Origin of the sequence: Oceanobacillus rekensis (assembly GCF_002153375.1) — a bacterium.
GTDB lineage: Bacteria > Bacillota > Bacilli > Bacillales > Amphibacillaceae > Oceanobacillus > Oceanobacillus rekensis.
The window spans coordinates 1-115,343 of sequence record NZ_MTBQ01000004.1 but is presented as its reverse complement, the minus strand read 5'-3'; the positions used below and the strand labels follow the sequence as shown (position 1 = coordinate 115,343).

The following is a 115,343-nucleotide window of genomic DNA, read 5'->3' as shown; positions in this document are numbered from 1 at the left end:
ATCACGCGCCGAAATCGCGGAATCACGCAACTAAAAGGGGAAAGGAGCACCAACCATGCATGAGATCGTTGAACGGATGAAGCAAACGGATGTACGCGCTCTGGCAAGGGCAATTACGATGGTGGAGAATGACCATCCAGAGAAGCTCGCACTGTTGAGTGATGTGTTTTCCATGAAGAAACAGGCCATTTATGTGGGGCTAACAGGATCACCTGGTGCGGGGAAAAGTTCCCTCGTCAATCGACTTCTTACACATATCCGCGCCGAGGGTAAAACCGTTGCTGTCCTTGCCGTAGATCCTACCAGTCCATTCAGTGGTGGTGCATTGCTTGGTGATCGTGTTCGGATGAATCAGCATTTCACAGATGACGGTGTCTATATTCGAAGCATGGCAACCCGCGGAAGTCTTGGTGGTCTTTCACGAGCGACAAAGGATTCGATACGCATATGTGATGCATATGGATTTGATGTTGTAATTGTTGAAACGGTTGGTGTCGGCCAATCCGAACTTGATATTATGAAGGTCGTTGATACAACTGCTGTTGTTCTCACGCCAAATAGTGGCGATGTTCTGCAAATTTTCAAGGCAGGAATCATGGAAATTGCCGACCTTTTTGTCATCAATAAGGCAGATTTGCATGGTGTGGGAAAACTAAGAGCACTTTTACGTGAACTTGTTATGATGTCTGCAACCGAGGAACATATTATACCGATTGTTAAAACGATAACAACTGAAAATAAAGGAATCGATGAGCTCTGGGAGAAAATTAACGAGCATCATGACTATTTGTATTCCACCAACATTGGGAAAAAACAACGCGAACAGCAGTTGGAACTTGAAGTATATGAACTGATTCGTGAAGAGATTTGGCGGGATATAAGAGTTTTTATGGAGAAAGGGGCGGACCTTCCTGCAATAGAAGCGGATACAGATCCATATAAGCTTGCAAGTGACTTGTTTGCAAAGTGGAAAAAGGAAGGTGGGATGGCAACGTGAACGAGGAGAAAATCCTTTCATCTGTTAAAGACCAGGAATTAGTAAAGAAGCGGAGAAACCAAATCATTAAAGGTGCAATTAAACTTTTTAAGGAGAAAGGATTCCATCGAACGACAACAAGGGAAATCGCAAAGGAGTCCGGGTTCAGCATTGGGACGCTTTATGAATATATCCGGACAAAGGAAGATGTTTTATTCCTAGTCTGTGATTCCATCTATGAACAAGTGCAGGAGCGAATTGCTTTGGCTGTTGACCTGGAGTATCCATCCATTCCCAATATGCAAAAAGGCATTCGTTCTTTTTATTATTTAATGGATGATATGCAGGATGAAATCGTTATTCTGTATCAGGAAGTTAAATCACTGAAAAAGGAAACACGGAATTATGTCATGCAAAAGGAACGTGAAATGGTCAAACTTATCGAGAAAGTTATTCATGCATGTACGGAAGGTAAACTCTCCAAACAGGAAGTAATACTGCTTGCAAATAACATTGTTGTCGAGGGGCATATGTGGGGCTTCCGTAGATGGATTTTGCAAAAACAATTTTCACTGGATGAATATGTCGACATGCAAATGAAGCTGATTGATTACGCAATCCAAAAATGAAACCGCTTTATTTTATGGAAGGAGGATGAATAATGGAACAAGTTGACGTTTATTCACCAAAAAATCCTATTCGATTTGTGACTGCTTCAAGTCTATTTGATGGGCATGATGCATCCATCAATATTATGAGGAGAATTCTGCAGGCGAGTGGGGCAGAGGTCATTCATTTAGGTCATAACAGATCGGTGGAGGAAGTCGTACATGCTGCCATACAGGAGGATGTTCAAGGCATTGCCATGTCATCGTATCAAGGGGGACATGTCGAATATTTTAAATACATGGTGGACCTGCTGAAGGATCTGGATGCTGAGCATATTAAAGTTTTTGGCGGTGGCGGCGGGACGATTATTCCACGCGAAATTAAAGAGCTCCATGATTATGGTGTCGATTGGATTTTTTCACCAGAAGATGGTCGTAAATACGGATTGCAGGGCATGATTAACCGCATCTTAGAACAGTCTGATTTTATCCCGCCAATCAATCTGGAACAGGATTTGGAAAAACTTTTGCAAGGTGATCGGAATGCAATTGCAAAGTTTATTACGTACGTGGAAAGTGATCAAACAAATCCGGATGAATTGCAGCAGGTCTTAGCATCTCTTAAAGAAGTAGGGAATAAAGATATTCCCGTTCTTGGTATAACCGGAACAGGTGGTGCAGGGAAAAGTTCATTGACAGACGAATTGATCCGGCGGTTTATGAATGAGGTGGCAGATAAGAAAGTAGCAATTATTTCCATTGATCCAACAAAGCGAAAAACAGGTGGTGCATTGCTTGGAGACCGAATCCGCATGAATGCTATTTTCACGGACCGTGTTTATATGCGATCACTCGCAACAAGGGACTCTAGGTCAGAATTGTCCAAAGCAATTCAGGATGTTATTGATGTCGTAAGAGCTTCGGGATATGACTTCATTATTGTGGAAACGAGTGGAATCGGTCAGGGAGATGCGGCAATTACAGATATTACCGATCTTTCCATGTACGTCATGACTGCGGAATTCGGGGCGCCGACACAGTTGGAAAAAATAGACATGATCGATTATGCAGATTTTATTGTGATTAATAAGTTTGAACAAAAGGGATCCGTGGATGCCCTAAATCAGGTCCGCAAACAATATGAACGAAGCCATATGCTTTTCCATCAGGATAAAAATAAGTTTCCAGTGTTTGGTACCATCGCAAGTCAGTTCAATGATGCTGGCACAAATGCATTATTTGCGTCACTGATTGATACATTAAATGAAAAATATAGTTGGGATGAAAAGGTGGATTTTGACAGAACGATCATTTCAGAAAAGCAAAACAGTATTATTAACAATGATCGCAGACATTACTTGCGAGAAATTGCTGCACATATCCGTAACTATCACGAGCGTGCTGAGAAGCAAAGCAAAATCGCAAGACAACTTTATCAGCTGGAGGGAACAAGGGGAGTTTTGGAAGATCCAGCTGTACTGGAAGTTATTGATCAAACAATTGAAGTGTACCGTGACCAACTGGATTCTGAATCGAAAAAATTGCTTAACACCTGGGATACACTAAAAGAAAGCTATCGTGGGGATACGATGACTTTTTCCGTCAGAGATAAAGAAATTGAAATGGATATTACGACCGAATCATTGTCAGGGATTAAAATTCCAAAAGTGGCCTTCCCAAGATTCCAGGATTGGGGCGAACGTCTGACGTGGTTGCTGAAAGAAAATGTGCCGGGATTCTTCCCGTTTACCGCAGGCGTTTTTCCATTTAAACGAAAGGGTGAGGACCCAACACGGCAGTTTGCTGGGGAAGGGACACCAGAACGAACCAACCGCCGCTTCCACTATCTTTCTAAAAATGATGAGGCAAAAAGATTATCGACTGCATTTGACTCGGTTACATTGTATGGCGAGGACCCAGCTGAACGACCGGATATATACGGAAAGGTTGGAGAAAGCGGGGTTAACATCTGTACGCTGGATGATATGAAAAAGCTGTATGATGGTTTTGACTTAACGAATCCACTTACATCTGTTTCCATGACGATTAATGGACCGGCACCAATTATATTGGCCATGTACTTTAATACAGCGATTGATCAGCAAGTAGATAAATTCAAAGCAGATAACGACCGTGAACCAAGCGAAGAAGAATATATTGAATTAAAGGATCAAACGATTTCTGTCATCCGTGGCACGGTACAGGCAGATATTTTAAAAGAGGATCAAGGACAGAATACATGTATTTTCTCAACCGAATTTGCATTACGAATGATGGGAGACATTCAGGAATATTTTATTGAAAAAAATGTCCGCAATTATTATTCTGTTTCCATTTCTGGTTATCATATTGCGGAAGCTGGTGCAAACCCGATTACACAGCTTGCCTTCACGTTGGCAAATGGTTTTACGTATGTGGAATATTATTTAAGCAGAGGGATGGATGTTAATAAATTTGCGCAAAATCTATCATTCTTCTTTTCCAATGGACTGGACCCGGAATATACGGTAATCGGTCGTGTTGCACGCAGGATTTGGGCAATTACGATGCGCGATAAATATGGTGCCAATGAGCGCAGTCAAAAGTTGAAATACCATGTTCAAACATCCGGCCGCTCCTTGCATGCACAGGAAATTGATTTCAATGATATTCGGACAACATTACAAGCACTGCTCGCGATTCAGGATAATACGAATTCATTGCACACAAATGCATATGATGAAGCCATTACAACACCGACAGAGGAATCAGTAAGACGCGCCATGGCGATTCAAATGATTATTAACAAGGAATTGGGACTCGCAAAGAACGAAAACTCTCTCCAAGGATCATTTATTGTCGATGAGCTAACAGACCTGGTAGAGGAAGCGGTATTACAGGAATTTGAGAATATGAATGACCGTGGTGGCGTACTCGGAGCAATGGAAAGACAATACCAACGCGGCAAAATCCAGGAAGAATCTTTGTATTATGAAGGAAAAAAACATTCCGGAGAACTTCCGATTATCGGTGTTAACACGTATTTAAACCCGAACCCACCATCCGACGAAAAAATAGATTCCATGGAACTAGCACGTGCTTCCAAAGAAGAAAAAGAACATCAAATCACCGAACTGCGCAAATTCCAAGCAACCCACCAAGACAAAGTTGAAGAAGCACTGAACAACCTAAAACAAGTAGCAGCATCCGGCGAAAACATATTCCAAGAACTCCTAGAAACCGTCAAAACAGCCAGCCTAGGCCAAATCACCACCGCCCTCTATGAAGTAGGAGGACAGTATAGAAGGAATATGTAAAAACGAAATGCGGAAACGACTGCCCAGAAACGCAGGCATAAGCAAAACGCCGAAAAGCGCACGGTTTTGGCGCTCGGAGTGTCCATTGCCCATGCCCCGTAGTCGCTAGCCCCTGCGAAACTAGACAGGGGAGAAATGCGGAGGCGACTGCCCAGCAAAAGCAAAAAGCATGGAAAAACGAGGGAAACTAGCCCTCAGGGCATTCCATGCTTTTTTTCTGGCTTCTTGCATATATAATTGGTTATAATGTAAGATATGTTTATTCTAAATGAAAAATGGTATAGTAGAGAGTATTCAAGTACGTCTTATTCATAATTATAAAATGGGCGTAAAAGCCATCAATATAACAGTAAAGGGAGTGCATGGCCGTGAGTTTGAAAAACTTTAGCCGCGAAGAATTAAAAGATTTGTCAATGATCGAAATGGCCAGTAAAATCTTGTTGGAAGAGAAGAAAGCAATTAATTACAAAGAAATATTCGAGAAAATTGCCGAACTCAAAGGTTTTACAGCAAAACAAAAGAAAGAAGAAATTTCTCATTTTTATACAGATATGAATGTTGATGGTAGATTTCTTACGCTTGGTTCTGGTATGTGGGGACTTAAACGCTGGTATCCAGTAGAGCAGGCGGAGGAAGAATTAACGGAAGAACCGAAAAAGAAGAAGAAAAAGGCGACGAAAAAGAAGAAAAAAGCTGAAGTTGAAGAAACCGAAGAGCTTGATATCGTCGATGACGAAATTGCAGAAGTTGTTGCTGATGACTTTGACGACGTGCTTGATGACGATGATTTCGATGAAGAATTTGACGACGATGATGAGGAATTGGAAGAAGAAGTTGACGAAGAAATCGATGAAGATAAGAAATAAAGGGCTGCTTGACAATTTGAAGAAGTAAAAGTACAATCTTTATTGGGCTCTTTGAATTCGAAAACCAAAGCGTTTCCCCATGTTGTATGGGGAAACGCTTTTCTTATTGCATAGGAGATTATAAATAAAATTGGTAGGTTATGGATAACTTATAAATAGATACCACGTCTAACTCCATACCTGTTGGACTTCCTTCATTTCCATAATCTAAATCAACGTCAGTTCGGTAACCTAGCTTTAAGTTTTTGATTTTTATTTTCACATTGTTAAGGCATTAATAAATCATATACTAAGAACAAGGATAGAAAGAAGGATGAATCGTGACTAAATATATTTTTGTAACTGGTGGAGTTGTTTCTTCATTGGGTAAAGGAATTACCGCTGCATCACTTGGGCGCTTATTGAAAAACCGTGGTTTAAAGGTGACAATCCAGAAATTTGACCCATACATTAATGTGGACCCGGGAACAATGAGTCCATATCAGCATGGTGAAGTATTTGTAACGACTGATGGCGCAGAAACGGACTTGGATCTGGGGCATTATGAGCGTTTTATTGATATTGATTTAACTAAATACAGTAATATTACAACAGGAAAAGTATATTCCAGTGTCATTCGAAAAGAACGTCGTGGTGACTATCTTGGAGGAACTGTACAAGTAATTCCCCATATCACAAATGAGATAAAAGAACAGGTTTACCGTGCAGGCGAAGCAACAGGTGCAGATGTTGTCATTACGGAAATCGGTGGTACGGTTGGTGATATCGAATCCTTGCCATTCCTTGAAGCCATCCGCCAAATCAAGAGTGATGTAGGTCGAGATAGTGTCATGTACTTGCATTGTACACTTGTGCCATATATTAAAGTTGCTGGTGAAATGAAAACAAAACCAACCCAGCACAGCGTGAAAGAATTACGGTCATTGGGCATTCAGCCGGACGTTATCGTTTTACGTACCGAGTTCCCCATTAGCAAAGAAGCTAAAGAGAAAATCGCATTATTCTGTGATATCAATGAAAAAGCGGTTATTGAAATGCTTGACGCCGATACATTGTACCAGGTTCCAATCGCACTCCAGGAACAAAATCTCGATCAATTGACATGTGATCACTTTGGTTTGGACTGTGGTGAAGCAGATATGGATGAATGGAAAAAACTCGTATCCAAAGTTAGGAATTTAAGCAAAAAAGTCGACATCGGCCTTGTAGGAAAATATGTTGAGCTTCCAGACGCTTATTTATCTGTAGTGGAGTCATTGAAGCATGCAGGGTATGATTTCGATGCGGACATTAATGTTCACTGGATTAACTCAGAGCAATTGGATAAAGCAGCAATTGAGACAGAGCTTTCACATGTGGACGGGATTATCGTTCCAGGTGGATTTGGTGATCGTGGAATTGATGGTAAAATTGAAGCGATTCGCTATGCCCGCGAAAATAATATTCCATTTTTCGGAATCTGCCTAGGAATGCAACTTGCATCCGTTGAATTTGCCCGTAATGTCGTAGGACTTGAAGGTGCACATTCAGCTGAAATTGACCCTAACACACCATATCCAATTATTGACTTATTGCCTGAACAGAAAGATATTTCTGATATGGGTGGTACATTAAGACTTGGAGCATATCCATGTAAACTGCAAGAAGGTACGAAAACAAAAGAAGCATATAACGGGGCTGATACGATTGAAGAACGTCATCGTCACCGTTATGAATTCAATAATGATTATCGTGAACAAATGACTGAGAAAGGCTTTATCTTTTCTGGTACAAGCCCTGATGGCAGATTGGTGGAAACAATCGAACTAAAAGACCACCCATGGTTTATTGCATGCCAATTCCATCCTGAGTTTACATCCCGTCCTACAAGAGCGCAAAGCTTATTCAAAGGCTTTATCGGTGCCTCTGTAGAACAAAACAGCAAAACGAACTAAATAAATGATTGACCACTCGAATGGATAAATATCTTTGAGTGGTCTTTTTTAGGTTGATTTCTAAATTATCCACAATGCAGTTCCACCAAAAGAGATAGGACCCCGCATTGCTTGTCCCAATAAAAAGATTTGTTGTTTTTAATATAAAATCTATAAATTGCGACGTAACTGCTGGTTTTCTAACAGTATGCAGAAACTTCGGCGACCGTCTGGGAAATACACTGCGCACATCCGCCCAGAGCGAACCCGGACGAAAGCATAGCACTCGTCTTGGATATCAGGCAGAAGTAACGTCGTAGTTTATTTTAACTGCGAAGGTAAAAAAGCAACAAATATTAACGAAAGAATCTTTTGTATATTCGACACAATTCGGGGGGATGGCAGCCGATTTCACCAAATTTCGAAGTTAGGCAGGATTTTTGTAGAGTTTTATAGAAGTAATAGTTAAGGGGATATATTAAAGCAGGGGGCAATAATGTGGAGGAAGAAAAGGGGAAAGAGATTTTAATTGTTGATGATCAGCGAGGGATTCGTTTGCTTATAACTGACATTTTAACGGGAGAAGGCTATCAGGTATCACAAGCGAGTACCGGTAAAGAAGCAGTGGAGCAAGTTAATAACAAGTCTTTTGATTTAATGGTTCTGGATTATAAATTACCGATTATTGATGGGAAAAAGGTTTTGGAAATATTGGAGAAAGATGGAAGGGAAATTCCTGTTATAGTGATGAGCGGTATGGCTGAAAATATTAGTGCAGAAATCGAAAAAATTAAAATGGTCAAGAAAATTATCGCAAAACCTTTTAATATAAAGGATTTCTGCATGCAAGTAGAAGAAGTTTTATTGTAAGAATGTTCTTTTGCATTTCTTAGTTGTTGCGCCAATGAGTTGAAATTGGTATTCTTACAATGTAACTAAGTTTATTTCAGACAAAATTCTTGTATAAGAATAATAGCTCTAAGGAGGATTTTCAATGCCATTAGTATCTATGAAAGAAATGCTTGAAAAAGGAAAAAAGAATGGTTATGCAGTAGGACAATTTAATATTAATAACTTGGAATACATCCAAGCTATACTGCAGGCTGCAGAAGAAGAAAAGTCACCAGTAATTCTTGGCGTTTCTGAAGGTGCAGGCAAATATATGGGCGGCTTTAACGTTGTCGTTGCTATGGTTAAATCTCTTATGGAATCATATGGTACTACAGTGCCAGTTGCAATCCATTTAGATCACGGTTCAAGCTTTGAAAAATGTGCACAAGCTATTCATGCAGGATTTACTTCTGTAATGATTGATGCTTCACATTCTCCAATAGAAGAAAATGTAGCTTTAACTCAAAAGGTTGTAGAATTAGCTCATATTCATGGCGTATCTGTTGAAGCCGAAGTTGGTACAGTAGGTGGAGAAGAAGATGGCGTTATCGGTGGTGTTATGTACGCTGATAAGGATGAATGTAAACAGCTTGTTACTGAAGCTGGAATTGACTGTCTTGCTCCAGCATTAGGCTCCGTGCATGGTGAATATGATGGAGAACCAAACCTAGGATTTGCAGAAATGGAAGAAATCCTAAATCTTGTACAAGTACCATTAGTACTTCATGGCGGTACAGGAATTCCAACGAAAGACATTCAAAAAGCTATTTCTCTTGGAACAGCTAAAATTAATGTAAATACAGAAAATCAACTTGCACAAGCTAAAGCGGTTCGTGAAACACTAAATGCGAAACCAAAACTTTATGATCCACGTAAGTATCTTGGACCGGGATCAGAAGCAATCAAAGAAACTGTAAAAGGTAAAATGCGCGAATTCGGCTCAGCACAACAAGCATAACAAAAGCGGAGGTCTCAGGAAGCCTAATAGTCCCTAGCCCCCGCACAGCTAGCCGATTTTCACAGTAAAATAATATACAAGGCTTAAAAGCTGTTCCACTCTGGTTCAGCTTTTAAACCCATATAATAATAAAAAGAATGGAGAAGTGACATAGATGAAATTTTTTATTGATACAGCAAACATAGAGGAAATCCGTCAGGCAAATGAACTTGGCGTATTAGCAGGTGTAACGACAAACCCAAGCCTTGTTGCAAAGGAAGGAGTTTCCTTTCATGATCGTTTACGTGAAATAACTTCAGAAGTAAAAGTTGGATCTGTAAGTGCAGAAGTTATAGCTGAAGACGCACCGGGCATGATTGAGGAAGGTAAAGAATTGGCTGCAATCGCACCAAATATTACGGTGAAAGTTCCGATGACATTGGAAGGCTTAAAAGCAGTGAAAGCGTTTAGTGATCTGAACATTAAAACGAATGTTACGTTAATTTTCAATGCGAATCAGGCGCTACTTGCAGCACGTGCTGGAGCAACTTATGTTTCACCATTCCTTGGACGCTTAGATGATATTGGCCAAGATGGCATGACATTAGTGGCAACAATTGCAGAAATTTTTGACCGTCATGATATTAGCACAGAAATTATTGCTGCATCCATTCGTCACCCATTACATGTAACAGATGCTGCAGTAAATGGTGCACATATCGCGACAATTCCTTATAACGTTTTGTCTTCACTTGTGAAACATCCGTTAACAGATCAAGGAATTGAAAAGTTCCTTGCTGATTGGAATAAATAAAAATAAATGCATGAAATTGGAAAAAATGTAAAAGATAAGACAAGGTAAGAAGTTAGTACTAGTATTTGGCTATAAAATATGGTTCTCGATTACTTCGGGAACCCCTACTACATGAAATGACGTGTGTTCAAATATTTTTTGGACAACCTCTCGAAGGAACGAGGTATTCAAATGCAGAAATTGTTAATTGAAGGTGGCCATGAATTAAATGGCGAAGTTCGTATCAGCGGGGCAAAGAACAGTGCAGTAGCATTACTACCGGCATCCATTTTAGCAGATTCAGCTGTAACCATTGAAGGACTACCCGAAATTTCCGATGTCAGTACACTAGGGAGTCTACTAGAGGAAATTGGTGGAACGGTATCCTTGAATGGACAGGATATTACCATTCAACCTGAAAAAATGGTTGCAATGCCATTGCCAAATGGAAAGGTGAAAAAGCTGCGCGCCTCCTATTATTTTATGGGAGCTATGCTGGGTAAGTTCAACAAGGCTGTTATTGGACTCCCGGGGGGCTGCTATCTTGGTCCACGCCCTATCGATCAGCATATTAAAGGCTTTGAAGCACTCGGAGCCGAAGTCACGAATGAACAAGGCGCTATCTATTTGCGAGCAAAAGAGTTGAGAGGTGCCAGAATTTATTTGGATGTGGTCAGTGTAGGAGCAACAATTAATATTATGCTTGCTGCTGTTAAGGCAAAAGGTAAAACGGTAATCGAAAACGCAGCGAAAGAACCAGAGATTATTGATGTTGCAACACTGCTCACCAATATGGGAGCGAAAATTAAAGGTGTTGGTACAGATGTTATCCGGATTGAGGGCGTCTCCACGCTCCACGGATGCAAACACACCATTATACCGGACCGTATCGAAGCAGGAACATATGCAATAGCAGCTGCTGCACAAGGAAAAGAAGTTGTCATTGATAACGTCATTTCACAACATATGGAATCACTTATCGCGAAGTTGCGTGAAATGAATGTAACTGTTGAGGAAAGTGATGAACAGCTTTACATCGCCAGGAGAAGTCCGTTAAAAAGTGTAGATATAAAAACACTCGTGTATCCTGGATTTCCAACAGATCTTCAACAGCCATTTACAACTCTTTTAACGCAATCAACTGGTACAGGTGTTGTGACGGATACAATCTATTCTGCAAGATTGAAGCATATCGATGAATTAAGACGGATGAATGCGACAATTAAGGTGGAAGGCGGATCTGTTATTGTATCTGGACCTGTACAATTGGAAGGTGCAAGAGTAAAAGCAACCGACCTCCGCGCTGGCGCTGCATTAGTGATTGCCGGACTAATGTCCAATGGAATCACTGAAGTTACCGGAGTGGAGCATATTGACCGAGGTTATCAAAAAATAACAGAGAAACTAACCAACCTCGGAGCCAATATCTGGCGCGAAGAAATGACCGAAAAAGAAATAATTCAATTTCAAAATTCATAAAAACAAAAGCGTAGGCGACTGTTCAGAAACGCAGGCATAAGTAAGACGCCGAAAAGCGCCGGGGTTTGGCGCTTGTAGTGCGGATTGCTTATGACCGGAGTTTCTAGGAGCCGAAGCTAGCCGCACAAAAGCGTAGCGGGCTTGCCCAGGGACGGAGGGCATAGATAAGGGACCGACGAGGAAGTGCTATTCTTCCTCAGAGAGTCCATTGCATTTGCCGACAGCTGCTAGCAGGCCTAGCCAAAAAGCGGTGCCGGTCGATTTGTTATCGAAAAGCACAGTCTATCTAAGAAACGAATCTTTGTTATAAAGTCTTAATTTTCTAAAATGAATAAAGGAAGCCAATTGTATGTTGGCTTCCTTTTCTAACATTATAGTATACTATGAATTGCCAATTGAATAAGCAGATATGTTATATTTATAAAAATGATATTGAATAATTCCTTCTAAAAGAGTAATATAATATATGTTTAATACAGGCATATCTTGGCTAATCTGTATGTACACGAAAAACGTGCCCATTATTAGCGAATAAGAATTTTGAGACTTCTATTATAGCTTCTGTTAAACCCTGCATTTCTTCAAGGACATCCTTCCATAAGAAGTGGATCTATCAAAAAAGCAATTATTTTTTTCAGATAGGAGAAATTATAAAAATTTTCTATCTTTATAAATGCAACTAAGGTATTCGCTTAAAGTCTTGCGAACCTTTAGTTTTCTAATTTAAAAATATGATTGGACGTTGGACATGCGGCAATAAGTTTTTAAGAGCAATATTTCCCGCAAAAAAAATCCTTCCTAACAAAAGATCAAACGGAATAGGCGTGGTGATTGAGTGGATACATTAACAATCTCTAATTTAGAGACAATGACATTAAAAGAAATCTATACATTGGCGAAGGAATATAAAGTTTCATATTATTCTAAGTTGAGCAAAAAAGAACTAATCTTTGCAATTCTAAAAGCACAAGCAGAAAAGGATGGTTTTCTGTTTATGAATGGCGTACTGGAAATTATCCCTTCAGAAGGATTCGGTTTCCTGCGACCAATTAATTATTCGCCAAGCGCTGAAGATATTTATATTTCCGCATCCCAAATTCGCCGTTTCGACTTAAGAAATGGGGATAAGGTATCTGGAAAAGTACGTCCGCCAAAGGAAAATGAACGCTACTATGGTTTATTACATGTAGACGCAGTAAACGATGAAGACCCGGATTCCTCGAAGGAACGCATTCATTTCCCTGGCTTGACAGCACTATATCCAGATCGCGCGTTTAAGCTTGAGACAGAACAACATAAACTGTCAACAAGAATCATGGACTTAATGACCCCGGTTGGTTTTGGACAGCGTGGCCTAATTGTTGCGCCACCTAAAGCTGGTAAAACAATGCTAATTAAAGAGATTGCAAACAGCATTTCCAAAAATCACCCAGAGGCAAAGCTAATTATCCTTTTAGTTGATGAACGACCGGAAGAAGTAACAGATATAGAACGATCTGTTGCACCAGACGTGGATGTTGTCAGCTCGACGTTTGATGAAGTGCCGGAAAGTCATATTAAAGTATCGGAGCTTGTGTTGGAACGGGCAATGCGCCTTGTGGAACATAAGCGTGATGTTATCGTGCTTATGGATAGTATTACACGTCTGGCGCGAGCTTATAACCTGGTTATCCCACCAAGTGGTCGTACACTTTCCGGTGGTATTGATCCGGCTGCATTCCATCGTCCCAAACGATTCTTCGGTGCTGCAAGAAATATCGAAGAAGGCGGAAGTTTTACGATTTTAGCTACAGCACTTGTTGAAACAGGATCCCGAATGGATGATGTTATTTATGAGGAATTTAAGGGTACAGGTAATATGGAACTGCATCTCGCGCGCAGCTTGGCAGAACGAAGAATCTTCCCAGCCATCGACGTCCTGCGTTCCGGTACTCGTAAGGAAGAATTGCTCGTTGATAAGAGTCACCTGGACAAAATGTGGACAATCCGTAAAACAATGCAGGACTCACATGATTTCCTCGAACGCTTCTTAAAACGTTTAAAAGCAACAAAAAGCAATGAAGATTTTTTACAGGCCATGGAAAATGAAATGAAGCGTAAAGGCATGACAAAGTAGGAAAAGAGTCGTATCTACCCGTAGACTTCAGGGAGAGAAAAATAAGTTAAGCCCCCTTGCAATCATAACATCAGACTGGTATAATCTTTCTATGTGAGTGAGTTTTGATAAGGTGAATATCACCTATGACGGCTCTTACAATAACTCTGTTTCCACAGGACTCAGGGCAAAAAGGAGTGTAAGAACATGAAAAAGGATATCCATCCAGAGTACAGAAAAGTTGTTTTTCTTGATACTAGTTCAGAATACAAATTCTTGAGCGGATCAACAAGAGGATCTAACGAAACAATTGAATGGGAAGACGGCAACACATACCCATTAATCAAAGTTGAGATCAGCTCTGATTCACACCCATTCTACACAGGTAAACAAAAAGCAGACAAAGTCGGCGGCCGTGTAGACCGATTCAAGAAAAAATATAATATGTAATAAGAAGGCTGAGACGACTGTTCAGAAGTGAAGTCAACTTCGCTTTCTTGATCAAAAATTTGATCAACTATATTAAAGACAGGCAAAATGTCTACATTTTGCCTGTTTTTACTTTTATTAATGCATATAATACTAAAAAGCATATTAGTTATGTCGAAATTAGTGGGTAAACTAATCACAGTACATAAATATAATTGTAATTTACCGTGATGAGAGGGGTTCACAACATGTATGAAATGAAACAAAGCGGCTGGGTGGAAGTAATCTGTGGCAGCATGTTTTCAGGGAAATCTGAAGAATTGATTCGCCGTGTGCGCAGAGCAACCTACGCAAATTTATCGGTGCGCGTTTTCAAACCGGCCATCGATGACCGCTATGATGATACAGCTGTCGTCTCTCACAACGGCACATCCACCATCGCACGTCCAATCCAAAAGTCAATAGAAATACTTGACCATATTGATAACAATGTCGACATTGTTGGAATAGACGAGGTGCAATTTTTCGATGAGAACGTCGTTGAAATTGCAGAAGAGCTCGCCAACAGAGGTATCCGAGTAATAATTGCAGGTCTGGACACCGATTTTCGCGGTGAACCATTTGGACCGGTACCAAAGCTGATGGCACTCAGTGAATCTGTAACGAAACTAAATGCGATCTGCCCGATATGTGGTTCCCCAGCAAGTCGTACACAACGCCTGATCAACGGTAAACCAGCATCCTACGATGATCCAATTATCCTTGTCGGTGCATCCGAATCATATGAACCAAGATGCCGCCATCATCATGACGTACCAAACAAACCAACCAGCAATCTGGTTCACAAACAGATAAAAGCTGTTAAATAAAGTGAAAAGGCATCCTTGATGGGTGCTTTTTTAATAGGTGAAATAAAATGTTAACTCAAGGTTTTTTAAAAAAGAGGGAAATAGACATCCGGTATAGAAGTAATCACTATGAAGAAGGAGTGTTTGTATAAGATGATCATGAAGCAATACGATAAATTTATTGAAGTTAAAATTCTAGAGGCATTAGAAAGGAGAATACGGAATTATCACCCAAAAAAAGAAATCATCATACGTGATTTGAAAAAGAAAAAATCAGAAGTGGCCGGTGAAAAAGAAATAGAATATCCACTTGGCTTTCTTAATCCCGATAAGTTTCTCATTCTCCATAATCTCAGACTACAGGACGAAAACGGTAATTTTCAAATCGATACCTTGATACTCACGGAGAGATATTATATCATACTCGAAGTGAAAAACTGGCAGGGCACAGTTCTTTTTGACGAAAATGGCCAGGTTATCCGTAAACGCAGTATAGAGGAAGAAGAAGGCTTCCCCAACCCCATTTCACAAGTTAAAACCCAAACATTTCGCCTCCAAAAATGGCTAAGAATGCATAACTTCCCCGAGTTGAAGATAGAATCCTTTGTCGTCATCAGCTTTCCAAGCACAATCATCAAACCAGTACAACCAACAATTCAGATTCCGGAACAAGTAATCCATAACAATCAGCTTTACTTTAAAATAATGGAACTGGAGAAAAACAAATATCCTCATCAAACAACCATGAATATGCTAATGGATATCTCACAACAATTAATCGAACTCCACACACCACCAATAATTAATCTCTTTCACAAATACAAACTCAACCGATCGGACTTGAATTTTGGAGTACGTTGCCCAGAATGTCGCTCTTTACCGATGATCAGGTTGAAGCAAAAGTGGCATTGCACACCATGCGGAATATTCTCCCGGTCCGCACACCGTTCCGCGCTGGAAGATTATCGATTATTAATTGGAAATACGATTACGAATAAGCAAGCACGGGAATTTTTGTTAGTGGAATCGCCTGATGTTATACGAAGAATATTATTAAAGGAGAAATTAATACAGAGAGGTAATACAAAGAGTTCTATTTATATGTGGGAAAGTTAGGATTCGCGGATTAAAAGTTATATTCGCGGAATTAAATTTAAATTCGCGGAAATATAAAATAATCCGCGGAATAATAAGTAAAAGCGCGGAATTCTGCACTTAATTCGCGGAATCGAAACTTTGCGGCAGCAGAGCGGCCAGCTTCACCGCGCACCCAGCCCAAGCGCCGCGCACCCAGCTCAAGCACCGCGCGCCCAGCCCGCGCCACCATCACTCCAGCCACTAATTGACCACTACACCCTGCTTATACTATAATTAGACTGTTAATCAGAAAGAGGTGACCGTGATGTTAGATCGTTTACAAACATTGGAAGACCGTTATAATAAATTGAATGAGATGTTGAGTGACCCGGAGATTGTTAGTGATGTGACGAAGCTTCGTGAATATTCGAAGGAACAATCAGGTTTGGCGGATGTTGTTCAGGCATATCGTGAATATAAAGATGTAAACAGTCAATTAAATGATGCGAAGGAAATGCTGGAAGATAAATTGGATGCTGAAATGCAAGAGATGGTTAAGCTTGAGATTGATGAGCTTGCTGAATCAAAGGAAGAATTGGAAGGGAAAATGAAAATTCTCTTGCTTCCAAAAGATCCGAATGATGATAAAAACGTGTTTATGGAAATCCGTGGTGCTGCAGGTGGAGATGAAGCTGCATTATTTGCCGGGGATTTATATCGCATGTATTCCCGCTATGCTGAGCATCAGGGGTGGAAAACAGAAGTGATGGAAGCAAGTTCCACTGGTGTTGGTGGCTATAAAGAAATTATCTTTATGATTGATGGTAAAGATGTTTATTCCAAACTAAAATATGAAAACGGAGCACATCGCGTACAACGTGTCCCAGAGACGGAATCTGGTGGCCGTATTCATACGTCAACAGCAACGGTAGCTGTGTTGCCTGAAGCAGCAGAAGTCGAAGTGGAAATACATGATAAAGATATTCGTGTAGACACATTTGCATCCAGTGGCCCTGGTGGACAAAGTGTTAATACGACGATGTCTGCAGTACGTCTAACACATGAACCAACTGGTACTGTCGTTTCCATTCAAGATGAGAAATCGCAAATTAAGAACAAAGAAAAGGCAATGAAAGTATTGCGTGCCCGTGTATATGATAAATTCCAACAAGAAGCACAGGCAGAATATGATGAAAATAGAAAGTCTGCAGTAGGAACTGGTGACCGCTCCGAGCGTATCCGTACGTATAACTTCCCGCAAAACCGGGTGACAGATCACCGCATTGGTCTTACGATTCAAAAATTGGATCAGATAATACAAGGTAAATTAGATGAATTTATCGACGCATTAGTGATGGAAGAGCAAGCAAATCGTCTGGAACAGATTGGGGAATAAGATGACTAAAGAACTCAAACAATTCGAAGTCCTGCGCTGGGCTTCTCTTTTTTTAGAAAAACATCGTCGTGAAGCCCGAGTTGCAGAAATTCTCCTGCAGCACCATTTACGTGTTACTAGGTCACAGTTTTTCATGCTGATGCAGGAACCTCTCCCAAAAGCAGTTGTCGATCCATTTAAAGCTGATATTGAAAAACATGCGAAAACAGGTATTCCTGTTCAGCATCTCACAGGCTATGAGACGTTTTATGGCAGGGAATTTACGGTGAATAAACATGTGCTTATCCCTAGACCAGAAACAGAGGAGCTTGTTCTGCATGTCATTCAGTCGGCCAAAAACAGCAATACCGAGCAATTAACGATTATTGATATTGGTACAGGCAGTGGAGTTATTGCCACCACCCTTGCCTTGGAACTACCGACTGCAACCGTATATGCAACAGATATTTCTGATAAGGCACTTGCGGTCGCAAAGGCAAACGCCGAAAATCTGCAAGCTAATGTTCATTTTCTGCAAGGGGATTTCCTGCAACCAGTGATTGATGAAAGTATCCAGGCAGATATAATCGTTTCGAACCCTCCCTATATAGCGAAAGAGGATGCACCTTCCATGTCAGACACGGTGAAAAATTTTGACCCGGAACTTGCTCTTTTTGCAGAAGCAGGTGGACTTGCGGCATATCAACAGATTATTAGCCAGGTACCAGAAGTGATGAAAAGCAGTGCATTGCTCGCTTTTGAAATAGGTCATGAGCAAGGTGACGCGCTGCATGCCCTTATTCATCAGAAGTTTCCAACTAGCAATGTTACGACCATCCAGGATATTAATAAAAAAGACCGAATTATATCAGCAACTATATCTAAAAAAAAATAATTTAATAGATTACGAGTTTAAAATATTCTCCCCTGTCCATACTGACAATTATACAGTTGGAGAGGGGAATTTTTAAAATGAAGAAACTAATTTTTATTGTACTTATCTTTTTTATATTATTTTTATCGTGGCCAAAAAATGGAGTAAGTGAACAAGCAGAAAATGAGGCTGATTACCAAGTGATTCCAGATGAAGCGATTCGACTGCGAATTTTAGCCAATAGCGATTCCGATGAGGATCAAGAATTAAAACGATTGGTCCGTGATCGAGTTAATGAACAGGTGACAGAATGGGTTGAACATATAACAGATATCGAAGAAGCACGTACATTAATTGATAAACGTATTCCGGAACTTCAAGCAATTGTTGGACAAACGATTGAAGAAGAAGGAAAGAATAATGATTTTAAAGTGGAGTATGGAGAAAATGTATCCTTTCCTACGAAGCTTTACGGAGACTTTCTATACCCAGCAGGAGAGTATGAAGCAATCTTAATTACGATTGGTGAAGGCCAAGGTGCCAATTGGTGGTGTGTTTTGTTTCCACCCCTATGTTTTCTTGACTTTTTCAATGGAACATCTGTAGCAGAAGCGGAGAGCGACGAAGAAACAGAAATCGCTGAAGTAGAGGAAGAAGAAACAGAAGTAAAGTTTTTCCTTTTTGAGTGGTTTAACTGGTCATAGATGCTCTAGTAAATGCATAGGATGAAAGAAAAGGTACGTGATATTTCTATCATAATATTAATAGGGGTGAAGCCACGTGAAAATATTACTCGCTAAAGAAGCATCATATGTCAATTTGGAAGAATTTTTCGGAAAGAATCCTAATGTTAATCAAAAGAGTGTTTATGAAAAAGGTTATGTGGTGGAAATCGATAATAAGATTGAAGGATGTTTTGTCCTCGATCAATTAGAAACAGACATCTATTGGCTGAAGCAGCTTTATATTACACAATCAGAAGCGGGGAGACTTCCAATTCTGTTGGAGGCCATTTTAACATTAGCGAAACAACAGCATGCAAAAAGTATTTATGTACACAGTCACCAACCAGTTGTGGATATTTTACTTGAAGCATTACAATTCCATCCACAAAAGGAGAAAATGTTTGAGGATAAGTATCCAGTTAGCAATGGGAGTTGGTGGGCATACAATGTTTCTTAAGGAGAATGTTCAAAAAGTCTGTTAAAAACCCCAAATCTATCAAGTTTTTTGAATGCGCTACCAAAGTTACGCACACTATACACAGGCGCCTGTGTATAAGTGGTGATAGAGTGTTAATAAAAATTAATATTATGTGGATAACGTTTATCTTCCTGTTAATAACTATTAAAGGTTGATAAACGTTATCCACATTTTGCGTAAATCGTATCTATCCTCTAAAATATAGGATAGAAATGAGGTAGCAATATGATGGAAACAATTCGTTGGAATATAAAAAATGATGAAACTGATAATAATCGAGCAATAGATGAAGCTGCAGAGCTAATCAAGCAAGGTCAGGCGGTTGCCTTTCCGACAGAGACTGTCTACGGGCTTGGTGCAGATGCGACAAATGAAGCTGCGGTTGCGAAGATTTTCAAGGCAAAAGGCAGGCCCCAGGATAATCCACTGATTGCACATGTTGCAACAGTTGACCAATTGAAGCGGCTTGTGGATAACTTGCCAGATTATACAGAAAAGTTATTCAAAGCATTTTCTCCTGGGCCATTAACATATGTTTTGCCGAGTAATGGGATGTGTGCAAAAAATGTCACTGCAGACTTATCCACAATTGGGGTCCGTATCCCTGATCATCCAGTTGCACTAGCTTTATTGCAAAAAGCTGATGTACCAGTGGCTGCACCAAGCGCCAATCTGTCCGGGAAGCCAAGTCCCACCATCGCCGACCATGTATGGGATGATCTTCATGGCAAGATTTCCGGTTTATTGGATGGTGGGCCAACGGGGGTGGGATTGGAATCCACCGTTATTGACTGTACACAAGATATCCCCATTATCCTTAGACCTGGTGGAATTACGAAAGAGCAGCTGGAAGAGGTTGTCGGTCCGGTTATGATTGACCCAGGACTTGCGAATGCGAAAGAGAAACCAAAATCGCCTGGAATGAAATATAAACATTACTCTCCTGAAGTACCTCTTTGGATTGTTGAAGGTGCGCCTGCAACGATCCAGAAGGTTGTAGATAGGGAAAGAAAAAAAGGAAATCGGGTTGGTGTGCTTGCGAATAACTATACCGCAAAACATATTAAAGCAGAAGAAAAAATTGTTCTTGGCGAAAATATACATGAGATTGCGACCCATTTATATGATGCACTCAGGAAATTTAAACAAGGGGATGTCGATCTGATTATTTGTGAAGTATTCCCGGAAGTTGGTATCGGACAGGCAGTTATGAACAGATTGAGAAAAGCGGCAACCGAGTATATAGACGAGTAAAAAAATGCAACTCATCTCCATGATAAGCAATAAAGGCATTCATATGTCACCCTGGACAAGCATATAGTTAATAAGCATATCCAAGGGGGATGATGAATGTCTTTTTCGGGTGAATTTATCTCATTGATGTTTCTTGCAATAGCACTAAGTATGGATGCATTTTCCATAAGTCTTGGAATGGGAATGCAGCAGATTCGGTTGAAGCAAATTGCGATAATCGGAATGGTTATTGGATTTTTTCATATTATTATGCCGTTTATGGGAATTCTGCTTGGAAAGGCAATCTCCAGTCAAATCGGTGAACTGACAACACTGGCTGGCGGGGTGTTGCTATTTATTATCGGTGCCCAAATGTTTTTCTCTGCCTTTAATCATGAGGTGAAAAGCAGGGTCCTGCCAGTTGGTGCCGGGTTGTTCCTTATTGCATTTAGTGTCAGTATTGACAGTTTTACGGTTGGATTAGGTTTGGGAATCTCAGGTGTGAAGGTGTTCCTCACATTAATTTTATTCGGTGCTGCAAGCTGTTTGTTTACATGGCTTGGGATGCTGCTTGGCAGGAAAGTGCATGGCTATCTCGGAACATATAGTGAATTACTCGGTGGGAGCATATTATGTGGATTTGGCTTATTTATTCTGTTTGGCTAAAGGGATTTCTAATTTATTAGAAATCTCTTTATTTTTTTGCCTGAAAATATGGTATATTTGACATAGAGTGAATGAACGGAGGTTTCGCAATGAATATATTGTTTGTTTGTACAGGAAATACATGTAGAAGTCCGATGGCAGAAGCATTGTTAAAACATAAAATACCGGAGGCCAGTGTGCAATCTGCCGGGATTTTTGCCGGAAAGGATCACCGTGCAAATGAAGTTGCCAAGCAAGCACTTAACAAACGAGGAATCCATTTGGACCATCAATCCCAGCCAGTGACAAACGGGTTACTGCAATGGTCGGATGTTGTATTAACAATGACTACCCAGCATAAGCAATCGATGATCGTGGATTTCCCGGAACATCAAGATAAATATTATACACTTAAAGAATACGTTTCAGAATCAGATAAAGAGGTATGGCAATTATTAAGGGAGACCTATGCAAATTATGAATTAAAACGATCCAAATTCATTCGGGAAAACCAGTCGAAAATGGATGGCGTGGAACTGCATAAGCAACTCGAGAACTATTTAGGTGAAGATATTACGAAGATTCAAAGACTGGAATCCAACTTGATTAATTATGATATCTCCGACCCATTTGGAGGAAGTCTACAGGTCTATCAGAAAACATTAGATGAGCTTGATCAAAACATAGATATATTAATAAAAAAACTAGAAAAATAAAAACCTGCTAAGACTAACATAGTATGAGCCTAAAGAAACTTGACAATATACAAGGACAGGTGAAAAATAATGACATATGAAACATTACAGCAGGACATGCAGTTAATGGTGGAAGAATGGATGACTAGTGATTACTTACGTGATGGGGAGCTGTTTGTTATTGGCTGCTCGACAAGTGAAGTAGCGGGTCAAGCTATTGGGACATCAGGCAGTGAGCAAATTGCTGAAGTGATCTTCAAACAGTTGAATATCCTAAAGGAGAAATCCGGGATTCAGCTCGTTTTCCAATGCTGTGAACATCTCAACCGTGCACTTGTTATGGAGAGGGAAATAGCTGCTCGGTATTTACTTGATGAAGTATCGGTTATCCCTGTACCAACAGCTGGCGGCTCGATGGCATCTTATGCATATAAACAGATGACAGACCCTGTTGTCGTTGAATCGATTAAAGGGTCAGCACATGCAGGCATGGATATTGGAGAAACGATGATAGGAATGCATATGAAGCATGTTGCCGTGCCGCTCCGTTTTAAACAGAGACAAATTGGAAATGCAAGGCTTGCAGTTGCACGTACCCGGCCGAAACTGATTGGTGGCAGTCGGGCCAATTATGAAGATACAAGATTGAATAACAAATGTAATTAAGTGATCAATGGGACGATTAGTCCGATCAAATATATGATGCAACAAACCACATACATAGGGGGCTTTATTAATGGAACATGTACAACAAGCAGATTTGGAAGTATTTAAAGCAATGCAGGCAGAAAAGAAACGCCAACAGGAAAAAATTGAATTGATCGCATCAGAGAACTTTGTATCAGAAGCAGTGATGCAAGCGATGGGATCTATTTTAACGAATAAGTATGCAGAAGGATATCCTGGAAAAAGATACTATGGCGGTTGTGAACACGTCGATGTAGTTGAGAACCTTGCACGTGATCGCGCAAAAGAGCTATTTGGTGCAGAACATGCTAACGTACAGCCACATTCAGGCGCGCAAGCAAATATGGCTGTTTACTTTTCCGTGCTTGAGCCTGGCGATACCGTACTTGGTATGAATTTAAATCATGGCGGACATTTAACACATGGCAGCCCAGTTAACTTCAGTGGTAAACTTTATAACTTTGTTGACTATGGTGTCGACAAAGAAACAGAACAGCTTGATTATGATGTTGTACTGGAAAAGGCAAAAGAAGTAAAACCAAAGCTGATTGTTGCTGGTGCAAGTGCATATTCTCGTAAGCTTGATTTTGCCAAATTCCGTGAAATTGCTGATGCTGTGGATGCATATTTACTAGTTGATATGGCACATATTGCAGGACTTGTTGCAACAGGTGAACATGAAAATCCTGTACCACATGCAGATTTTGTCACAACAACAACACATAAAACATTGCGTGGCCCTCGTGGCGGCATGATTCTTTGTAAAGAGCAATATGCGAAACAGATCGACAAATCGATTTTCCCTGGAATTCAAGGTGGCCCACTAATGCATGTTATTGCAGCTAAGGCGGTATCCTTTAAAGAAGCATTATCAGATGATTTTAAAACATATGCGAAAAACATCGTCCAAAATGCAAAAGTACTTGGCGAAGCACTAAATAGTGAAGGTGTCCGCATTGTTTCAGGCGGCACAGATAACCACCTGCTATTATTGGATGTTACTCCACTTAACCTGACAGGAAAAGTTGCTGAGAAAGCATTGGATGATATCGGAATTACAACAAACAAAAATACAATTCCATTTGATACCGAAAGTCCATTCGTAACAAGTGGCGTTCGTATCGGTACAGCAGCAGTTACAACACGCGGATTCGGCGAAGAAGAAATGAAAGAAATTGCCGCAATCATTTCCCTTACACTTCATAACCATGAAGACGAAGCGAAATTGGCAGAAGCAGAGAAACGTGTCATTGCTTTAACTGAAAAATTCCCATTGTATGCATAATAATCAAAAGCGGAAGCGCCCGGTTAGCGACGTACGGACTGGACTGAGCCGTAGGAGATAAAGGAAACACGACGACCGGAGGGAGTCGATGTTGACTTATCGTACGGAGGTGAAGGAAGTCTCGGTAGTCGCTGGGCGCTGGAGCTGGACGTGGCCTCTACGGAGATTTCAATAATCAACAGTGGTAAGGATGTCCTAAAAATTTAGGGCATCCTTATTTCGTTTCTCTAACAATTTCAGACTAAACTTGAAAGCTTAACTTTTTTTAAGTACACTTTTAAAGATAGAACTAATTTGAAGGAGTGATCTACAAATGGGAAACGTATTCGTATTTGATCATCCGTTAATTCAACATAAATTAACGTACATAAGAGATAAAAATACCGGAACAAAAGAATTCCGTGAATTGGTTGATGAAGTTGCAATGCTAATGGCATTTGAAATTACAAGAGACCTTCCACTCACAGATGTAGAAGTGGAAACACCAGTAATGAAAGCAGAATCAAAAAAATTAGCTGGTAAGAAGATCGGCCTCGTACCAATTCTGCGTGCCGGACTTGGCATGGTTGATGGCGTACGTAAATTGATTCCTGCTGCAAAAGTGGGACATGTCGGATTATACCGCGATCCGAAGACATTAAAACCTGTTGAATATTATGTGAAATTACCTTCTGATATCGAAGAACGTGAATTGATCGTTATCGACCCAATGCTTGCAACGGGCGGTTCAGCTAATGATGCGATCTACGCTTTGAAAAAACGCGGCGCAAAAAATATTCGTCTGATGTGTCTGGTAGCAGCACCAGAAGGCGTAGAAGTTATCAAAAATGAACACCCCGATGTAGATATATACCTTGCTGCAATGGATGAAAAACTTGACGAACATGGCTACATCGTCCCTGGCCTAGGTGACGCTGGCGACCGCCTCTTCGGTACAAAATAAAACTATACTAGAGCTGTTATTTTCTTTTTTCTTAGGGAGATAGCGGCTTTTTTAATGGGGAAATAACGATTCGCGGATAAATCTCGATATTCGCGGAATAAAACGTGGAATCGCGGATATTCGACAAATATTCGCGGATTAAAATGATCGCTTGCACTAACCGCGAGAAAATCGCAGCCCATGCATAATCTCTTGCATTTCTCCAAATCCTATCATAAATAAGGAGGCTCGGGCGATGCGAAAAATTATATTATTCCTATTCCTACTCATCTTCCTAACAACTACAACAACGCACACCTCAGCAACAGACAATAAAGAACAAAATGAAAATCTCCAGTCAATTATAATTGAAGTGGATGGGGAACCAAGAAAGCATAAGGAATACATTGAAACATACCATCCATTTATCAAGGTTGTTGCAGTCTATGAAAAAATTTTTAATGGGTTAGCATTACAGGGTTCTCCTGGAAATCTAGAAAGAATGGAATCATTGGAATTTATAAAAAGCATTCATTCTGTACAGCAATATAAAGCAATTGACTGGCCAAAACCTGCTTCAAACATCACTCCAGATGAAGAAAAATCACAGCCATATGATTTGAATACAACCGAATACACGGGTAAAAATGTGAAAGTTGCGGTTATCGATACTGGTATTGATTACGAACACCCAGACCTTCAAAAAAATTACAAATTAGGGTATGATCTTGTTGATCTTGATGATGATCCGATGGAAACCATTCAAGAACAAGGTATCCCCACCAGTCATGGAACTCATGTTGCAGGTATTATTGCAGCAGATGGTGAAATAAAAGGTGTAGCCCCAGATGCGGAAATTTATGCATACCGTGCACTCGGCCCAGGTGGCGCTGGAACATCTGTACAAGTACTTGCGGCAATGGAGAAAGCAATTGAAGATGGTGTCGATGTCATCAACCTTTCACTCGGGAACACTGTCAATGTCCCGGACTATCCGACAAGCTTGGCGGTTAATCGAGCCTCTGAACTTGGGATTACCGTTGTCATTGCCAATGGAAATAGTGGGCCAGGGGATTGGACGGTTGGTTCACCAGCAACAGCAGACAAATCATTATCTGTCGGAGCATCCATGGCTCCAAAGAAGGTACCGTTCCTGTATGAATCTTTGGAGGGAAAAGCTATCCAGCTAATTGAAATGGCAGGATCAATACCATGGGACATTACAAAGGCATATCCGATTGTTGACGCTCGTACGCAAAATGAGACAATGAGCGGAAAAATAGTACTGCTCAGGCGTGGGGAAGTTCCTTTTTATGAATTAGCGAAGCAGGCAGAACAAAATGGTGCGGTTGCAGCCATTATCTCTAACAGCGAAGAGGGGGCATTTCAAGGGTCACTCGCGCAAGTTCAAGACCCTATTAACATTCCAGTAGCAGCAATCTCCAAGGAAGATGGGGAATGGATAGAAGCCAGGGTCAAAAAAGAATCCCTATACTTAGATACCGAATATTTTAGTCAGGAGATTACAGCGGCACCTTTTAGCTCCAGAGGACCGGTTACGATAAATTGGAATATTAAACCTGATGTTCTTGCCCCTGGAACGGAAATTTTAAGTACGGTACCAGAGGGTTATGAACAGATGAACGGTACGAGTATGGCAGCACCACATATTGCGGGTGTTGTTGCATTACTAAAAGAAGCGCATCCTGACTGGACAAGAGACCAAATCATTGGAGCGATAAAAACAACGGCCGATCTTCTAAAAGAGCCAGAGAAACTGGAACCGACCATCCAAGGAATGGGAATGGTCAGGCCAGAACAAGCGATTGAAACACCAACGATTATTTATAACCCACAACTTAATTTTGGAAAAGTGGATGCATATCGGGAAGAACTTCAATTTGACCTCAAGATAGAAAATATGTCAGATGAAACTCAAAACTACACCTTTGACATTCCAAAAAAGCAGAATGGAATATACTGGGACCTCCCACAATCATTTACAATAGATGCAAAAGAAAAAAAGACCATCCCAATTGAACTTGAAGTAACAACAGCTCGCATGGACGAAGGGGTACATCAAGGTTGGCTTACCTTAAATAAAGACGATGAAGACTATCAACTCCCATATATTTTTGTGAATCAACAAGCAGATCAACCAAAATCGGCAGGATTTGAATTTTCATTAAAAGGTTTTTCGGAGGATGAATTTCAATATAATATTTATATTACGGAACCGGCAAGACGTGTTGAAGTAGATCTCTACAACCCAGAAACGCTCCTTTTTGACAGGAAATTATTGGAGGCAGAAGACCTTGAGGCAGGGCTTCATGAAGGGGTACTAAGCAAAAAGGAAGCCGGCCAAAGTGGCTACTACCTTGCGATCGTAACTGTTTATCTGGAAGATGGGACATACGAAAGTAATCAGTCCATCCTCTATTTAGAGTGACAAATAAACGTCGGAAATAGGTTGTTCACAGAAATGTCATATTATAAGACCTAGTTTTCATTTATAATGAAAATTAGGTCGTTTTATATTACTAGAGCATATCTTTTCCTAAGCCAACTATCGATGTCTTATCCAGAAGTAATTTTTAAATGATAAAAGCCTTTAATTTCTCTGATTTAATAGGCTTTCTAAGTTAAATGAAATAATCTCTGGTTACTGATTGACAACCATAGTTAGGCTCATGTAAAATTGCTCAATGTGGGGATAAAAGGTTTTATATTATTACTGCAATTATTCTTATAATTTGTTGAATAGATGATATAATATTCGACAATTCATATGTAATAATTCCCCTAACAAATGACTTCTGTTACATAAGTGCATTTTTGGTTGGTCTGTGAAGTGTCGGAAGCTAAAAGTTAGTGGTTAGCCGAACTCCATGGAAGTTACGATCTGATTCGTTTTCCTGCTAAGGGATGCAAATCAGCACTGCTTATTATGAATTACATAAAAGCTAGTAGTTGTTTTAGGGACTTAGGAGAGTAGAGTAGATTATGTCAGAATACGATAAGATGGTAACACGACAGCGCAAATGGATGCTCTATCTGCTAGCAATATTCGTAATAGGATTAGGTTTTTCATCGTACAACCAAGTTTTTAATGGTTTGTTATTGGGTGGTGTAGTCAGTTTCTATAATTTATGGCTATTGCAGCACAAGACAAAGGCACTGGGTAAAGCGGTTGCTGATACAGGAAAAGTACGTGGTGGTCTGGGAACGTTTTCACGTCTCGCTTCGACAATACTTGCTGTACTAATCGCACTTCGTTTTAATGAAACCTTTCATATTATTGCCGTCGTTTTTGGTATCATCTCTTCTTACATCGTAATCGGTTTGGATATTAGTATAAGACTTATTGCCGATAAAGAAAAACGCAACTAAACCACTGGCACAGGGCAGGATATGAGCGGATTCTAATAGTCTATGTTCAAAAGATACTTTGAGCATTTTCTTATTAAGTAGTGTAAAGGGGTGATAAATTTGAATCATACAGCTCCAATAGTTGAAAACGTCTTTGGCATCTCTTGGCTGGATTTCAACCTTTCCAACGTTTTCATGGTATTTATGGTATCGTTGATTGTTTTCGTTTTTTGTGTGTGGGGAAGCCGCAAACTTCAAATGAAACCAACTGGGATGCAAAATTTCATGGAATGGGCTGTTGAGTTTGTAAAGGGAATTGTCAGTGACACAATGGATTGGAAAACAGGTAAAATATTTCTCCCACTAGGATTAACATTAATCTTTTATATCCTAGTAAGTAACCTTGTTGGTGTAGCTACTGCCGGGGTGGTTGGAACTGACTTGTGGTGGAAATCACCTACAGCAGATGCAACCTTAACCTTAACATTATCCTCTATGGTTGTTATATTAACCCATTTTTATGGAATTAAGGTAAAGGGAACAAAGGAATATTTCAAAGGGTATGTCAGTCCGGTAGCATTGATGTTACCATTTAAGATCATTGAGGAATTCACCAACACCTTAACATTGGGTCTTCGTCTATTTGGTAATATTTATGCTGGGGAAGTATTATTAACTTTACTGGTAAGTTTAGCAGGTTCAGGATTTCTCGGGTTCTTCGGAGCAGCATTACCGATGCTCGCATGGATGGGCTTCAGTGTGTTTATCGGTGCCATCCAGTCGTACGTATTCGTTATGTTAACAATGGTATACATGTCTCATAAAGTGAGCAGTGACCATTAAATAAAAAAATAATTTAGGTTTACTATAAAAGGAGGAAATATTCAATGGAAGCATTAGCAGCAGCAATCGCAATCGGACTAGCAGCATTAGGTGCGGGTCTTGGTAACGGTATGATCGTAAGTAAAACAGTAGAAGGTATCGCACGTCAACCAGAATTAAGAGGTGCCCTACAAGGTACAATGTTTATTGGGGTAGCACTTGTTGAGGCGATTCCAATCATCGCAGCAGTTATCGCATTTATGGCTATCTTCATGTAAGACGTATTACTATTAGAATTATAATGGCGAAGAACATCACTATAGAATCTTCGCCATTCCTTTATGTAACTCTAAGACTTTAAAGCAGGAAAACATAGATGAGAAGTCACGGTGAAAGGAGTGAAATCGGTGCATTCATACATTGACTATATGACAATTGGAGCCGCTATTGGTGGTTTGAGAGTCGGGGATATGCTTACGCAATTATTCTTCTTTATCGTATTACTAGTACTATTGAAGAAATTTGCATGGGGCCCACTCATGAATAAAATGCAACAACGTGAGGAATATGTAGCAGGAGAAATTGAATCTGCAGAAAAAAGCCGCTTGGAAGCTGAAGAAGCATCCATTGAGGCAGCAGCACAGTTGAACCAAGTGAAACAAGAAGCACAGAAATTGATTGAAGACGCTAAAACTGCTGGAATTAAGCAGGAAAAAGATATAGTTGAAACGGCTCGAAAAGAAGCTGATCGGATTATCCAAGCTGCACAGGCTGATATCCAAAATGAAAAAGAACAAGCATTGCAGGCGCTTCAGGATAAGGTCGCTTCATTGTCTGTACTTATTGCAAGTAAAGTAATTGAGAAAGAAATCAGTGAGCAAGATCAAGAGAAATTGATCAACGATTACATTAAAGAGGTAGGAGAAGAGCGATGAGTGAGCAGGTAGTTGCCAAACGTTACGCAGATGCTCTTTTTCAACTGGGAAAAGAAAAGAACATACAGGAACAGTTTATAAAAGAATTCCGTATTGTTCGTGAAGTATTTAATAATAATCAACAACTAATTACATTCCTGAAACATCCGAAAGTTAATGATGAGAAAAAGGAACAACTTATTGCAGAAGTGTTCAAAGATTTGCATAAGCATGTTGTAAATACAATCAAATTGCTTGCTAGACGACATCGCATCGCTGCTATTCCATCTATTATTGACCACTATATCCAATTGGTAAATGATGCAAAAGGAATTGCAGACGCAACTGTATATACAGTTCGAAAACTTTCGGAAGTTGAAAAAGGCAGGTTGCAAGTATCCTTCGCAAAACGAATGGGTAAAGCTGCAATTAATCTGGTAAACGTTGTAGATCCGTCCATTGTCGGAGGAATTAAAATCCGAGTCGGAAATACCATTTATGATGGAACAATCAGCGGAAAACTAAACCGTATATCTAAGGAAATTAGCAAATAAATGATGATAGGGGTGAAATTGGTATGAGCATTAATGCTGAAGAAATCAGTACACTAATTAAACAGCAAATCGAAAACTTTGATACAAATATCGAAGTTAATGATGTAGGAACAGTTATTGAAATCGGGGACGGTATTGCACGTGCACACGGACTTGATAATGCAATGGCTGGAGAATTACTTGAATTCTCAAATGGTGTAATGGGACTAGCACAAAACCTGGAAGAAAGTAACGTAGGTATCGTAATCTTGGGCCCTTACACTGAAATTAAAGAAGGCGATGAAGTTCGTCGTACAGGCCGTGTCATGCAAGTACCAGTTGGAGAAGAATTGTTGGGACGCGTTGTGAACCCACTTGGACAACCGATTGATGGTAAAGGCTCGATTGAAACTTCTAAGTCTCGTCCGATTGAAGCGGCGGCACCTGGTGTTATGGATCGTAAATCAGTTGACGAACCATTACAAACAGGGATCAAAGCGATTGATGCATTAGTACCAATCGGCCGTGGACAGCGTGAGCTGATTATCGGTGACCGTCAAACAGGTAAAACGACAGTTGCTGTCGATACAATTTTGAATCAAAGTGATCAGGATATGATTTGTATTTACGTAGCAATTGGTCAGAAAGAATCAACTGTTCGAAATACAGTAGAAACGTTCCGTAGATATGGTGCATTGGATTATACCATCGTCGTATCTGCTGGTGCAGCTGATCCAGCTCCATTATTATACCTTGCACCATATGCAGGTGTAGCAATGGGTGAAGAGTTCATGTATAACGGTAAGCATGTATTGGTTGTTTATGATGATTTATCTAAACAAGCTGTTGCATATCGTGAACTTTCCCTATTACTACGTCGTCCTCCAGGTCGTGAAGCATTCCCAGGGGATGTATTCTACTTGCATTCACGCCTATTGGAACGTGCTGCTAAATTAAGTGACGCATTAGGTGGCGGTTCTCTAACTGCACTTCCTTTCGTTGAAACACAAGCAGGCGATATTGCTGCATATATTCCAACAAACGTAATTTCCATTACAGATGGACAAATTTTCTTGCAATCTGATTTGTTCTTCTCGGGTGTGCGTCCAGCGATTAACGCCGGATTATCTGTATCCCGTGTAGGTGGTTCTGCACAAATTAAAGCAATGAAAAAAGTAGCAGGTACATTACGTCTTGACTTGGCTTCTTTCCGAGAGCTTGAAGCATTCTCACAATTTGGTTCTGACCTTGATAAATCAACACAGGCTAAATTGAATCGTGGTCAACGTACTGTTGAAGTTCTAAAACAAGGCTTACATAAGCCGATGGTTGTCGAAAAACAAGTTATGATTCTTTTTGCGTTAACGAAAGGATTCCTTGATGACATTCCGGTGGAAGACGTACTGCGCTTTGAAAGCGAAATGAACGTTTGGCTTGAAAGTAATCGTAATGAATTATTGACTAGCATCCGTGAAACAGGAAACCTTCCAGATGATGCAGATATGAGATCTGCAATAGAAGCATTCAAGAAAACATTCTTACCGACAAGCAATTAATGAATCGATGATCTGCCCCTGAAAAAGGATAGATCTTCAAAATAGATTTCAGGAAAGAGAAGAATGGACCAGGAATACTCATGTCTTCCTGGACCCACCTAGTCAGGAAAGTGTGGTGAAAAAGCTTGGCATCACTAAGAGATTTAAAAGCTCGAATTGATTCGACGAAAAAGACAAAACAAATTACAGGTGCAATGCAAATGGTATCTGCTTCTAAAATGAGTAAAGCAGAATTAAACGCCAAAGGATTCGTACCGTATGCAGATAAAATACAAGAAGTTGTTGCAAGTATTGCAAACAGCACTGATATCGGGCATCCAATGCTTACAAAACGAGAAGTGAAGAAAACCGGTTATATGGTAATCACATCTGACCGTGGTTTGGTTGGTGCATACAATAGTCATGTGTTGAAAAACTTAATCAATACAATCCAAAAAAGACATCAAAGTAAGGATGAATACACAATCATTGCCGTTGGACGTAAGGGCTATGATTATTGTAAGAAGCGTGAATTGCCTATTACAAAAAGTATTATTGGTGTGGCAGATCATCCAAAATTTGCTGAAATCAAAGAACTTGCCCAAGAAACAGTTCAAATGTATATTGACGGAGAAATTGATGAGTTGAATATTATCTATAACCACTATGTAAGTGCAATTTCCCAACAGGTAACAGCCAAGAAATTGCTTCCTATTGAGAACTTACATAACGAGGGTACAGTTAGCAGTGACTATGAATATGATCCGAATCAAGAAGAAATATTAGAAGTTCTTTTACCACAGTATGCAGAAAGCTTAATTTTTGGAGCATTATTAGATGGAAAAGCAAGTGAGCATGCGGCGAGTATGACAGCAATGAGAAGTGCAACAGATAATGCAGAAGACCTTATCGGTGACTTATCATTGACCTATAACCGTGCACGTCAAGCGGCGATTACACAGGAAATTACGGAGATTGTTGGTGGGGTAGCAGCGCAAGAATAGCACCCAATCACGCTTTAAAGTTAGTTAGGAGGGAAATCGATGAGCAAAGGACACGTTACACAAGTAATGGGGCCAGTCGTTGACGTGAAATTCGAAGACGGCGAGTTACCAGATATTTATAACGCGATTGTTGTCCATAATGAAAATAATACAGACCTTACATTGGAAGTTGCTCTTCATCTTGGTGATAGCAGTGTTCGTACGATTGCAATGTCTTCAACAGACGGCGTTAAACGTGGAGCAGTAGTTGAAAACCTTGGAAGACCGATTTCTGTACCGGTAGGAGATGTTACATTAGGACGCGTATTTAATGTACTTGGTGAAAAGATTGATTTGGACGAACCATTAGCAGCAGATGTCCGCGTAGATCCAATTCACCGAGCAGCGCCTAAATTTGAAAACCTGTCTACTGAAACAGAGATTTTAGAAACAGGTATTAAAGTAGTAGACTTATTAGCACCGTATATTAAAGGTGGTAAGATCGGTCTATTTGGTGGTGCGGGTGTAGGTAAAACCGTATTAATCCAGGAGTTAATCAATAACATCGCCCAAGAGCATGGTGGTATTTCCGTGTTCGCAGGTGTTGGTGAACGTACACGTGAAGGTAATGACCTTTACTATGAAATGAAAGATTCCGGTGTTATCGCGAAAACAGCGATGGTATTTGGACAAATGAACGAGCCACCTGGTGCACGTATGCGTGTAGCACTAACAGGACTTACAATGGCTGAATATTTCCGTGATGATCAAGGACAAGACGTATTGCTCTTCATCGATAACATTTTCCGCTTTACACAAGCAGGTTCTGAAGTATCAGCACTACTAGGACGGATGCCGTCTGCGGTTGGTTACCAGCCAACACTTGCAACGGAAATGGGACAATTACAGGAACGTATTACATCTACAGATAAAGGTTCCGTAACATCGATCCAAGCGATCTATGTACCTGCCGATGACTATACAGACCCGGCTCCAGCAACGACATTTGCTCACTTGGATGCGACGACAAACTTGGATCGTAAACTATCTGAGCAAGGTATCTATCCTGCGGTGGATCCATTAGCATCCACTTCACGTGCACTAGATCCAGAAATTGTTGGCGATGAACATTACAGAGTAGCAACAGAAGTGCAGCAAACACTGCAAAAATATAAAGAATTACAAGATATCATCGCAATTCTTGGTATGGATGAACTAGGTGACGAGGATAAAATGATCGTTTCCCGTGCACGTCGTATCCAATTCTTCCTATCTCAAAACTTCCACGTTGCTGAACAATTCACAGGACAAAAAGGTTCCTATGTACCTGTTCAGGAAACAGTAGCTGGTTTTAAAGAGATCTTAGAAGGTAAATACGATGACCTGCCAGAGGATGCATTCCGTCTAGTAGGACGTATTGAAGAAGTAGTTGAAAAAGCAAAAGGTTTGGAATAATAGACGATTGCTTGAAGAATCAAGGATAACCTTGAACATGCTTTGATATCAAAAAATATATATCAAAGTGTTCTTCTTGCCAGTCTTAGGAGGGGTTACATTGAAAACACTAGATGTGAGTGTTGTTACTCCTAGCGGTCCGGTTTTAGAAGGTAGTTTTGACATGGTTGTCTGTAAAGCTGAAACTGGTGAAATCGGTATATTACCCGGTCATATTCCTCTTGTAGCTCCATTACAAATCAGTGCAGTTCGTCTGAAAAACGGTAATGAGACGAAAAAACTGGCTGTAAATGGTGGCTTTATGGAGGTACAACCTGATAAAGTGACGATTCTTGCCCAATCTGCTGAAAAGGCTACGGAGATTGATGTACAACGTGCAAAGGAAGCAAAAGAACGCGCGGAAAGTCGTCTTCAAGCAAAACAAGACACGATTGACAAAACACGGGCTGAATTAGCACTCAGACGCGCAGTAAACCGCCTGGATATAGGCAAATGATAGTACAAACAAAAACTCCTATAACATCATGTTATAGGAGTTTTTTCATTGCAGGCATTAACCATAACTTTGTCGATATTTCCCGGGAAATGGAATGTATAACATCCTAGAATCGACTTTTATATCCTAACCTGTAAATCGATTGACATTTTTGTATATAGATGTCAGAGTTACTTAGAGAATATAAAGGTTTTTTTCGCGAAGATTGTTGTTATTTGAACCGTAGTTGAGAGAAACTGTGAAGGTTAAAAAGCAACAATTCTTTTCGGTGGGACGAGTAACCGCAGTCCCAAATCCCTTCGATGGGTCGAGCAGTGCGGAGTCCCAATTCTTTTCATTGGGATGGGTAACTGCAGTCCTATAGTTTAACCAAAGAGCCAAAATAATTAAAGGTGGTATATATGATTTCAATCGGACAAATGGCATTAATCAGTATAATTTCACATATAATCTTTATTTACATAACTTGGCGATTAGTACTTGCCATGAATTTCGAACCTATTATTAAAAAGGGACGAACAACAGAGGGAACAATCTTTCTTCTGTTTCTTACAATTGTTATAGGAACAGGAGTAAGTAACTTTTTCTTAGAGATTCTAAGATGGTCTAGTGACTTGATATATCTTTTTTAAGGAATGTGATTTGGGACTAAAAGCTGCAGTCCAAACCCAATGCGGCTTTTAGTCTATCTGCGGGATAGCGACTCGAAATATATAGTCAAGGGACAACTTCGAGCATGAAGACCATGTGCTCTACGGTCTCTTGACTATATTTTCGTCGCTGAGCAAGCTGCTCCGCTTTTGATATTCTGCTAGTTGCGGCTCCTAGAAGCTCCCGGCATAAGCAATGGACACTTCGTACAGGAAAGACCACCTGTACGAAGTGTCCATTGCTAACGTTGAGCTTCTAACCAGTCGCCTCCACTTTAAGTTATTTGTCATAATTTGTTTTGTATGTAGATAGGTCCTCTTGGTAAAACTATGAGTAATAGTTTAATTCGGGGGGTCTTTTTTATGCGAAAGATTACTATAATACTAGTGTTACTAATATTTATAACGGCAAAGCCTATGGTGAACGGGATGGAAAGAGATGAGATGATTGATTTAGCGGATTTTACAGTTGAAAATGAGTTAGCCATTGAAAGCTGGCAGGTTACGTTTAAGGAGCATATAGAAAAGCAAAAAGCAGAAAAGATAATAAGAGATTTCAAAGATAGTAATTTAGTCACTATGACGGAAGATGATAATGTAATAAAATATCTCCTTAGGGACGTTCACAAGAATCAAGGGTTTTCCGTATTATATAGTGTTGTAGTTCCGAAAAATCAGGCGTTTGAAACAGAAATTATCGTTGTTATCGAAGGAAGTCTTTGGAATGAGCAAATAAAAGAGGATTATTTAGCAATCAAGCAGTCAATGAAAGATAATTTGTTCACAAATTCTTTACAATCATTTGCTTGTCTGACGACTAAAGATAATGGTATAATAAAGGTTGATAGTTTTGTTCAAAAAATCGAGGAATATTTTAACTTACAACATATGATGACACAATTCGATACAATAGAAAATTCGACACATGAAAAGTTGATTTACGGGTATACAGATATATGGAATCAACATTATTTCATAGAGGGCGCCCCGATGAATTTACAAATTGCTGTAGTAATGGACGAAGAAATGAATTTGAACTACACGATAGGAACACCTATCCTAATACATGAATATTAATATAGTGAAATTGGATCTGAAGGAGATTTTAAAAACATGGAAAAAATCATCGTAAGAGGCGGACACCAATTGAATGGCACCGTCCGGGTTGAAGGTGCCAAAAACGCAGTACTTCCTGTGCTTGCTGCCAGTCTTATCGCAAGTGAAGGAACAAGTGTGATTACAGAGGTCCCGGTATTAGCAGACGTATATACAATCAATGAAGTTATAAGGAATTTAAATGCTGATGTAGAATTTAATGCAGAAAGCAATACAGTATTTGTGGATGCTTCCAAACAATTAGAAACAGAAGCCCCGTTTGAATATGTGCGGAAAATGCGTGCATCTGTTTTGGTTTTAGGACCATTACTTGCTCGTTATGGACACGCAAAAGTAGCGATGCCTGGTGGATGTGCTATTGGCTCGCGCCCAATTGATCTTCACTTAAAAGGTTTCGAAGCAATGGGTGCCGATATTCATGTTGGCAATGGCTATGTTGAGGCGAGAGTCGATGGTCGCCTGAAGGGTGCTAAAATTTATTTAGATATGCCTAGTGTTGGTGCAACGGAAAATATTATGATGGCTGCTGCCCTTGCAGATGGCAAATCGATTATTGAGAATGCAGCAAAAGAACCGGAAATCGTTGACCTAGCTAACTATCTTAATAAAATGGGTGCTAAAGTCGTTGGGGCAGGTACGGAAACAATCCGCATCCATGGTGTGGAAAAGCTATATGGTGCAGAGCACAGTATTATACCTGATCGTATTGAGGCAGGTACATTTATGGTGGCTGCAGCTATTACTGGCGGAAATGTTCTGATTGAAAATGCAGTCAGTGAACATTTACGTTCGCTAATATCGAAGCTTGAAGAAATGAATGTAACAGTTAAAGAAGAGAACAATGGCATTCGTGTCATTGGACCAAAAGAATTGAAGTCAACAGATATTAAAACATTGCCACATCCTGGATTCCCAACGGATATGCAATCACAAATGATGGCATTAATGTTACGTGCAAAAGGAACTGGTGTCATTACAGAAACTGTATTTGAGAACCGTTTTATGCATGTTGAAGAATTCAGACGTATGAATGCGAGTATTAAGATTGAAGGCCGCAGTGTAATCATTGAAGAGATTTCTGATCTACAAGGTGCTGAAGTTGCTGCAACAGATCTTCGTGCTGCCGCAGCGTTAATCCTAGCTGGATTGGTTGCTAATGGAAATACACGTGTTACAGAGCTTAAACATCTTGATCGTGGCTATGTTGACATTGTCGGAAAATTAGCGTCCCTCGGTGCGGATATTGAGCGAGTGGATGACGATGCAGATGTAATTGCGCCATTAGAACAAGAAGAATACAAGAGTGCTAGTATAACAGCTGAACTACAATCATAATTTATTATTCAAATCAGAAACAGGTGAGTCAACAAGACCTACCTGTTTTTTTATGCCCTTTTTAAACTTCTCAACAAGCCTGTTATTTTTTTCAACCATATAAGTTATCCACATCTGAATAACTTAACATTTTTCTAGAAGCATGGGATTAATTATCGGTGCAAAAAAAGTTATTATTTGTTACAAAGTCTTTAAAATGCGAAGTAACTGCTTCAGGTCGATGTTACCAATGCCAAGGTGTTAGTACTTCGTAGTTTATCTCTAATTTGGTAATAATAAAGCAACAATTATCGTTGTAATGACTAACACGTCCCCCAATACATTAATCAAAGAGCCTATTAAACTATTTATCCACCATAATATTAACCCCAACTTATCAACAAATCTACCATCAATAAAACCTAGATTCAGACTAATAAAAAATTAATCTTCTCTTTTTATAAACCCTATGTTAGAATTAATAAAAAATTAACAATAATATAAAACATTGAAGGAGACTTGTCATGAAGATGTATATTTCGGTCGACATGGAAGGGATTACTGGCATACCTGATTATACTTTTCTCGACGCAAGTGAGCATAATTATGAACGTGCCAGGAAAATCATGACCGATGAAACGAATTTTGTTGTCGACGCTGCTTTTCAGTTTGGCTGCCAGGAAGTAATTGTCAATGACAGTCATTCAAAAATGAACAACATCTTGATTGATGAGCTTCATCCAGATGCATTATTAATAACCGGTAATGTGAAACCGCTTTCGATGATGGAGGGGTTAGACCATACATATGGTGGGGCGATGTTTATCGGGTACCATGCAAGGGCCGGTATGCCTGGTGTTTTATCCCATTCCATGATTCACGCTGTACGTAACTTTTATATTAATGATCATATCGTAGGGGAAATGGGATTTAATGCCTATATTGCTGGCTATTTTGGGGTTCCCATTCTATTGGTGGCAGGTGATGATCAGGCAACAAAAGAAGCCCGGGAACTTATCCCGAATGTGGTGACAGTTACAGTTAAAGAAGCGATTTCAAGATCGACGGTCAAAAGCTTAACACCGAAAAAGGCAGGAGAGCTTTTATCCAAGAAAGTAACGGAAGCATTGGAAAATAGGCACCAAGTAAAGCCACTGGTCCCTCCAGAAAGACCACTGCTAAAAATTGAATTTAATAATTATGGACAGGCAGAATGGGCAAATCTTATGCCGAAAACGGATCTGGAAAAAGGAACAACCATTGTGAGCTATCAGGCGGATCATATTCTCGATGCATACAAAGCATTACTTGTAATGACGGAATTAGCGATGCATACAAATTTTTCATAATAAACAGAGAAGAAATTTGTTACATCAGGGGGGAAAGTTATGCTGAAATACATTTTCAAACGCTTTGGGATTATGCTTGTAACATTATGGATTATTATTACATTGACATTCATATTAATGATTAACGTCCCTGGTTCGCCATTTAATAGTGATCAATCATCAAATGAGACGATACAGGCGAATTTAGAAGCACATTATAATTTGGATGAACCTTATCATATCCAGTATTTACTGTACTTAAAGTCAATTGTTACCTTTGATTTTGGACCATCGATTAAGCAACCGAATCAGTCAGTCAATGATTTATTGGGAAGGGGATTTCCGATTTCATTTGAACTTGGAATGATGACGATTATCGTCGCAGTTATTTCTGGGATCATTTTGGGGATTATTGCTTCATTGAAACACAATGGCTTTATCGATTACCTTGCAATGGGGTTAGCAGTGCTTGGCATTTCGATTCCAAACTTTATTTTAGCGACATTGCTTATTCAGCAAATCGCTGTAAATTTAGAAATCTTGCCAACTGCCACATGGTCAAGTCCCGCACATATGATCTTGCCTGTCACTGCGCTAGCTACAGGGCCAATGGCAATTATCGCCAGGCTAACACGTTCCACGATGCTTGAAGTGTTAACACAAGACTACATAAAAATGGCAAAAGCAAAGGGACTATCTCCATGGAAAATCGTCTTTAAGCATGCACTAAGGAATGCCCTAATGCCGGTAGTAACGATCATGGGTACATTACTTGCGGGAATACTTACGGGAACCTTTGTAATTGAACAGATTTTTGCTATTCCTGGAATGGGAAAGTATTTCGTTGAAAGTATTAACCAGCGAGATTATCCGGTAATCATGGGAACAACGGTATTTTACAGTGCATTCCTTATCTTGATGCTCTTCCTAGTTGATATCGCATATGGAATTTTAGATCCGCGAATCAAATTCCATAAAAAAGGTGGGGAGTAAATTGAAACCTACGAATGTTGTAAAAACAACCCATTCTCCTTCGCAAATACCGGATGACTGGTTTAATAAGTTAGAAAAAGATGGGCAGGAAGCAGAGGCAGTTGCAAGGCCTTCCCTATCCTACTGGCAGGATGCATGGAGACGACTTGTGAAAAATAAAATGGCTATGCTTGGGCTCGTGTTCTTAGTACTCCTTGCGATTATGGCTATTTTTGGGCCAATTTTTTCTCCGTACCAGGTAAATATGCAAAATCTGCCGAATCAATACCAGCCTCCATCTGCAAAGCATTGGTTTGGAACAGATAATGCTGGCCGTGATGTGTTTACTAGAACATGGTATGGGGCACGAATTTCTCTCTTTGTCGGAGTGATGGCCGCCTTAATTGATGTAACGATCGGGATTATTTGGGGTGGTATTTCCGGCTATAAAGGTGGACGTACAGATAATATCATGATGCGTATTATTGAAATACTATATGGATTGCCATATTTACTCGTTGTCATTCTCTTGCTCGTCGTATTAGGCCCAAGTCTTTCAACGATTATTATTGCACTCACCGTTACAGGCTGGGTCGGTATGGCCCGAATCGTTAGGGGACAAGTTCTGCAAATTAAAAATTATGAATTTGTCCTTGCATCTAAATCATTTGGTACAAAATCATCACGGATTATCCGGAAAAATTTGCTTCCAAATTCGATGGGACCAATTATAGTACAGATGACATTAACGGTTCCAACAGCAATATTTGCAGAAGCATTCTTGAGTTTTATTGGACTTGGAATCCAGTCACCGTTTGCGAGTTGGGGTGTGATGGCAAATGACTCATTAGGCGCCATCCTATCAGGTAATTGGTGGACATTATTCTTCCCGGCATTCTTCATATCTTTTACGATGTTTGCTTTTAACGTACTTGGCGATGGGCTTCAAGATGCACTTGATCCGAAATTAAGGAAGTAGGTGGTAAGGGATGGAAAAAATACTTCAGGTGGAAAATCTCCACGTAACGTTTAGTACATATGGCGGAACGGTAAAGGCTGTCCGTGGGGTTGATTTTCATTTGAATGAAGGGGAGACCTTGGCAATCGTTGGAGAATCGGGATGTGGGAAAAGTGTTACGTCCAATGCAATTATGCGACTAATTCCAAATCCACCGGGGAAAATTACGAACGGCTCGATTCTTTTCAAAGGACAGGACCTTGCTAAGTTTTCTGAAAAGAAAATGCGCTCCATCCGTGGGGTTGATATTTCAATGATTTTCCAGGATCCGATGACAGCATTAAATCCTACCTTAACCATTGGGACGCAGTTGATGGAAGGCCTTCGGGAACATCAAAACGTGTCTGGTGATAGGGCTAAGGAAAAGGCGATAGAGATGATGGATCTTGTGGGTATTTCCAATCCGCCAGAACGTTTAAAGCAATACCCGCATCAGTTCAGTGGTGGCATGCGCCAACGGATTGTGATCGCAATCGCATTGATTTGTGAGCCGGATCTCTTAATAGCAGATGAACCAACAACCGCATTGGACGTAACCATTCAAGCGCAGATTCTCGAACTCTTTGAAAAAATTCAAGTCAAGACTGGAATATCTATTATTTTGATCACACATGATCTTGGGGTTGTAGCAAAAATCGCCGACCGGATTGCAGTGATGTATGCCGGTAAAATCATTGAGACGGGAACAAAGCGGGAGATTTTTTATAAACCGCAGCACCCATATACGAAAGGTTTACTTAATTCTGTACCGCGGCTCGATTTGAAAGAGGCAAGACTAACTCCAATCGATGGTACGCCACCAGATTTATTCTCACCTCCAAAAGGATGTCCGTTTACAGCAAGATGTCCATTTGCTATGGAGGTGTGTGATAAAGTTTATCCCGAAAATACCGAGCTTACCGGTTCACATCAAGTGAACTGCTGGCTTCAGGATGAACGGGCTAAACAGCTAATAAAAGTTACTTAAAAGGGTGTGTTCAAAAAGGAGGATAAAAAGGACCGAGAAGTTCGAGGCAGCGTAGCTTTGAGTATCGGAACGTATGCTTTTAATACGTGAGAAACGGAAAAGCAAGCTAACGAAGAAATTCGATGTGTCATTTTTACCGGACTTTTTGAACATCCTCTAAAAGGGGGAAAAGAAGGAAATGAAAAAGTTATTATTATTTTTACTTACTTTAACGACAGTAGCTGTACTTGTTGCATGTACTGCAAATGAAGATGCTGGACAAGAACCAGACGATGCAGGAGCAGAAGAGACAGAAATAGAGCAGGCGGAAGATGAGAGTGCAAGCGGTGAAAAGATACTTAATCTGAACAACTCAGTGGAGCCTACATCACTGGATCCATCGATTGGCTTTGATGAAGTTTCATGGATTCCATTAAATAATCTGATGGAAGGTCTGACTCGTTTAGATCAGGACTCGGTTGCAGCACCTGGAGTAGCGGAGGACTGGGAGATTTCAGAAGATGGGTTAACCTATACATTCCATCTCCGTGAAGATGCCAACTGGTCAAATGGTGATCCGGTAGTTGCTGAAGACTTTGTGTATGCATGGAAATATATGCTTGCACCAGAGACAGCTTCTGCTGCAGCATTCTTAGGTTACTTTATTAAAGGTGGAGAAGCCTATAATAATGGCGAAGGTTCAGCAGATGACGTTGCTGTCACAGCAATCGATGAGAAGACATTGGAAGTAGTATTGGAAGCCCCAGCAGGTTTCTTCCTTGATGTCTTAACAAACCCGGCATTTTTCCCAATCAACAAAAAAATAGCAGAAGAGAATCCAAACTGGCATGCGGAAGCAGAATCGTTTGTTGCAAATGGGCCATTCATGCTTGAATCATGGGAACATGACAGTGAAATGGTATTTGCAAAGAACTCGGAGTATTGGGACGTCGATGCTGTCAAGTTGGATAAAATTCATTGGGCAATGGTAAACGACACAAATACGCAATATCAAATGTTTGAAACAGGAGAACTTGATACAGCAAGCATTCCTCCAGAGTTATCTGACGACCTAATTGATGGTGATAATGTCTATATCGGTAACTATGGTGGTTTAGAATTTTTCCGATTTAATGTTAACGAAGAGCCATTCCAAAACAAAAATATCAGAAAAGCATTTGCATATGCCGTCAATAGACAGGAAATTGCAGATTTCGTTGTTAAAACAGGAGTAGAACCTGCATATGGATTTGTATCCCCTGGGTTTACAACACCATCTGGCGGAGACTTCCGTGATGAAAATGGTGATCTTGTTTCATTTGATACAGAATATGCGAAAAAATTACTTGAAGAAGGAATGGCTGAAGAAGGTTACACGGAACTACCACCAATCGTATTATCCTATAATACAAGTGATACGAACAAAGCCGTTGCTGAAACAATGCAAAGCATGCTAAGTGAAAATCTTGGTATTGATGTAACATTGGAAAATCAGGAATGGAATGTATTCTCTGAAGCACAGCAAAATTTGGAACTGCAATTCTCACGCAGCTCTTTTATCAACGACTATAGTGATCCAGTGAACTTCCTGGAAAGTTTTATCACAGATTCATATATGAACAGAACAGGTTGGTCGAATGCGGAATATGATGAACTAATCGAAAAAGGTAAATCAGAAACAGATGAAGAAAAGCGCTACGAATATCTCTATGAAGCTGAAAGACTACTTGCTGAAGAAATGATTGTAATGCCAATCCGCTACTATAACACAGTAGTTCTCCAAGCAGACGGCGTCGAAGGCATCCTCCGCCACCCAGTAGGATACTTTGATTTGAAATATGCGGATAAGAACTAAGGCGGGAATCTCTAGGAGTCGTAGCTAGCAAGAGCAATGCTTGGTAGTCAATAATTAAAAGAAATAGGGGAATGGCTCATTTACATATTTGGTATGTATGTGAGCCTCTCCCTTTTCATCTATAACCGGAAAGCAGGGTTGCCAATGATTCGTCCAAATCGATTAAAAAAAGGTGACACAATCGGGGTTATTGCTCCGGCGGGTCCACCTGATATAGAAAAATTAAATAGGGCCATTCCGTTTTTTGAAAAGATGGGTCTCCATATTAAACTAGGAAAAAATATCAAGGAAGTTTACGGTTATTTGGCTGGAACGGATGAACAACGTTTGGAAGATTTCCATGACATGATTGCGGACGAAGATGTTAAAGCAATCATCTTTGCCCGGGGTGGCTATGGAACAGGACGTCTTGCCTCCCAAATCGATTATGACTTAATAAAACGCAACCCGAAGATTATCTGGGGCTACAGTGATATATCCTATTTACATACAGCAATCCGCCAAAAAACAGATCTTATCACATTCCACGGACCCATGCTTGCCTCTGATATAGCAAAAGATGAATTTGATGAATTTACTGGACAATTGTTCCAACAACTTTTTGAACCAACACGCTTGATCTATTGTGAAAAATTGAATCCATTAAAAGAATATGCTGCTGGAATTGTCGAGGGGCAACTCGTTGGCGGGAATCTATCATTACTTGTCAGTACGCTTGGAACTCCCTACGAGATGGATACAAAAGATAAAATTGTACTTCTTGAAGATATCGGAGAGGAGCCCTACCGTGTTGATAGCATGCTGAATCAGCTTAGGCTTGCAGGAAAACTAACGGAAGCGGCAGGGTTCATTATTGGAGACTTTGCAGAAGCAGAGTCAAATTTGAAATTGTCACTCACGATTGAACAGGTTTTCCAAGACTATTTTACGGATTTCACTGGTCCGGTATTAAGCGGATTTAAAATAGGACACTGTATTCCAAATTTCTCTGTTCCACTCGGAGCAATAGCCAAACTATCAACCAAGGATAAAACATTAGTAATTGAACCAGGGGTTATGTAAGTGCTAAATGATTGTAGCGGGGTGGTACTAACAGCATAAACTACTCAGGAGGTGAGCAGCATGCAAATCCAATCAATTGAAACGTTTCGGGGTGCTATTCCACTACATACACCATTTAAAACGGCACTCCGAACAGTAACTGTTGCAGAAACGATTATCGTAAAAGTGACCTGCGATGATGGTACCGTTGGCTGGGGTGAGGCTCCACCAACACATGTCATTACTGGTGACAGCATGAGCAGCATTCAATATGCAATTGAAGCTATTTTTAAACCACTATTAATCGGAGAATCACTCATAGCACGTGAGCAACTGTTTGAGAAAATCGAAAAAAGTATGGTTCGCAATACGAGTGCAAAGGCAGCAATTGATATGGCGCTTTATGATTGTATTGCACAACTTGCAAAACTGCCACTCCATCAGTTTCTCGGGGGATATCATGAACGTTTAGAGACCGATTATACGGTCAGTGTGAACAGTCCGGAAGACATGGCCGCTGACGCAAGGAAGTATATTAATGATGGATTTTCAGTATTAAAAATCAAAGTTGGAAAAAATGATATTGCTACAGATATCGAGCGGATCAAGAAAGTTAGAAAAGAAATAGGACCAAAAGTAGTAATTCGCCTCGATGCTAACCAAGGCTGGCAGGCAAAAGAGGCAGTCCGGGCGATAAGGAAAATGGAAGAGCTTGGGCTTGATATCGAGTTAATGGAACAACCAGTTAAAGCACATGATTTAGAAGGATTAAAATATGTTACCAATCATACGGAAACCCCAATCATGGCAGATGAAAGTGTATTTTTAGCCCATGATGCAAAGCAAGTTTTAGATATGGGAGCAGCCGATTTAATTAATATTAAACTAATGAAAGCGGGTGGCATCCACGAGGCAATAAAGATTGCAAAACTCAGCTCTATATATGGGGTAGATTGCATGGTCGGAAGTATGATCGAAACCAAAATAGGCATCACAGCTGCAGCCCATTTTGCAGCAAGCCAACCGAACGTAACCCGCTATGATTTCGATGCCCCGTTAATGCTAAAAGGAGATATAGCAAATGGTGGAATTACTTATCATGGCAGCACCATTGAATTAGGAAATGAACCTGGATTAGGAATTAAGTCGATTAATGATTCATTTATATTGGAGGAAAGTGCGGGGAATTGAATGGAGTTGTGCAATACAACGCTGAAGTGGTGCAATGCCGGCTCGAAGTAGTGCAACACAGCGCTAAAGTGGTGCGATTCCGGCTCGAAGTAGTGCAATACAGCGCTAAAATGGCGCAATCCCGGCCAGAAGTCGCGCAACAAGCCAGCATCCATATCCCAAAGACAAGAAAGGAGTACCAAAATGTCTAATCACACGTTAGATCCATTTCCAGAAGAATTATGGGTGACCGCTGTGCAGGTGGCAACTGTTTGGACGAAGCCGGAATCAGCGCGGGAAATCGATGCGGATGGAACTGGCATTCCGACAAACATAGATAAATGGGTGAATAGTCTTTCCTATAAAGATAGCCTAGCATTATGCGATGAAAACCGGATTCAGACACAGCTTTTATATGGTGAAACTGTTTTGGTTATTGAAATAGTTGATGACTGGGCCAATGTTGTTATACCTTCGCAAGGGTCGAAAAAGGATGTGCGTGGCTATCCTGGTTGGGTGCCGATCAATCAATTGGTGAAGGTGGAAAAAAGTGAATGGTACACCACAGAGACTGCTGCGGTCATACAAGATAAGGTTTGGCTGGAAACAGAAAACGATGAGCAATTCATGAAGCTTAGTTATATGACATTTTTGCCAGTTAAAGAAACTGGGACATCGCGAATAAAAGTCCTAACTCCACATGGTGATATGTTTTTACCAATAGATGCAACAAAGATATTTTCAACAACTAAAGGTCTGGGTAAAGGTAGTGGACAGGACATTGTTAATGCGGGTGAAGCTTATATTGGCCTCAATTATTTCTGGGGTGGAATGAGTTCTTTTGGTTATGATTGTTCTGGTCTTGCCTATGCGGTGCATAAAGCGAATGGCTATCAAATCGCAAGGGATGCTGGAGATCAGGCAGCGGCGGGGGAGAAAGTGAAATTTGTTGAGCTGAAGCCTGGCGATTTGCTGTTTTTCGCATATGAAGAGGGGAAAGGTAGTCTCCATCATGTCGGGATTTATTATGGAGAAGGTAAGATGCTTCATTCCCCGCAAACAGGCAAAGGAATTGAGATTACCAATATCAAAGGAACGAAATATGAAAAGGAACTTTGTGCAGCGAGAAGATATTGGAAAGCAGCAGAGGAGAGCTAATGATGGAAGATAAACTATTGGAAGTTAAAAATCTAAAAAAGTATTTTGATATGGGAAAAGGTGAGCTACTAAAGGCTGTAAATGATGTCAGTTTTCATGTGAATAGAGGGGAAACATTTGGCCTTGTTGGTGAATCTGGTTGTGGTAAATCAACGATTGGGCGGACAATTCTTGGCCTGTACAATAAAACGGATGGCGATGTAATTTTTGATAATGAAAATGTACATAACTTAAATGAAAAAGAGCGATTTAAATTTTATCGCAAAATGCAAATGATTTTTCAGGATCCATATGCATCACTGAATCCAAGATCGACCGTCAGAGAAGTTATCTCCGAGCCGATGGAGGTTCATGGGTTATTTAAAACGAAGAAGGAAGTGACCGAGCGGGTATATGAGCTGCTGGAAGAAGTGGGGCTAAATCGCGAACATGCCAACCGCTATCCACATGAGTTTAGTGGTGGACAGCGTCAGCGGATTGGTATTGCCCGGGCATTGGCATTGGATCCTGATTTTATTATTGCCGATGAACCTATTTCTGCCTTGGATGTTTCTGTCCAGGCACAAGTAGTTAATTTGATGAAACAATTACAAGAAGATAAGGGACTGACGTTTTTGTTTATTGCCCATGATTTATCGATGGTAAAACAATTCTCAGACCGCATTGGTGTGATGTATTTAGGGAATATCGTGGAGCTGACAAGTAGTGCCGAACTCTATGAAAACCCATTACATCCGTATACACAAGCATTGCTCTCTGCTATTCCAATACCAGATCCGGATATCGAGGGAAAAAGGGAAAGAATTATTTTGGAAGGGGAACTGCCAAGCCCGATTAACCCACCGAGTGGATGTGTTTTTCGTACAAGGTGTCCGGTGGCAATGGACATTTGTGCAAAGCAGAAGCCTGTTTGGCAAGAAGTAGAACAAGGCCATTTTGTTGCCTGCCATTTATATGATGGATCAATTGAAAATAAAGATGTTAACAAAAAGCAACCACAAACGGTAACTGTGAATTTGAGATAAAGTCGCGACGTTTTAAAAAATAGTTTTGAAGCTCCCCCCTTTAGATGGTAATTTGTCTAAAGGGGAATTTTAGAATTTGGATAATGTTACTGGGCTGGTCGGTTATTTTTAGACATATGGAAAGGATATTTTTATTTGTAAGATATATTATAGTGTATAATCTTGAACATTAGTAATAAACCATTTAACTCTTGCTTAAACGAAAACATCAGGGTTCAAAAGTGTTTTGATTGAACTATATTTCAAACATACAAGATCCATTCAATAATTCACATTATCGTCAAAGAAGTGTGCAAAAATGATGGTCTATTTTGGGGTTCAGATGTATAAGTTGATTAGTAGGGATGCTAGAATAAATAATCCAATTATTGCTGCAAAGGGGGGAAGGCTGTGAGGAAGCATCAACCAGTTCCGAAAGCATGGAAAAAGAAGAAATCTTCATTAAAAAAGCAATTAATGAAGAGCCAACAAAGGAAGACTAATTATTCAAGTGGCCAGACAACACAATTACAGAAAATTATTCCCTTGAAAAATCGAAAAACGCTTTATTTTAACGATCGGGGAAAACGGCCTTGGAAATTACCAACCGCCATCATGTTATCTATGCTACTTATGTTAATTTTGGCAATTCCATCCATAGTCGTTGCATTGTTTGGTGACAGCAAACAAGAGGACATCGCAAGCCGTGAGATGGTTAAAAATGAAGAGTCGGCTGCAGCAGTCGAATCATCACCGTTCTCTGTGGCGGTCATGCGATCCAATGTCGAGACGGTAGAGGATGTGCCCTTGGAAACATATGTCGCTGGGGTAGTCGCCTCTGAGATGCCGATAGAATTTGAACTGGAGGCATTAAAGGCACAGGCACTTGCCGCCAGAACATTTACCGTGAATCATTTGCTTCATGGAGATGATGCAGCCAATTATGATTTAACAGATACGGTTCAACATCAGGTTTATAAAAGTGAAGAAGAACTGCAAGCAGAGTGGGGCAGTGAATACACTAAAAAAATGAATAAAATAAAAGAAGCGGTAGATGCGACAAAAGGGAAAATATTAACTCATAATGAAGAACCAATTACGGCAGCATTTTTCTCAACAAGTAATGGACATACGGAGAACTCTGAAGATTATTGGGAGAATGAGATTTCCTATTTAAGGAGTGTAGAGAGTCCATGGGATAAGGAGTCACCAAAGTTCCTTGACCAACAGACTTACACGATTGCACAGATCGAATCGGCACTTGAATTAGATTTGCCACAGGAATCAGCCCTATTGATTGAGCTGGAAAGAACCGAAAGTGGGCGGGTCAGTGAAATTGGTATTGAAGGAAATACATTCACGGGAAGAGATGTCCGGGAAAAGCTCGATTTAAAATCAAGTGACTTTGAAATTAAACAAAACAATGGCCATTTGATTTTCACAACAGAAGGTTTTGGGCATGGTGTTGGGATGAGTCAATACGGTGCGAATGGAATGGCAAAAGAAGGAAAGACATACGAAGATATCGTTCATCACTATTATAAGGATGTAGCGATCAGTACAATAAATGACGCAGTACCAGCCCTCGTCTCTAAGTAGACGGGGGTTTTTTGGTCTTTAAAAGCACACTCACCAAGGCAATGAAGTCCCAAACGCGTAGGAAGAATACTGACTCGGTCACTCATCGGGGTAATGAAGACCCAAACGAAAAGTAAGAATACTCACTCGGTCACTCATCCAGGCAATGAAGTCCCAAACGCGTAGGAAGAAGACTTACTCGGTCACTCATCCAGGCAATGAAGTCCCAAACGCGTAGGAAGAAGACTTACTTGGTCACTCATCCAGGCAATGAAGTCCCAAACGCGTAGGAAGAATACTCACTTGGTCACTCATCCAGGCAATGAAGACCCAAACGCAAAGTAAGAAGGCTCACTCGGTCACTCATCGGAGTAATGAAGTCTCAATTGCTGAGCATCCAGCTATCCACATGGTAAAGGAAGCAAGAGAAACCGTCCCTATGCTTCTTTTTCATCCACCGAAACCCTTAACTTCCCCCACTTTCATTAAAAAATCCATAAAAACAATATTTTTTTTGAAACGGATGTATATATTATTAGATTTCTGCTCACAATGGTTGCAGAGGTGATTAATTATGAATGAAGAGTTCAACGGCGGTCCAAAAAATAAATGGAGTCGCATTTACCGGAAAAAATGGTTCTTCCCGGCAGTGTATTTAACGATTGCAGCACTATTGCTATCTGTTGTTGTGTGGTATCAGAATATCGAAAATCAAGTCCCAGATGCTACAGACAACCAGGAACAAAATGGGGAATACAGTCCAGTTCTGAATCAGGAAGATGCAGAAACAGTGGTTGAGCAACAAGAGTTAATTCAAATGCCAGTAGCCAACATGGATCAAGCAGAAATCGTAACTAAATTTTTTGATTACAACGCAGAACAAGCAGATCGCGAGAGTGCTTTAGTAGAGTATAATAATCGATTCTATCAAAGTACAGGGATTGATATTACATCAGCCGATGCAGAAACATTTGATGTGACTGCAGCGATCAGTGGTACCGTAGAAGAAGTCAAAGAAGACCCACTATTAGGCAATGTAGTTGTGCTTGCACATGAAGATGAAGTGAAGACTTACTACGCGAGTCTTGAAGAGGTCAGTGTTAAAGCAGGATCCAAATTGAAGCAGGGTGAAAAAGTCGGAACAGCAGGTAAAAACCTGTTTGGAAATGACAATGGTACACATGTACATTTTGAAATCAGAAAAGACGGGAAAGAAATAAACCCGGAAAGCTATTTCGATCAACCTGTAAGCAGCCTGGGAAGTATTTCTGAAGAAGCTAAAGAAGAATCAGAAGTAAGCGAGGAACCGGAATCGGAAGAAGATTCTCCAGTAATTGAAGAACCGAAAACCGAAGAAGATTCTGAAGTAAGCGAGGAAACTGATACGACGGATGAATCTGAAGTAATTGAAGAGGAAGACCAACCAGCAGATGACGCTGATGAAACAGAAGAAGAATCCGATGAAGTAACAGATGACACGGAAGAAGATAAGAATGCTTAAATATAGTAATTAAGATGCCCCGGTACTTAAAAAAGTACCGGGGTATTTTGCTTTATACAGGAAAGCAATCATAGAATAAGTCTTTTATTTATGCGTAAAATGTCGAACGAAACTAGTCATTTAGCGCAATAAAACGTGGTATTATAAGAAATGTTGTTGGAAATTTAAGGCATATAACAAGCTTTAATATTGGAATACTTCGTTCGGTGAACAAAGTATCTTTACATCTTTGACTAGCACTCGATTATAAGTATACGAATTACCTACCAATGCAAAATTAAGAGAGAGAAATACTTCCACTAGTTGGAAAAGGGAGGAATCAAATTGTATTTAGAAAAGTTTATGACAACGCAATCAGAACTCACTATAACAGAGATGATGAATCTATTACGAGATGGAAATAATACGGAGTCGGAAAGAGAATTGATGGTAAAAACCTGCCTACATTCCCCGTCTAAGAATATACAGAAAAAAGGTATGGAATATTTATATATATATGGTTATCTAGAAGAACTTAGTATTTTAATTGAACGGAATATAGAGTCGGTTGATCCCTCCAACAGACTTTGGGGTCTCATTTATCGGGTAATGCTTGATCAGGCATTAAGAAGGGATACCCCATGTGAAACAATACAGAAATTGGAATATTTCACTAAACAATATACGACAAAGGAACCGGAATTATTATTTTTGATCGAAATAATTAAGGAGGAGTCTTATCACCTGACAGGTGAAATTAACCGAGCAGGAAATCTCATGGTGACATGCCAGCAGTATCTTTTGGAAATAGAAGAGCGGATAATGGTAAGCTTTTTTAAAGTTCGAATTAATCGAATGAATATGATCTATCATTTGAAACGAAATGAATTGATTATGGCAAGGAAATATGCCTATCGTTCTTTAACAATGACAGACAGCCCGCGCGTTCATGCTATCATTCACATGTATTTAGGCTTGTCCTATACATTTGAAACCTATGAAAAGGGAATCTACCATCTGCATAAATCATTGGAAATTTCAAAAGCAATCAATTTTCATGATATGGTTCACATGCTCGAAAATAATAATATTCCTTTTTTATCTGCCCATTTTAAAGAAGTGGACAACTTGAAAACTACAAATATAGGGGAACAAGCACATCTGGAACTTGCGAAAGGAAATCAATCGAAAGTAATCGAAATGCTTGATGACCTCCCTGATAAGTCCCCTTTTGAACTTTATTACTTAGGAAAAGCGAAAGAGGACAGAAGCATATTAATCAAATCTCATACCGATTTTATTGAAAAGCAAAGTGACTACTTTTTCAGCAGACTACCAGGTAATGCGTTAAAAGAATTATGAGAAGACTCTTTGGCTAATATCTGGGATTGCTGTTACAAAGTTCCACCGGAAAGAATTGTTGGTTCAAACTTTCGTAGTTAATATAAAATACGGTGTAACCGCAGTCACAGTTTTCTAGAAAACAGCCTATAAGAGTAATCTATTCCTATAAGAAAGCCACTGCATTGTCATTTTAGTTGATGATGCAGCGGCTTTTTTTAAATGTTGTACAAAAACCGAGGAAAAAGCAGCAATACAGCATGTCCTATCAGTATTTTGTACAAATTTAATCATAAAGCATGCACAAATCTAATAAGATGTTACAAACATGCAATCGAATTGTCTGAGGTGAGAGCTTGTGTGATGTTGTGTCGTAATTATCTTCCTTATGCTTAAACCACATAGAATATTCACCCCGCAGCCGTAATTTTTTCAATTATCGAACTGGTGATAACCAATACCAATATTCTTGTCTCTAGCGTTGTTCCTTGAATTCTAAATACCTGTCGCAACACCATGTCTTTAGGCCAAACACCTCGGAAGTAAACAACTCAGGGAGGCGAACGGTGTGCATGATTACATCAAAGAGAGAACGATCAGGATAGGAAGGCATGTCGTGGAGACACGAAAAACGGTTCGAACGATAGCCAAAGAATTTGGTGTCTCCAAAAGTACCGTCCATAAAGATTTGACAGAACGTTTACCGGAAATAAATCCGGATCTTGCCAATCAGGTTAAAGAAATACTCGAACACCATAAAGCAATTCGCCATCTAAGGGGAGGGGAAGCAACAAGACAAAAGTATAAAATAGGCGGCAAAACAGCACCACAGGAAAAACCTGCTGGCTAAGCAAATAATTAGAATAAGGACAAAATACATCGCGAATAATCTACCCTTACAAAAGTCCAGATAAACTATCCGGACTTTTGTTTACTCTAAGGTTTTGTGAAACTCATTTAGTAGTAGATGAATTTTACATTTTTATACATAAATTATTTGATTAAACTACAGTTAATTGTTGTAATTTGTGGTAAAATATTATATTAGTAGCATTATGTCAAAATGACGATGCAAGATAGTAACGCTGGGAGGATCTAGATAATGTTTTCTAGAGATATTGGAATCGACCTTGGAACTGCCAATGTGTTGATTCACGTAAAAGGTAAAGGTATCGTTTTAAACGAGCCATCTGTTGTTGCCATGGAACGGAACACTGGAAGAGTGCTTGAGGTTGGAGAAGAAGCCTTTCGCATGGTTGGACGTACACCAGGAAATATTGAAGCGATCCGTCCACTAAAGGATGGAGTAATTGCAGACTTTGATGTAACAGAAGCAATGTTAAAACATTTTATAAATAAAATTAATGTTAAAGGAATTCTATCGAAGCCAAGAATGCTTATTTGTTGCCCGACGAATATTACGAAAGTGGAACAGAAAGCAATCAAAGAAGCGGCCGAGAAATCCGGCGGCAAGAAGGTTTATTTAGAAGAGGAACCAAAAGTAGCCGCAATCGGTGCAGGAATGGAAATTTTCCAGCCGAGCGGAAATATGATCGTTGATATCGGTGGAGGAACAACAGATGTTGCTGTCCTTTCCATGGGTGGGATTGTTACATCTGAATCGATCAAAATGGCCGGTGATAAATTTGATATCGACATCCTGCAGTACATTAAGAAAAAATACAAGCTTCTCATTGGAGAACGTACAGCTGAAGCAATAAAAATAAATGTTGCAACAGTTTTTGAAAATTCTCGTAACGAAACAATGGATATTCGCGGACGTGATATGGTAAGTGGACTTCCACGGACAATTTCGGTAGGTTCACCAGAGATCCACGCTGCATTAATGGAATCTGTTGCACTCATCGTCCAAGCTGCTAAAGCTGTTCTGGAACACACACCACCAGAATTATCAGCAGATATTATCGATCGTGGTGTTATCCTGACAGGTGGCGGGGCATTGCTGCATGGCATTGACCAGCTATTAGCTGAAGAATTGAAAGTACCTGTATTCATTGCTGAAGATCCAATGGACTGTGTGGCAAAAGGAACAGGAATTATGCTTGAAAATATCGATAAAATCGAACGCAAAAAATTCGGCTGAGTGGGACGGGGACAAGTTCCTAATCCCAGTTATCAGTTTTTGTAAAAAGCCTATCTTATGAAAGGCTTTTTACTTTTAGAGGGCCCTGGGACGGGTCACTGACCCTTTGTCCCAAAGGAGGTTTACACATGTTAAGAGGCTTTTATACTGCTGCGAGTGGAATGATTACCCAACAGCGCCAGCAGGAAGCATTGTCTAATAATATTGCTAATGCGAATACACCAGGATATAAGGCAGATCAGACGACAATCCGTGCTTTTCCTGAAATGCTGCTTCATGAAATGGGATCATCCAAACATATACCCACTTCACAAGGTGGGCTAAACCTTCCAGTTCAAAACACGATTGGTTCCATTAATACAGGTGTATATGTACAGGAAACCGTACCGAATTTTGCGCAAGGTGATATAAGAGAAACGGGGATAACGACGGATTTGGCTATCGTAGGTGGAAACGTACCCGATGAAGCAGGAACCTTACTCTTTGCGGTGCAAAATGAAGCCGGTGAAGAGAGATACACAAGAAATGGTAATTTTACTGTGGACGGCCAGGGATTTCTTGTTACTAATCATGGCTATTATGTCCTTGATGATACAGGTAATCCGATTCAGACAAATGGAATGGAGTTCACGGTAACCCCAGAAGGTATGCTGCAAACGCCAGAACAGGTAATAGCACTTGGGATTGCCTATTCAGCAGATGCGAATACACTGACAAAAGAGGGAAATGATCTTTTTGCCGGTGAGACTGAGGACGTCCCTGCTGATGCAACTTTTTCTATTCAGCAAGGATTCCTAGAACGATCCAATGTGAATACATTACAAACAATGACAGATATGATGACTGCATACCGAATGTTTGAAACAAATCAGCGAGTGTTGCGCGCCTATGACGAAAGTTTAGGTAAGACGGTTTCGGAAATTGGCCGAATTGGTTAACATAGCAATACCCTTTTTCTAGGAGGGACTAATATGTCTCAAATGATGATACAAGCGGCTGTAACGATGAACCAGCTGCAACAGAAACTCGACCTAATCGGGAATAATATGGCGAACAGTCAGACAACCGGATATAAAGGACGCCAAGCTGATTTTAGCTCCTTACTTATTCAACAAGTAAATAATTTGTCTGACCAAGCAAATGCAGAAGGCCGATTGACACCAGATGGCATCCGGGTTGGATCTGGTGCCAAATTGGGTTCTACGAATATAGACCTTACACATGGTTCTATTTTGGAGACAAATCGTGCGCTAGATGTAGCCTTAAAACAGGACAACCACCTTTTTCAAGTCCAAGTGAATGAAAACGGGCAGGAAAATACGCTCTTCACGAGAGACGGTTCATTCTTTCTTAACCCAGTAAACAATAATCAGAGTCTAATGCTAACAACTGCAGATGGGAATCCCGTACTTGGTCAAAATGGGCCCATTGTAATTGCGGAAGGCTTCGATTCCATTGATATTCGTGAAAATGGTCAGATGATTGTTTCACGTGGTGGACAGCAAGCTGTAGAAGCACAACTTGCGGTAGTGGAAGCAGTGCGACCACGATTGCTTGAAGCTGCTGGCCAAAATATGTTCCGCCTGCCTGATACAGAAAACTTAGGTTTTGACGCGACAGAAATTATCCAGGCTGCAGACCTAAATACGGAAGTTCTGCAAAGCGGTGCATTGGAACAATCCAATGTAGATATTGGCCAGCAAATGGCTGATTTAATGGTAACACAGCGTTCCTATCAATTTAATTCTCGAACAATTTCCATGGGCGATCAAATGATGGGGCTCGTAAACCAGCTTCGATCGTAATCCCTGGATGACGATACCAAAAAACGAAATACGATATAACCACGAATTTGTATGTTATACTTCAATCATATAAAAAAACGTGATTTGTAAAGGAACAAGGAGTATTAAAATATTATGTCTACAAACCAATCTGAACAACAGTCAAGAAAGGCTCTGAAGGAAGAGAAGCGTGCTGGAAAGAAACATGCAGCATCCCTGAAGGCCGAAAAAACGAATTCAGTGACGGACAAGCAGAGCCGAAAACAGCATAAAACAAAACAAAAAGAAGAGAAAAGGAAAAATATAAGGCCAAGACGCCGTATTTTCCCAATTTGGCTTCGTATTATTGTTGTGTCCATCATCGCTGCTGCTGCCTTAGTTGCTGGATTGATGATTGGTTATGGAATCCTTGGCGACGGCGTACCAACCGACGCCCTCAAAAAAGAAACCTGGCAGCATATTAAAGATATTATTACAAAAGTTGAGTGATGTAACAAAAGCGTAGCGGGCTTGCCCCGTAGTCCCTAGCCCAAGCGCAGCTAGCCGACAAAAGCGGAGGCGACTGTTCAGAAGCGAACGCATAAGCAAGGGACCGTAGTACAGGTGAAGTTTCCTGTACGAAGTGTCAATTGCTTATGCCGGCAGCTTCTAGGAGCCGCAGCTAGCCGAAACAAAGGCGGAGGCGACGAACGGTCGCGGCACTCGCTCACTCGGGCAATAGCACTCATCAAACGGTCGCAGCACTCGCTCACTCGGGCAATAGCACCGATCAAACGGTCGCGCCACTCCCTCATTCGGTCGACAGCACCCACAAAGCGATAAAAAGCACTTCACCTCTAATCAGGATGAAATGCTTTTTTTAATTTAATGCAATTTTCTAGATGATGAATTGTAATCGGCATAGAAGTCAATATGTATCGTTACCGAGCGTGCTATTTAATTGCAAATGTAATCTCAGCTTCACAAGCAAGTTCGCCATTAACGGTTGCGATGCCTTTTCCTTTTCCAATCGGGCCTTTCATACGTAGAATTTCGACTTCCAGTTTTAATTGATCACCAGGTTTTACCTGACGCTTGAAGCGGCATTTATCGACACCTGCAAGAAAGCCAATTTTCCCTTTATTGCCTTCGATATTTAATACAGCAATTGCTCCAACCTGGGCAAGTGCCTCGACAATAAGGACCCCGGGCATAACCGGATAATCAGGAAAATGTCCTTGGAAATATGGTTCATTAATACTTACATTTTTTAATCCGACGACACGCTTTCCTTCTTCCATTTCAGTTACCTTGTCCACTAATAAAAATGGGTAGCGATGTGGTATGATTTCTTTAATTTGTTCAATATCTAACATGATTTGTTCTCCTTTATATTTCATTCTTTCTGTCATTATATCTAATGTACGGCTATAGAAAAAGTAATAAGGAGAAATTAACTAATTCCATACGAAGAACGTTAAAGATTTACTCGTTCTACCGAAAATCATTATTGCTTTAAAATCCGCAGTAATTATAAAAAAATAAGTATTATTTTCATCAATATGGTTAAGCTAATTGCGATAGCGAACATATAGAAGGAGGAAACTTATTATGAAAAGTAAATTGCTTATAAAGTTAGGTGCGCCTGTATTGGCATTATCCCTCATTGCAGCTTGTGGAACTGGTGACGAAGAAGATCCGGTTGATACAAATGAAGCTCCATTAAATCAGGAAGATGATAATCAAAATCAAAACCCTGCTGAAGATGATGGTATGAATAATGGGGATAATGGCGGTATGAACGGCGATGACGGTTTGATGGAAGATAATGGCGGTATGAATGGCGATAATGGTAACAATGGTGGTAATGGCAATGGCGCCAATAATGGCGAAACACCTCCAGGTGAAGAAGACCAAGAATAAGCAGGAATAAAAAAGCAGAACAGGGCTGTTCTGCTTTTTTAACTATAATTTAATATCAATCTGGTTTCCCGAGGTCGGATGTTCGGGTACAGTTTCCTGCATCATCTCCAATAATTGACTACCCTGTTGTTCTGCAACATTCTTAATGTTATCCATAACAGCGATGCTCGCCCCTTGAACGTACCGGGTTGAAGACATAGCAACAGACAACGCAGCAATATCCATGAAATCCCTCCTAAAATATGCTTGTTAGGGAAATTATACCATATAAAAAAACGTATAGGCATCCAATTCTTTTACAATGCCTATACGTTGCACACTACTCTATTTTTTATCCTTATCTTCTTTTTCCTCTTCATTACCTTGTGCTTTCTCCATTTTATTAGATTGTAACTGGGAGCCTTTTTCCGCATCTTTATCATCTTGTTGTACTTTTCTATCTTTATCTGTCATTGCATTTCCTCCTTGAGGTTTGAAATCATCTATATATCTTGTCTACCCGTTAATGATGAATTAAAAACAATATTTCATATTCGACGGCAACGGATAAAAATAAAGACTGTGTTTGACTAGCTTTTCAACATATAAAACCCTCTGAACAACAAGGAAAAGGAACATACATAACGTTTTATGATGTAAATGCATCCGAATCGACAATCGGTAGTCAATATAAACGAACGATCCTCGTCATCATTACAATCGAAAAGTACTTTTCGCTAAGCAGAAATATGTGATAGCTCCAGGCATCCCCCAGCCTGGAGTCTTTTTTCCTATTCTCATGCAATCGTTCATAAAAAATTTACATGTTCTTCCTTCATAACCAAGCGCTGAACCTATATACTGAAATAGATATCGCTAATTTATACGATAGATACATATGCAATTTAAAAAAACTATTAAATAAATGAAGTGTAAAGAAAGGGAGTATGATTTATGAAAAAAATACTATTTGGATTTGCTGCGGTACTAATGATTGGAATTCTTACAGCATGTTCAGAGGAGGATACTACAGAGGAAGAACAGGAGCGGGTTGTGCCAGTGGAGACTGCTGAAGTCGAGACAGGTGATCTTGTTATCGAAAAAACACTCTATGGCCGTACTGCGCCAAATGCTACGACACCGATCATGGTGCAGACTCCAGGTGAAGTAGATACATTGGAAGTCCAAAATGGTGCAACTGTTGAGGAAGATGATATCATCGCGACCCTTGAAACAGCGGCTGGAAATCAAAATATCCGTGCACCTAAAGATGGTCAAGTGTTACAAATTCAAGCTGCAGAAGATGAAATGGTTACAATCGAAGAGCCGTTTGCCATTATTGCCGACATGGAACAAATGAAATTGCAACTATCTGTTACAGCACACGTTCGCTCCCTTTTAACCGACGATCGCGCGTATTCGACTGTCATTAATGATCAAGAATATGAAGCTACAGTAACAGAAATTGGTGTTATGCCAGATGATACAGGTTTATATCCAGTTGAGGCTACCATTGAAAACCCAGAAGCTGCTATTTTAGCTGGGTTGGTTGCTGAAATGAATGTTCCGGAAACTAGAATAGAAGATGCGATACTCGTTCCAACAGCTGCCATAGTTCAGGAAGATGAGCGTTCATTTATTTATATTGTACATGAAAATACAGCAGAAAAAGTAGAAGTGGCAATTCAGGAAACAGAATCTGATACATCCGCAATTGAGGGTGATGTGAAGAACGGAGACCAAATCGTTGTTACTGGTCAGCTTACATTATCTGATGGTGATCAAGTGGATATAGCGAAAGGGGAATAAGTTTTGAAGCTAGTACATACGTCCGTAAAGCGACCTGTAGGGGTCATTATGATTGTCCTTGCCATTATAGCGCTTGGAATTGTCTCGGTAAGAAGCTTGGCAGTGGACCTTTTTCCAAAAATAGATTTACCAATTGCAGTCGTCGCAACGAACTACCAAGATGCTGCGCCGGAAGATGTAGAGAATTTAATTAGTCGACCAATCGAGTCCTCGGTCAGTTCGGTTGAAGGGATTGATACCGTTCAATCCCAATCACAAGCAGGATCATCTCTTGTCATGATGATGTTCAAAAATGGCACAGATCTTGATCAGGCATTACTCGATGTCCGCGAGAAAGTCGATCAGGTAAAAGGCTTTCTGCCAGAACAAGCCGGTGATCCAAGTATTTTACGCTTTAGTCCGGAAGCGATGCCGGTCGTTTATCTCGGTGTAACAGGTGATGATGCAGCGAAATTGACGAATATTGCCGAAGAAGAAATTGTACCATACTTGGAACGTCAAGGTGGTGTCGCTTCGGTTACGGTTGAGGGTGGAAAGACCAGGGAAATTCAGGTGGAACTGGATCAGGCGAAAATGCAGCAATATGGCGTGACAACGGAAGGAATCATGCAAAACTTAAGCAGTACGAACAGTTCAGCCTCTGTTGGCACCGTTGAGAAAGGAAATCAGGATCTTCAACTTCGTGTGACAGGTGAATTTGAGACACTCGCCGATATTGAAGAAACAATTATCCAAACCGAAGCAGGGGCAACCATCCATGTGGAAGATGTTGCCGTCGTAACAGATACATTCAAGGAATCAGCATCAACGACATTGGTAAACGGTGAACCATCACTTGTTTTATCGATTATGAAGCAAACAGATGCGAATACGGTTGAAGTTGCGACAAATATTCAGGATAGTATGACGGCAATAAATGAAGATTTACCGGAAGACGTAAATTTGGAAACAATCATTGATACATCAGAGTTCATTCAAATGTCAGTGGACTCCGTTCTTAGCAACATTCTAATTGGTGGCGCAATCGCCGTATTTATTTTGCTTTTATTCTTAAAAAGTATTCGAGCAACGATCGTTATTGGTCTCTCGATCCCAATTGCACTCATATCTACATTTGCCCTGATGTATTTTACTGGCCAGACATTAAATGTACTAACACTTGGTGGGTTGGCACTTGGGATTGGAATGATGGTAGATAGTTCCATCGTTATTTTGGAAAATATCTATTCCTATCGAAAAAAGGGCTACAGTCTATTTGACTCGGCGACAAAAGGTGCCTCAGAGCTTGCGCCAGCTGTTATTGCATCGACAACGACAACATTGGTCGTATTTCTGCCAATCGTTTTTGTTGAGGGGCTGGCATCTGATCTCTTTACACCACTCGCCCTTGCCGTATCATTCTCACTTGTGGCCTCCTTGGCGGTGGCGGTCACTCTTGTCCCCATGCTCTCATCCAAACTGCTTTCGAAGGCAATGGAGGAGCATGGACGCAGGTATTGGTTTGATCGTTTTCTCGACCGGGTTCGCGACAAATACAGTGGCGGACTAAAACGTGTATTAAAATTCCGAAAAACAACGGTATTGGTGACATTCCTTGCGATTATCGGAAGTCTTGGATTAATTCCGCTGATTGGAGCTGAACTGATCCCAGCATCAGATCAAGGTCAGGCACAAGTTACGGTGGAAACAGCTCCAGGAAGCAGTCTCGAATATATCGAAGGAATTACCGAACAAGTAAATGGAATCATGAACCAATATGATAATGTGATTGAAGTAAGCTATGTAACGATTGGTGGAACAGGATTTGACGCTGGGAATCAGGCAACCTATACCGTACAGCTAACACCGGCAACAGAACGGGAACAATCCACACAAGCTATCGTTACAGAAATGGATGAGGAATTCCAACATATTGCCGGAGCGGAAATTACCGCAAGTGCGATGGATGGTGGAATGAACATGGGAGACCCTATTTCAATCCAAATCAATGGACCTGAACATGACGTCTTACGTGAAATTTCCGACCAAATTGTAACAGAGATTTCAAGGATCGATGGTGTATTCAATCCAACATCTGCGGCAGATGAAGGTATACCACAGATGACGATTTCGATCGATGAAGGAAAAGCAGCAACCTATGGACTGACCCAGGAACAAATTACCGGGAAAATCCAAATGCAATTTAATGGCCAAGTTGCAACACAATTCCGTGAAGACGGTCAGGAAATGGACGTCACATTGCTTTATCCAGAAGAGGAACGCAGCACCATCAGTGACCTAAAAGATCTAAAAATACAATCACCGACAGGGGCAAGCCTACCTCTGGAAGAAGTAGCTGAATTAATGGAAGTTCAAGGACCTGTAGCACTACTCCGAGAAAATCAACAGCCACAAATGAATGTGACAAGTGAAGTGGTGGACAGGGATCTTGGAAGTGTTTCAGCAGATATCCAGACAACATTAGACCGGATGAACCTCCCGGAAGGATACAGTGTAACGATGGGTGGTCAGGCACAGGATATGGCTGAATCCTTTACAGATCTGGCTATCGCCTTAGTATTCTCGATCTTACTCGTATATGCTGTGATGGCGATACAGTTTGAAAGCTTTCTGCAGCCATTCATTATTATGTTTGCCTTACCGACTTCAATTATTGGGGTTATTGGAGGATTATTCATTACAAACATGTCCCTGAGCATCCCTGGATTCATTGGGTTGATCATGCTCGCCGGAATTGTCGTAAATAACTCGATTGTACTTGTGGACTATATTAATATTCTACGGGGAAGAGGAATGGATCGATTAGAGGCAATCGTGGAAGCGGGCCGAACGAGACTACGCCCCATCTTGATGACAACACTTACGACGGTTCTCGCGATGGTTCCATTAGGACTGGGAATTGGTGAAGGTGCTGAAATACAGCAGCCGCTAGCAGTAACCATTATCTTTGGACTAAGCGTATCAAGCATATTCACACTGTTTTTTGTACCAGTTATTTACACATTCTTTGATGACTTAAGTGCAAAAGTTACAGGAAGAAAGAAGAAGCAAACAGAAGTATAATAAGATGAGTGAGGCTCTCATAAAATGAGAGCCTCATTTTTTATGTGTCATTTCGTTGGAAACAGGGAATAATAAAGTGAACTTATTGTAAGAGTTTAAGTTTGAAAATGATTGAAAGAAAGAAGGAGGCAACAACATGTCCATATCACGAATTTTTAAATGGATTACTGGATTATTTGAAGCGCTACTCGGCTTCCCAATCCTTGGCGGTGCATACATTATCGCAAACGCATGGACACCATTATTTGTCATGCTGATTTTGCATATCATTACATTAATTATTACAAGAAGAGATAATGGTTCCATTGTTGGAAGTGTATCAGGAATTATAACTTCCCTTGTCGGATGGATTCCTGTTGTAGGGATGATTATGCATTTACTTACAGCGATTATCCTGATTATTTCTGGAATGCGACCGGAGCGGAAGCAGGTTGTTTGATGTGGGTTGGTTGTTCTGAGCGACTATGGCGGTTAGAGAGCTGACCGAAGAGCAAATATCCTTTTATGAGTGGCTTTTATCAATTATATTAGCTTTGTACGGTTGTTCATTCATATTAACACACCAAAAAAACGCCAATGCATATAACGATATGCATTGGCATTTTATAATTACGTTTCCTAAATAAGCAACCTCGGCGACACTCTAGGAAATACACAAGTCTTTGGAAAAAAACCCTTAATTTACTGCGCAATCCAATCTTCTAGAAAACAGCCTAAAAACAAATTTAAATCGTCCACCAATGAAAACCGTCTTTTGCAAGCAACTCATCTGCTGCATCTGGCCCCATTGATCCGGATTCGTAATTAGGGAAGTCAGCTTTGTTTTTCGACCAAACATCTAAAAGCGTGTCTACGAATGCCCATGATAGTCCAACTTCATCCCAGTGGGTAAAGTTTGTCGCATCCCCAACCATGCAATCATATAACAGTTTTTCATAGGCTTCAGGAGTGTTGATGCCTGAGACTGCATTATGATTGTATGCAAGCTGGATTGGCTCAGCAAGGGATCCAGAACCTGATTTTTTAGCGTTCAAGCAAAGCGTAATTCCTTCATCTGGTTGAATGTTAATGATCAGTAGGTTCGGATGTCTATCTTTATCTTTTTTATAATATAAATTCATTGGAATATCTTTAAATTCGATTACAATTTTCGTCGATTTTTCTGATAAACGTTTACCGGTCCGAATATAAATTGGAACTCCGGCCCAACGATAGTTGTCGATCAATAGTTTGCCGGCAACAAATGTTTCTGTGTTGGACGTTTCGAGCTCTTCTGCTTCATCACGGTATGCCTGAACAGATTCGCCTTTCATATCTCCGCTATCGTACTGACCGCGGACAAAGAAGTCATCAACATCTTCAGGATCCATATTACGGATCGCGCGCAATACCTTAATTTTTTCTGAACGAATTTCTTCTGTCGTCAAACTGATAGGTGGCTCCATGGCAAGCAGTGCAACCATTTGCAGCATATGGTTTTGCACCATATCTCTCGTCGCACCCGAATCGTCATAGTAACGTGCCCGGTCCTCGACCCCAAGTGTTTCACTAGATGTGATTTGAATATTGGAGATAAACCGGTTATTCCATAAATGCTCAAAAATTCCATTGGCGAAACGGATAACCTCAATATTTTGCACCATTTCTTTTCCTAAATAATGATCAATCCGGTAGATCTGCTTCTCATCGAACGCAGCACGTAACTCTTTATTCAATGTTTTAGCAGACTCCAAATCGGTTCCGAAAGGCTTTTCAATCACAAGTCGTGACCAGCCCGGTGATTCTTTCAAGCCGTATTCCTCTAGTTTATTGGCAATCGTTCCGAAGAAATTCGGTGCCATTGCTAGATAAAAAATTCGATTTCCTTCTGTTTGATATGTACCATCTAAATCATTTATTAACATATTCAGTCCACTATAGGAAGATTCATCGGTTACATCAAAAGGCTGGTAATAAAAATGGGATGCGAACTCCTCAATCTCCTCTTCTGGTGATATAGCTTCATGAATGGACTTTGTTACATTTTCACGTAAAACTTCATCTGTCCAAGGGCGACGAGCTAAGCCAATAACAGCAAAGTTCTCACTGATTTTCCCACTTTGATAGAGACGATAGATAGAAGGAAACAATTTACGCTTAGCCAAATCTCCTGTCGCTCCGAATATGACGATGACTACTTTTGGTTGAAGTTCATTACTCATTATTGGTTTCCTCGCTTCTTTTAAAAATATAATTCTATTTTATAGGAAAAATTTAATTAATCAAATTATGGGTTTGTGGAATTGTGCAACTCTACATGAAAGTAACGCAATACTCCCACAAGGGTTGCGCGACCCTCACGCAGTTACTCCATCCCCAAAAATACAAAAAACTTCCAAAAATTAACTACCTTCCCAATGCTCCAGCTTTCTTTGTAATCTGATTCACGACTTCCGAAAACATCAAGCCAATCGCGATTCCACCGGCGAGGAGCATGACTTGAGCCGATAGCTGAACAGCGGTGAAATAATCATTTTCTACAAAGTTGCGCATTGCATTATATGCAACACCACCGGGGACGAGTGGGATAATCCCGGATACATTGAAAATAATAATCGGCATCTTATAATATTTGGCACAAATTTGGCTTAGTATGGCGACAAGCATTGCAGCAAAAATAGTTGCTGGAACAACATCCAACCCGCGCTCAGCAAGCGTATAATATAAAATCCAGCCGAGCATACCAATCGTGCCACATTGGACCAGCGCATTTCTTGGCGCATTAAATATAATTCCAAAACCTGCAGATGCGATAAAGCTTGTTATCATTTGTGTAATGATCATCTATATCCCTCCTAAACGGGCCTATACAAACGCAAAAATTATTGCGACCCCTGCTCCGATAGCGAATGCTGTAAGGAGTGCTTCCACACCTTTGGAGATCCCGGAAATAAAATGACCGGACATTAACTCTCGAGTTGCATTGGTGATTGGCAAGCCCGGAACGAGCGGCATGACTGCACCAATGATGATCATATCCATCAATTTACCGAACCCAAGGCTAACAAATAGAAATGCTGATGCACCGATAACAAATGCACCGAAAAATTCAGCAAGAAAGCGGATTTCGATAAGACGGTCAAATACAAGCATCGCTATAAAGCCAAGTGCTCCCGCGATGGCAGTAGGCAGAAAATCAAACCAAGTTCCGCCAAACATCATCATAAAACAACCACTTGCAAGTGCCGCAGTTAAAATCTGGATCCATGCCGGATAGGTTGCATGTTCACGATCAATTACTTGCAGCTTGTGGAATGCTTCAGACAACGTAATCTTTCCAGCCGATATATTGCGTGAAACATCATTTACTTCTGCAATTTTATGTAAATCGGTGGACCGTTTGATAATTCGGAGTGAATTCGTTGTCGTAGCAATATCCACCGAAAAATTTATCCCTGTTGGTGTGGCATAGCTTTGTGGATTAGCAATGCCGTTTGCCATGGCAATCCGGTTCATCGTGTCCTCCACACGATGTGTCTCCGCCCCACTGACAAGCATGATTTTCCCAGCAATCATGCATACTTTTTCAATTGAAATCTGTTCTTTCAAAAAGACACCAACCTTCCATGCTCAGGGTATTCCTTATTATAATCCGTAGCATATGCGAATGAAAGGAAAGATGCTCCCTGTCGTGGGAGCAGTCTATTCGTTTGAGTGTGTCCAAAAAAGGGAGGATAAAAGGACCGACGCCGTCTAAGTTCTCGAGGAGTCCTTGAGTGCGATTGTCGCTTCATCGAAAAGCTTTGGTGCACACCGACACTAGCACGTCCTGTGTATCAAAGTTCGATGTGTTATTTTACCGGACTTTTTGAGCAACCACTTTAGGCAACGTTTATAAACATCATGACCAATGCAATAATTGGAATCGCGTTAGCAAGCATGAGTGCAATCATGGAGAAGGTGTTCACTTGCTGTTTCTGCGCTTTCTCGACATCTACATTCCGTTGCAGGAAAATAAAGAAAGCAGCGAAAACCATCATTAGAATAACAATTGCCATTGGAAGGTAAAGATCCTCAACCGGAACAGGCTCTGCGTTAATCAATGCAAATATAACCAATAAAATTGGAATACTTTCACTCATCGCAACGCCAATGAAAAACTTTTGCTGTGCATTTTCAAGCTGCTCTGGATTTTCTTTAATTTTGTCCATATTAATTTTAAAAACAATCATAATTCCTATAACCGCAATAACCGCTGCAGCAACAAAAAGATAGGTACTCACAAATTCCCCCCCTCTCCAATTTATTCGAATAATTCGGAATCCATGATTTATGGTAGCATAGATTTGGGCAGGTGTCAGTGGTGTTCGAAAAAAATTACATAATGTTAATCCACATGATCCAATCTTCTGCGATAAAATTTGCTAAACATAACCAACTTTGGGTATAATTTAATACAATTACTGCAACTACAAAAGAGCAAGCGTCCGTTATATAAAGGATGGGCGTGAGGCGGAAAAATTGCGCGTGTTTTATCACCTCACTGACTGTCATCAATGAACAGTAGGAGAATTCTATGTTTAACTATGTCGATTTATTTATCGCCTTCCTGATTGCACTTATTTCATCATGGCTGATTACATATCCGGTGAAAAAGTTTGCGATTAAGGTTGGTGCTATGGACAAACCTGAGGGTCGAAAAATCCATATAACTGAAACCCCAAGACTCGGCGGCCTGGCAATATTTGTCGGTGCCCTGTTAGGGATGCTTTATTTACAACCATTGCACGAACATTTACCTGAGATTTTAATTGGCTCGATCGTGATTATTCTGACTGGTGCGATTGATGATCGTTTTACCATTAAACCTTATTTGAAATTAACAGGGCAATTGATTGCGGCGATTTTGCTGGTTTCCTCTGGACTGATTATTGAACGAATAACACTTCCTGTCTTCGGTATCGTGGAACTTGGATTTTTCAGTGTGTTTGTAACGATACTGTGGACCGTCGGCATTACAAATGCGATAAATTTGATTGATGGATTAGATGGCCTAGCAACAGGTGTAACGACAATCGCCATGACAAGCCTCTTTATTATGTCAATCATTGATACACAAGTTATCGTTGCATTCTTGTGCATCACATTGATAGGGGCCAATCTAGGGTTTCTATATCACAACTTTTACCCAGCGAAAATATATATGGGTGATACCGGATCCAATTTCCTTGGTTATATGATTGCGGTCATCTCCATGCTTGGACTGTTTAAGAATATAACTTTCTTCAGTTTTATTATTCCAGTTATTATTTTGGCGGTACCGATTTTTGATACGTTCGTTGCCATGGTACGCCGAGCCTATAATAAAGAAAGTATAATGGCCGCCGACAACCGACACCTCCATTATCAGTTAATAGCAGCAGGGTATAGCCACCGGAAAACCGTAATAATCATTTATATTTTCAGTGCACTATTTGGATTACTTGGGATATTGTTCTCCAATGCCAACCCGACCGTGTCACTCATTATTACCATGTTCGTTATATTACTTCTCCACATCTTCGCCGAACTCGCAGGGCTGGTAATGGGCGGCAAACGACCCATCGTTGATCAATTAAGAAAATTAAAGAAGAAAATGCAACGCTCCCGGTGAATAAGACTTCCTTCTCTAATAGAAAAGGGAGCCTTATTTATTTCGACAAAATTTCGGGGAGTGACAGGCACTGTTCGGTTTTATTATAAGATGTTAAGATTGCATCTCATTTTATTTTATCTCCTTTTGTAGATATAATAGAGTGATACTATAAAAACCGAATTTTTGTATAAATAGAAAATTAATAGGAGCGAATTTTGTGAAGAGAAGAGTTGTTATAACTGGAGTTGGAGCAGTTACCCCTTTAGGTAATGATGCATTTTCAACATGGGAGAATATAAAGAATGGGGTCTCAGGTATTGAAGAATCGAGACTAATGGATAAAGAGAAAGTAGATATACATATTGCCGCCGAGGTGAAGGACTTTAAGCCAGAAGAATTTATGGAAAAGAAGGAATCGAGGAGAATGGGGCGTTTCAGTCAATTTGCGATTGCAGCAAGTAAGATGGCTGTGAAAGATGCGGGGCTTCAAATTGGTGAAAACGCTATCCCGGAACGTGTCGGCGTATGGATAGGCTCTGGTATTGGTGGCTTAGGTGAATTTGAGGAACAGCATCGCAGGTTTTTAAATAAAGGCCAGCGCAAGGTAAATCCGTTTACGATTCCTATGTTAATTCCGGATATGGCATCTGGACGTGTTTCAATAGAATTAGGCGCTAAAGGTGTGAATGATTGTTCGGTTACAGCATGTGCTTCCGGTACGAATTCGATTGGAAATTCATTTCATGCCATCCAAAACGATAAGGCAGATGTCATCATTACAGGAGGAGCAGAGGCAACGATTACAGAGATGACGGTTGCCGGTTTCACCAATATGACAGCATTGTCAACGAACAAAGATCCGAAGACAGCTTGTCGTCCTTTTGATAAAAACAGGGATGGTTTTGTCATTGGTGAAGGTGCAGGAGTTCTAATTTTAGAAGAATTGGAACATGCATTAGCTCGTGGTGCAACAATTTATGGCGAAGTAGCAGGTTATGGAGCGACAGGGGATGCGTATCATATCACCACCCCACCACCAGAAGGAGAAGGAGCGCAACGGTCGATGGCGTTAGCATTAACGGATGCTGAAATTTATCCTGAGCAAGTGGATTATATCAATGCACACGGGACATCCACTTTTTATAATGATTTATATGAAACAAATGCAATTAAGGCTGTGTTTAAGGAGCATGCCTATCAGCTTTCGGTCAGCTCAACAAAGTCGATGACGGGACATATGTTAGGAGCAACAGGCGGATTGGAAGCAATTTTTTCTGTCTTGGCGATGAGGGATGGAATCATGCCCCCAACGATTAATTATGAAACACCAGACGAAGAACTTGATTTGGATTATGTACCGAATGTAGCGAGGGAAAAGGACATCAACGTTGTATTGTCCAACTCACTAGGATTTGGTGGTCATAATGCGACACTGATCTTTAAGAAGTTTTCTGAATAGCATTGATGAACAGACCATGTGTGGAGATACATGGTCTGTTTTGGTTTTTGGATAATTTTCGACAAAAACCGGGGAGTGACAGGCACTGTTCGGTTTTTGATATGTACCTAAATAGGTCTTCTTACTCTATTTTGTTTAATAGGTTTTCTTTATGATTGATATATCTGAATATTAAGTCTTATCGTGCGGAGAGATTTTTATTTAGATGCTAGCAATCTATTAAAAGGGGGAGAAGTATGCTGAAAAGAGTTGGAGTAATAGTAGTAGCTTTTTTATTAATGTTTAGTAATTTCTCTATCACAAGTGCAATGGTGGAGACTGCGCCACTGGATAAGAAGGGGAATCTCACCACCAAGGAAATGAAAGAAACGGTTGATCCGAATGAGCAGTTAAGGGTTATCGTGGAGATGGAAGATGAGGCACCGATTATTAATGCAACGAAAAAAGGCGTTAAATATGACAAACTAGCAAAACAAGAAAAGAAAAAGCTGGAGAAGTCTGCGAAAGCACAACAAAAGAAAGTTAAGGATAAAATGGAAGGCAAAAAAATAAATGCGACATACTTAGAAGAATTTACAACGGTTGTTAACGCATTTAGTGCCGAAGTCAAACAAGGCGACATAGAGGAAATTGAGTCTATTCCTGAAGTAAAAGGAGTTTATATCGCAAATGAATATGAACGACCAATCGCGGAGCCTAATATGACATACAGCAAAGAACTTGTCGAAGCACAAGAAGCATGGCGTGATTATGGTTATAAAGGAGAAGGCATGGTAGTAGGAATTATTGACACAGGAATTGATCCCAGTCATCGTGACATGGTTCTAACGGATAATGAAAATGGTAAATTATCCGAATCCCACGTCAATCAAATTGTCAGCGAGGAAGAGTTGCCAGGACAATTTTACACGGAAAAGGTCCCATACGGCTACAACTATATGGATGATAATGATGAAATTCGTGAAATCCATGCAGAAGCCAACTTTCATGGCATGCACGTTGCCGGTACGGTTGGAGCAAATGGGGATGAATCAGATGGTGGGATTTTAGGTATAGCACCAGAAGCACAGCTGCTGGCATTAAAAGTTTTTGGTAATGACCCGGAGATGCAATCCACATATGGGGATATTTATATTAAAGCGATTGATGATGCCATTAAACTTGGGGCCGACGTATTGAATATGAGTCTCGGTTCAACAGCGGGATTCGTTGACCCGGAATCACCGGAACAAATTGCAGTATCCAATGCAGTGGACAATGGTGTTCTCATGTCCATCTCTGCCGGGAACTCAGCATTGTTTGGAGATGGATTTTTCTACCCATATGCATCCAATCCAGATTATGGTGTGAGTGGTTCACCAGGTGTCTCCTATGATTCCCTGCAAGTAGCTTCATTTGAAAATACAATGATGCAAGTAGATGCAGTCGATTATGCAATTGATGGGGAACAGGGAAGTGCTGCATTTCTTTCGGCAAGCAGCATCCATCCAAATGATATCGAACAGAAGTCATTTGAAGTGGTTGAAGCGGGCTTAGGATATCCGGAAGATTTTGCAGAAATAGATGCGGCAGGAAAATATGTATTGATCCAGCGTGGCGGTAATCCGTTCACTGAAAAAGCATTAAATGCTCAAGATGCAGGAGCAGAGGGTGTAATTATCTACAATAACACAGATGGGATCGTAAACATGGCAACAGATCCTGCGATTATGATTCCACAGCTGTTTATGCTAAAGAGCGATGGTGACGAACTTGTAGAAGCAACCCGTAATGGACAAGCAGTTACAGTAGATTTTACAGGAAACCAAACAACGATTAACAACCCCGATGCAGGAAAAATGAGTGCATTCTCATCTTGGGGACTAACACCAAACCTTGATTTTAAACCAGAAATCACTGCACCAGGAGGACAAATTCTATCCACATTAAATGATGACCAATACGGCTTGATGAGTGGTACGTCAATGGCTGCACCACATGTATCCGGTGGTGGAGCACTCGTATTGCAACGGGTCGATGAAGAATTTGGCCATGAAGGTGCCGACCGTGTAAATCTCACAAAAAATCTATTAATGAATACAGCGGACAAGATAGAGTTTGATGGTGCACTTGTATCACCTCGCCGCCAAGGGGCAGGTAAAATGCAAATTCATGCAGCATTATCTACTCCGGTTGTTGTAACAGAATCGGAAACAAATGAAGCAAAAGTAGCATTAAAAGAAGTAACAGAAAATGAAGTAACATTTGTACTGACTGCAGAGAACTTTTCAGATGAAACAGTTACGTACAATGTCGAAGCAAATGCGCAAACAGACACACCTGTGGATGCAGGTATTCTCGTAACAGTACCGAATGAATTCGGTGCTCTAGAGCTTAATGGAGTAGCAACCGTAAATGGGGAGTCAGCAAGCACGATTGAGGTCCCTGCGAATGGATCCACAACCTTCAACGTAACACTCGACGTCAGTGATTGGGATGCTGACTTAAACAGTATCTTCACAAACGGATACTGGCTCGAAGGTTTTGTAACGCTAACAGATCCAACCGATACGAATCCACAACTGACGGTTCCATATGTTGGCTTTAAAGGTGAATGGGATAGTGCACCAATTCTTGACACACCAATATGGGATGAAATGACGTATTACGGAATGACTGGAATCGGAACATCATTGGACGAAGATAGTTTTGGATTACTAGGTTATGATGCATCAACGGAAACCTATGATGCATCCAAAATCGCAATCTCGCCAAATGGGGATGGCGTACAGGATGATTCACTGCTGATACTGTCTTTCCTAAGAAATGTGAAGGAAGCTAACTTCAAGGTTCTTGATGAAAATGAAAATGTTGTTGAAACAATAGCAATCGCAGAATTCTTAAAGAAAAACTATTATGATGGTGGACAAGCACCCCACTATACATTGAACCCAGACTGGGCATGGGACGGAAATATTAATGGCCAACCAGCACCAGAAGGCAGGTATTACATGGAAATAGAAGCAGTGATTGACTATGAAGGAGCCGAATGGCAATCATTTAAACTTCCGGTAATAGTTGATACAACAGCACCAGAAATAGAAGCGGACATTAACCGGGCTCAAAGGGAAGTTTCGTTAGAAGTAGCGGATGAAGATGGAAGCGGTGTTGCATCATGGGAAGTGACCGTCGATGGCGAATCTGTTTCTGAAGCACCTATTATAGATGAAACGGAACTGGAATTGACAGGTATCCACCCGAGTCAGGTTGTTAAGGTAACCGCTACTGACTATGCTGGTAATGTAACGGAAGATGTGGTTATGGGACCACAAGGGAAGGCAAAGGGGGAAAATAAAGGGAATAGCGGGAAAGGGAATAAGTGATGATGTAATATAGATGAAGCCGGTGCCTGAGGGTGACGGCTTTTCATTTTGACTATTTGAATTTGAGTTCATGATGAGTATATTACTATATGTGAAATAATAACTTCTGCCAGAGTTGAAAGTAATAAAAATAGAGATACCTATGTGGCTGCATTTTCCACACACTTCTACTCTATCAGCCAATTACTAGTGTCTGTTAATTTTCCTTTCAATCGAAAATAAACGTCTTCTGTCGTTCGTTAAATTTTTTTAACAAAAATTTTAGCATAACTTCAGTCATTTTCATTATTATATAGGTCGAAATACTTATCATTATAGCTTTAAAGTGTCCTTTTACAATAATAAGGGTATAAAGACCCGAGTCTAAAGCATTGGAATTATCTAAAAATTTACAAAGCATAAATTGACATAAAAATTATCCGTACTTATACTAAACTCAAATTGATAGAATTCTAGATTCGGAGACTATACATAGGCATTTAAAAGTAGTATACATAGCATTTTATGTCTGATGATCGTCAATTTTAGGATGTTTATCCAAAAAAAGGAGAGTTAATTATGAGTAAAGGTAATCGGAGTAAAACAGTAACTACTATATTATCTGCAGCATTGGGAGTTAATTTGCTGCTTCCACTAGTTCCTGTATCCGTAGACGCTGCTAAAAATCCAGTTAAATCTGAAGTGCAAGCGGAATTGTTTGAATATAATCTTAAAAACTACAAAACTGGTAAATTGATGGTACATGAACCTCGTGTCTCAATTGCATTGGACGATTCTTCTGATATCAAAAATGGAATAGTTTTTACTGGTAACTATGCGGAATTTACTGGTAACGGATATATGGATACGAAAGTTACCATTAAACCAAAAAAAAGTGGGACAGTTATTGATTTTAAAGGAACAGTAATGTCCGAAGTTACGATCGAAGGGGATAAGGTAAAGGAGATTCGCGGATCTGAAAATATTGAAGATTTGAACTATGCAAAAGGAGCAAACCCAGATAAAATTACATTCCCTAAAGAGGAAAACTTTAAGCTTTCCATCATGCATACCAATGATACACATGCCAATCTGAATGATGTGGCAAAAAGGGTTACTGCAGTTAAGGAAGTGAGAGTAGAGAAACCAAATGCACTTTTGCTTGATGCAGGAGATGTTATGTCCGGTACATTATATTTTAATGAATTCCAGGGACAAGCAGACTTAAAATTTATGAATCTCATGGGCTATGATGCTATGACATTTGGTAATCATGAATTTGATTTAGGCTCCAGTGAGGAAGGACTGCAAGCATTAAAGGATTTTGTTGCAGGAGCTAATTTCCCATTTGTGAGTGCAAATGTGGATTTCTCCCAAGATGATAAATTTACAGGTCTATTCAGTGACTTAATTTCAAGTGAGCCGGAAAATGGCAACATCTATAATGGAATTGTCAAAGAAATTGACGGTGAAGAAGTCGGTATCTTCGGACTAACTACAGAAGAAACAGCAAATCTTGCAAGCCCAGGGGCAATCACATTTGAGGATTACAAAGAAGAAGCCGAGAAAGCAGTAGCTGCTTTTGAAGGACAGGGCGTGGATAAAATAGTTGCAATTACACATATCGGTTATGATGATAATCCTGCCGTTGATAATGACTTAACATTGGCATCAGAAGTTGAAGGCATTGATGTAATTGTTGGTGGACACAGTCATACGGAATTAGAGGAACCAGTTGTAATTGATAAAGATGAAAATGGTGCTGTCAAAGATCCTACCGTAATTGTTCAAACAGGTGCAAACAATAGTAATTTAGGTGTCGTTGATGTTGAATTTGATGATAATGGTGTAATTGTCGAACAAGCAGGAGAGTTAATATCCATTGGTGATCAGGCTGAAGATCCTCAAGCAGCTGCATTACTAGAAGAATATTCAACAGTTGTCGATGGACTGGCCGAGGAAGAGATTGGCGTAACTGCTGAAGTGGCCCTGGAAAACCCACGTACTGGTGATGAAGGAAATACTACTGGCGAAAGTGTACGCAAAAATGAAACTGTACTTGGTAACTTAATTACAGATGGAATGCTTTCAAAAGCAAAGGAATATGATGAAAATGTCATCATGGCATTGCAAAATGGTGGAGGAATTCGAGCTGCGATTGATGCTGGCCCAATTACAGTTGGGGAAGTAATTACCGTGCTTCCTTTCGGTAATACTCTTGCGACTATGGATGTTACAGGTGCAGAATTGAAAGAAGCTTTTGAAATCAGTTTTGGCCAATATCCACTTGAAAGTGGCGGTTTCTTACATGCTGCTGGTGCAAAGGTTGAATTTGATTCATCTAAACCAGCAGGAGAACGTGTTGTATCCATTGCATATGAAAATGCAGATGGAACCTTCACAGATATCGAGGATTCGGAAACATATACAGTAGCAACAAACGCATTCACAGCTAAAGGTGGGGATGGCTACACTGTATTTGCAAAAGCATATGAAGAAGGCCGTGTTACAGACTTAGGACTTTCTGATTGGGAGAACTTCCGCGATCATCTTGTAAGTTTAGGAACTATTCCTACTGAAATTGAAGGAAGAATTGTGGATGTTGAAGGAGAAGAACCAACTCCAGATCCTGAAGAACTTCCTGGTGGTGATGTTGCTGCTAGTGAATTCTCTGGTACAGAAGAAGAAACAAAGGTATACAGTGGTGATGTAACTGTAAATACAACGGACGTTACTAAATTTGAAAATGTAGTTATTAAAGGAAACTTAATTTTTACAGGAAAACTTGAAGAAGGTACAACTTTCAACAATATTAAGGTTGAAGGAAACCTAGATATTTTTGGAATTATAACAGATGATTATCAAATTGAAGGTGTTGAAGTAACAGGAGAAACAATTCTTTAATTAACTTAATGGAAAAAGACCTGCCCCAAAAAAGGAGCAGGTCTTAATTATGGAGGGTGAAAAATGAAACATAAAAGCTTAAGAAGAAACTCTAGTATTTTTATGATTATTATTCTAGTTATTAGTATGTTTACTCCCGTTTCTAGTAACAAAGTACAAGCTGCTGAAGTTATTTCTGTAGCAGATGCAATTTCAAATAATAGTGGTGATGCGACGATTGAAGGGTATATTATCGGAACCGCTAATAGTGGAACAAGCTATGATCAGGAAGCACCATTTAGTTCTCATACTAACCTAGGACTGGCAGATGACCCGACTGAAACGGATTCAGAAAAGATTATTCCTGTCCAATTACCGAGTGGCGACATTCGTACAGATTTGAATTTACGGGATAATCCGGACAATTTTCAACGTAAGGTTCAATTAACAGGAAGTTTGGAAGCTTACTTCAGTGTACCAGGATTAAAAAGCACAAGTGCATATGTGTTTGTTGAGGAATCTGCACCTGTGGCAAAGGATCTGTTAATATCTGAATATATTGAAGGCGGAAGCTTTAACAAGGCAATTGAGCTTTTTAATGGAACTGGTGAAACAGTTGATTTAAGCAGCTATTCACTGGAGTTATATTCCAATGGGGCCTCAGAAGCGAGTCAAACATTGGAATTGAGCGGCTCATTGGAAGATGGCAAAACATTTGTTCTTTATCATAATGACGCAATGGAAGAAATTAAAAATAACGGTGATTTGGAGAATTCTACTGTAATCAATTTTAATGGAGATGATCCAGTTGTTTTAAGGAATTCCGGAAACGTTATCGATTCCATTGGACAAACTGGTGAACGAATTGGAAATATGAAGGATGTAACACTTGTAAGAAACGGTGATATCATTTCAGGTGATACTGTTATTGACGATGCTTTTGATCCATCTACAGAATGGACGTCATTACCTAAAGATGATGCCTCAAATCTTGGCATCCATGAATTTGGCGGTGTGAAACCAGGAGAACCAGATCCTGAACCGGAACCTGAAGAACCAGCTGAACCGATTTCAATCGCAGACGCGCGTGCACAAGAAACTGGTGAAGTAACCGTTCAAGGTACAGTAACAGCGAAATTAAAAAATACGATCCACATTCAGGATGAAACAGCAGCAATTGCAGTTCGTCCAACAACATTAAATGTTCAATTAGGTGATGAAATTACGGTCACTGGTGCATTAGATGAATACAATGGGTTATTACAAATACAAAATGCTGCACTTGTTGGTGAAGTAAATCAAGTAGGAGTTCCTAACCCTGCAGTATTAACAGGCGATCAATTAAATGAAGAAAACGAATCAAAATTAGCAACGGTTCATAATGTAACACTAGAATCCGTTCAAGAAGGAAATGGCTGGGCAAACTTTACAGCTACAGATGGCACAGAATTTCTTGTTCGTGATGAAACAGCTACATTAGATCTTTCAGTAGGTAAAACCTATGATGCAATCACAGGAATTGTTCAGCAATTCAATGATGATTATCAGATTATCCCAAGAAGCACAGCAGATGTTATCGCAGACGAATCAGCTGTACAGGCTGTTACAGCGACACCTGCTGGAGGGACAATTGCTTCTGGATCTGAAGTGGCGTTGTCTACAACAACAGACGGAGCAACCATTTACTATACAACAAATGGTGATGAACCAACGGCAGATAGTGAAGTATATCAAGAACCAATTGTTGTCGATCAAGCAATGACAATCAAAGCTATTGCTGTTAAAGAAGGAATGGATTCAAGCGCAGTAACAGAATTTGCATACGATGTTTTTGACCAAGAAGCAGGCATACAAATCCATGATATCCAAGGAGAATCACATGAGTCTGCACTAAATAATACGTTTGTAACAGATATCCAAGGTGTCGTTACATATACGTACAAATTGGGTAGTGGAAACTACTTTCATTTCCAAACACCAGATGAATTAGCGGATGAAAATCCTAATACATCAGAAGGTATTGTAGTTTACACTGGGAACCGAGCTGCAGATGTTCAAATTGGTGATCTTGTAAATGTAACAGGTACTATTGATGAATATCATATCGATGGTTACTACGATACAAAAGCAGATACAGATTTACCAGTAACCCAAATTAATGCGCGTGATGATCGTGGTGGAGTTGTAAGCATAGTTGAAAGTGGCGTAGAGCTTCCAACACCAATCCAAATCGATGAATCAAATCTTCCAGCAGAAGTGATCGATAATGACGGATTTGCAGAATTTGATCCGGAAGAAGATGCGATTGATTTCTGGGAGAGCTTGGAAGGTATGCTTGTTGAAGTTGGAACTGTAAAAGCTGTTTCACCACAGGAGCATGGCGATTTAATTACTGTTCTTGAAGGCAAAGAAACAAATACACTTCATGGTGGGGTGAAATTAACAGAAGAAACAGCAAACCCTGATCGTATTCAGTTCAAATTATATGATAATAATGCAGCAAGAGATTTTGAAGTAGCTACAGGCGATACATTTGAAGGGCCAATTACAGGCGTTGTAAATTATGGCTTCCAAAATTATAAAATTTATGCTGATTTAGAAGATATGGAAGAAAAGCATGTTGAAGGTAATGCAACACCGGAAACGACAACGATCGTTAAAAATGAGGATGAACTAACGATTGCTTCTTATAATCTAGAAAATTTCTCAAATAATAGGTCGTCATCATCAGAGGATAAAGCAATCAAACTAGCAAGAGCATTTGCTAAAGATATGCAAAGCCCTGATATTATCGGTGTAACTGAAGTTCAAGATAATAATGGACAAGATTCAGGGGATTCAGCAGCAAATGAAAGCTATGAACGCTTGATTCAAGCGATCGTTGATGCTGGTGGCGTGGAATATGAATACGCAAATATCGACCCAGTAAATAATGCGGATGGCGGTGCACCGAATTCTAATATCCGTGTTGGATTCCTTTATAATCCAGACCGTGTCACATTAACAGAAGGTATGCCAGCAGGTGATGCAACAACTGCAGTTGGTTATGAAAATGGTAAATTAACACATAACCCAGGACGTATTGATCCAACAAACCGAGCATTTGACGATAGTCGTAAACCACTTGCAGCACAATTTGATTTCCAAGGTGAAAGTGTTGTTGTACTTGTCAACCACTGGAATTCTAAATCTGGTGATACACCGTTATTCGGTTCAACCCAACCACCAGTATATGGAAGTGAAGAGCAACGTAAAGAAATTGCAAAAGTTGTTAATGGCTTTGTAGAAGACATTAAAGCAGATAACCCAGAAGCTAACATCGTATCTGTCGGTGACTTTAATGATTTCCAATTCACAGATGCATTGAAAATTCATGAAGGCGAACATATGACAAATATGATTAACCATGTAGAAGATAATGATCGCTATACGTATCTTTATCAAGGTAATTCACAAGTATTAGATCATATACTAGTTTCCAACAACCTAGTTGAGAACACAGAAATTGATATTCTTCATATCAATGCTGATTTCACGGACATGGCAGGACGTGCAAGTGATCATGATCCAGTGATGGTGCAGGTTGATTTGAATGGGCAAGAGGAAGCACCAGAACAACCGGAAGAAATTGTTCCTGAAAAAGTATACAACTTCACCGATTACAAAACAGGGAAGCTTGTTATTAATCAGCCAAGCGTATCCATTACACTTAATGGAGACTCTCAAATTAAAAATGGCGTTGATTTCAGAGGTAACTATGCAGAATTCCACGGTGACGGGTTCGAAAATACCACTGTAACAATAAACCCTAAATCTGGTGAGGCAATCATTGACTTTACCGGAATCGATGTAGAAAAGGTTATTATCAATGATAAGTTTAAAGGGAATGTAAAAGAAATCAGAGGCGCTGAAAATATTGAAACAATTGAATATGGAAAAGGCGTCGACCAAGAAGACATCACTATTACAAATTCGGATGGAAAGCCACTTGGCTCTCCATCTGTTTCTCTACCAGAGACAATTAAATCAATCCCGAATCAAACAGTAGAAGAAGGAGGAACAATCACACTTTCCCTAAATGATTATTTTCAAGATCCAAATGGGAAAGCATTATCCTATGAAACTACATTCGGTGAGATTAATTCAGAGAATGCTGAACTAACATTAACACTTGAAGAAGGAAGCTATGTTGTAGCGGTTACTGCTTCAAACGAAGCGGGTGAGGTCAAAGAATCGTTTTCAGTAACAGTGAATGAAGCTGCAAAAGAAGAAGACGATGAAGTTGAAGTACCTGCCCCGGTTGATGATTACTATTCAGATGCTTATGGGAAGGAAGGTACTGCTTTAAAAACAGCATTACACGAGATTATTGATGACCATCATCAGCTTTCTTACAGTGAAGTATGGGATGCATTAAAAATAACTGACGAAGATCCAAACAATCAAAATAATGTGATGCTACTATATTCAGGAGAATCGCGTGCGAAAAATAAGAACGGCGGAATGGTTGGTGATTGGAATCGCGAACACACATGGGCTAAATCTCATGGTGACTTTGGTACATCGAAAGGTCCAGGAACCGATATTCATCATCTTCGCCCAACAGATGTGCAGGTCAATAGTTCGAGAGGAAATCTAGACTTTGATTTTGGCGGCAGTGCCAATGTGAAAAACTGTGTGGAATGTAAGCGTGATGGTGATTCCTTTGAAGCCCCAGATGAAGTAAAGGGCGATGTTGCGAGAATGCTATTTTACATGGCAGTACGCTACGAGCAAGGGGATCGAGTGGATTTGGAATTAAATGAACAAGTAAACAATGGGAAGACCCCATATCACGGTAAGCTTTCTATCCTGTTAGAATGGCATGAACAGGATCCCGTAAGTGAATGGGAACAAAATCGAAATGATAAAATCGAGGATATTCAAGGAAACCGCAATCCATTTATCGACAACCCGGAATGGGCCGATGATATTTGGGGAGCAGGAGCTTGAGAGATTGAAAGTATATAAATCCTAATACGATAAACTAAAATGCAGTTCCTAACATACTGGGAACAGCATTTTTGTTTATCGTCCTTTTAAATATGAATAATCTGCATGTATTTAATCACTCTAATTGATTAAATATCAACAGAACAAACGTTTGCGCAAGGTATTCTCTTAGTTTTTTTATGAATAGATTGGACAGAATTGAAACTAACAATCAAATAAACACGTTATAAATTAGCAGACTGCAAATAATCTTTACACTTACATTACATTAATTTATCAAAACCTTAACAAAAAATAGGTATAATTTATTAGTGAAGTGAAAATTAGGAGGGTAAATACATATGAAAATGAATAAAAAGTTCCTGACTGGTATAGCTACTGCAGCGATGCTTGCTACGAGTGTTATACCATACAATGTATTAGCAGTGGCTCCAGAGGCCCCACCTCTATTTAACCACCAAGCAGAAAACCTATCCGTAACTCAAGTTGCACAATATGATAGTGGACAAGGTGAAGGTGGAACGGAAATCATGGCTTATGACACAGACCAGCAACTAGCCTTTGTGACAAATGGCGCAGTCGCAGGTTTCGATATTCTATCATTTGCAGGACTTAAATCAGGTAAATTTACTAAGGTTGATTCACAAACAAGAGTCCATCTATCAGATTTCGGCATTGAAAAAGTAGATGATATCACAAGTATTGCTTCTCATCCTACAAAAGATTTGATTGCAATTTCAGCAGTAAGTGATCCGAAAACAGATGCAGGTAATATTGTTTTTGCTACGAAAGATGGAGAATATGTTAATCATGTAAAGGTAGGATCGTTGCCGGATATGGTTACTTTCACACCAGATGGTACAAAAGCGGTTGTTGCCAATGAAGGTGAGCCAAATGATGAATACTCGGTTGACCCGGAAGGCTCTATCTCCATCATTGATTTAACGAATGACTTCTCTGTAAATACCCTTTCCTTTGAAGGGGTTACATTGGATGAAAATGTTCGTGTTACATCTGAAGGAACCACATTGGAACAGCTGGAACCGGAATATGTAACCGTATCAGCCGATAGTAAAACGGCATATGTATCCATGCAGGAAAACAATGCAATTGCAACAGTGGATCTTGTAAATGGGAAGATTATTGATGTAAAAGGGCTTGGTGTGAAAGATCATTCTGCACCCGGTAATGAACTAGATGCGGTTAAAGACGGTGAAATAAATATAGAAAAGCAACCAATTCTCGCCTTCCATATGCCGGACGCGATTGATACATTCAAAGCAGATGGAAAAACGTATATTATCACACCGAATGAAGGAGATGCTCGTGATTATGATGCATACTCTGAAGAAAAAGATTTAGCTGATATTATGGATCAAATCGATCTTAAAGCAGAAAACTATGAGGGCTACACACAAGAAGAATTGGATGCTTTGGTAGCTGATGGTGGACTTGAAAAATTAGGAGACTATAAAGTTACTGTTGAAAATGGATTTAATGAAGAAACAGGGAAATATGAAGCAATCTACGGCTATGGCGGACGCAGTTTTTCTATCTTTGATGCTGACACAATGGAAATGGTTTACGATAGCGGCAATGAATTCGAAAAAACTACGGCAGAAGCAATGCCAGAACATTTCAATGTAACAAATGATGAACTTGGTATGGATGACCGCAGTGATAACAAAGGTCCAGAGCCGGAAACTGTTATTACTGGAGAAGTCGGTGGAAAGCAATATGCGTTTGTCGCCTTAGAACGTTTTAGTGGGATTATGGTATATGATTTATCAAATCCAACGAAGCCAGAATACGTAACGCTAATATCTAGTCGCGATTTTAGTGAAGATGTAAAAGGCGATGTATCACCAGAAGGCCTGCAATTTATACCAGCAGAACAAAGCCCAACAGGATATGACCTGCTTGCAGCAACACATGAGGTATCAGGGACAGTTGCAGTCTATGAATTTAACGGGAAAATAAGAGGGTCTAAAGATTGGAACCAAAGTAATAACAAGTATAAAAATCAATAATAATATTGCTCTTTTAGGTAAAGGTCCAGCCAATCAGGTATGGGCCTTTATCATTTTTCAAACGTCCTAACTATAGATATTGTTGCCTTTAATCCCCGCAGTTGAGGTGAACTACGAACTAACTGCTATGTGGAGTCACCGCCCTCCGCTCACCTGGACTGGTGAGCTTCATGATGTAATTTTTATAAAAGTAGCCATTGCAGTTAATCGTTTGTTTGCAAGCTTAACACCACCCGCCCTAAGGTGCGCGCAGTGTATTTCCCAGAGCGTTCGCCGAAATTTCTGCATACTGATACAAAACCAGCAGTTACCTCGCTGTTTATAGATAATGTGTCAAAGTAAACAGACTAACTTTACAAACAATATACGTTGCATTCACATGATATTAATATCGTTCAATTATAATAAATATAGATAGAAGAACCTCTAACAACACCAAGAAGGGATGATTCAGTTGACAATACGAGGTATAGCACATCAAGGTTATCCACTAAAATTTCCTGAGAACACATTATCTTCTTTTCAGGCAGCAATCGATTTGGGATTTACCCATACAAAACTCGATGTCCATTTAAGCAAAGATGGCGTTCCAATTGTTATGCAAGATTCTACGATCGATCGGATGACAGATGGCTTTGGTGAGATTAAAGATTTTACCTATTTAGAACTCCAACAATTTACAATTAATAATGAAGAGAAAATTCCATCGCTTGAAGAAGTATTGCATTTGACCAAGGATCGTATCAAGGTTTTTATTGAATTAAAGCAGACCGGATTTTATCATGGCCTTGAACAAAAGGTTTATGAAATCATTGAAAATCTGGATGTCTTAAGTCAGGTGTATCTCATATCATTTAATCATTTTTCTCTCGCAAGGCTTAGAATTATTTCCAATAAATTGCAAATAGGTCCATTGTCAAAAGAATTACTACCGAATGAATGTGAACATCTAAAACAGTTGAATTTATCATTTTATGCAGTTCATTATAATAAATTGAAAAAAACCGATGTGGAAAGATTTGAAGAAATGGGTGTCCCAATTGTAGTCTGGCCGGTAAATACAATCGAACAAATGAAATATATGCAGCAATTTCCCAACGTATTAATTGGTACCGATGAATTGGAAAAGTATCAGGCTATTTATTATCCGAAGACGGTTACTAACTGGCAGCAGATGGGATATAGGTAAGCAAGTTCAGATGGATGTATATCCCCTTTCCAGCTGTTAGGGTACTTTGAACAGAAGAGACGTGTGTAAGAATCAATTTAAAAACCCCTAATCAGTAAGTCAATGGACTACCAGGGATTAAGGGGTTTTTATACAACTATTATTCTTCAAATAATTGGTCAATTTCAATTTTGATCTCCTCTATGATGCGGTCGGCTTCAGCCCGAATTGCTGCCGTATGTTCATTCATCCGACCTTGTTGTTCCTCGCTTAACTTCTGCTTTAAATAACTTTCAGCTTCATTCATAACCCTTTGTCTTTCCGTTTCGACTACTGTCACCATATCATGATGAATCTGTTCACTTATTTCATCTTGTCGAGCTTTATAAACTTCTTCAATCCCTTGCTCAATCTGCTCCTGCTGTTCTGCAAGTAAGTCTGCATAATAGTTAGAGGCAGCAAACGTAACGGCGCTCCCGAGGAGAAAAGCAAGGATTGTTAAACTGATTATTTTCTTCTTCAATGGAAATCCTCCTTATGAATTATTTTATGAATTCGCTTACAATTTGGTTCGTTAAGGTATTTATCTCCTTTTAGAAAGTAGTTTCATGCTTTACCGCTGATTATTAAGAAAAGTTTGGGGCATAATCCATAAAAACCGCGGAAAAAATCCCTTCCAAAGGATGATAAAGGATTCCGTTTTGAGGTGTATATCGATTAAATGACACAGGAAATGACATATGAATCGACATATGTCATTTTGCTGTTATAGCAATTACCAGTGGCAAAATCAGGCTTTTTTGCCGTCTGAATATCTCCGTACTTTTCTATATGACGATAGATATTGTACTTCAAATTCCGGTGTTCATTGTCAATACTTTCTCTCGTTTTTTTGCCTTGTTCGGTCACTCATGTACGCTATGAGTGACCCTTGTTTCGTATGTTTGCCTTGTTCGGTAATTCATCCGCTCTATGAGTACCCTTGTCTCGTATATTGGCCTTGTTTGGTCACTCATCCGCTCTATGAGTAACCTCTATCTCGAATTTTTGCCTTGTTCGGTAATTCATTTGCTCTATGAGTAACCCTTGTCTCGTATATTTGCCTTGTTTGGTAACTCATCCGCACTATGAGTTACCCTTGATTCGTATGTTTGGCTTGTTCGGTCACTCATCCGCACTATGAGTGACCCCTGTTTCGTATATTTGCCTTGTTTGGTGACTCATCCGCTTTATGAGTCACCTTCTAACCAAACACTTTTTTGTGAGCAAATTGTAAATGACAGTTTTATCACCATAAATGCCGCTAGACAAGGAAAAATAGACCATCCAAAGTCTATTCTTATACATTTATTAGTTTTGTAACAGGTAACAGAACCCGTTACTAATTCAGACGACTTTTATTGCCATTTGAGTTGTATTTTTTGTATACCCTCAAAATGGAATCCTTTCAAAAAAATGAGATGTTCTCTTTAGAATTACGTTTTTAGTTTTTATGATGAAGTATAGGTTATATTGCAGATAATAATTTTTTATAAATTAAATTAGAAAGCGCTTGCATTATTTGTCACTTTGACATATTATAAATTTATAGATTATTAGTTTGTTTAGCCAACTAATAACTTAGACGTAATTTTACATTCATAAAGCGAAATTATTTTTTTATTCATCAATGTAAGCGGTTTAATAAATGGGGGGGGAAAATGATGTCAACATCATCTATTGGAAAAGAACAACAATATAACACAGCGAAGTTATGGCAGATTGGCTTTTTTGCACTCAATAATACGGCAACAAATCTTTATATGTTTATTTTAACATTTGTCTCTTATTATGCTGCAGGGGTAGCAGGATTAACCGTTGCATTGGTAAGTATCGTGTTAACAGCAATGCGTGTATTTGACGGTATTACCGATCCAATTGTAGGTTTTATTATTGATAAAACAGAATCAAAATTTGGCAAGTTCAGACCATTAATGATTTTAGGGAACGCTATCTTAGCTACTTCGATTATACTCATGTATAGCATCACGCATACCTTACCACAAGAGTTTCAATTAATTTTCTTTGTATTGACATATGCACTTTATGTTATCGGTTACACTTTCCAAACTGCTGTAACAAAGGCAGCGCAAACTGTATTGACGAACAGTCCAAAACAAAGACCATTGTTTTCTGTTTTTGATGGCGTATACAACACGGTGGTCTTCACATTAGGACAAGTTTATGTAGCATCTTACCTGATTGCAAAACACGGGGACTTTAATATGGAATTATTCGTAGAGTTAAATACACTAGCAATCATTCTTGCCGCAATTTGTACAGTGTTGGCAGTAATTGGTATATCCGGAAAGGATCGTAAAGAGTTTTACGGTCTAGCAAATTTAACAGTAAATACGAGATTTCGAGATTATTGGCCAATTCTAAAAGGAAACTTGCCATTAAAATTGCTAATAACCGCTGTAACAGCGGATAAATTAGCCTTTAGCCTCTTAAGACAATCCGTAGTTATGGTAATGATCTTTGGTATTTTAATGGGAGATTATGCACTAAGTGGGACAGTATCTATGATTACGGTTCTACCAATCTTACTGATCACATTTATAGCAGTTGCAATTGCTAGAAAACGTGGTATGAGAAATTCATTTATAAAATCAACTTGGATTTCCTTTTTATCCTTAGTAGGTTTGGTTGCTCTATTCTTAGTCATTAGTGACCCAACCTCCATGTCTGGTAACATCGGTATCGGTATTGTACTATTTGTTACTTTATACACGCTCGCAATGGGATTTGGGGCAATACCTTCTACATTGGTAAACCCAATGATTGCAGATATTTCCGATTATGAAACATACAAATCAGGACGCTATGTACCAGGGATGTTAGGGACACTTTTCTCCTTTGTTGATAAGTTAGTTACATCATTAGCTCCTGCTATTGTTGGATTAGGAGTGGCACTTATCGGATTTACAGCTGAGTTCCCAACGGTTAATGATCCATTAACAACACCTATGTTTGGAATGACGTTATTACTAGGATTTGGTCTACCAGCACTAATGTTAATTGTGTCACTTGTAGCAATGAAATTTTATAGTTTAGATGATAAGAGAATGGAAGAGATACAAACAGAACTAGCAAGATTAAAAGAAGAGGGGAAAATTAAAGAAACTGAAGAAGATGGTAAAACAGCTGTATAATACGTGAATTTTACTATAAAAGTTTTAAAGGATAAAAAACCGAACGGTGGCTGATAAAATGTACCCTATAGAATAGACACTTAAAAAAGTCTAGCTATAGGGTATTTTTGGTATAATGATAAATAGAAAAGATTGTAGAGACTGGGAAAATTATGAGTAAATAGATGTTTACAGGTAAAGAGATTAAGCTATTATCAGCTAATCCTTATGTAAGAAAGTTCTTTAATCCCTTACTCAATCTGTTCCTGGTCCTGCAAGTAAGTCTGCATATCTCATTTAGTTATAGAGACTACCTTTGTAAAAACATGTAAATTTACTATTTACCACATGTTATGGTAAATTTAATGTTTAAGGGTTTTATTACAGTTGAAAAAATATTGTAATGTAATTATGTTTGCCATTGTGATAAAATGTACTAGGTGTTTATTTCCAACTTAGGGGCGTAATTCATGACAAAGAAAGTTTTAGTAATGACACAGAACTTCTATCCTGTAATCGGTAGTGCGGGAAATAGAATGAAAAATATATATCAGTTATTAAATGAGAATGATATTGAGGCAGACGTACTAACTACTGAGCCAGCATATCCGAATAAAAATATGTATAAGGACCAAACATTTTGGGATGAAGCATCCTTAAATAATAAAACAAAAAAAATCATGAGAGTTCCTATAAAGAATAAAAAGTTTTCGAATCGTATATTCAGTAGGCTTTTTTTCTATTTGGAGATTATGTACCGCTTTTTAGTTGCCTTATGGAAACTAAGAAAAGAAAAATATGATTATATTATGGTCAGTACTCCTCCTATCTTTATTGTATTTTCAGCGTTTATTGGAAAGATGCTTTTTAAATCAAAATTGATATTAGAAGTTAGAGATCTTTGGCCAGATAGCTTAATAGGTGTTAAAGCTTTTGATAATAAATTTATTATCAATTTCTTTCGTTTTTTGGAAAAAAAAATGTACAGAATGGCAGATTTTATAGTTATCAACAGTATTGGCTTTAAAGAACATATAACCTCAAAATTGAAAAAGAGTACTGATATTGTATACTTACCCAATGGCCCGAGGCAACATGAAATTGTAGAAAAGAAGCACTATGATGGAGAATTCCGAGTGGTTTATACCGGTAACTTAGGACTCGCGCAAGATATAGGGAATCTGAAACTTGTTGCAGGTTTGCTTAAAGGAGCTGATATACGTTTTGATGTAATTGGCTATGGAGTAAAAACGGAGGAATTCACAGATTATCTGTTAAAAAACAATTTAAATAATGTTTATATGCACCAACCAACAACAAGGAGAAAGAGCTTGGAATTAATCGAAAATAGTAATGTGGCGATTGCTTTCTTAAATGATGCAGAAGTTTTTTCTACCGTTTTACCTGGTAAAATCATTGATTATATGACATGCAGAACGCCAATCATTGCTGGTGTAAAAGGTACAGCTGCTGATATTATAACAAAGCATCAAACCGGTTATGTGTTTGAACAGCAGGCAGTTCGTGAAATGGTAGATAAAATTGTTGAATTGAAGAATAATAAGGCAGAGCTTGATCGCTTAGGAGAAAATTGCATCCATACGGTAACTCAAGATTTTCTGTGGGAAAACAACATCGATAAACTGATTGAAATAATTAAATAAAGAGGGACATTATAATGAAGCGTGTAGGAATGTTTGTGTGGAACCATTTTACGAATGACGCAAGGGTGTTGAGAGAATGTACATCGTTGTCTAACAATGGTTATGATGTAGAATTAATTTGTATTGACGATCCAAAGGACCCAACCATTTCGCAATACGAGGAAGTAAATGAGCATTTCCGGGTGCATCGAATGAAAAGGTATCCGACAACACTGTTATTTTTACAAAAATTATATCGTTTTGCTGTAGGAAAGAAATGGCCGCTCATCCCAATATTGGCAGTGTGGGGTGTAATGGTTTACTTCCTTCCCTGGTTAACCATTCTTTTAACGATATTAGTTGGTTTACTTTTAAAAACGAAGGTTAGAGTAGTTTGGATAAGAGGTGCTCTTATTTTAAGAATGATAATAAAAGGCCATTGTGGCAATTATGATATCTATCATTCGAATGATTTAAACACACTGCCTCAGGGATATATAAGTGCCAAGTGGCGATTTAAGAAAAAGCCATTAGTGTATGACTCACATGAAGTCCAAACAAGCAGGACGGGTTATGATAGTCCCTGGTATAAAAGGTTTGAGGGATTCTTTATCAAACGAATGGATAGTATGATGGTCGAGAACAATACAAGAGCTAAGTTTAATGAAGATCTATATGGATTTTATCCTCATGTACTTCATAACTATCCATCTATGGAAATACAACAAGTAGAGGATAAAGATAAAGTTAATCTTCATGAAATGCTCGGTCTTCTACCGGAGGAAAAGATACTCCTTTATCAGGGCGGAATTCAGGCTGGAAGAGGATTGGAAAAACTAATTGAAGCATTTCCGCTTTTTAAAGAAGGTACTTTAGTATTTATTGGAGATGGGAAGATTAAGGATAAACTGCAACAAATGGTTAAAGACAGGAGACTGGAAGACGCAATTCGATTTATTCCTAAGGTTCCAGTACGAGATTTACCTAAGTACACGAAAAATGCCTATTTAGGATTCCAAGTATTAAATAATATTAACTTTAACCATTGGTCGGCTTCTTCCAATAAACTATTTGAGTATATGATGAATGAAGTGCCAGTTGTTGCCTGTGACTTCCCAGAGATTAAAAAGGCTGTCGAGGAAAGTGAAGTAGGTGTAACCATCGATCCTCATGATCCAAATGAAATCGCTAAAGGTGTTAATTATCTTTTAGAAAATCCAGAGAAGCGTGACTATTTCAGCTCTAATTGCAAAAATGCTCGAAAGAAGTATAATTGGGAAAAAGAGCAAGAGAATTTACTCGAAGTTTATCGAAAGTATTAAATATATTTTATAGAAAAAGAAAGAAGGAATTTATTGTGAAACTTTGTACAGTTGGATTAGGATATATAGGACTACCTACATCAATTATGTTTGCTAATTACGGGGTTGATGTATTAGGTGTTGATGTAAAACAAGAAGCGGTTGATATGTTGAATGGAGGACAAATCCATATAGAAGAGCCAGGATTACAGGAAGCATTAGAGAATGCTATCGAAAAGGGTACATTTAAAGCATCTCTCCAACCAGAAAAAGCTGACGCATTTATTTTAGCGGTTCCTACACCAAATAAAAATGACGAACATAGGTCAATGGATATAACTTATGTTATGCAAGCAGTTGAAAGTGTTATTCCTTTTATTGAAAAAGGAAATGTTATCATTGTTGAATCGACAATTGCACCAAGAACGATGGATGATTTTGTTAAGCCGCGTTTTGAAGAGGCTGGCTTTATAATTGGAGAAGATATTTATTTAGTTCACTGCCCAGAACGAGTCCTTCCAGGGCAAATCATGCACGAACTAATCCATAATAATCGTATTGTTGGTGGTATCACTCCAACGTGTACGGAAAAAGGTGCAGAAGTGTATGAAACCTTTGTTCAAGGTGAACTGATTAAAACAAATGCACGTACTGCTGAAATGTCTAAACTAATGGAGAATACATTCCGGGACGTTAACATAGCATTGGCAAATGAACTAGCCAAAGTCTGTATTGAATTAGATATCAATGCATTGGATGTAATCGAAATGGCTAACAAACATCCACGTGTAAACTTGCATACTCCTGGACCTGGTGTAGGTGGACATTGCTTAGCAGTTGATCCATATTTTATTATCGCTAAAGCACCAGAGCAATCTAAGATTATCAACTTAGCCCGCGAAGTAAATAACTCCATGCCGGAATATGTGGTAGCAGCAGTCGAAAAGCTGTTAGCGAAACACAATGGTAAAAAGATAACCGTATTTGGATTAACATATAAAGGAAATGTAGATGATATTAGAGAAAGTCCAGCAATGGATATTTATGAAATGCTAAATGCAAAATCAGAATATGAAGTAGTTGCATATGATCCGCATGTAAAATTAAGCTTTGTTGAAAAGGACTTGGAGAAAGCATTGGATGGATCGGACTTAGCTCTAATTGTGAGTGACCATAATGAATTCAAAGAGTTAACAAGTGGATATTTCACTAAGATGAATGTTCCTCAAGTTTTCGATACGAAGAATGTAGTTAAAGAATATTCTGAAGGTATACAGTATATTAACTACGGAAACTTGTATGAATATCTATAAAAATTTGATAAAGGAAGCTACTTTATATGTTTAATTCTGTAAGGCAAGTTATTAAGGAACAAATTGAGCATAGAGATTTAATTTTACGAATGTCTATCTTTGAAGTGAAAGGAATGTATCAACTACACTATTTGGGATCAATGTGGCAATTCATAAATCCTATTATACAAATCTCAATTTATTGGTTTGTATTTGGGTTGGGGATTCGAGGCGGTCAACCAGTTTCAACTTCTGTTGGGGACATCCCCTTCTTTCTATGGATGTTAATGGGATTGATTCCCTGGTTTTTCATTAATCCATCAATTATTCAGGGCTCAAACAGTGTTTATCAAAGGATCAATGTGGTATCAAAAATGAAATTTCCGGTTAGTCTATTACCGACAATTAAAATTACTAGTAATAGCTTTCAGTTTTTTATTTTAATGGTATTGTTACTCATTGTACTAATGATATATGGTTTCTTTCCTACAATTTATATGATTCAGTTAATATACTATATCGTTTGTATGTTTGCGTTTTTGTTTGCTTTTACATTGCTAAGTTCAACAATAGCCACTTTGGTTCGAGATTATCAATCTTTACTACAATCATTGGTTAGAATGGTTCTTTATTTATCCCCTATATTATGGAATCCGGCAGCGGCAGGAGTTCCGGAATGGTTTACGAATATCCTTAAATTAAATCCGGTTTTCTATATAATAGAGGGATTTAGGGATTCATTTTTAGCTCGACAATGGTTCTTTGAAGATCCTGTATACTTATGTTATTTTTGGTCTTTAACATTGACATTATTAATTATTGGATCAAGAGTACATCTGAAGTTCAGGAAAAACTTTATGGATTACTTATAATTCCTGAAATGAGGTCTAACAATGAAATTAAAAGTTGAATTTAAAAATGTCTATAAAAAATTTCCGATGCATGCAAAACAAAACGATAAGTTACTGAACCTATTCTCCATAAATCGAAAAAAACAAAGAATGGAATTTGCAGCTGTAAAAGATGTTTCCTTTAAGGTCTATGAGGGTGAAACAATTGGTATAGTAGGATTGAATGGTTCTGGAAAATCAACAGTTTCAAATATGTTGGCTCAAGTAATACAACCAACTGACGGTGAAATCATTATTAATGGTGAAACATCTTTAATAGCCATATCAGCTGGATTAAATAATAATTTAAGCGGTATAGAGAATATTAAATTAAAATGTATGATGCATGGCTTGAAAAATGAGGATATTGAAAGATTAACGCCAGATATTATCGACTTTGCTGATATTGGTGAGCATATAAACCAGCCGGTAAAAAACTATTCAAGTGGTATGAGGTCAAGGTTAGGGTTTGCAATAGCTATACACACTGACCCTGACATTCTGATAATTGATGAAGCACTATCAGTAGGGGATAGTACTTTTACAGATAAGTGTTTGAATAAACTAAATGAATTTAAGAAACAAGGTAAAACTATATTTTTTATTAGTCATTCTGCAAGTCAAATGAGGACTTTTTGTGACCGTGTAATTTGGATGCATTATGGTGAGAATATTGAGTTTGGACCAAAAGAAGAAGTTATTAATAATTATGTAAAACACACAAAATGGATAAATGGTCTCACAAATAGAGAAAAAAGACGTTATAAAAATAAAAAGTTAGAAGAACAAAATATAGTTAATAGTGAAATTGGTAAAAGACAGAAAACCAAGTATAAAGTACTTCCGATAATTAGTAGAATAAGTTTATTTATACCTTTGATATTATTTGGTGCTTTAGTTCTGATGGGATATTAACTTAGGTGGTGCTCAAATGGAGATAATTAAAGACAAAATCTATGATGTTTACTATTCAGATAAAAATACTCTTTTTCAGCGAAAGGTACGAGAAAGAACTCATTGGATGTGTAGGAACGTGACTGGGAATAATGTTTTGGATATTGGATGTTCCCAAGGTATTACAGCAATACTGTTAGGTAGAGAAGGGAAAAATGTTTTAGGAATAGATATCTCGGAATCAGCAATTCAAGATGCAAAAAAAAACCTAGAACTAGAGGAAGAAGAAACCCACAATTGTATAACCTTTGAAAAAGCAAACTTTATGTTAAAGGAATTTGAACAACAATACAGTACTATAATCTTAGGAGAAGTACTTGAGCATATAAATGATATCCAGTCATTCTTTTCTAAAGCATCGAGTTTGCTAGAAGAGAACGGAAATATTATTGTAACAACTCCTTTTGGTATTAATGATTTTATTGATCATAAGAGAACGTTTTATTTAAACGACTTTATAAATTTACAAAATAAAGACATGTCAATAATGGATGTTAGGTTCTTCGGAAAATGGATTGGTGTTGTATATAAGAAAAATGAAAATGAACCGACAGCTATCGATGAGGATTTGCTTGTTGAACTTGAAAAGGCTTTTTACAATGTAGAACGTGATTTATTAAATTCTCAAAAAAAGTTAACTAACCAAATTAGTGGTTTAAAAGAAGAAAAGAAGATAATTGAAGAAAAAAAGAAAATAATTGAAGAAGAAAAGAAAATAATTGAAGAAGAAAAGCAAGCAATTAATGATAAAATAATAGGAGAATTTGAAATTAGCGATCAATCCTATAAACAAAAATATACGGATGAAAAAGTTGAAAAAGTGAAATTGCAAAAAACGATATTAGATCAGTATAAGAGAGAAGAAAGACTCCTAAAGGAGAATGAAGTTTTAATGGAGAAAGTAAATAAATTAGAAAACAGATATTATAATTTGAAAAATTCAAAGTTAGGAAAACTAACAACAAAATACTGGAAGTTGCGAAATAAAAGGAGAAATTAATGTGGAACTGCGCTCGATACAGCAACGTCTAAAAGAAATATATAAGTTGAAACAAGAACTGTCAGAGGAAATAAAAAAAGAACTTGATTTTTTAAAGGACTTTGCAAATATAAACTTGGACATAGATACTAATATTGGGCCCTTAATCGTTAATGAGGACACATACACGGAAAAGCCACTTATTAGTAAAGAAAAGTATAATCAATTAAAAGATCAGAAAGCAGATAAACATTTTCTGGATCGTGTACTTCCGAGGATTTCTAACATACCTGAAAGTAACGGTTCAAAGTTCTTCCCTAAAATTAATGTAAATATAGGTATTATTTGTGACGAATTCCTTTTCAACTCTTTTAAAGATGTTGCAAACTTCTATTATGTTAAAAAGAATGAATACAAAGAGTTGGCCGATAAAATCGATGTATTAATCGTTGCCTCTGCTTGGAAAGGGCTGTATGAAGATTGGAAAGGGCTAGCAAATCCCAATAGAAGAGATGTTAGAGAAGAATTGTTTGAAGTCATTGAATTTTTTAGGAAACAGGATGTTAAAATTGTCTTTTATTCAAAAGAGGATCCAGTAAACTATGACCGTTTCATAGAAATAGCTACCAGATGTGACTATATTTTTACCACTGCCGTCGAGAAAATTGCTGATTATAAAAAAGACTGTAAAAATACGAATGTTTATCCATTAGAATTTAGTGTAAACCCTATTTATAATAATCCTATTGGTATAAATAATGACTTAAAAGATGTGGGTGCTATATTTGCAGGGTCATGGTATGAAAAATACCCACACCGAATAAAGGATTCTCGAATTCTTTTTGATGGGGTAATTAATGCTGGTAATCAATTGAAAATAATTGACCGTAATTTTGATAAAGATTTACAACAACACCTTTACCCTCCTGAATATTTGAAATATATATCTCCAAGTATAAATCATTCTACTTTACAGAAGATATTTAAACTTTTTCCTTGGGCAATTAATTTGAACTCTGTGCAGGCAAGCGAAACAATGTTTGCTAACCGCGTCTACGAATTACAAGCAATGGGGAATTTAGTGCTTTCAAATTACAGTCTTGGTATAAATAACATATTCCCGAATATTTTCATCGTACAAAATAGTAATGAAGTTACTTACATTATGAACAATGTTAGTGATGAAGATATATACAGGCACAGAATGTATGGTGTAAGAAAAGTACTTCGTAATCAAACATCCTATCATCGAATTAATAAATTATTGAGCTATATTGGTTATGATCATGAGTATATTACTGTGAGAAAAGTTGCGGTGATTGTTAAAAATAAATTAGATAATAACATAATTGATAATTTTAATCGCCAAACCTATGAGCACAAAGAGTTACTAACTGAACAGGAATTATCAGCTAACTATAATTCATATGATTACGTAACGTTCTTTAATGAGTTCTACGAGTATGGGGAGTACTACCTGGAAGACATGATAAATGCATTTAAATACACTGATGTGTCATATGTTACAAAAGATTCATACTATGAAGGTTCAGAAAAAATAGATGGAATAGAACACAACTATATAGACCAAATGAAGGATAAATATAAATCTTTATTCTCGACTGAAAACTTTGATTTGAATGATTTACTAGATATACAAGAAAATGCTTCATTAGCTAATGGTTATAGCATAGATAGATTGGAATTAAATGTAAATCTGATCAAGAATGACAAAGAAGCAAATTTGAAATTATCAGTAATTGTTCCGGTATATAATAATGGAGAATATCTGTATGGAAAATGCTTTATGAGCTTGTTGAGGTCATCGATGTTTGAAAGTATGGATATAATATTAGTGGATGATGGTTCTACCGATAATGTCACCATTAATATTTTAGATAGACTTGAAAGGTTATATAGCAATGTGACTGTATTTAAGTTTGAGGATGGTGGAAGTGGAAGTGCTTCACGTCCTAGAAATAAAGGATTAGAATTAGCGAAAACTGACTATATTACTTATCTAGATCCAGATAATGAAGCGGTTAATGATGGCTATTTCCACCTCTTTAATGAACTACAAGGGGACAACAGTTTAGACTTGGTAGTTGGAGATATAATAAAAGATGATACACAACAAAAGGTCTTAAATTACTCCAAGAATGCATTTAATTGGGACCCTTCCGGAGTAGTTTCAGATACATATGAATTTCTTAAGAAATCAAAAATGCGGGCACAAAGTATCCAAGCATTAATTGTTAAGAAGGACATAATTAAAAAAAATAATCTAAAGATGGTTGAAAAGGCCACAGGGCAGGACACACTCTTTTTCCAAGAATTAATTCTAAATTGCTCAAAAATAAAAGCTGTAGATTTAGTAATTCACATCTATTATGCAGCAGTTTCAAATTCAGTCACAAATACTATCTCTAAAAGCTTTTTCGAGAAATATTTATTACTGGAGAGGGCAAGATACACTTTCTTGATTGAAAATAATCTTTTAGAAACTTATATAGAAAAAAGATTTTCAGGATACTTTATCGGTTGGTATTTTTCAAGAATACCAAGGATAAACATAAATGACACGGTTGAAGGATTAGAAATCCTATTCGAGATTTATCAGATCTATAAACCGTCTTTACCTCCAATTATAGAATTAGATGAACCACTGGTTAAATTTGAAAAATTTATAAAGAAGCAAAAATATGATGAGTTCGTTGCTTATTGTACTGAATATTTTAGTAGCACTGTTAAAGGAGGGTAATAATTTGAAAAAAAAGATATCAAACCTCTTTAAGAATATGCAATCGAGCAAAAAAGAGGAGAAGTTTGTGAAGGATATTCTTTTCCGAATTAATGAACTAGAAAGCAAGGTCTTAGAGCTTTTTGATAAAGAAGCATTAGAAAACAAGGAGAACCTGCTTAAAAGAATCGATCCTGATAACTTAATAAAAACAACAGCTCCGGATGATGGCACGCTAAGAAAAGCAGATGGTATATTAGTTAATGATTTTTTCCTAATGAATAGTCTAGAAGTCATTTCATTTGGCGAAACAATAGATTGGAACTACAACCATCCGAATTCGGCAAACACATATCGACTATATATCCAATGCCTTAATGTTATTAGCCATCTTTGCGATGCGTATACACAGACAGACGAAAAAAAGTATTTATATAAAGCATACGCTATTTTACTGGATTGGATTTTATTCATAAAAACAGATGAAGAAAGAAATAGGTTTAAATGGGTAGATCATTCTGTAGCAAATAGAGTTATGAACATAACATATTTTTATAACCTGGCAAAAGATGAATTGGAAATCAACGAATCGTTAATAGCTGAGATTCTTATTGAACACGGGAATTTCTTGGAAGACGATAAAAACTATGTACAGAACAACCATGGTATAATGGTCGATCGCTCCATCATGTTATTATCCATATTTATGGAGGAATATTCCAGATCAAAACACTGGTTCCAAAAAGGAAAACTTAGAATAAGTAATGCTGTTTATAGAGATTTCAGTGCCAGTGGTGTTCACTTAGAGAATTCTCCATCTTACCACCTAATGACTAGAAGAATATTTAATCAAGTAGAAGATTTTTTAAAGAAAAACAATTTAACCTTAGGTAAGGAAATTAGACAAAAGCTATTACAGTCAAATGACTATTTAAAATTCATTGTTAAGCCCAACCAAAAAATACCGATTATTGGTGATTCCCAAGAAGGTAATGTTTCATGGATAAAAAAATCTTATGATTCTTTTTCTGATACACAGGCGGGTATAAGCATCTTACAATCTAAAGGTGAAGAACTCAATAAGTCCGAGTCAACTTGGTTATCCTTTATTAGCGGATATGGTAGAAAGACCCACAAACACAGAGACGATTTATCTATTTCACTTTTCTATAATGGAAGTGATATTCTAGTCGACTCTGGTAGGTATAATTATGATAGTAAGGACAAAATAAGACAATATTTTTTATCACCTGAGGCACACTCAACAATAAGTATACTTGATAAAGATTATGTTATTGAGGAACCGTTTAAAAATAGAAACAAGATAAAAACAACTAACTTTATGAGTAATCCGGTATATGATTATGTTAAAGGTATTAATCACGCATATGAAGGTAGCAAACTATCTAGGTCTGTGGTGTTCTTTAAGCCTGATATTATCGTTATACATGATAAAATTGTGAATGAATCAGAAGAACAGGTTCAACAGATTTTCAACTTCTCTCCTGACGCAGAAATTGACACTGTAACTAATAATAATCTTAGTTTGTCAGTAGAAGGTAATAATGTTGAATTTAAGCAATTACTTGAAGTAGAAAGTATTGATATTCTTACTGGAGATAGTGAGACTCCCCGTGCTGTTATCTCAGAAGAGTTTGGAAAACTTACAGATAACACACAAGCTATATTTAGCAAAAAAGGGAAAAATGTCGAATTTGTTACGGTAATTACACTTGGAGTTGGGAAAAAGAAGTTAGAAGATGTTACATTCGATAGTAAAGGTAGTATACTAACTATAAAAATTCTTGGAGAAGCGTATAAATTAATTGTTTAAGTTAGGGGAGTGTAGGGTTTTTTTACAAAAACTTTACACTCTTTTGTTTATGTGACAAGTTGAATAAAAATGGAAAAAAGTGTATTATTGGGTAGAGTTTTGATGTAAATTAATGTTGAAAGGGAGGTCGCAATGAAAAGAATATTTTTGTCTGTATTTGTTCTAATATTTTCTATTTCTACTCTTCTTCCACAGTCAATTTTTGCGGAAGGTAATGTGGTTAATAAAGAAAATATTAATTTATATGAGGTTACGGATGAGATTTTGTTAAATGATTCGATTCTCATAAGGGAAGGTACTTACCTATATGGTATACATAATTCAGATCTATTAAACATTCAATATGGAAATGCAGAGGTAGAAATTAGCATTGATTATGTTAAAGAGATAGAGGAAACAGAGATTGACATCCCACAGTTTGAGGATATCACTGACAGACTAGACACTCTACAGAAGTTTTCCGAGGGGACTATTCTTTACAGTGATGACAGAGAAATTGAACTTGTAGAATTCACCTCTGAAGTAGAATATCCGGTTACTGACAATAATTTATTTATTATCGGTAATGTTGCACTGGACTATTCTACGATTCAAGAACCTAGTAATACTAGCAATCTTGAATCTAGTGAAGAAGAAAATGCTAGTATAAGCGAAGAATCTAGTTTACCTGAAGAAGAGGACACTCTTACTTCTGATTTTGATCGACACGAAAATACATCAGAAGAAGTCTCTGAAGCAGAGGCAGTAACTGAAGAAAAAGATAAGGTTACAGAAACTGAAGCAAATGGATTAGATGATACAACTGAAGAAAAAGATAAGGTTACAGAAACTGAAGCAAATGGATTAGATGATACAACTGAAGAGAAAGATGAGGTTACAGAAACTAAAGCAAATGAATTAGATGACACAACAAAAGAGAAAGAATTGTCCGAAGTAGAATCACCAAAAGAACAGCTAAGTCTCTTTAGTATAACAACTCAGTCAGTTACACCATATTATGATTTTAGTTCTTCTGACAAATACTTTAAAACTACGGTGGATACACCAATTTATGACAATAGTACAGGTGAACTTGTCGAAGTAGGTTATTTGAAAAAAGGTGAGATTTATCCAAGATACGAAAGTTCCCCATCTTGGCATTTGATTCAGTTTGACAATGGGAAGTACTTCGTTAAGAAGGAAGGAACTGAACCTGCAACAGGTGATTCACTTAAAAATATTAATACGAAATACAGTATAAAAAGTGAAACAGTGACATCAACGAAGGATATGACAGTTTATGACAATACTTCCGGTAATCTTGTTCCGTTTGGGGTAATAAAAGAGGGACAAGAGTATGCGATTGCCCATGATTATGGTGGAGCATGGATCTACGTTGTATTTGCGGATCGAGTTGGTTATATTAAAAGTTCAGAACTTATTCGAAACTATTACCCTCCATTTGGTGATTATTTCCGTGTATTAGAAGATGATCTTCCAGTATATGATAACAGCAGTGGTAAACTAGTTGAAGTAGGTAGCTTGAAAAAAGGTCAAATATACCCACGCTATGAAAGTTCTAGAAACTGGCATTATATTCAATTTGGTAAAAAGAAGTTTTATGTTACGAAAGACGGAACTGAACCTGCAACAGGTGATTCCCTTAAAAATATTAATACAAAATACAGTATTAGAAATGACACGGTTACTGCAACAACAGATATGACAGTGTATGATAACGCGTCTGGTAGTTTAGTTCCGTTTGGAGTGATAAAAGAGGGGCAAGAATACGTTATCTCTCATGATTATGGCGGGGCATGGATCTATGTGGTTTTTGCAGACCGAATTGGTTATATTAAAAGTTCAGAACTTATTAGAAACTATTACCCACCGTTTGGTGATTATTTCCGTGTATTAGAAGATGGTTTACCAGTGTATGATGATAGTACCGGTAGACTTGTTGAAATTGGCAGCTTGAAAAAAGGTCAAGTATATCCGCGTTACGAAAGTTCTCGTAACTGGCATCTAATTCAGTTTGGTGATATTAAGGCATATGTAACAAAGGATGGAACGGAGCCAGCAAATGGAAATAATCTTAAAAATGAAAACAATAATAAATACAAGAATCTAGCTAATGAGATTGTTTCAGAAAATGATATAATCGTCTATGATAATAGTTCTGGCAACTTAGTTCCGTTTGGCACGATTCAGGCCAATTATCCATATGCCATTGCACATGACTATGGTGGTAAATGGATTTATGTTTTATTCGCTGATAGAGTCGGCTTTGTGGATAGCTCACTTGTTGAAAAGTATGGATATTCGCATACTAAGTATGACAAAACATTAGCTGAAGCGCTTAATATTCAAATGAATGCAAATCCAGTTCCACAAACAGATAAATACAAAAATGATTCTGCATATATAAGTAATTCATTAGCTGAGATATTTGATGGAGGTAACATTACAGGAAATCCAGTTAATATTCGTACATCCCCGAAATTAGGTTCAAATAGTAATGTGGAAAAAACAGTTGGCAGAGGAACTGTTTTCATTCTCTTGGATGATAATGTTAGAGGAGATTCAGTCAATGGCAGTACGAGATGGTATAAAATCCAACTCGAAAATATTGATAAAGAATTGTACGTTCATAGTTCTTTGGCAACGGCAAACTCTAAAGTAGTTAAGACTACTGCTAATGCAAATGTTCAATCGAAACCTAGTACTGAAAGTCATATTTATGCTACTGTTAAAGAAGGTGCTCTTTTAACCGTAATTGATGAGGGTAGTACCTGGCATAAAGTAAGTTATGGTACTTGGAGAAATGCGACTAGAAATGATACTATAAAATATCTCGACCCTACCAATTATTTGAACGATGAGATTCAGAAATACCAATTCCTAGATTTAAGATATTATACAGGAGTTCCATTATCTGAACTACGTACACTATTGACCGGAAAAGAGTTACTTCATGGGACAGAGGAAATTTTTAGAAACGCAGCTAAAGATGCAGGGATAAACGAACTATACCTAATTTCACATGCTTTGCTTGAAACTGGGCATGGGACATCTCCTCTTGCTAAAGGCGTAAAATACAATGGTAAGACTGTTTATAATTTCTTTGGTATCGGAGCTTACGATAAATGTCCTAAAGACTGTGGAGCAAAAAGAGCTTATGATGAAGGATGGTTTACTGTTGAAGATGCTATCAAAGGTGGAGCAAAATTTGCTGGAGATAAATATATAAATGCTGGCCAAAACACATTATATAGCATGAGATGGAATCCATTGGCGATGGAATTAAGTGGTTCTGCAACTCACCAATATGCAACAGATATTGGTTGGGCCTCAAAACAAGTAGGTTATTATACTCAATTCTATTCTAATAGAGGTTATGATCTGTTATTTGATATACCTATCTATAAATAATAGATATGCTTTAAAAAGCTTTCTCAAGGCAAAATTTAACTTGAGAAAGCTTTTTTTCTTTTGGTTTAGATAGTATAAATGCTATGAACACACCACTATAATAATAGTTCTTAAATCATGGTATGATATCATGATAATAATCTTATATTTGTTAGGGGTAAAAAACTAAATGAATAAATACGCTGATTCTCTATATCGTAGAGGGTTTCTGCTAACTAGCATTGATATGCCATCTTTTTCAAATAAAATAACTCAAAGAGTATTTAAACAGTGGAGTACAATTAAGATGGACAGATGAGGAACTAAATGCCAGCAAGTTAGCAGAGCTATATACAGAAACTGAATTTAGAAACGATCAAGAAGTAATTAATTCCTTCCAGAACTTTATTGATATTACTCAATTTAACAAAGATAATTTCTTTAATTATGAATATCAAGATCTATTTTATTGGGAGCATAGAATGTGCCTATGGCATAGTTGGCTGTTATTGGAGAGAGATATAGCATAGCTAGCATACGATACTTATATTCTCTTTAATAATCGTATATTGTTGTCAAAAATGCTATCAGCTTCGCTAGAAGACAGAGCCTCTAACAAACTATTTACCAGTATGTTAGAAGTCTCTCTCCAAATCTATTAAACTTACCAGTTAATGGCAATGAGCTAGGAATGTAAACAAGAAAAGCGTATAGGAGATAAGTAATATCTTCTATACGCTTTTAAGAAAATTGATTAATCTTTACATATTTTTTCAATGCTTTTTATTAAATAATCTGGAAAGTGTAAAGCTAATTCCTTATGAGTATTATAATCTCCTAAGTCAATCTCTATATTTTTTCTTCCGTTTTCTTCCATAAATTGCATAAAAGGATAAACATGATTTTTATAGTGTGGTTCATTTTCGCCCACATGTAATAAAATCTTAGGCTGGTGTTTTGTTTTCGAAATCTCATTAAATAAAATGTTATTAGCCCATTCTATATTTTCATAAGTAATTTCGTTGCATAAATACCTAAGAATAGGAGGGAGTATGGACTTCTCTTCATGTCCGTCAATTTTTCCCTTGCTTAGATAATTTCCAATTAATATTTGTGGACCTCCTGCAACTGCATATCCATAGTTACCTTTATGACTAAAATATAATGCAGCATAACCACCCTTACTTGACCCAGCACATATTACATTGTTCTTACTAATATTTAGCGTAGTTCTTGCATTTTCAATTAAATTTAGAACCTTTTCAGCTATGGTAAATGTTTTATTAGGTCCTAAATAATAAGAAGTTTGAGTATTCTCGTCTGTTCCGTAATCATCTTTAATAAAAAGCCTAGGTTCATTAAAGTCTTTCAATGTTTTAATATAATTATAATAAGTTGTCCTATTCAAGTCTTTTATACCTTGGAACACAACAATAAGTTTATTAGGTGAGTGTTTTCTGAACAACTTCTTTTTTCTTTCGACCCCAGGAAAATATATATACTTTATACCGTCAGGTGTTTGCTGTTCGTTTACTATATTTTGATATCTTGTTTTATCAGCCCATTTTTTGTCAATCTTTACTTGATACTTATATTTATATAATAAATGGTGGTCCAATTTCTTTTCATCAATTTTAAACGTTTCTTTTGGTTTAATAACTTCTAAGTATATGAACTCATCTTTTACTGTATCCTTTAAGACTAATCTAACTTCAGTATCTAGCCCATGATCTTGGAAAGGATTGAATGTAAATTTTATACTTTGAGAGATCTCCATGAAAACTATGTCTCCTTCTATTTGTATAATTATATTTATTATAACCTTTAGTTATTGCGGTGTACAATTTTTTTATGGGTAATTTTGTCTTAATATGTCCAAATAATTTCCTTGAATAAGAAAATTAAAAAATGAAAATAGAGTGGTGATTTCACAAATTAATAATGTAAGTACCACTCTTTTTTTAATCTACTGGAGTCTCTTTATTTATATTTTTCTAATACAGGCATAAGTGCTTCTCGTACGAACGGAGTTAATGTACTAGAATAGGTTGCTGTAATATGATGGCTGTCTGTATAAATAAGGACATTTCCGACTACCGATTTACAGTATTGATTCTCACAGAATCGATCAGTAAAATCAACATAATAAACATTATCAGGTGGGTTTTCTAACTTACTCCAAGGGTCCTCCTTGGGAAGAATCTCTTCTCTCTCCACGGCACATTCCAATGAATCAGATCCATGCTCTTCCACACAGGAAGGGACATCGAATTTTAAACGAGGATTATCACGTACAGCAAATACAGGAATACTGTGTTGTTTTAATATCTCCCAATTCTCTACATATCCCTCGGGAACTTCTTGCTGTGCTGTTACATCGGCCGTTGTGAAAACTAAGTCTGGCTGCACATCCACAATAACTTCCATTAATTTTCTATTCCATTCTGTACAATCTTCTGCTTCAAATTCCTCTGCAGAAAAACGGCAGCCACTCTTCGTATAAGATCTAACTTCAACATTTTCCTTTTCGGCAAATCCTTGTAAAGCCGGGAGCCAATGAGCAGAATGTGAACCACCAACCAGAGCGACAATATAATCGGGATTCTTAGTATCCCCATATATACACTCGATAACTTCTGTTTCACCAACTTCCTGATGACAACCTTCAGAATATAGGGCTGGCTGGTCGTTCCTTGCCTGCATGGGTGTTGGTACTACTGATTCGGCAATTTCTTTATCGGAATTTGCGAATGCCGTTATTGCAGCACCAGGATAATCTTCATTGTTAATCATAGTTTTCAGTTCCGCCTGTTGCTCTGCAATTGAATGGTACCAAAATCCGGATAGCACTAGCACAGGAGCTGCTAACAGAACTGCAACCAAAGCAGTCCTCCATTTAACATTCAAGCTCTTTCTATTTCTAATTGGTTTTTCAACAAATTTGGAAGTGATATAAGCAAGAATCGCAGACATTAAAATAATCAGCAGTCCATCGATTAAACTAGCAGTTTTGTTTCCTGTTAAAATAAAGTAAAAAATTAAAATAGGCCAATGCCATAAATAAAAACCATAAGATATTTCACCAAAATTAACGAGAGGTTTCGAAATTAATAGCCCATAGGCACTGAATTTACCTCCTTGATCTCCAGCTATTAGTATAAATATCGCACTTAACACTGGCCAAAGAGCTGCGTACCCAGGAAAAACAGTAGAAACTTGTAGAATAATTCCGCAGCTAATAAGACCAATAAGCCCTAACCAGCTAAGTAAAAAGCTAAAGGATTTCTTTAGCTTAATATTTGCAATTAATAAAGCAAGAATCCCACCGATACTGAATTCCCAAACCCTTGTAAAAGTATCAAAATATGCCCAAGGTTGATTAACATCTGTTTTGAAAACAGAATAGATGAATGAAACGATAAAGACGATTATTAACATCGACAAAAATACAGGCCTTATTCGTTTTTTAAATACAAATTTTGCAATAAGAATCGTTAATAATAATAGAACGGGCCAGATTATATAAAACTGCCCCTGTAGTGACATCGCCCAAAAATGTTGAAAAGGACTTGCTTCATTACTTTGTGCCAGATAATCGACAGAATTCAGAGCTAACTGCCAGTTCTCAAAGTATAAAGCAGAAGCAATTAATTCTTGCACGGTTTGATCCCATCTAACTTCAGGCAGCCACAGAATACAGGCTATTCCTGTGAAAAACAATACAGTAAAGGCAGCTGGGAATAGGCGTTTTATAAGTCTTAAAATAAATCCGCTGAAGTCTATTTTTTCATTTTTTTCATAACGACCTAAAAGTGAGATTGTGATTAAGAATCCAGCCACAACGAAGAAAACATCTACCCCACCAGAAACATTTCCTAACCATATATGATAGACAGCTACTAAAATAGAAGCTACAGTACGTAACCCTTCAATCTCTAATCGGAATTTCCGATCGGGCTTTTTATATAAATCCATATACATACACCCCTCCTAGTTCTAGGATAATTGATGACTATATGGTCATTACTATTATCGTCTTTTTTAAAAAATGGTTTATATAAATAAAACCACCTTTCAGTGTAACGCATAAGAAAAATATTGTCTATTCATGGTAGAGTAATAGTTTACCTTAATGTTTTAAGGTAATATTTTCCTCATACATCTTATGGAATCATTTCTTTCTCTTAATAGACCTAGCAAATAAGACAGTAGTTTCGTTATTTTGCTTGGACACCATTTTTATTGGTCTATATGACATCTTTAAAGGAACTACAAACAATTAACTTTTCTAAAAAAGAACGCTGGAAACTCGAGCGTTCTTTTTTGTCTCATTCTAGGTCAATTGACACCTTAGTTAGTTCTAATTACCTATTAAAAGGTCGTTGAAACTTTGAATTAAATACTTTATACTTATAATTAAAAGGGGGAGGATTGAATGTGAAGTTTAGAAATAGAATACTGTTAATATTATTGGTAATATTAGTCAGCAGTCAACCAATATTAATAGCGGCAAGTTCAATTAACAGTCTTACTAATGAATCAGAGGAAAAGGATTTTCAATTATTTATGGTGACTGAGGCAATTAATATAGATAATGAGATTAATATTCTAGAAGGTACCATTCTCTATGGTTTGATAGAAGATGAATTCGTACATATTCAATACAAAGACAGGTATGTCGAGGTTAGTGGTAACCAACTCGAAAACATTACTAATTGGAATAGCAGCGAAGTTCCTAATTTTATTAATCACAATGCACTGGATAAAGGTGATGAATCTATAGGGGAAGAAATTAATCAAGATGCCTTATATGGATATTCTATGGATAGTGATCAAACACTTCAGCTGCATGGTGAAATTGAAGTGACCCAATTATATAATGAAGAATACGAATACATATTACTTGGAAACGTGCCACACTTTCTGAATGCTGAAGACTTTGAGAAAGCAATTGCCGAAAGTAATGTTAAAGAAGATTTAACTGAAACCGAGGTCGAGGAAGAGGTTGAACCAGAGTCAGATGAAGTGGAAGAAAAGGTTGAACCAGAGTCAGATGAAGTGGAAGAAAAGGTTGAACCAGAGTCAGATGAAGCAGAAGAAAAGGTTGAACCAGAGTCAGATGAAGTGGAAGAAAAGGAACAAGAAGCGGTAGAGAGCCAAGATGATATTGAAATACTACCAAATGATAAAGAAATAAAAGCTAAAAATGAAAGTATAGATCCAACAGAAACAAATGTTGCAGAAGAAGAAGAACAGAATATAAGTGACGCAATAGGTACATTTTCAATTTTCCAAGTACAGGAAATCGCATTTTCAGATTCTGACAAATACTTCTTAGCAAAAGAAAATTTACCGGTTTATGACAATCGACGCGGAAAATTAGTTCAAGTTGGAGAATTAAAAAAGGGACAAATTTATCCTAGATACGAGAGCTCCCCTAGCTGGCACCGTCTTCAATTTGGTGATTATAAAGCATTTGTTAAAAAAGAGGGAACAGAGCCAGCATCAGGTTCAAGTCTTAAAAATCTAAACGATTCTTATTCCAATCAAGATAACTACGTTACTGCAAAAAAAGATATTACGGTTTATGATAACTCTTCTGGTAATCTCATTCCATTTGGCACTATAAAATCCGGACAGAAAATTAGTATTGCCTATGATTATGGTGGGGCTTGGATATACATTATATTTGCAGACAGGGTTGGATTTATAAAAAGTGATAATGTACAGAAAGAATATTTCTTGGAATCTGATAAATACTTCCGTGTAACTGATGAAAGTCTCCCAATCTATGATAATAGAAACGGGAATTTAGTCAAAGTTGGCGAACTTATTAAAGGTGAAGTCTATCCCAGAGGTATAGGTTCTCCTAACTGGCATGCTATTGATTTTAACGGCTTTACTGCTTATGTTAAATCAGAAAAAACAGAACCAGCAAGTGGCAAGAATATTAAGAACAAGAATAATGGTAAATATAAAAACCAATTGCGGAATGTTATTTCTAACCAAGATATAACGGTCTACGATAACACAAGTGGAACGTTAAAACCATTTGCTAAAATTGCTAAAGGACTGGAATACTCTATTGCTCGAGATTATAATGGTGATTGGATATATATAATATTAGCAGATAGAATTGGTTATATTAGGAATTCAGAAGTAAAAAGGACGTTTATTCCATCTGATAAGTACTTTAAGGTAACTGATGAAAATACTCCAGTTTATGATAATAGGAGTGGGAAATTAGTTAAAGTTGGCGAACTTGTAGAAGGTCAAGTTTATAAGAGAGGAATTGGCTCTCCTGCATGGCAAGCTATTGATTTTGGTGATTTCCAGGGCTATATACGTACAAGCCAAACTGAACCATCTAATGGAAACTCAATAACCAATCTCGCAAAAACAACTAATTCGATAGGTTATCTTACACCAAAAATTAAGGTGCCAGTATATGATAACTCTGGAAAAGGAAATATGGTCACTTTTGCTTATCTTGAAAAAGGCAAAAAGTACCCTGTTGTAAAAGAATATAATAGTTGGTATCAAATAAATCTAGGTGGAAGATATGGATTTATTAAACGTACAGATGTTACTGCTAAAGTTGGGGTTAGGATTTTCCTTGACCCTGGTCACGGCGAACACGACCCTGGTGGTACAGGCTTTGGACTGAATGAAAAAGATGTTGTATTAGATATTGCGATGATGACAGCAAATTTCCTACGGTCTAATTATTTGGATGTAGTTGTACAACTTTCTCGAACAAGCGATGTATTCATTGAACTAACTGATAGAGCTGAAATGGCGAACAATTGGGGAGCTGATTATTTTGTCAGTCTCCATAACAACGCATTTAATGGAAGTACAAATGGTTTTGAAACGTTTATATATAATGGAAGTGTTTCACAAGAGACGAAAGACAGGCAAGAGGATGTACACAATTATATTATCAACAGAATGAACGCTTCCGATAGAGGCATGAAAACAGCAAACTTTAGTGTATTGCGTAATACTGAAATGCCTTCCATCTTAATAGAATATTTATTTATCGATAATCGTGCTGACAACCAATTGTTAAAAAGTGCGAGCTATCGTACTACTCTAGCAAGAATCACAGCGGAGGCAATTGCGTATTCCTATGGCCTAACTGCAAGGTAGAGTAAAACTAATCAAAAACGCCTACTAGAAATCTAGTAGGTGTTTTTGATTAGTTTACCAAACTCAGGAAAGTTATAAACTTTAGTAAATAGGATGTATGATTGTAAGGAAACTTGATGTTAAATATTAAAATCTATGATAGAATATCTTAAAGTCTATAACACAAAATATCTAAGTAGGTGTATACATGTACAATCCAGTTGAGTTAATTACTGCCTTGATTATTTCGGCCTTAACAACACTCCTTGTAACACCTTTAATTAAAAGGTTTGCTTTTAAAATAAATGCAGCAGATATACCTGATGATAGAAAAAGCCATGATGGAATTAAAGCAAGTATAGGTGGATTAGCGATTTTTATAGGTGCATTTGCCGGTTATTTGTACTTACAACCTGAACATCCACAAATGACAGCAGTCATTATTGGTGCATGTATTATGTTAATGACGGGGCTACTAGATGATACTTTTGACTTGAAACCAATATATAAACTGTTGGGGCAAACAGCTGCGGCTGTAGTAGTTGTATCATCAGGTCTTATTATTGATAAATTAACAATGCCTTTTTTTGGAACAGTTTATTTAGATGAAATTGGTTATATTATTACGATCCTATGGATAGTCGGTGCATCCAATGCGATTAACCTTATTGATGGACTTGACGGGCTTGCTGCTGGAGTCTCGACAATCGCTCTATCTAGTATTCTAGTAATGGCAATAATGGATTATCGAATAGTGGTGGCATATCTCTGTATCATATTGATTGGAAGCTGTCTTGGTTTCCTATATCATAATTTTTATCCAGCGAAAATTTTTATGGGAGATACAGGGGCGTTATTTCTTGGATATTCTATCGCAGTTATATCAATGTTAGGATTGTTTAAGAATGTAGCTTTATTTAGTTTTATCATTCCGATTATTGTAATAGCTGTACCAATATTTGATACGGTATTCGCTATCATAAGGAGAGCAATTAATAGGCAGGGAATCGCTACAGCCGATAAGAAGCATATCCATTATAAACTTCTAGAGATGGGATATAGTCATCGAACTTCGGTTTTGATTATATATGGATTTAGTGGTTTGTTTGGAGCACTAGCAATAACATTTAATAGTGGAACATTGCTAACTTCCTTTATAGTTTTAGGTATAGCACTTTTATGCATTCAAATCATGGCCGAATTAGCGGGTATTGTAATGTATGGTCAACAACCGGTTCTAGATGGTATGAGAAAAATATTCAAATTGAAGAAAATTAAAAGAAGTAACTAAAAAATCCCATCCGGTTGGATGGGATTTTTATTAATAATCACTATCTGGAGTAGTTAACTCAGATGAATATTTGTCTTGATTAGTCGCTATCTCAAGGTGTTCCTTTAACTCAGATTGAACTTCAATCAATGACGCATCATCAATAATTTGATAACTTACACCGTTAATTCTTTCAGGATACGTTTCAAGTGAAAGTTTGTCAATTTTACTTGTGCTGAAATCTTTGTATTGATTGAAGAAGGATAAACCTTCAGAAACTTTCATATTAGTTTCCACATTATTTCCTACTTCTTGTGCTAAATCATCAATTTTGGTTACCGTACCAACAGATAGAGCCTTGTTTATCATAGCTTGTATAACTTCTTGCTGTCTCTCGTTTCTTCCTATATCCCCGCGTGGATCTTCATAACGCATTCTAGCATATGCAAGTGCATATCTACCATTGAGTTTCATTTCACCTTCATAGAATTGTAGTTTTTCAGCCTTAGGATCATCACTATTTTGCTGGAAATCAAATGGAACATCAACAGTTATTCCGCCGAGTATATCTATTACATTTTTGAAAGCATTAAAATTAACGGTTGCATAGTAATCGATTGGTATATCTAATAAGTTCTCGACCGTTTCAATTGTCATTTCTTTTCCACCAAAAGCATGTGCATGTGTAATTTTATCCTGTGTGCCTTTTCCTGCAATTTCAACCATGGTATCTCTCGGAATACTTAATAGCTTCAATCTTTCATCATTCGGGCTGAAAGTTGCAACCATTAATGTGTCAGTTCTTCCGTTATCCCCATTCGTTGAATAATCTTCAACACCCATTAACAGAATAGATACGGGGTCATCACTTATCGAAACGGCTTCCGCTCTCAGGTCAGATTTTTCTCGTCCTAAATCATCATAGGATTTGCTGGCAGCCATCATAGTTTGAACAGCAGTGTAACCTCCAAAACCTAAGAGGCCAATAAACATTAATATAATTATCAAAAGAAATAAGCGTTTACGCCTAATCCTTCTCTTTTTTCGAATTACAGTACGTCTCATAATTATTCTCCTTTAGCAGATCCATCCTTTATTATAAATAGTAGTCCCCAACAATGCAATATAATTTTAGGGCAACAATAGTATAGACGATTAGTATTATAGAGACGTTACAAGATTAAGTCATTTATTATTTTATTGAGAATTAATCTACCATTTATTATTCATATGGTTTTTAATTGAGGTAGTCGAAATCCCCTCTGTCCGTGGTAAATAAATGACCTTACAATATTCCTTTAAAAAGTCAAAATGCCCCTTCCAGTCATCACCCATAACAAAAAGATCTGCATGGTACTCTTTTACATCACTGATTTTCTGATTCCATGAATATTCGGGGATAACATGGTCGACATAACGAATGGCTTCCAGAATTAATTTACGGTCCTCGAAGGAATGATAGGCTTCTTTATTTTTTAGTTTATTAAATTCATCTGTAGAAATACCAACAATCAAATAGTCTCCCATTTCCTTTGCGCGTCTGAGTAAATGAATATGGCCAGCATGTATTAAATCAAATGTGCCATATGTGATTATCGTTTTAATGGAATTCTCCTCCAGTAAATGTATTGTTAATAATTTTAACATAAAACTGGAGCAGGAACTCTTCTTTATTTAATTAAATCCATTAGACTCATCTGCAAAATCGTTTAGATGATTCAAAGGATTCCAATCCCAGATGGTGCCTAAGTTCACTTTGAGTTTGAACTCTGCTTTCTTCTTCTACTTGATAATAACAACCGTTGCCGTTTTCTATGTAACCTCTACCGGCAAGGTTAACATTCTCGATTTGAATGGTCTCATTTAATCCATAAGAAAGTAATCCTCTAATCTCGGTAAATGTTAAATTTGTTTCCATATTTACGCTAGGCATGGCGACTATCTTGGTGGTGGCAGTCCACTATGGGGGTACACATCAACCAACCACTAGAGAAGCGCAAGGCTCTAATCGTGAGGTAGGTGCTGAAGGAAGCGTGTATCAAAATATTGGCTCGGCGAACAGAAATCTGATACCAAGGCTTTATAGCTTGATAAGGCTCCATATCAAGTCAAAGTCCAAAAGATGTGCGTAATCCTATAGAGTAAATCAGGCGAGTAAAAGAGGGAAGATAGTTGTCTTACCCTGGGAGGTCCCTCACGGACAGCTGAGGAGTCCCCCTATAAAGAAAGCTGGTCGAAAAAGGTTTATCGTGAGAAGTCAGCCGAAGCCATTGTAATGATAAACATCATGAAGGGTTGAACAATTTATAGTGATTCCACACCATGAATGCAAGAAGGATAAACTTCAGAATGTGATGAGGAAAGTGTGAGCGTATCTCAGAGGATACTCAAAAGAGAAATGTCTTATCATCACCTGAAAGGAAAGGAAGACCATCATCCGTTCAACAATAATATACTGACTAGTTAGTTTTTCGAAGTTTATGTGCTTGTTCAAAACTATTTATTTTGCTAATCCCGCTAAACTTTGAACATTTCCATTTACTTCTTCTATTGTTGCCGTAATTCAGTAATTTACCGTGCCATTTCTTGAACGTTATTGTTACATCATTTATCACATTTGATAGCAGCCAGCCACTTCCGAGAGTTTATTTGCTTTATCGACATTTAATCCAACATCAACTCTACCAATAACATTCCCCATGTCATCTTTTATCGGTATCGCATGGGAAACGAGACTAACTACTAGTAATTCAGCTGATACAGTCATTATTTTATTTTCATGAATGGCATCAGTAATAATAGCGCCCTAAATTAAAGGATCTCCGGTACATTAAGTGAGAATGGTGCATGATTTAATAGTAGAGGGTGGTTGTCGGCATATACCCCATTATTAGGCTATACAAATGCAACCATTCTAAGTGTTGATGAAGGTAGAATACCCAATTAACCTTCAGTACGTCATTAAGTCTGCTAAATAATTCTTGTTCCTTCATTAAATAGATATAAAACAATATAAGAAATGGATATTATTGGATATAAAATAGTATTGCATCTAGTTATCTATCCATGTTATATTAAATATCCGCCACAAGAGCTAGAGGAAATCAAAAAAGATGGTTGACTTTTAGTTTGATAGTGTGGTAAGATATTTCTTGTCGCCTTTTGACGACAACGGTTAAGAAAAAGCAACAAAAAAGTTGTTGACTTAATCAATAATGTTTGATACAATATAATTCTTGCCGCTAAAAAAGCGTCAACAATTTGCTCTTTGAAAACTGAACAAAACAACCAGTATGTCAAGAAAAGAAAACATGTTTTTCTTTTCAAACAACTCATTAAGTTTCACTTATTGAGTATGCAACAAGCTAAGAACACAAATGGAATTAACTGATGTTGATTCTATTCAAACACTT

The 115,343-nt window shown here is 38.4% G+C and carries 91 protein-coding genes; 76 read left to right on the top strand and 15 right to left on the bottom strand.

What is annotated here, in order from left to right:
• The first annotated feature begins 55 nt into the window (after nucleotides 1-55).
• From meaB to BV906_RS11100, 53 genes are all read left to right on the top strand, one after another.
• Entirely contained in the window at nucleotides 56-997 is a 942-nt protein-coding gene (meaB, locus tag BV906_RS11380; protein WP_087973657.1) for a methylmalonyl Co-A mutase-associated GTPase MeaB, read from the top strand.
• Entirely contained in the window at nucleotides 994-1,605 is a 612-nt protein-coding gene (locus tag BV906_RS11375; RefSeq protein ID WP_087973656.1) for a TetR/AcrR family transcriptional regulator, read from the top strand. The genes meaB and BV906_RS11375 overlap by 4 nt, the downstream gene beginning before the upstream one ends.
• Before the next feature lie 32 nt (nucleotides 1,606-1,637).
• On the top strand, nucleotides 1,638-4,880 hold the full coding sequence (icmF, locus tag BV906_RS11370) for a fused isobutyryl-CoA mutase/GTPase IcmF (RefSeq protein ID WP_087973655.1): 3,243 nt from the start codon (nucleotides 1,638-1,640) through the stop codon (nucleotides 4,878-4,880).
• Nucleotides 4,881-5,248: 368 nt separating this feature from the next.
• Nucleotides 5,249-5,746 carry a DNA-directed RNA polymerase subunit delta gene (rpoE, locus tag BV906_RS11365; protein ID WP_087973654.1) on the top strand — a complete coding sequence of 166 codons (498 nt, stop codon included), beginning with the start codon at nucleotides 5,249-5,251 and terminating at the stop codon, nucleotides 5,744-5,746.
• 320 nt (nucleotides 5,747-6,066) lie between these two features.
• The gene (locus BV906_RS11360) at nucleotides 6,067-7,680 is read left to right on the top strand and encodes a CTP synthase (protein ID WP_087973653.1); all 1,614 of its coding nucleotides are present in this window, start codon (nucleotides 6,067-6,069) and stop codon (nucleotides 7,678-7,680) included.
• Nucleotides 7,681-8,157: 477 nt separating this feature from the next.
• A complete protein-coding gene (locus tag BV906_RS11355; protein WP_087973652.1) occupies nucleotides 8,158-8,529 on the top strand; it encodes a response regulator in 372 nt (123 codons plus the stop codon).
• Nucleotides 8,530-8,653: 124 nt separating this feature from the next.
• Nucleotides 8,654-9,508, top strand: coding sequence for a class II fructose-1,6-bisphosphate aldolase (gene fba / locus BV906_RS11350; protein WP_087973651.1), 855 nt, complete (start codon nucleotides 8,654-8,656; stop codon nucleotides 9,506-9,508).
• Between the two features lie 154 nt (nucleotides 9,509-9,662).
• Nucleotides 9,663-10,301 carry a fructose-6-phosphate aldolase gene (fsa, locus tag BV906_RS11345; protein WP_087973650.1) on the top strand — a complete coding sequence of 213 codons (639 nt, stop codon included), beginning with the start codon at nucleotides 9,663-9,665 and terminating at the stop codon, nucleotides 10,299-10,301.
• Nucleotides 10,302-10,472: 171 nt separating this feature from the next.
• The gene (locus BV906_RS11340; protein ID WP_087973649.1) at nucleotides 10,473-11,759 is read left to right on the top strand and encodes a UDP-N-acetylglucosamine 1-carboxyvinyltransferase; all 1,287 of its coding nucleotides are present in this window, start codon (nucleotides 10,473-10,475) and stop codon (nucleotides 11,757-11,759) included.
• 835 nt (nucleotides 11,760-12,594) lie between these two features.
• Nucleotides 12,595-13,875: a transcription termination factor Rho gene (rho, locus tag BV906_RS11335; protein ID WP_087973648.1), complete on the top strand. Its 1,281-nt coding sequence runs from the start codon at nucleotides 12,595-12,597 to the stop codon at nucleotides 13,873-13,875.
• Nucleotides 13,876-14,061: 186 nt separating this feature from the next.
• A complete protein-coding gene (locus BV906_RS11330; protein ID WP_087973647.1) occupies nucleotides 14,062-14,304 on the top strand; it encodes a type B 50S ribosomal protein L31 in 243 nt (80 codons plus the stop codon).
• Nucleotides 14,305-14,531: 227 nt separating this feature from the next.
• Nucleotides 14,532-15,152: a thymidine kinase gene (locus BV906_RS11325; RefSeq protein ID WP_087973646.1), complete on the top strand. Its 621-nt coding sequence runs from the start codon at nucleotides 14,532-14,534 to the stop codon at nucleotides 15,150-15,152.
• A gap of 132 nt (nucleotides 15,153-15,284) precedes the next feature.
• Entirely contained in the window at nucleotides 15,285-16,247 is a 963-nt protein-coding gene (locus tag BV906_RS11320) for a nuclease-related domain-containing protein (RefSeq protein ID WP_176330332.1), read from the top strand.
• A gap of 286 nt (nucleotides 16,248-16,533) precedes the next feature.
• Nucleotides 16,534-17,604: a peptide chain release factor 1 gene (prfA, locus tag BV906_RS11310; protein WP_087973643.1), complete on the top strand. Its 1,071-nt coding sequence runs from the start codon at nucleotides 16,534-16,536 to the stop codon at nucleotides 17,602-17,604.
• Nucleotide 17,605: 1 nt separating this feature from the next.
• The gene (gene prmC, locus BV906_RS11305) at nucleotides 17,606-18,478 is read left to right on the top strand and encodes a peptide chain release factor N(5)-glutamine methyltransferase (protein ID WP_087973642.1); all 873 of its coding nucleotides are present in this window, start codon (nucleotides 17,606-17,608) and stop codon (nucleotides 18,476-18,478) included.
• A 77-nt stretch (nucleotides 18,479-18,555) separates the two neighbouring features.
• Nucleotides 18,556-19,161 carry a stage II sporulation protein R gene (spoIIR, locus tag BV906_RS11300; protein ID WP_087973641.1) on the top strand — a complete coding sequence of 202 codons (606 nt, stop codon included), beginning with the start codon at nucleotides 18,556-18,558 and terminating at the stop codon, nucleotides 19,159-19,161.
• Between the two features lie 76 nt (nucleotides 19,162-19,237).
• Nucleotides 19,238-19,639, top strand: coding sequence for a GNAT family N-acetyltransferase (locus tag BV906_RS11295; protein WP_087973640.1), 402 nt, complete (start codon nucleotides 19,238-19,240; stop codon nucleotides 19,637-19,639).
• A gap of 249 nt (nucleotides 19,640-19,888) precedes the next feature.
• Nucleotides 19,889-20,914: an L-threonylcarbamoyladenylate synthase gene (locus BV906_RS11290; protein WP_087974067.1), complete on the top strand. Its 1,026-nt coding sequence runs from the start codon at nucleotides 19,889-19,891 to the stop codon at nucleotides 20,912-20,914.
• A 96-nt stretch (nucleotides 20,915-21,010) separates the two neighbouring features.
• A complete protein-coding gene (locus BV906_RS11285; protein ID WP_087973639.1) occupies nucleotides 21,011-21,559 on the top strand; it encodes a manganese efflux pump MntP in 549 nt (182 codons plus the stop codon).
• An 89-nt stretch (nucleotides 21,560-21,648) separates the two neighbouring features.
• On the top strand, nucleotides 21,649-22,254 hold the full coding sequence (locus BV906_RS11280; protein ID WP_087973638.1) for a low molecular weight protein arginine phosphatase: 606 nt from the start codon (nucleotides 21,649-21,651) through the stop codon (nucleotides 22,252-22,254).
• Nucleotides 22,255-22,323: 69 nt separating this feature from the next.
• Nucleotides 22,324-22,899: a TIGR01440 family protein gene (locus tag BV906_RS11275; RefSeq protein WP_087973637.1), complete on the top strand. Its 576-nt coding sequence runs from the start codon at nucleotides 22,324-22,326 to the stop codon at nucleotides 22,897-22,899.
• Between the two features lie 70 nt (nucleotides 22,900-22,969).
• Nucleotides 22,970-24,205 carry a serine hydroxymethyltransferase gene (locus tag BV906_RS11270; RefSeq protein ID WP_087973636.1) on the top strand — a complete coding sequence of 412 codons (1,236 nt, stop codon included), beginning with the start codon at nucleotides 22,970-22,972 and terminating at the stop codon, nucleotides 24,203-24,205.
• A gap of 313 nt (nucleotides 24,206-24,518) precedes the next feature.
• Nucleotides 24,519-25,148, top strand: a complete 630-nt coding sequence (gene upp / locus BV906_RS11265; protein WP_087973635.1) for a uracil phosphoribosyltransferase — start codon at nucleotides 24,519-24,521, stop codon at nucleotides 25,146-25,148.
• 235 nt (nucleotides 25,149-25,383) lie between these two features.
• On the top strand, nucleotides 25,384-27,576 hold the full coding sequence (locus BV906_RS11255; protein WP_087973633.1) for a S8 family serine peptidase: 2,193 nt from the start codon (nucleotides 25,384-25,386) through the stop codon (nucleotides 27,574-27,576).
• A gap of 554 nt (nucleotides 27,577-28,130) precedes the next feature.
• Entirely contained in the window at nucleotides 28,131-28,517 is a 387-nt protein-coding gene (locus BV906_RS11250) for an ATP synthase subunit I (RefSeq protein WP_087973632.1), read from the top strand.
• A 99-nt stretch (nucleotides 28,518-28,616) separates the two neighbouring features.
• Nucleotides 28,617-29,339, top strand: a complete 723-nt coding sequence (gene atpB, locus BV906_RS11245; protein ID WP_087973631.1) for a F0F1 ATP synthase subunit A — start codon at nucleotides 28,617-28,619, stop codon at nucleotides 29,337-29,339.
• Nucleotides 29,340-29,383: 44 nt separating this feature from the next.
• Nucleotides 29,384-29,596 carry a F0F1 ATP synthase subunit C gene (atpE, locus tag BV906_RS11240; RefSeq protein WP_010648360.1) on the top strand — a complete coding sequence of 71 codons (213 nt, stop codon included), beginning with the start codon at nucleotides 29,384-29,386 and terminating at the stop codon, nucleotides 29,594-29,596.
• Between the two features lie 129 nt (nucleotides 29,597-29,725).
• Nucleotides 29,726-30,253 carry a F0F1 ATP synthase subunit B gene (atpF, locus tag BV906_RS11235; protein WP_087973630.1) on the top strand — a complete coding sequence of 176 codons (528 nt, stop codon included), beginning with the start codon at nucleotides 29,726-29,728 and terminating at the stop codon, nucleotides 30,251-30,253.
• Nucleotides 30,250-30,786, top strand: a complete 537-nt coding sequence (locus BV906_RS11230; protein WP_087973629.1) for a F0F1 ATP synthase subunit delta — start codon at nucleotides 30,250-30,252, stop codon at nucleotides 30,784-30,786. The genes atpF and BV906_RS11230 overlap by 4 nt, the downstream gene beginning before the upstream one ends.
• A 23-nt stretch (nucleotides 30,787-30,809) precedes the next feature.
• Nucleotides 30,810-32,321: a F0F1 ATP synthase subunit alpha gene (atpA, locus tag BV906_RS11225; RefSeq protein WP_087973628.1), complete on the top strand. Its 1,512-nt coding sequence runs from the start codon at nucleotides 30,810-30,812 to the stop codon at nucleotides 32,319-32,321.
• A 125-nt stretch (nucleotides 32,322-32,446) separates the two neighbouring features.
• Nucleotides 32,447-33,304: an ATP synthase F1 subunit gamma gene (gene atpG / locus BV906_RS11220; protein WP_087973627.1), complete on the top strand. Its 858-nt coding sequence runs from the start codon at nucleotides 32,447-32,449 to the stop codon at nucleotides 33,302-33,304.
• A 39-nt stretch (nucleotides 33,305-33,343) separates the two neighbouring features.
• Nucleotides 33,344-34,738: a F0F1 ATP synthase subunit beta gene (gene atpD, locus BV906_RS11215; RefSeq protein ID WP_087973626.1), complete on the top strand. Its 1,395-nt coding sequence runs from the start codon at nucleotides 33,344-33,346 to the stop codon at nucleotides 34,736-34,738.
• Nucleotides 34,739-34,838: 100 nt separating this feature from the next.
• Nucleotides 34,839-35,234, top strand: coding sequence for a F0F1 ATP synthase subunit epsilon (locus tag BV906_RS11210; protein ID WP_087973625.1), 396 nt, complete (start codon nucleotides 34,839-34,841; stop codon nucleotides 35,232-35,234).
• A 401-nt stretch (nucleotides 35,235-35,635) separates the two neighbouring features.
• A complete protein-coding gene (locus BV906_RS19885) occupies nucleotides 35,636-35,866 on the top strand; it encodes a DUF1146 family protein (protein ID WP_087973624.1) in 231 nt (76 codons plus the stop codon).
• A gap of 381 nt (nucleotides 35,867-36,247) precedes the next feature.
• Complete coding sequence (locus BV906_RS11200; protein WP_176330331.1) at nucleotides 36,248-36,961, top strand: YwmB family TATA-box binding protein; 714 nt, start codon at nucleotides 36,248-36,250, stop codon at nucleotides 36,959-36,961.
• Nucleotides 36,962-36,997: 36 nt separating this feature from the next.
• Nucleotides 36,998-38,335 carry a UDP-N-acetylglucosamine 1-carboxyvinyltransferase gene (gene murA, locus BV906_RS11195; protein WP_087973622.1) on the top strand — a complete coding sequence of 446 codons (1,338 nt, stop codon included), beginning with the start codon at nucleotides 36,998-37,000 and terminating at the stop codon, nucleotides 38,333-38,335.
• A 503-nt stretch (nucleotides 38,336-38,838) separates the two neighbouring features.
• On the top strand, nucleotides 38,839-39,663 hold the full coding sequence (locus tag BV906_RS11190; RefSeq protein WP_087973621.1) for a M55 family metallopeptidase: 825 nt from the start codon (nucleotides 38,839-38,841) through the stop codon (nucleotides 39,661-39,663).
• Nucleotides 39,664-39,702: 39 nt separating this feature from the next.
• Nucleotides 39,703-40,635, top strand: coding sequence for an ABC transporter permease (locus BV906_RS11185; protein WP_087973620.1), 933 nt, complete (start codon nucleotides 39,703-39,705; stop codon nucleotides 40,633-40,635).
• 1 nt (nucleotide 40,636) lies between these two features.
• Nucleotides 40,637-41,593 (top strand): ABC transporter permease, encoded by a 957-nt coding sequence (locus tag BV906_RS11180; RefSeq protein ID WP_087973619.1) that lies wholly within the window; start codon nucleotides 40,637-40,639, stop codon nucleotides 41,591-41,593.
• 10 nt (nucleotides 41,594-41,603) lie between these two features.
• Nucleotides 41,604-42,599 carry an ABC transporter ATP-binding protein gene (locus tag BV906_RS11175; RefSeq protein WP_087973618.1) on the top strand — a complete coding sequence of 332 codons (996 nt, stop codon included), beginning with the start codon at nucleotides 41,604-41,606 and terminating at the stop codon, nucleotides 42,597-42,599.
• A 178-nt stretch (nucleotides 42,600-42,777) separates the two neighbouring features.
• Nucleotides 42,778-44,433: a peptide ABC transporter substrate-binding protein gene (locus BV906_RS11170; protein ID WP_087973617.1), complete on the top strand. Its 1,656-nt coding sequence runs from the start codon at nucleotides 42,778-42,780 to the stop codon at nucleotides 44,431-44,433.
• A gap of 144 nt (nucleotides 44,434-44,577) precedes the next feature.
• Complete coding sequence (locus BV906_RS11165; protein ID WP_087973616.1) at nucleotides 44,578-45,495, top strand: S66 peptidase family protein; 918 nt, start codon at nucleotides 44,578-44,580, stop codon at nucleotides 45,493-45,495.
• A gap of 60 nt (nucleotides 45,496-45,555) precedes the next feature.
• Nucleotides 45,556-46,665, top strand: coding sequence for a mandelate racemase/muconate lactonizing enzyme family protein (locus BV906_RS11160; RefSeq protein WP_087973615.1), 1,110 nt, complete (start codon nucleotides 45,556-45,558; stop codon nucleotides 46,663-46,665).
• A gap of 183 nt (nucleotides 46,666-46,848) precedes the next feature.
• A complete protein-coding gene (locus BV906_RS11150; RefSeq protein WP_087973613.1) occupies nucleotides 46,849-47,802 on the top strand; it encodes a C40 family peptidase in 954 nt (317 codons plus the stop codon).
• 2 nt (nucleotides 47,803-47,804) lie between these two features.
• The gene (locus tag BV906_RS11145; RefSeq protein WP_087973612.1) at nucleotides 47,805-48,827 is read left to right on the top strand and encodes an ABC transporter ATP-binding protein; all 1,023 of its coding nucleotides are present in this window, start codon (nucleotides 47,805-47,807) and stop codon (nucleotides 48,825-48,827) included.
• A 390-nt stretch (nucleotides 48,828-49,217) separates the two neighbouring features.
• Nucleotides 49,218-50,405 (top strand): stage II sporulation protein D, encoded by a 1,188-nt coding sequence (spoIID, locus tag BV906_RS11140; RefSeq protein ID WP_245844086.1) that lies wholly within the window; start codon nucleotides 49,218-49,220, stop codon nucleotides 50,403-50,405.
• A gap of 553 nt (nucleotides 50,406-50,958) precedes the next feature.
• Nucleotides 50,959-51,885, top strand: coding sequence for a stage II sporulation protein SpoIIQ (spoIIQ, locus tag BV906_RS11130; protein WP_087973610.1), 927 nt, complete (start codon nucleotides 50,959-50,961; stop codon nucleotides 51,883-51,885).
• A gap of 324 nt (nucleotides 51,886-52,209) precedes the next feature.
• Nucleotides 52,210-53,226: an AimR family lysis-lysogeny pheromone receptor gene (locus BV906_RS11125; protein ID WP_087973609.1), complete on the top strand. Its 1,017-nt coding sequence runs from the start codon at nucleotides 52,210-52,212 to the stop codon at nucleotides 53,224-53,226.
• Between the two features lie 547 nt (nucleotides 53,227-53,773).
• Nucleotides 53,774-54,055 (top strand): sporulation transcriptional regulator SpoIIID, encoded by a 282-nt coding sequence (spoIIID, locus tag BV906_RS11120; protein ID WP_087973608.1) that lies wholly within the window; start codon nucleotides 53,774-53,776, stop codon nucleotides 54,053-54,055.
• Nucleotides 54,056-54,307: 252 nt separating this feature from the next.
• Complete coding sequence (gene mreB / locus BV906_RS11115; protein WP_087973607.1) at nucleotides 54,308-55,309, top strand: rod shape-determining protein; 1,002 nt, start codon at nucleotides 54,308-54,310, stop codon at nucleotides 55,307-55,309.
• Between the two features lie 128 nt (nucleotides 55,310-55,437).
• Nucleotides 55,438-56,247, top strand: a complete 810-nt coding sequence (locus BV906_RS11110) for a flagellar hook-basal body protein (protein WP_087973606.1) — start codon at nucleotides 55,438-55,440, stop codon at nucleotides 56,245-56,247.
• Between the two features lie 33 nt (nucleotides 56,248-56,280).
• The gene (locus BV906_RS11105) at nucleotides 56,281-57,114 is read left to right on the top strand and encodes a flagellar hook-basal body protein (protein ID WP_087973605.1); all 834 of its coding nucleotides are present in this window, start codon (nucleotides 56,281-56,283) and stop codon (nucleotides 57,112-57,114) included.
• 114 nt (nucleotides 57,115-57,228) lie between these two features.
• Nucleotides 57,229-57,582 (top strand): DNA-directed RNA polymerase subunit beta, encoded by a 354-nt coding sequence (locus BV906_RS11100; protein ID WP_087973604.1) that lies wholly within the window; start codon nucleotides 57,229-57,231, stop codon nucleotides 57,580-57,582.
• Between the two features lie 443 nt (nucleotides 57,583-58,025).
• Here the strand turns inward: BV906_RS11100 and fabZ are convergent, their stop codons facing one another.
• A complete protein-coding gene (gene fabZ, locus BV906_RS11095) occupies nucleotides 58,026-58,448 on the bottom strand; it encodes a 3-hydroxyacyl-ACP dehydratase FabZ (protein WP_087973603.1) in 423 nt (140 codons plus the stop codon).
• Nucleotides 58,449-58,683: 235 nt separating this feature from the next.
• Here fabZ and BV906_RS11090 point away from each other — a divergent pair, with 235 nt between their 5' ends.
• On the top strand, nucleotides 58,684-58,995 hold the full coding sequence (locus BV906_RS11090) for a hypothetical protein (protein ID WP_087973602.1): 312 nt from the start codon (nucleotides 58,684-58,686) through the stop codon (nucleotides 58,993-58,995).
• A gap of 42 nt (nucleotides 58,996-59,037) precedes the next feature.
• Here BV906_RS11090 and BV906_RS11085 read toward each other — a convergent pair whose 3' ends face one another.
• Together BV906_RS11085 and BV906_RS20035 are read right to left on the bottom strand one after the other, a co-directional pair.
• Entirely contained in the window at nucleotides 59,038-59,220 is a 183-nt protein-coding gene (locus tag BV906_RS11085) for a YjfB family protein (protein WP_087973601.1), read from the bottom strand.
• Nucleotides 59,221-59,319: 99 nt separating this feature from the next.
• A complete protein-coding gene (locus BV906_RS20035; protein WP_281254133.1) occupies nucleotides 59,320-59,448 on the bottom strand; it encodes a hypothetical protein in 129 nt (42 codons plus the stop codon).
• A 480-nt stretch (nucleotides 59,449-59,928) separates the two neighbouring features.
• Here BV906_RS20035 and BV906_RS11080 point away from each other — a divergent pair, with 480 nt between their 5' ends.
• From BV906_RS11080 to BV906_RS11070, 3 genes are all read left to right on the top strand, one after another.
• Nucleotides 59,929-60,783, top strand: a complete 855-nt coding sequence (locus tag BV906_RS11080; RefSeq protein WP_087973600.1) for an efflux RND transporter periplasmic adaptor subunit — start codon at nucleotides 59,929-59,931, stop codon at nucleotides 60,781-60,783.
• Between the two features lie 3 nt (nucleotides 60,784-60,786).
• Nucleotides 60,787-63,846, top strand: a complete 3,060-nt coding sequence (locus BV906_RS11075) for an efflux RND transporter permease subunit (RefSeq protein ID WP_087973599.1) — start codon at nucleotides 60,787-60,789, stop codon at nucleotides 63,844-63,846.
• A gap of 136 nt (nucleotides 63,847-63,982) precedes the next feature.
• On the top strand, nucleotides 63,983-64,285 hold the full coding sequence (locus BV906_RS11070; RefSeq protein WP_087973598.1) for a hypothetical protein: 303 nt from the start codon (nucleotides 63,983-63,985) through the stop codon (nucleotides 64,283-64,285).
• A 286-nt stretch (nucleotides 64,286-64,571) separates the two neighbouring features.
• Here the strand turns inward: BV906_RS11070 and zwf are convergent, their stop codons facing one another.
• From zwf to BV906_RS11050, 4 genes are all read right to left on the bottom strand, one after another.
• Nucleotides 64,572-66,047: a glucose-6-phosphate dehydrogenase gene (zwf, locus tag BV906_RS11065; protein WP_087973597.1), complete on the bottom strand. Its 1,476-nt coding sequence runs from the start codon at nucleotides 66,045-66,047 to the stop codon at nucleotides 64,572-64,574.
• Between the two features lie 184 nt (nucleotides 66,048-66,231).
• Nucleotides 66,232-66,669 carry a threonine/serine exporter family protein gene (locus tag BV906_RS11060; RefSeq protein ID WP_087973596.1) on the bottom strand — a complete coding sequence of 146 codons (438 nt, stop codon included), beginning with the start codon at nucleotides 66,667-66,669 and terminating at the stop codon, nucleotides 66,232-66,234.
• Between the two features lie 21 nt (nucleotides 66,670-66,690).
• On the bottom strand, nucleotides 66,691-67,434 hold the full coding sequence (locus BV906_RS11055; RefSeq protein ID WP_087973595.1) for a threonine/serine exporter family protein: 744 nt from the start codon (nucleotides 67,432-67,434) through the stop codon (nucleotides 66,691-66,693).
• Nucleotides 67,435-67,706: 272 nt separating this feature from the next.
• Nucleotides 67,707-68,108, bottom strand: a complete 402-nt coding sequence (locus tag BV906_RS11050) for a hypothetical protein (protein ID WP_087973594.1) — start codon at nucleotides 68,106-68,108, stop codon at nucleotides 67,707-67,709.
• A 293-nt stretch (nucleotides 68,109-68,401) separates the two neighbouring features.
• On the opposite strand from BV906_RS11050, the gene BV906_RS11045 reads away from it, so the two are divergent.
• From BV906_RS11045 to BV906_RS11015, 7 genes are all read left to right on the top strand, one after another.
• Nucleotides 68,402-69,478, top strand: a complete 1,077-nt coding sequence (locus BV906_RS11045) for a glycosyltransferase family 4 protein (RefSeq protein ID WP_087973593.1) — start codon at nucleotides 68,402-68,404, stop codon at nucleotides 69,476-69,478.
• 199 nt (nucleotides 69,479-69,677) lie between these two features.
• Nucleotides 69,678-70,919 carry a beta-ketoacyl-ACP synthase II gene (gene fabF, locus BV906_RS11040; RefSeq protein WP_087973592.1) on the top strand — a complete coding sequence of 414 codons (1,242 nt, stop codon included), beginning with the start codon at nucleotides 69,678-69,680 and terminating at the stop codon, nucleotides 70,917-70,919.
• 236 nt (nucleotides 70,920-71,155) lie between these two features.
• Entirely contained in the window at nucleotides 71,156-74,281 is a 3,126-nt protein-coding gene (locus BV906_RS11035) for a S8 family serine peptidase (RefSeq protein ID WP_087973591.1), read from the top strand.
• A gap of 558 nt (nucleotides 74,282-74,839) precedes the next feature.
• On the top strand, nucleotides 74,840-77,164 hold the full coding sequence (locus tag BV906_RS11030) for a bifunctional metallophosphatase/5'-nucleotidase (protein ID WP_245844084.1): 2,325 nt from the start codon (nucleotides 74,840-74,842) through the stop codon (nucleotides 77,162-77,164).
• A gap of 63 nt (nucleotides 77,165-77,227) precedes the next feature.
• Nucleotides 77,228-82,135 (top strand): endonuclease, encoded by a 4,908-nt coding sequence (locus BV906_RS11025; RefSeq protein ID WP_245844082.1) that lies wholly within the window; start codon nucleotides 77,228-77,230, stop codon nucleotides 82,133-82,135.
• 341 nt (nucleotides 82,136-82,476) lie between these two features.
• Nucleotides 82,477-84,165, top strand: coding sequence for a choice-of-anchor I family protein (locus BV906_RS11020; RefSeq protein ID WP_087973590.1), 1,689 nt, complete (start codon nucleotides 82,477-82,479; stop codon nucleotides 84,163-84,165).
• Between the two features lie 454 nt (nucleotides 84,166-84,619).
• A complete protein-coding gene (locus tag BV906_RS11015; RefSeq protein ID WP_087973589.1) occupies nucleotides 84,620-85,354 on the top strand; it encodes a glycerophosphodiester phosphodiesterase in 735 nt (244 codons plus the stop codon).
• 139 nt (nucleotides 85,355-85,493) lie between these two features.
• Here BV906_RS11015 and BV906_RS11010 read toward each other — a convergent pair whose 3' ends face one another.
• Together BV906_RS11010 and BV906_RS19190 are read right to left on the bottom strand one after the other, a co-directional pair.
• Nucleotides 85,494-85,856 (bottom strand): hypothetical protein, encoded by a 363-nt coding sequence (locus BV906_RS11010; protein ID WP_087973588.1) that lies wholly within the window; start codon nucleotides 85,854-85,856, stop codon nucleotides 85,494-85,496.
• Nucleotides 85,857-86,050: 194 nt separating this feature from the next.
• The gene (locus tag BV906_RS19190; RefSeq protein ID WP_140321989.1) at nucleotides 86,051-86,242 is read right to left on the bottom strand and encodes a hypothetical protein; all 192 of its coding nucleotides are present in this window, start codon (nucleotides 86,240-86,242) and stop codon (nucleotides 86,051-86,053) included.
• 794 nt (nucleotides 86,243-87,036) lie between these two features.
• On the opposite strand from BV906_RS19190, the gene BV906_RS11005 reads away from it, so the two are divergent.
• The 10 genes from BV906_RS11005 (at nucleotide 87,037) to BV906_RS10960 (ending at nucleotide 103,550) form a co-directional block, all read left to right on the top strand.
• Complete coding sequence (locus tag BV906_RS11005; RefSeq protein WP_087973587.1) at nucleotides 87,037-88,527, top strand: MFS transporter; 1,491 nt, start codon at nucleotides 87,037-87,039, stop codon at nucleotides 88,525-88,527.
• A gap of 449 nt (nucleotides 88,528-88,976) precedes the next feature.
• Nucleotides 88,977-90,170, top strand: coding sequence for a glycosyltransferase family 4 protein (locus BV906_RS11000; RefSeq protein ID WP_087973586.1), 1,194 nt, complete (start codon nucleotides 88,977-88,979; stop codon nucleotides 90,168-90,170).
• An 8-nt stretch (nucleotides 90,171-90,178) separates the two neighbouring features.
• On the top strand, nucleotides 90,179-91,471 hold the full coding sequence (locus BV906_RS10995; RefSeq protein ID WP_176330343.1) for a glycosyltransferase: 1,293 nt from the start codon (nucleotides 90,179-90,181) through the stop codon (nucleotides 91,469-91,471).
• Between the two features lie 35 nt (nucleotides 91,472-91,506).
• Complete coding sequence (locus tag BV906_RS10990; RefSeq protein WP_087974063.1) at nucleotides 91,507-92,763, top strand: nucleotide sugar dehydrogenase; 1,257 nt, start codon at nucleotides 91,507-91,509, stop codon at nucleotides 92,761-92,763.
• A 26-nt stretch (nucleotides 92,764-92,789) separates the two neighbouring features.
• The gene (locus BV906_RS10985) at nucleotides 92,790-93,614 is read left to right on the top strand and encodes an ABC transporter permease (protein WP_087973584.1); all 825 of its coding nucleotides are present in this window, start codon (nucleotides 92,790-92,792) and stop codon (nucleotides 93,612-93,614) included.
• Between the two features lie 21 nt (nucleotides 93,615-93,635).
• Entirely contained in the window at nucleotides 93,636-94,547 is a 912-nt protein-coding gene (locus tag BV906_RS10980) for an ABC transporter ATP-binding protein (RefSeq protein ID WP_087973583.1), read from the top strand.
• Nucleotides 94,548-94,563: 16 nt separating this feature from the next.
• The gene (locus BV906_RS10975; RefSeq protein WP_087973582.1) at nucleotides 94,564-95,586 is read left to right on the top strand and encodes a class I SAM-dependent methyltransferase; all 1,023 of its coding nucleotides are present in this window, start codon (nucleotides 94,564-94,566) and stop codon (nucleotides 95,584-95,586) included.
• Nucleotide 95,587: 1 nt separating this feature from the next.
• Nucleotides 95,588-98,326 carry a glycosyltransferase gene (locus BV906_RS10970; RefSeq protein ID WP_087973581.1) on the top strand — a complete coding sequence of 913 codons (2,739 nt, stop codon included), beginning with the start codon at nucleotides 95,588-95,590 and terminating at the stop codon, nucleotides 98,324-98,326.
• A gap of 4 nt (nucleotides 98,327-98,330) precedes the next feature.
• On the top strand, nucleotides 98,331-100,139 hold the full coding sequence (locus tag BV906_RS10965; protein ID WP_176330330.1) for a heparinase II/III family protein: 1,809 nt from the start codon (nucleotides 98,331-98,333) through the stop codon (nucleotides 100,137-100,139).
• Between the two features lie 132 nt (nucleotides 100,140-100,271).
• Entirely contained in the window at nucleotides 100,272-103,550 is a 3,279-nt protein-coding gene (locus BV906_RS10960) for an N-acetylglucosaminidase (RefSeq protein WP_087973579.1), read from the top strand.
• A gap of 733 nt (nucleotides 103,551-104,283) precedes the next feature.
• On the opposite strand, the gene BV906_RS10955 is transcribed toward BV906_RS10960, so the two are convergent.
• Both BV906_RS10955 and BV906_RS10950 read right to left on the bottom strand, forming a co-directional pair.
• Nucleotides 104,284-105,306 (bottom strand): accessory Sec system protein Asp2, encoded by a 1,023-nt coding sequence (locus BV906_RS10955; RefSeq protein ID WP_087973578.1) that lies wholly within the window; start codon nucleotides 105,304-105,306, stop codon nucleotides 104,284-104,286.
• Nucleotides 105,307-105,509: 203 nt separating this feature from the next.
• Entirely contained in the window at nucleotides 105,510-107,504 is a 1,995-nt protein-coding gene (locus BV906_RS10950) for an acyltransferase family protein (RefSeq protein WP_087974062.1), read from the bottom strand.
• 462 nt (nucleotides 107,505-107,966) lie between these two features.
• On the opposite strand from BV906_RS10950, the gene BV906_RS10945 reads away from it, so the two are divergent.
• Both BV906_RS10945 and BV906_RS10940 read left to right on the top strand, forming a co-directional pair.
• A complete protein-coding gene (locus tag BV906_RS10945; RefSeq protein ID WP_087973577.1) occupies nucleotides 107,967-110,681 on the top strand; it encodes an N-acetylmuramoyl-L-alanine amidase family protein in 2,715 nt (904 codons plus the stop codon).
• A 187-nt stretch (nucleotides 110,682-110,868) separates the two neighbouring features.
• Nucleotides 110,869-111,951, top strand: coding sequence for a glycosyltransferase family 4 protein (locus tag BV906_RS10940; protein WP_087973576.1), 1,083 nt, complete (start codon nucleotides 110,869-110,871; stop codon nucleotides 111,949-111,951).
• 30 nt (nucleotides 111,952-111,981) lie between these two features.
• On the opposite strand, the gene BV906_RS10935 is transcribed toward BV906_RS10940, so the two are convergent.
• The 4 genes from BV906_RS10935 to BV906_RS19490 all read right to left on the bottom strand — a co-directional run bounded on the left by BV906_RS10935 (nucleotide 111,982) and on the right by BV906_RS19490 (nucleotide 114,697).
• Nucleotides 111,982-112,995: an LCP family protein gene (locus tag BV906_RS10935; protein WP_087973575.1), complete on the bottom strand. Its 1,014-nt coding sequence runs from the start codon at nucleotides 112,993-112,995 to the stop codon at nucleotides 111,982-111,984.
• A 147-nt stretch (nucleotides 112,996-113,142) separates the two neighbouring features.
• Entirely contained in the window at nucleotides 113,143-113,535 is a 393-nt protein-coding gene (gene tagD, locus BV906_RS10930) for a glycerol-3-phosphate cytidylyltransferase (protein ID WP_087974061.1), read from the bottom strand.
• 88 nt (nucleotides 113,536-113,623) lie between these two features.
• Entirely contained in the window at nucleotides 113,624-113,848 is a 225-nt protein-coding gene (locus BV906_RS19185; RefSeq protein WP_176330329.1) for a hypothetical protein, read from the bottom strand.
• 693 nt (nucleotides 113,849-114,541) lie between these two features.
• Nucleotides 114,542-114,697 carry a hypothetical protein gene (locus BV906_RS19490; RefSeq protein ID WP_176330328.1) on the bottom strand — a complete coding sequence of 52 codons (156 nt, stop codon included), beginning with the start codon at nucleotides 114,695-114,697 and terminating at the stop codon, nucleotides 114,542-114,544.
• Nucleotides 114,698-115,343 lie beyond the last annotated feature (646 nt).

Coding starts and splice junctions, on each gene's coding strand:
- meaB (WP_087973657.1), top strand. CDS start 56: ATGCATGAGATCGTTGAACGGATGAAGCAAACGGATGTACGCGCTCTG.
- icmF (WP_087973655.1), top strand. CDS start 1,638: ATGGAACAAGTTGACGTTTATTCACCAAAAAATCCTATTCGATTTGTG.
- fba (WP_087973651.1), top strand. CDS start 8,654: ATGCCATTAGTATCTATGAAAGAAATGCTTGAAAAAGGAAAAAAGAAT.
- fsa (WP_087973650.1), top strand. CDS start 9,663: ATGAAATTTTTTATTGATACAGCAAACATAGAGGAAATCCGTCAGGCA.
- BV906_RS11340 (WP_087973649.1), top strand. CDS start 10,473: ATGCAGAAATTGTTAATTGAAGGTGGCCATGAATTAAATGGCGAAGTT.
- BV906_RS11330 (WP_087973647.1), top strand. CDS start 14,062: ATGAAAAAGGATATCCATCCAGAGTACAGAAAAGTTGTTTTTCTTGAT.
- BV906_RS11325 (WP_087973646.1), top strand. CDS start 14,532: ATGTATGAAATGAAACAAAGCGGCTGGGTGGAAGTAATCTGTGGCAGC.
- BV906_RS11320 (WP_176330332.1), top strand. CDS start 15,285: ATGATCATGAAGCAATACGATAAATTTATTGAAGTTAAAATTCTAGAG.
- prfA (WP_087973643.1), top strand. CDS start 16,534: ATGTTAGATCGTTTACAAACATTGGAAGACCGTTATAATAAATTGAAT.
- prmC (WP_087973642.1), top strand. CDS start 17,606: ATGACTAAAGAACTCAAACAATTCGAAGTCCTGCGCTGGGCTTCTCTT.
- spoIIR (WP_087973641.1), top strand. CDS start 18,556: ATGAAGAAACTAATTTTTATTGTACTTATCTTTTTTATATTATTTTTA.
- BV906_RS11290 (WP_087974067.1), top strand. CDS start 19,889: ATGGAAACAATTCGTTGGAATATAAAAAATGATGAAACTGATAATAAT.
- BV906_RS11285 (WP_087973639.1), top strand. CDS start 21,011: ATGTCTTTTTCGGGTGAATTTATCTCATTGATGTTTCTTGCAATAGCA.
- BV906_RS11280 (WP_087973638.1), top strand. CDS start 21,649: ATGAATATATTGTTTGTTTGTACAGGAAATACATGTAGAAGTCCGATG.
- BV906_RS11275 (WP_087973637.1), top strand. CDS start 22,324: ATGACATATGAAACATTACAGCAGGACATGCAGTTAATGGTGGAAGAA.
- BV906_RS11270 (WP_087973636.1), top strand. CDS start 22,970: ATGGAACATGTACAACAAGCAGATTTGGAAGTATTTAAAGCAATGCAG.
- upp (WP_087973635.1), top strand. CDS start 24,519: ATGGGAAACGTATTCGTATTTGATCATCCGTTAATTCAACATAAATTA.
- BV906_RS11255 (WP_087973633.1), top strand. CDS start 25,384: ATGCGAAAAATTATATTATTCCTATTCCTACTCATCTTCCTAACAACT.
- BV906_RS11250 (WP_087973632.1), top strand. CDS start 28,131: ATGTCAGAATACGATAAGATGGTAACACGACAGCGCAAATGGATGCTC.
- atpE (WP_010648360.1), top strand. CDS start 29,384: ATGGAAGCATTAGCAGCAGCAATCGCAATCGGACTAGCAGCATTAGGT.
- BV906_RS11230 (WP_087973629.1), top strand. CDS start 30,250: ATGAGTGAGCAGGTAGTTGCCAAACGTTACGCAGATGCTCTTTTTCAA.
- atpA (WP_087973628.1), top strand. CDS start 30,810: ATGAGCATTAATGCTGAAGAAATCAGTACACTAATTAAACAGCAAATC.
- atpD (WP_087973626.1), top strand. CDS start 33,344: ATGAGCAAAGGACACGTTACACAAGTAATGGGGCCAGTCGTTGACGTG.
- BV906_RS19885 (WP_087973624.1), top strand. CDS start 35,636: ATGATTTCAATCGGACAAATGGCATTAATCAGTATAATTTCACATATA.
- BV906_RS11200 (WP_176330331.1), top strand. CDS start 36,248: ATGCGAAAGATTACTATAATACTAGTGTTACTAATATTTATAACGGCA.
- murA (WP_087973622.1), top strand. CDS start 36,998: ATGGAAAAAATCATCGTAAGAGGCGGACACCAATTGAATGGCACCGTC.
- BV906_RS11190 (WP_087973621.1), top strand. CDS start 38,839: ATGAAGATGTATATTTCGGTCGACATGGAAGGGATTACTGGCATACCT.
- BV906_RS11185 (WP_087973620.1), top strand. CDS start 39,703: ATGCTGAAATACATTTTCAAACGCTTTGGGATTATGCTTGTAACATTA.
- BV906_RS11175 (WP_087973618.1), top strand. CDS start 41,604: ATGGAAAAAATACTTCAGGTGGAAAATCTCCACGTAACGTTTAGTACA.
- BV906_RS11170 (WP_087973617.1), top strand. CDS start 42,778: ATGAAAAAGTTATTATTATTTTTACTTACTTTAACGACAGTAGCTGTA.
- BV906_RS11165 (WP_087973616.1), top strand. CDS start 44,578: ATGATTCGTCCAAATCGATTAAAAAAAGGTGACACAATCGGGGTTATT.
- BV906_RS11160 (WP_087973615.1), top strand. CDS start 45,556: ATGCAAATCCAATCAATTGAAACGTTTCGGGGTGCTATTCCACTACAT.
- BV906_RS11150 (WP_087973613.1), top strand. CDS start 46,849: ATGTCTAATCACACGTTAGATCCATTTCCAGAAGAATTATGGGTGACC.
- BV906_RS11145 (WP_087973612.1), top strand. CDS start 47,805: ATGGAAGATAAACTATTGGAAGTTAAAAATCTAAAAAAGTATTTTGAT.
- spoIIQ (WP_087973610.1), top strand. CDS start 50,959: ATGAATGAAGAGTTCAACGGCGGTCCAAAAAATAAATGGAGTCGCATT.
- mreB (WP_087973607.1), top strand. CDS start 54,308: ATGTTTTCTAGAGATATTGGAATCGACCTTGGAACTGCCAATGTGTTG.
- BV906_RS11110 (WP_087973606.1), top strand. CDS start 55,438: ATGTTAAGAGGCTTTTATACTGCTGCGAGTGGAATGATTACCCAACAG.
- BV906_RS11105 (WP_087973605.1), top strand. CDS start 56,281: ATGTCTCAAATGATGATACAAGCGGCTGTAACGATGAACCAGCTGCAA.
- BV906_RS11100 (WP_087973604.1), top strand. CDS start 57,229: ATGTCTACAAACCAATCTGAACAACAGTCAAGAAAGGCTCTGAAGGAA.
- fabZ (WP_087973603.1), bottom strand. CDS start 58,448: ATGTTAGATATTGAACAAATTAAAGAAATCATACCACATCGCTACCCA.
- BV906_RS11090 (WP_087973602.1), top strand. CDS start 58,684: ATGAAAAGTAAATTGCTTATAAAGTTAGGTGCGCCTGTATTGGCATTA.
- BV906_RS11085 (WP_087973601.1), bottom strand. CDS start 59,220: ATGGATATTGCTGCGTTGTCTGTTGCTATGTCTTCAACCCGGTACGTT.
- BV906_RS20035 (WP_281254133.1), bottom strand. CDS start 59,448: ATGACAGATAAAGATAGAAAAGTACAACAAGATGATAAAGATGCGGAA.
- BV906_RS11080 (WP_087973600.1), top strand. CDS start 59,929: ATGAAAAAAATACTATTTGGATTTGCTGCGGTACTAATGATTGGAATT.
- BV906_RS11070 (WP_087973598.1), top strand. CDS start 63,983: ATGTCCATATCACGAATTTTTAAATGGATTACTGGATTATTTGAAGCG.
- zwf (WP_087973597.1), bottom strand. CDS start 66,047: ATGAGTAATGAACTTCAACCAAAAGTAGTCATCGTCATATTCGGAGCG.
- BV906_RS11060 (WP_087973596.1), bottom strand. CDS start 66,669: ATGATCATTACACAAATGATAACAAGCTTTATCGCATCTGCAGGTTTT.
- BV906_RS11045 (WP_087973593.1), top strand. CDS start 68,402: ATGTTTAACTATGTCGATTTATTTATCGCCTTCCTGATTGCACTTATT.
- BV906_RS11035 (WP_087973591.1), top strand. CDS start 71,156: ATGCTGAAAAGAGTTGGAGTAATAGTAGTAGCTTTTTTATTAATGTTT.
- BV906_RS11030 (WP_245844084.1), top strand. CDS start 74,840: ATGAGTAAAGGTAATCGGAGTAAAACAGTAACTACTATATTATCTGCA.
- BV906_RS11025 (WP_245844082.1), top strand. CDS start 77,228: ATGAAACATAAAAGCTTAAGAAGAAACTCTAGTATTTTTATGATTATT.
- BV906_RS11020 (WP_087973590.1), top strand. CDS start 82,477: ATGAAAATGAATAAAAAGTTCCTGACTGGTATAGCTACTGCAGCGATG.
- BV906_RS11005 (WP_087973587.1), top strand. CDS start 87,037: ATGTCAACATCATCTATTGGAAAAGAACAACAATATAACACAGCGAAG.
- BV906_RS11000 (WP_087973586.1), top strand. CDS start 88,977: ATGACAAAGAAAGTTTTAGTAATGACACAGAACTTCTATCCTGTAATC.
- BV906_RS10985 (WP_087973584.1), top strand. CDS start 92,790: ATGTTTAATTCTGTAAGGCAAGTTATTAAGGAACAAATTGAGCATAGA.
- BV906_RS10980 (WP_087973583.1), top strand. CDS start 93,636: ATGAAATTAAAAGTTGAATTTAAAAATGTCTATAAAAAATTTCCGATG.
- BV906_RS10975 (WP_087973582.1), top strand. CDS start 94,564: ATGGAGATAATTAAAGACAAAATCTATGATGTTTACTATTCAGATAAA.
- BV906_RS10960 (WP_087973579.1), top strand. CDS start 100,272: ATGAAAAGAATATTTTTGTCTGTATTTGTTCTAATATTTTCTATTTCT.
- BV906_RS10955 (WP_087973578.1), bottom strand. CDS start 105,306: ATGGAGATCTCTCAAAGTATAAAATTTACATTCAATCCTTTCCAAGAT.
- BV906_RS10950 (WP_087974062.1), bottom strand. CDS start 107,504: ATGGATTTATATAAAAAGCCCGATCGGAAATTCCGATTAGAGATTGAA.
- BV906_RS10940 (WP_087973576.1), top strand. CDS start 110,869: ATGTACAATCCAGTTGAGTTAATTACTGCCTTGATTATTTCGGCCTTA.
- BV906_RS10935 (WP_087973575.1), bottom strand. CDS start 112,995: ATGAGACGTACTGTAATTCGAAAAAAGAGAAGGATTAGGCGTAAACGC.
- BV906_RS19185 (WP_176330329.1), bottom strand. CDS start 113,848: ATGGAAACAAATTTAACATTTACCGAGATTAGAGGATTACTTTCTTAT.
- BV906_RS19490 (WP_176330328.1), bottom strand. CDS start 114,697: ATGACTGTATCAGCTGAATTACTAGTAGTTAGTCTCGTTTCCCATGCG.